Here is a 112,947-nt window from a genome sequence, read left to right as displayed (position 1 = left end):
TCGCTGCTGGGTGCCGGTGCTCACTTCACCGGTGACCGCACGGTCGCGACCGCGGCCAAGACCGGGGCGCTGGGCGCGATCACGCTGTCCGTGGTGGCGCTCGTCGCCGACCTCGGCCGCCCTATGCGCTTCGTCAACATGCTTCGCGTCTTCAAGCCCTCGTCCCCGATGAACATCGGTTCCTGGGTGCTCGCCGGGTACGGGCCGCTCGCCGGGGCGTCCGCGTTCTCGGCCATCACCGGAAAACTGCCGAAGATCGGCGCCGTCGCGACCGGTGGCGCGGCCCTGCTCGGCCCGGCCGTGGCCGCGTACACGGGGGCGCTCGTCAGCGACACGGCGGTGCCGGCGTGGCACGACGGCTACCGGGAGATGCCGTTCGTGTTCGTCGGTTCCGGTGCCACCGCGGCCGGCGGCCTGGGACTGCTCACCGCGCCGGACGACGAGAGCGCGCCGTCACGCAACCTCGCGCTGTTCGGCACGGCGCTGGAACTGGCCGCGTTCGGGCGGATGCACAAACGCCTGGGCATGGTCGCCGAGCCCTATCGGGCGGGCCGGGGCGGAAAGTACATGCGGGCGACCGAGATCCTGTCGCTGGCCGGGCTGGCGGGTGCCGTGCTGGGGCGCCGGAGCGGGATCCTGCGGCGGCTGGCCGGCGCGGCGCTGATCGCCGCTTCCGCGTGCACGCGCTGGGGCGTGTTCCACGCCGGCAAGCAGTCGGCCAAAGACCCGAAGTACACCGTGGTGCCGCAACGGCAGCGGCTCCGGGACCGGTGACGGTCCCGGAGCCGCTGCGGTCAGCGCGTCAGTTCGCTGGCGGCGTGGCTACGTCCGACGGGTCGGGTTCGTCGTCCGGCCACGCGAGCAGGTCGATGGTTTCGGGGACATCGAGCCAATGGTTGGCCATTGCGAACATCACGTGGAACGTCACCCGGATCGGGTAGGTGACGGCTCGGATCAGCATTGGCTTCTCCGTTGCGGGGAGGGCGGGGATGGTGCGGGGTTCGGAGCGCCGAGACGGCTTACGCCGCCGCGGACAGGGGGGCCAGCGCCGCGGCGCCGGCCTTGGTGAGGTGCACTGGCCGCTCCAGCGGGCCCAGGCGCCGCTCGGGCGTGACCAGGCCGAGGTTGGCCAGCCGCTCGAGCACGTCGGTCTCTGGCTGCGGCACCAGGCCGGCTTCGGTCCCGTCGGGCCCGCGCCAGCGGTATCCGGCCGGGCCGCCCCAGGTGCCGGGGTGGAACAGCACCTCGTCAGCCGCCACGTGTTGCAGGGCGTTCAGTTCGTGGTCGTTCATCTCGCATACCTGTGTCGTACCGGGGTTTAATCAAAGTCTTCACCAAGAGAAGGTAAAGAAACATCCGGTGAATTACCTAAAAAGGTACGGAAGCAGGTACCTAATCGCCCAAGAGCCAACGCCACGCGGTCAGCCGAGCACTCAGCGCCCCTGACGCGCCCACGGGGTGCGGCATCGAGCAAAGAATATCAGGAGAAACAAGTGCGAGCAGCAGTGCCCCACCGTCGGTGACCACCGGCACATCCTCGCTTCCACCCAATCCGAGACAGGTACCGCAATGCGCGAGGACACCGGCAACCGGGCGCCGTCCCCCGAACTGCTACGCGACTTCCCGCACCTGCACCAGGTCGCCTCCACCTTCCGCCAACTGTCCGATGAGGATACCCCGCCGACAATCAGCGGAAGGGCTGAGCCGCGCCGGTCAAGCGCTCAGACCCGCTGCCGCGCCCACGGGGTGCGGCAGCGGACGTCTCATGAGGTCGGTTCCGCGGTCGCCTCGGAAACCAGTTGCCGTGAGGCGGTGCCGAAGGGGTTGTCGATCGCGTATCGCCAACGGCCATCCGAGCCCCGTCGGGCAACATCGGTGGCGGTGCCCTCGACGCGCACCGGCTGCCCGTCGCGGCCGGTACCGTCGATGATCCAATCCACGATCAACAACGCCAGGTCTCCGTTGCGGTAGACGTGCCGCGGGCTGACCCTGATCGGAATGCCAAGATCCTGCAGCCGGCTGTTGGCGGCATGGAGGTCCGGCCCGGTCACCGGCATGCCCGGCCCCGCGACCAGGACCGCCGGGTCTTCGTAGACCTGCGCCAGTGCGGCGGCATCGCCACTGTTGAAACACCTCGGGCACTTCTTCGGGCCGGCGGGCCAGCTCTTGCATGATCGATGTCCTTACCGTTCTCCGATGATGGAAGCGATCCGCACTGTAGGAGGTGCTCTCGTGGCTCACCAAACGGTTGGCTACCCGCCTGGACTGCCCGACGATCCGCACGCCCATGTCGAGGTGCCGACGCCTGCCTGTCCAGTGGAGATCACGCTGGCGGTCCTGCAGGGTCGCTGGACTACCTTGGTGCTGCGCGAACTGTTGCGCGGCGGCCGCGCCTACAGCGAACTTCGCCAAGCTCTGCCCAAACTGTCGGACAAGGTGCTTTCCGATCGCCTTGCACGGCTTTGTGCACTGGGCATCGTTGAGCGTGACCGCCGGGCCGGCTGGCCGCCACAGGTGCACTACGCACTCACGACGCGTGGTCAGCGCCTCGGCCCGGTCCTGCAAGCCATGTGGGACTGGGGAGTCCAGGGCGCTGACCGATCGACCGAGTCGCGGAGCTGACCGTCCCGGCAAGGCCGCGGAGCTGGACCGCGAAGTCAGCGGGCGTCGTAGTCGACGGTGAGGGTCTCGGACACCGGCACCGACTGGCAGGTCAGCACGAACCCCGCGTCGACCTCCGCCTCCTCGAGGGCGAAGTTGCGGCGCAGGTCCACCTTGCCGCTCGTCACCTTCGCCCGGCAGGTGCCGCACACCCCGCCCTTGCACGCGAACGGGAGGTCGGGCCGGAACCGTTGCGCGGAGTCGAGCACCGGTGTGTCCCGTGGCAGGGCGAGCGTCGTGGACCGGCCGTCGAGCACGACCGTCACGTCGCTGGTGAGGCCATCGACGGGCGCTTCGGCGTGCTGGACCGGGGGCGGCGGTTCGTCCACATAGAACAGTTCACGATGGATCCGATCGCCGGGAACACCGTTGTCCCGCAACAGTTCTCGCGCGCCCTGGATCATCTCCCACGGCCCGCACAGCCACCAGTGGTCCACCGCCGAGACGTCCCGGAACAGCGCCAGCAGATCGCGCAGCTTCGCCGGGTCCAGCCGCCCGGTGAACAGTTCGACCTCGCGCGGCTCTCGGGAGAGCACGTGCACGAGTTCGAAGCGGTCGGGATAGGTGTCCTTGAGATCGGCCAACTCGTCGGCGAACATCACGGTGTCGGTGCGCCGGTTTCCGTAGAGCAGGGTCACCGTGGTGTTCTCCTCGCGCAGCACGGTCGCCGCGATGGACAGCACCGGCGTGATCCCCGACCCAGCGGCGATCAGCACGTGGTGGGCCGGGGCCGGGCTGTGACTGCTGGGCGCTCCGCTCCCGGACCCCGGCTGGGAAGACCCCAAGGCCTGCTCCGGGGTGAACGTGCCGGTGGGGGTGCCGACCTCGATCTCCTCCCCCGGCCGCACCTGGTGCACCAGCCACTGTGAGAACAGCCCGCCCGGCACCTCCCGCACACCGATCCGGGGCCGCGCGCCTTCCGGCGCGCAGATGGAGTAGGACCGCCGCTCGTCCCGGCCGTCCACCCGGCGGCGCAGGGTGAGCGTCTGACCGGCCCGGAACGCGTAGGACCCGGCCAGTTCGGGCGGCACGTCGAAGGTCACCGCGACGGCGTCGTCGCACAGGCGGCTCACCTCGGCCACCCGGAGGCGGTGGAAGTTCGCCCGAAGTCCGGTCACCTCAGATCTCCTTGACGTGCTCGAAAGGTTCGCCGCAGGCGCGGCAGCGGCGCAGTGATTTGCACGCGGTGGCGCCGAATTCCGACCGCAGCTCGGTGTCGTCCGCGCCGCATCGCGGGCACGGGACCCGCCGGCGCGGCGGGCCGAGGGTGAGCGGGATCCGCCCGGCCGGCCGATCCGGCGCGGCGCCGGGCGGGGCGATTCCCGCTTCGGCCAGCTTGCGGCGGCCGTCGGCGGTGATCCAGTCGCTCGACCACGCCGGCTGCAGCACCGTCCGCACCTCGACCTCGGGGTAGCCGGCGCGCGTCAGCGCGTGCACCAGATCGTCGCGCATGGTGTCCATAGCGGGACAGCCCGTGTAGGTGGGCGTGATCGACACGACCACCTTTCCGTCCACTTCGGACACTTCGCGGAGCACGCCGAGGTCGGCCAGGGTGAGCATGGGCAACTCGGGATCGGTGACCGTCCCGGCCACCGCGCGCGCCCGCGCCGCCACGCCGGTCACCATGTCGCCTCCGGGTGTGCCCTGGCCACGCTCTGCAGCACGGCGAGCAGGTAGCCCATGGCCTCGGTGTGCACGCCGTGCCGCCCGGTCCGGCCGCCGACCCCGGCGCGGGGGGTCTGGGGGCTTGCCCCCAGTCGGGGGTGTGGGGGCGGCGCCCCCGCAGGGCAGAGTGTCTGGGGGCTCGGCGCCGCCAGCCCCGCCGCCGCGAACACCTGCCCGAGCACGTCGTCGAACTCCTCACGCACGGCCGTGGGATCGACGCCGACGCCCGCACTGGCCATCCGCAGCTCGACCTCGTGCGGCACGAACAGTTCCGGCACATATGGCCATACCGCGGCCAGTCCGGCCCGCATTCGTTCACGCGAGTAGTCCGTGCCGTCGCCGAGCCGGACGGCCCATTGCGCGGCGTAGTCCCGGTGGTAGGTGACCTCCTTGACGCCCTTGTCCGCGATCCCCGCGAGCACCGGGTCACGCGAGGTTCGCAGCCGATCCAGCAAGGCGAGCCGCCAGGTGGAGAAGACCAGCAGCCGGGCGGTCAGCTCGCCGAAGTCGCCGCGCTCCAACTCGGCCAGGTGCACGTTGCGGAACTCGTGCTCCGGGCGGAAGAAGGCGAACTCGTCCTCACCGCGGTCGCTGCCGTCGGCCTTGCCGGCCCTGGTCAGCAGCAGCCGGGCCTGGCCGAGCAGGTCCAGCGCGATGTTGGCCAGCGCGACCTCGTCCTCCAGCTCGGGTGCGTACGTGCACCACTCCTGCAAGCGGTGGGACATGATGAGCGCATCGTCGCCCAGCATCAGGCAGTACGTGGCCAGCTCCGCGCCATCCACTTCGGACGGCACCGAAGTATCCACCCCGGACAGTGGGTCGCTGAACCCGGTGCCGAACGCCCAGCGGGTGTCGTCCGGGGTCTCACTCAGCGCCTCGTAAGCGTTGTCAAAAGACACAGCAGGACATCCCTTACATGTGTGGGACGTTGTCGGGAATGTCGTAGAACGTCGGGTGCCGGTACACCTTGTCGCCGCTCGGCGCGAAGAACGGGTCCTTCTCGTCCGGACTGGACGCGGTGATGTCGGCGGAACGCACGACCCAGATGCTCACGCCCTCGTTGCGACGGGTGTAAAGGTCGCGCGCGTTGCGCAAGGCCATCTGGCCGTCGGCCGCCCGCAACGAGCCGACGTGCACGTGGTTCAGGCCCCGCTTGCCACGCACGAAAACCTCGAACAAAGGCCACTCACTCACTGGTGTTCCTCCTCGCATGCGCGGCCGCCGCCTCGCGGACCCACGCGCCGTCCTCGTGCGCATGCCGCCGATGCGCCACGCGCTGCACATTGCACGGCCCGTCCCCGGAGACCACCCGCTTGAACTCGGCCCAGTCGATCTCGCCGAAGTCGTAGTGGCCACGCGCCGCGTTCCACTTCAGCTCGTCATCGGGCAGCGTCACCCCCAGCACCTCGGCCTGCGGCACGCTCATGTCGACGAACCGTTGCCGCAACTCGTCGTTCGTGTGCCGCTTGATCTTCCACGCCATCGACTGCGCGGTGTTGGGGGATTCGGCATCGGGCGGGCCGAACATCATCAGCGACGGCCACCACCACCGGTTCACCGCGTCCTGCACCATTTCGCGCTGTCCCGGGGTGCCCTTCATCATCGTCATCAGCAGTTCGAAGCCCTGCCGCTGGTGGAACGACTCCTCCTTGCAGATCCGGATCATCGCGCGGGCGTAGGGACCATAGGAGCTGCGGCACAACGGAACCTGGTTGCAGATCGCCGCGCCGTCCACCAGCCAGCCGATGACGCCGACGTCGGCGAAGGTCAGCGTCGGGTAGTTGAAGATCGACGAGTACTTCTGCCGCCCGGTGATCAAGCGGTCGGTCAGTTCGCCGCGGTCCGCGCCGAGGGTCTCCACCGCGGAGTACAGGTAGAGGCCGTGGCCGGCTTCGTCCTGCACCTTCGCCAGCAGAATCGCCTTGCGCCGCAACGTCGGGGCCCGCGTGATCCAGTTGCCCTCCGGCTGCATGCCGATGATCTCCGAATGCGCGTGCTGCGCGATCTGCCGGACCACCGTCCGCCGGTAACCCTCGGGCATCCAGTCCCGCGGCTCGATCCGCTGATCGTCTCCGATCGTGCGGTCGAAGTGCTGCTGGAGATCCTCTTCGGACGCTGTCAGCGTCGTTTGCGCTGTCATCGGTTCTCCTTGGCCACGAGGGTCAACACGTCGTACTTTGCAACGGACGCATTGTCCGAATTGGTCACGTCGGCGTCCCAGCGGACCTCGCCGTAGTCCGCGTTCTCCCGCGGCGTGATCTGCTTGGCGGTCAAGGTCACGGTCAGTTCGTCACCGGGCTTGACCGGGGTCAAAAACCGCAGGTTCTCCAGGCCGTAGTTGGCCAGCACCGGCCCCGGCTCGGGCGAAACGAACAACCCGGCCGCGAACGACACGACCAGGTAGCCGTGCGCCACGATCCCGCCGAACAGCGGGTTCGCCTTCGCCGCTTCCTCGTCGGTGTGCGCGTAGAACGTGTCACCGGTGAACTCGGCGAAATGATCGATGTCCGCTTGGGACACCGTCCGCGGCCCGGCCACCACCGTGTCACCGATCTTCAACTCCGCCAACGACTTCCGGAACGGGTGGACGCCGGTCTGCCGTGGTGCCCCGGCGACCCACTGCCCGGTCACCGCCGCGAGAACCCCGGGGCTGGCCTGCACCGCCGTGCGCTGCATGTGGTGCAGCACCGCGCGAATGCCACCCAGTTCCTCTCCCCCGCCGGCGCGGCCGGGCCCGCCGTGCACGAGAGCCGGGAGCGGCGAACCGTGACCGGTCGACTCCGCGGCGTCCTCCGCGTTGAGCACCAGCAGCCTGCCGTGCCACGGCGCGACCCCGAGCACGACCTCGCGCGCAAAGTCGGTGTCGCCGGTCACGACCGACCCGGCGAGGCTGCCCTGTCCGCGCGCGGCGAGGTCGATGACCTGCTCGGCGGAGGTGTAGGGCAGCAGGGTGGACACCGGGCCGAACGCCTCCACCTGGTGCGGTTCCGCGCGGTCCGGATCGTCGGCCCGAAGCAGTATCGGGGAGATGAAGGCGCCACGCTCGGCGTCGGCGTCGATCACCTCGACGTGGTCCGGGTCGCCGAACACGACCGTCGCCACGTCGAGCAGCGCCTTGAGCGAGCGGCGTACCTCTTCGCGCTGTTCCAGACTCGCCAGCGCGCCCATCCGCACGTCCGGGTTGGCGGGATTGCCCACCTTGACCCGGGCCAGCCGCTCCCGCACGGCGGCGGCCACGTCGTCCATCAGCGTGGCCGGGACGAAGGCGCGGCGGATCGCGGTGCACTTCTGCCCCGCCTTGACCGTCATCTCGGTGACCAACTGCTTGACGTAGAGATCGAACTCGGGCGTGCCGGGCGTGGCGTCCGGGCCGAGGATCGAGCAGTTGAGGGAGTCGGCCTCGGCATTGAACCGCACCGCCTGACGGACGATCGCCGGATGCGTCCGCAGTTTCGCGGCGGTCGACGCCGAACCGGTGAAGGACACGAGGTCCTGCTCGGTCAGGTGGTCGAGCAGGTCACCGGCGCCGCCGCAGACCAACTGCAGCGCGCCCTCGGGCAGCAACCCGGAGCCGATGATCAGCTCGACGAGCTTCTCGGTGACGTAGGCGGTCTGACTGGCCGGCTTCACCAGGCTCGGCACGCCGGCCACGAACGCCGGGGCGAACTTTTCCAGCGGCCCCCAGACCGGGAAGTTGAACGCGTTGATCTGCACCGCGACGCCCCGCAGCGGGGTTGCCACGTGCTGGCCGACAAAATGGCCGCCCTTGCTCAGCGGCTCGACAGCGCCATCGACGTACACGGTGTCATTGGGCAGCTCGCGCCTTCCTTTGCTGGAATAGGAAAAGAGCGTGCCGATGCCACCGTCCACATCGAACTTCGAGTCGCCGGGCGTGGCGCCGGTCCTGGCCGACAGCGCGTACAACTCGTCGCGGTGCTCGCGCAGGTACGAAGCCAACGCCTTGAGGAGCGCCGCCCGCTGGTGGAAGGTCAGCTCGCGCAGGGCCGGACCGCCCACGCGCCGCCCGTACTCCAGCGCGGCCGCCATATCGATGCCCGCGGAAGAGATCCGCGCGACCTCCTCGCCGGTCACCGCGTCGTGCAACGGCGCCCCTTCAGCGTCGGCGGTCTGCCATGCTCCGCCGACGTAACTGCGCAGCAGCGTCGTGTGCTCGCCCATGAGCCCGGCCTCCTCGGGTCCGCCTGAATTACCAACCGAACGTTCAGGAATTCATGGTAGCCTACCGACATGCCCGACGAAAGGTGCCGGAAGCCGCTCGGCACGGTGCGAGGTAGTGCCTGGACGATGTTCGACGACGACATCGCTTCCCAGTCGCTCGGCATCGAACTGCTCGAAGCCGCCCAGGGACGCGCCGTGGCCAGGATGCGGATCACCGAGCGGATGGTCAACGGGCACGCCATCGCCCACGGCGGCTACCTGTTCCTGCTCGCCGACACCGCTTTCGCCTGCGCCTGCAACAGCCATGGCCCGGTCACCGTGGCCGCGGGCGCGGAGATCTCGTTCGTCACCAGCGCACGCCTCGGCGACCTGCTCGTCGCGACCGCCCAGGAGCGCACCCGTTACGGCCGTAACGGGATCTACGACGTGACCGTGCACCGCGAGACCGGCGGCGGCGCGGATGTCATCGCCGAGTTCCGCGGGCGGAGCCGGGTGATCGAAAGGCAGGAAGGCTGAAGATGACCACCACGCACAACGAGGTGCCCCGGTCGAAGCGACGCGGCCCGGCCCCGGCCGGCGACGAGTTGACCGCGCCCGAGCGGATGAGCGTGGACGAGCTGCGCTCCGTCCAACTGGAACGTCTGCAATGGACACTGCGGCACGCCTACGAGAACGTGCCGGCCTATCGCCGCAAGTTCGACGAGGCCGGAGTGCACCCGCACGACTGCCGGGAACTGGCCGACCTGGCGAAGTTTCCCTTCACCACCAAGGCCGATCTGCGCGAGGGCTACCCGTTCGGCATGTTCGCGGTGCCGCAGGAGCGGCTGCGCCGCATCCACGCCTCCAGCGGGACCACGGGCAGACCCACCGTCGTCGGCTACACCGAAGGCGATCTCGACACCTGGGCGAGCGTGATGGCCCGGTCGATCTACGCCGCGGGCGGCAGGCCGGGCCAGAAGGTGCACGTCGCCTACGGGTACGGGTTGTTCACCGGGGGACTCGGCGCCCACTACGGTGCGGAAAAACTGGGCTGTACGGTGATTCCGGCCTCGGGCGGGATGACCGCGCGGCAGGTGCAGCTCATCACCGACTTCCGGCCCGAGATCATCATGGTCACTCCCACCTACCTGCTCACCATGCTCGACGAGTTCGAGCGGCAGGGCATCGACCCGCGCACCAGCTCACTGCGGGTGGGCATCTTCGGCGCCGAGCCGTGGACCGAGGGGATGCGCGCCGAAATCGAGGACCGGCTGGACATCGACGCGGTCGACATCTACGGACTGTCCGAAGTGATGGGTCCCGGGGTGGCGCAGGAGTGCGTGGAAACCAAGGACGGGCTGCACGTCTGGGAGGACCATTTCTACCCGGAGGTGATCGATCCGATCGACGAGGACGTCCTGCCCGAGGGCGAGACCGGCGAACTGGTGTTCACCTCGCTCACCAAGCAGGCCATGCCGATCATCCGCTACCGCACCCGCGACCTGACCGCGCTGCGGCCCGGCACCGCCCGGTCGGCGTTCCGGCGCATGGACAAGGTAACCGGCCGCAGCGACGACATGATCATCCTGCGCGGCGTGAACGTCTTCCCCACCCAGATCGAGGAGATCGTGCTCGCCACCGGCGGGCTCGCCCCGCACTTCCAGCTCCGGCTGACCCGAGCCAACCGCATGGACCAGCTCACCGTGCTGGTCGAAGCCCGTGCCGACACGCCGGCGGACCGCCGGGCCGGCGCCGCGGTCGAGATCGCCGCCCGCGTCAAGGACGGCGTCGGCGTCACCGTCGGGGTCGAGGTGCTCGACCCGGACACGCTGGAACGCTCGCTCGGCAAGCTGCGCCGGGTGATCGACGAGCGGCCCATGGAACCATGACCGGCGCACCGGGTACCCGGGCTGTCCGGCGGGGCAGACCCGGTTACGACCTGGAAACGTTGCTCGCGGTCGCCGTCGAGGAGTTCAACCGGCGCGGCTACGACGGGACGAGCATGGAGGACCTGTCCCGCAAGCTAGGCATCACCAAGTCCGCGATCTACCACCACGTGTCGGGTAAGCAGGAACTGCTGCGGCTGGCGGTCAATCGCGCGCTGGACGGGCTTTTCGCCGAAGTGGACAAGCTCGGCGCGGTCTCCGGCCGCGCCGTCGACCGGCTCGAACATCTGGTTCGGGGCAGCGTCGCGGTGCTCGCGGAGCAGTTGCCGTTCGTCACGTTGTTGTTGCGGGTACGGGGAAACACCCAAGTCGAGCGGGACGCGCTCGACCGCCGCCGCGAGTTCGACCACATCGTCGGCGACCTGGTGGCCCAGGCCGCAGCCGAAGGAGACCTGCGGGCCGACATCGACCCGCCGACCGCCGCGCGCCTGCTCTTCGGCATGATCAACTCGCTGGTCGAATGGTATCGGCCACGCGGGGGCACCGGCGCGGCCGAACTCGCCGACATCGTCGCCACCGTCGCCTTCGACGGCCTCCGGGTGCGCGGCCGGTCGAACTGAATTTCCGCGGTTCGTCCCGACGCGGCTGCCACACCGAAAGTGCGACCACGGCGCACTAACGGTAGTTGTCCGAACCACGTTGGTCCCCGTCGCGTTCGTAGCCATTGACACAACCAGCTAGTGGTGTTTCAAAGCGGCGGAGCCGCTTGCGGTGGGCCGTTCGGCAGGGCAACTGCGTCAACGGCGCGCACAAGTCGATCTTCGGCCAGTTCGCCTACTGCAACGCGATGGCCTTCTTCGGCCAGGCCAACCAGCGGGTGCAGGACGGCACGCTGAAGGTGCCGCCGCTGGGTGTGGCCAAGGACGGCAAGCCGTGCCCGACCACGCGGGACTTCTCCGTGGTGGACCAGGATCAGAGCGACAACGTGGTGACCCACTACATCGCCACCGGCGACGGGCAGATCGCGCAGAACAACAAGGCCGGCAGAGCCGCCTTGCAGAACCCGGACCGGCGCACGAGGACGATGGCACCGAAGTTCGCCGACCTGGCCAACGGCAGCGACAACCTCCTGTTGACCGCGTTCATCGACCCGGCGCTGGGCTGCGCCCCGTGGACGCTGCCGAACCAGTCCAGCGACGGGGAGCCCTCCGCCGCGCTGCCACTGGACGAGCTCTCCGCCATGGCCGGCCAGCGGGCACCGATCGCCCTGCTGCCGCTGAACAACCCGATGACCCTGAACGGAAACAGGCCCGATGCGGACAAGACGAACCTGTTCCGCACGGGCGTGAACCAAGGCACGATCGGCGGTGGTGGCGACGACGGGGACGGGGCGACGTACTGCCGGAACATGTTCGGCGACCCGGCCGGCATCCAGCGGGTGTTCGACGACCAGGCGATCTTCGTGGGCGCCCCGTCGGTGGACCCGAACATGGCCACCAACCTGTTCACCTTCCTGGCCATGCGCGCGAACGGGTCGTTCACCGAACTCCGCTGTGGCAACCTGCTCGGCGTCCGGAACCCGGTCAAGCTGACCATGGACGGCAACGGCACGGTCAGCGACGCCACGCTGACCCCGCTGGGCCAGACCCCCACGTCGCCGGGGAACAGCGCGCCGGCCACGACCATGACGGCGGGGAGTTGAGGCCGGCCGGTTGCTTGCGCTGATGTAACGGTTGATACATTCGTCCGCGTGACAACTCCGGCGCCACGGCATCAGTTCCTGCCGCTTTACGCGGCCGGGTTCGTCACCGCCTTCGGCGCGCACAGCATCGCCGCCGGGCTCGGCGGCTACCTTCACTCCGAGCACGCTTCACTGCTCACGCTGGGCCTGCTGCTGGCGGTGTACGACGGTGCCGAAGTGCTGCTCAAACCCGTCTTCGGCACCCTGGCCGACCGGGTCGGGCCACGTCCGGTGCTGCTGGGCGGACTGCTCGCGTTCGCCGCCGCGTCGGCGGGCTTCGTCGCGGCCGGCAATCCGGCACTCGTGGGCCTGGCCCGGCTGGGCCAGGGAGCCGCCGCGGCGGCGTTCTCGCCCGCGGCCGGTGCCCTGGTCGCCCGGCTGTCCCCCCGCACCGGCCAAGGCCGGGCGTTCGGCGGGTACGGGGCGTGGAAGGGGCTGGGGTACACGCTCGGCCCGCTACTCGGTGGCGTCCTGATCATCGCCGGCGGGTTTTCCCTGCTGTTCGGCACGCTCGCGGTGGCGGCGCTGGTCACCGCCGGCTGGGCCCTGGCAAAGGTGCCGGCCGTGCCCCCACTGCCCCGCACCCGCCAGACCGTGCTCGGGCTGGCGCGACGCCTCGGCCAGGGCACCTTCCTCAGGCCCACGGCGGCGCTGGCCGCGACCACCGCCGCGCTCGCCGTCGGCGTCGGGTTCCTTCCCGTGTCGGGCGCGGCGAGCGGGCTCAGCCCTCTGGTCACCGGTGCGGCGGTGTCGGTGCTGGCCGCTTGTGCCGCGCTGGTGCAGCCGTGGGCCGGTCGCGCCCGCGACGCCGGGCACCTGACCGACACCGCCGGAATGGTGACCGGACTGGGCCTCGCCGCGATGGGCATGGGCGCGGCGGCGCTGCTGCCCGGCTTGCCGGGAATGCTGGCCGCGGCGGTCGTCGTCGGCACCGGCACCGGCATCGTCACCCCGCTGGGTTTCGCGCTGCTCGCCGCCAACACCCCGCGAGAACGGCTGGGCCAGACGATGGGCGCGGCCGAGGTGGGCCGCGAACTCGGCGATGCGGGCGGCCCGCTGCTGGTCGGCGCGCTGGCCACCGGGCTTTCCCTGGGGGCGGGGTTGAGCGGGCTGGCCGTGCTGCTCGCCGCCGTCGCCGCTGCCATCGCCGTCGGTGGCCGTTCACTGGCAGCGACGACCGCCGAAGGAAACCGCGGTCACCTTCACGAAAAGTGACCAAGTGCCCTTCCCTCACCCCCCGGTTCTCGCGGATCGTCGGGGACACACAGGCCGGGGTGACAGGAAAGTGACATGGATCCGCGGAACGAACTGCACACGCTCGACTTCAAAGAGTGCTTCGAACTGCTGCGCACTCAGTCGGTCGGCCGGTTGGTGTTCACCGAGCAAGCCCTGCCGGCGATCCGCTTGGTCAACTACAGCCTGTTCAACGGCGAAATCGCGCTGCGCATCGGCCGTTCACCCCGGATACCGCGCCTGGACCGGGCCGTTGTCGCGTTCGAAGTCGACAACATCGACAGCACCGCGCGCTCCGGCTGGAGCGTGGTCGTGATCGGCAAGGCCCGTCAGGTGGTCGACATCGACGAACTGGTCATGCTGTGCGACCCGGCTCACCGCCCGTGGGCGTCCGGGGGAGGAGACCAGGTCCTGTGCGTCGACACGGAACAGGTGACCGGGCAGCGCTTCCCGCTCGCTCTGGGCTGATTTCCGCGTCACCGCAACGCGACGGTGAGGAGCACCGCGCTGTCCTCGAGCGCGTCGAGGCCATGTCGTTGCGGGGGAATCGGTACCAGTTCGCCGGCGTCGAGCGTCCATTCGTGGTCCGCCGTGTGCAGGCGGACGCGTCCGGTGATCACCTGCAGGGTCGCCGCGGGTGGTGCGTCGTGGTCGGCCATGACTGCGCCGGAGGCCAGCGCGATCACCGTCGCGCGGATCGAGGTGGTGGAGGCAAGCGTCCTCGCCGCGCGGCGGGAATGCTGCTCGCGGGCCTGGTCGAGCAGTTCACCGGCAACGGAGGCGATCGGCACCACTGCATGATGCTCCATGCGTTTCGCCCTCCTCTCCCTCGACCGCGAACATTGGTTCAGCTCTTTTCTCCTCGTCCGGTTCTCGCCTTTACCGGCCTGAAGCAGTCAGCTTGACGCTAGCAGCGCCGGCCGGAGGTCGCAGTCCCCGACCGTCCTCCCCTGCGGAAACGCTGGCTAGACTTGCGCCACCCGCTGGGCATTCGCCCGGCGAAATCACACTTTCGCCAACGGGGAGGGGACGACGGTGGCCGACCGAAGCTTGGAGATCGACGCGATCTCCAAGATATATGGCAAGGTAACGGCGTTGCGCGACATGAGCTTCGACGTTCGCGCCGGGGAGTTGTTCGGGTTCGTCGGCAGCAACGGCGCCGGCAAGACCACGGCGATGCGCATCGTGCTGGGGGTGCTCGCGAGCGATTCCGGCGAGGTCCGCTGGGACGGCAGCCCGATCACTGCGGAAACCAGGCGGACCATCGGATACATGCCCGAGGAGCGCGGCCTCTACCCGAAGATGAAGGTCGGCGAGCAGCTGACCTACTTGGCCCGCCTACACGGCTTGCCGGCCGCCGAGGCGCGACGTGCGGCGACCGTGTGGACCGAACGGCTTGGTATCGCCGCCCGCCTGGACGACGAGGTGCAGAAACTCAGCCTGGGCAACCAGCAACGGGTCCAGCTCGCCGCCGCGCTGGTGCACGACCCGAAGATCCTGGTCCTCGACGAACCGTTCTCCGGGCTGGACCCGGTCGCGGTCGATGTGATGAGCCAGGTGCTGCGGGCCAAGGCGGCCGAAGGCGTGCCGGTCGTGTTCTCCAGCCACCAGCTGGATCTGGTGGAGCGCCTGTGCGACCGGGTCGGCATCGTCCAAAAAGGACGCATGGTGACCTGCGGGACGGTGGGCGAGCTCCGCGGCGGCGGCCCGGAACGGCTGCTCGTGGACGCCCCGCAGGCGCCCGACGGCTGGGCCGACGACCTGCCCGGCGTGACCGTGCTCGGGCACGCCGGCGGCCGGACCGAACTGGCGCTCGGCGAAGGTGCCGACGACCAGACGGTGCTCAAGGCGGCGCTGGCGACCGGCCCCGTGCACGAGTTCGCGCGACGGCGGCCGTCCCTGACCGAACTCTTCCGCAACGTGGTCACCGCGGACCACGAAGACGCGGCGCAGCAGGCGAAAGGGGCCGCGGCGTGAATGTCCACATGGGATCGTGGTCGGCGATCAACCTGGTCGCCTCGCGCGAGGTCAGCGTCCGGCTAAAGTCGAAGGCGTACCGCATCAGCACGCTCGTGCTGCTCATCCTGATCGTCGGCTTCACCGTCGTGATGAAGCTCATCAGCGGCAGCACGTCCACCACCACGATCGGCTACGTGGGTCCGGCCAAGGCACTCGCCGTGTCGTGGCAGGCCGGGGCGAAGGCGATCGGCAAGGACCTGACCCTCACCGAGGTTCCCGACGACGCGGCCGGCCGTAAGCAGGTCGGCGACGGCGCACTCGACGCCCTGCTGACCGTCAAGGACGGCGCATCCAGCAGCGGCTCGCCCCAGGACTCGTTCCAGGTCGTCGTCAAGCAGGACGCCGACCCGACCCTGCGCAACACGCTCAACGAGGTCATCAAGCGATACGCCCTCGACCAGCAGATCCTCAGCCTCGGTGGCGATCCCGTGCGCATCGAGTCCGAAGTGGCCACGGCCGCCGTCGACGTGGTGCCGCTGGAAAAGCCCCACGAGTACGACCCGCAGCAGCTGGCGCTCGGCATCATCGCCGGTATCCTGATCTACCTTTCGCTGATGTTGAACGGCCAGGCCGTGGCGCAGGGCGTGGTCGAGGAAAAGACCAGCCGCGTGGTGGAGCTGCTGTTGTCCGCCATCCGGCCGTGGCAGCTGATGGCGGGCAAGGTGCTCGGCATCGGCGCGGTCGGCCTGCTGCAGATGGCCCTGGTCGGGGTGGTCGGCGTGGTGGCCGGCCGGCTCACCGGCGTGCTGACGATCTCCATCAGCGCGGCGGCGGGCACGGTGATCTGGCTGATCGTGTGGTACCTGCTGGGCTTTTTGATGTATTCCATCGTTTTCGCCGCACTGGGCGCGCTGGTCTCGCGGCAGGAGGACGTCGGTGGGGTCGTCACCCCGGCGCTGATGTTCGTCATCGTCGGTTACGTCATCGGGATCTCGGTCCTGCCGTCGGACCCGGGCAGCCCACTGGTCGAGGTGCTGTCGTTGATTCCGATGTTCGCGCCGACCCTGATGCCGATGCGCCTGGGCATCGGCGGCGTGCCGGTGTGGGAGGCGGTCCTTTCCGTCGTCCTCGTCATGGCGCTCATCCCCGCCCTGATCTGGCTTTCCGGCCGGATCTACCGCAACGCCGTGCTGCGCAGCGGCGCTAGGGTACGCCTCCGCGACGCCCTCCGCGACGCCTGACCCCGAGACCCGCAAGTCCCACGTTCGGAACGCGCGAGTCCCACGTTCCCGTCATGCGAGTTCTACATTCCGAACGACCGGAATGTGGGACTCGCGGTACGGGAGTGTGGGACTCGCGCTCCTAGAACCCGGTGCCGCACCAGGGGCGCGTAGGTGTGCGAAGGAGTTCGTCGGCGCGCTCCGGTGCGTCCGCTTGCAGCGCCTCGATCCGGCCGGCCGCCGCCAGTGTGGTGGCCTGCCACTCCCCCAGATACAGCATGGCGAGGACATCCACGTCGAGCCGCAGTTGCGGCAGCTCGTCGGTGCGGCCGGCGCCGTCCGGGCCGATCCGGTAGCAGCCGGAATTGGCGGGCAGGAACGGATCTCGCACCTCGATCACCACGGGGTCGCCGTCGCGGTAGGAGCGGGCAGCGAGTGCGGCCGGGACGTCGACCAGACGCACCCACAGCTCGTCGCTCACGTCGGTCACCCGCCAGGCCCGAGTATCCACCAGCATCGGTACGAGGGGCTCGTCCAGCGGACGTCCGAACGCGAGGATCTCCCCGACCAGGTCGATCTTCAGCAGGAATCGCCACAATCCAGCCACCGCCGCGGTATTCGCGCCATGCAGGTTGTGCACCGCCAGCGCGATTCTCATCTCCGGTGGCTTCATGACGCGATCCTGGGGCTGATACGCCACAAAGCCGTCGTCACCGTCCGGGCCGGTGTGCACGGCGACGACGAGGTCCTTCATCCGGTGGGTTTGGGAACTCCACCAGCGCTGCGGCCGTTCGATCATGCCCGGGCGCCCGAGCCCGATTCGCCGGTACAACTCGGGAAGCAGCTCGATTGCCTCGCTGGAGGAGATCAGCCGCACCTGCCCGCCGGCGGGCGCGCCGTCCCGGAGCCGGGCCTGGCGCGGGGAAATGCGCACCTCCTGGCTTCGCGTGCCGATGCCGTAACCGAACCGGCCGTAGATGGTGGTTTCACTGGCGTGCAGCGCCGCGAGCACCTCGCCCCGGGCCTGGAGATCGCCGAGTTGTTCCCGCATCATCGCGGTGAGCACACCCCGGCGGGTATGGTCGGCGCGGACACCGACCCCGTCGACCGCCGCGGCCGGCACGACGTTGCCGCCCGGCACCGTCATCGCCGTACCCACGGAGCTGGCCACGCCGATCGGCTGCTTGTCGGCGAAGGCGCCCACCTTGCGGTCCGCGGGCCAGCCCGCGCTCCGCTTCTCCCAGCGCTCGTCGTCCACCGGCGGCGCATGCAGCGAACGGCCCAGCACTTCGAACAGGCCTCGCTGCTCACCCTCAACGGCCGGGCGCACCACGAAATCAGTCATCTGTGACCTCACAAAGCTTCAGAAGAATGTCCCGCACCAGGCGGAAACGTCGGTACGGAACAATTCGTCGGCTGCGGCAACGGCCTTCGGCTCGACCGGCTGAACCAGTCCGGTGCCGGCGAGCGCGGAAGCCCGCCAGGTGCCCAGGTACAGCATGGCGAGCGCGTCCACCCCGAGGCGGAGCCCAGCGGGTTCACCGGTGGGGACAACGCCCTCCGGTGAGACGCGATAGCGGCCGGAATTGGCCTCCAGCACCGGATCGGAGACCTCGATCACCACCGGGTCCCCCTGGTACTCGCGGGCGGCGAGCGCCGCCTCAACGTCCACCAGGCGCAGCCACGTCGAATGGTCGTGACCGGCGGCCGGCCGGCATCTGGTGGGATCGGTGAACAGCAACTCGGTGGGCTCGTCGAGTGGCCGGTCCGCCGCCGAAATGGTGTCGACCAAGTCCACGCCGAGCAGGAACCGCCACAGGCCGGCGAACGCCTCGGAGCTCGCGCTGTGCAGGCTCAGGACGTCCAACGTGTCCGGATCTTCCGAGTGGGAGCGGACGACCGTGTAGACCACGAACCCATCCGGCCCGTCCGGTCCGTGGTGGACGGCGGTGCTGATCGGCGTCGTCGACCTGCGCGCGTGCCGTTCGAAACCCGGCCACCAGTATGGGGGACGGGTCATCATGCCCGGCGCGGTATGCGGCAGGGCCGCGTAGATCCCGGGCAGCCGCTCGAGGGCCGGCTCCAACGTAAGAAGTTCGATCTCTCCACCCGCCGGTACCTCGTCCCGCAGCACCGCACGCCGCCGGTCGACCCGGTAGCCGCGGGTACGTGTCGCGGGACCGTAACCGTAGCGGCCGTAGATGGCACCTTCGGTGGCGTAGAGCGCGGCCAGGGGAACACCCCGCGCCGCCAGATCCCGCAACTGAGTGCCCATCATCGCGGTCAGCACACCGCGGCGCGTCCGGTCCGCGCGCACGCCGACGCCGGTGACCGCGGCCACCGGCACGCGTTTCCCGCCGGGGACGGTCAGCTCGGCGTCGATCGACCGTGCCGTCCCGATCAGCCCCGTGTCGAAGACACCCAGCGTCCGGCCGGGCTGGTAGGCGTGCTGCGAGCGCTCCCACTCATCGTCGCTCGGGGCCGCGACGTGCAACGTGGCGCGGAAAAGGTCGCTCGCGGCGCGGTGCTCGTCGGGTCGCAGAAACCGTACAGAGTAGTCGCTCACGCTTGCTCCTCCGCGAGTTTGCGCGCGACCGCGATCGTGTCGACAGGGCGCTCCATCCGAGATCGAGTCACCTGCTCAACAAGGGCGCCCCGCCGCCCCGATAGCGGAGACAGGCGCGCGTGGTAGTCACCTTGACTGCCGCGACATGAGTCAGGACTGGTCACCTGACGATAGTCGCCGAGAAACCCGCTCCCGGCCACCGAATTTCCCGCCGCCGAGCCGTGTTTTGTCTCATAAGCAGCGAGGCCACCTGCGGTGGGCGGTCAGCTTGCTCCGCTACCCGCACCGCCACGCAAACCACTGGCTGTTAGTGCGGCTGGCCGACCTCGTAGTTGCCGTCGGTGTCTTTCACGGTGATCGTGACCGTCTTCTGGTCGCCGTCGACGGTCACCGAGCAGTCGAACTTGATGCCCGCCTCGACCGGTTGCTTCGCCGGGCAGGACACCGTGCTCACCGACTGGCCATACCCGTTGGGCGGCTGGCCCGTGAGAACGGTCCGGACCCCGTTCTGCACCGCGGTCTGATCGAGCACCGTGGTGACGAAGAAGCCGGGCTTCCAGAAGCCTGTCACGCCCACCGCGGCCGCCACCACGACGACCGCGCTGATCACGATCCAGACGGTCTTGCCGGCCTTCTTGCGCGCGCGGGGAACGGGCGGCGCGCCGTACTGACCCGGCTGCTGCCCGTACTGCTGCTGCGGATATTGCTGCCCGTACTGGGGTTGACCGTACGGAGGCTGCCCGTAATCCGGCTGTTGTCCGTACTGGGGTTGCGGCTGCTGCCCATACTGCGGCGGCTGCTGCTGCCCATACTGGGGATACTGCTGTCCGTAGCCGGCCTGGCCGGGGTATCCCTGGGCGGGGAGTCCGCCGGAGGCCGGACCGGGGGCGGACGCCTGCCCCCACTGCTGTGGGTCGTTGCCGCCGTAGGGCGTGCTCATCACAACTCCAATCCGCGCTCGGCCTCCTGCGCGATCCAACCACAGGATGCGTCACACCGGAAAGGTTCTCACCAGTCCGAGCGAAAGTACCCCTCCGCGCTACTCCGCGCCCGCGGCCACCACGCCACGGCGAAGTGCTTTCACCGCTCGCGCGGCCGCCTCGCCGACCGGTTCGGACCGGCCCAGCACCGTACGGATCTGGTCGAGGAGGTCGATCACCTGCCGGGACCACCGCACGAAGTCTCCCGCCGACAGTTCCTGTCCGTTGGCCTCGGCGGAGGTCAGCACCCGTTCCAGGGACTCCCCGCGCGCCCACCGGTAAACCGGCCAGGCGAACCCGGCATCAGGCTCGCGCGTGCGGTCGAGCCGGTGCCGGCGCTCGTCGTCGACCAGCTCCGTCCACAGCCGCGCGGTGTCCTGCCAGGCGCGGGGAACCGCGCCCGCCGGCAGCCGTGGCTCCCCGGCGGAGTCGCGGCGTGCCTCGAACACCAGCGTCGACACGACCGCGGCGAGCTCGGCGGGACTCAGTCCCTCCCACACTCCGTGCCGGATGCATTCGGCGGCAAGCAGATCCGACTCGCTGTACAGCCTCGCGAGCCGCTGCCCGTGCTCGGTCACGGTGTCGCCACCGTCGCCGAGATAACCACGCTCACGCAACAGCGCACAGATCCGGTCGAACGCCCGGGCGAGCGAGTGCGTGGTGGCCGCGACCTTCCGTTCCAGTTGCTCGGTTTCCGCGGTGAGACGCTGGTACCGCTCGACCCACCGCAGATTCGCTTCGCGCTCGGCCAGCCCGTGACACGGATGCGCCCGCAGGGCACGACGCAGGGCCGCCAGTTCGCCGTCCTCGTTCGCGCCGGAGCGGCGCTTCTGCCGCGAGGGCAAGGAAATCCCGGCGTTGCGCAGGCTCGCCGCGATGTCCCGGCGGGTTTTCGGCGAGCGCAGTTCGACGTGCCGGGGCAGGCGGATGCGTCCGAGCGGCTCCACCGGGCCGGGAAAGTCCGACAGCGACAGTGGCCCGGACCATCGATCCTCGGTGACCACCACCGGCCGCGGTTCGCGGATCGGGTCCAGGCCGGGGTCGACGACCACGGCGAGCCCGGCCCGGCGCCCGGCGGGCACCGCGATGACGTCCCCCTTGCGCAGCTTCTCCAGCGAGTCCGCGGTGCTGGCCCGGCGGGCGGCGCTGTTCTGCCGGGCGAGCGCCTTCTCCCGCTCGGAGATCTTCCTTCGGAGCTCGACGTATTCCAGCATCTTGTCGAAGTCGCCGGTGATCGCTTCGGCGTAGCCGTCCAACGCCTCCCGGTTCTTCTCGATCCGCCGCGCGAGGCCCACGACCGACCGGTCCGCCTGGAACTGGGCGAAGGAAAGCTCCAGGATCTCCCGCGCCTGCTCGTGGCCGAGCTGCCCGACCAGGTTGATCGCCATGTTGTAGCCGGGACGGAACGACGAGCGCAGCGGGTAGGTCCGCGTCGAGGCCAGACCGCCCACCTGCCGCGGGTCGATGCCGGGCTGCCAGGTCACCACGCCGTGGCCTTCGACGTCGATGCCGCGTCGCCCGGCGCGCCCGGTGAGCTGCGTGTACTCCCCCGGCGTCAGGTCCACGTGGGCCTCGCCGTTGTACTTCACCAGCCGTTCCAGCACGACGGTGCGGGCCGGCATGTTGATGCCCAGCGCCAAGGTTTCGGTCGCGAAGACCACCTTGACCAGGCCGCGGACGAACAGGTCCTCGACGGTCTCCTTGAACGCGGGCAGCAGGCCCGCATGATGCGCCGCCACCCCGGCTTCCAGCGCCTCCCGCCATTCCCAGTAGCCGAGTACCGCGAGGTCGCCCTCGGGCAGGTCGCCGGTGTGTTCGGCGATGATCCGCCGGACCTCGTCGCTCTCCTCCGGGGTGTTCAGGCGGAGCCCGGACCGGACGAGCTGCCCGACAGCCGCGTCGCAGCCCGCGCGGGAGAAGATGAACACGATCGCGGGCAGCAGGCCGGCGTGGTCGAGCCTGGTGACCACGTCCACCCGCGACGGAGGCCGGAACCGCGGCCCACGGAACTGCTGGCGACCCCGGTTGCGCGGTCCGCGCAGCGCCGACGGCATGTCCAGCCGGCCGACCTCCTCGACCCGCCTGAGCAGCGTCGGGTTGATCCGCTTCTGCCCGTCATCGGCGAACAGGTCCAGCAACCGGTTGCCGACCAGCATGTGCTGCCACAGCGGCACCGGGCGGTGTTCCTCGACCACCACCGTGGTGTCGCCGCGCACGGCCACCAGCCACTCGCCGAACTCCTCGGCATTGCTGACCGTGGCGGACAGGCCGACCACCCGGACATGCTCCGGCAGGTGCAGGATCACCTCTTCCCACACCGCGCCCCGGAACCGGTCCGCCAGGTAATGGATCTCGTCCATCACGACGTACGACAGGTCGTTCAGCGTCGAGGAGCCGGCGTAGAGCATGTTGCGCAGCACCTCGGTGGTCATCACCACGATCTGCGCATTGCCGTTGATCGCGGTGTCACCGGTGAGCAGGCCGACCGCGCTGGGCCCGTAGCGCTCGACAAGATCGTTGAACTTCTGGTTGGACAACGCCTTGATCGGCGTGGTGTAGAAGCATTTCCGGCCTTCGGCCAGCGCGAGGTGGACGGCGAACTCGCCGACCACGGTCTTGCCTGCGCCGGTCGGGGCGCAGACGAGCACACCGTGACCGTCCTCCAGCGCCTCGCAGCCGCGTACCTGGAAATCGTCGAACTCGAAGGACGCCTCCGCCGCGAAGGAGCTCAACTGAGGATATTTCCCCCGTCGCCGCGAAGCTTGATACGCATCGGCCGGGGATAGCGAAGGGCGACTGGCCACGTCACCAGGTTGTCATATGGCCGCGACGCCACGCATGCGGGCAGGCTACCGACCGGTTCAGGTGATGTCGTCCGTACTGGCCTTGGCCGGTGACGTGGGCGTTTCGTCCTCGGCCGTGCTCGGCTCGTATTGGAACGGTGCGGCCTCGTTGTCGGCCAACTTGTCCCAGCCCTCCGCGGTACGCTCCCGTTCCTTGCGACGGTCGTGAATGCGGGCGATCTGGATCGCGAGCTCGAACAGCAGGGTCAGCGCGCCCGCCAACCCCACCATCGAGAACGGGTCCTGGCCGGGGGTGACGAACGCGGCGAAGACGAACAGCAGGAAGATGATGCCGCGGCGCCACCTCTTCAGCTTCTCGTACTTCAGCACGCCGACGAAGTTGAGCATCACCACCAGCAGCGGCAGTTCGAAGCTGGCGCCGAAGATCACCAGCAGCGACAGCACGAAGCTGATGTACTTGTCGGCCGTCAGGCCGGTGACGAATATGTCGCTACCGAAGCTCATCAGCAGCTGCAACGCGTGCGGCAACAGCCAGTAGGCGAGCAGGGCGCCGATCGCGAACAGCACGCTGGCGAACCCGACGAAGGTCATCGCGTACTTGCGTTCCTTCGAGTACAGGCCCGGCGCGATGAACGCCCAGATCTGGTACAGCCAGAACGGCGAGGTCAACACCGCGCCCGCGGCCAGGCCGACCGTCAGCTGGGTCATGAACGCCTCGAACGGCACCGTCTGCAGCAGGCGGCAGGTCCCGTCGGACGGGAACCTGCGGTCCGCAGGGATGCCACAGTAGGGCGCCTTGACGATTTCACCGAGTGATTCGATCGGTCCGACCCTGGTGCCGAACCAGATGAAGCCGAGGATCCCGCCGGCGACCATTGCCAGCAGCGCCCAGCCCAGCCGGCGCCGGAACTCGTAGATGTGCTCGATGAGCGTCATGCTGCCGTCGGGATTATGCCGACGGCTGCGCCTGCGCCGCCGTGCCCGGCGACTCTCGGGGTCGGCCACGTCGAATATGTCCCGTCCGGATCAGCTGGCGTGCTTCTGCGGCTGGTCGGTGCCCGTGTTCTGCTGCTTCTTCAGCTCGTCGAGCTGGCGCTGCAGGTCGGCGACCTGCTGGTCGGAGGCCTTCGGCTGGGCGGTGGCCGACGGCAGCTGCTTGGTCTCGGCCGGCTCGGACTCGTCCGCGGAGTCCTGCATGGACTTCGTCTCGGCCTTGAAGATCTTCATCGACTTACCCACCGAGCGGGCGGCGTCCGGCAGCCGCTTGGCGCCGAACAGCAGGACCAGGACCACCAGCACAATGATCAAATGCCACGGCTGCAATCCGTTCAGCATGAGTGGCCTCCTATCTCGTTCACGCCTATGCTACTGGTTCGCCGGCTTGTGTCGCCGCTGGTCGATGGCGACACGCACCCCCGCCGCCCGGGCGCGCACGAGTCCCGCGCGATCTCCAGTTCGTGCCATCACCATGGTCACCGCCGATCGAAATCCGCGCAAGCCCACGTACAGCCGCACGGTGAGGGCCAGCAGGACTAACAAACCCACGGCGGCGAGCACGATGCTCGGCAGATACGACACGCGATCACCCTTGTCTGTCGTGAAAAGTGCGTGCGGCCGGCGGTCCGCTTCGCACGATCAACCCTACTGGCCCAAGGTTGACGGAAGGTGACCCGCTCGTACCAGGGCATCGGCGGCCCGGCGGCGCACCGCCTCCGCCAGCGCGGCGGGCTGCTCGACGACCGCGTCCCCGCCCAGCCCCAGCACCAGCCGGATCATCCACGACTCGTCTCCGTAGCGCATGCGCACCCGCAGCCGGCCCCTGGGCGCCTCGGCCACCTCTTCACACGGGTAGTACTCGGCGACCCACCGGGCGTCCGGGGCCAGCACCAGCTCCGCCACCGGCTGGTCCGGCCGTTCGGTGAACACGCCGTCCGACAGGTCGGTGGGCCGGGCCTGTGGCGGGGGCACCGCGGCCTCGTCGAGGACCCGCACGTCGTCGATCCGGTCCAGCCGGAACAGCCGGACCCCGTCCACATGGCGGCACCACGCCTCGAGATAGCTCATCGCCTGCACGATGAGCAGCCGCATCGGGTCCACGGTGCGCTCGGTGATCTCGTCCCGCGAAGCGGTGTAGTACCGAATGCGCAGCGCCCGCCGGTCCTGCAACGCCTTCCGCACGACGGCGCGGGTCCGCGCGGTCTGCTCGCCCTCCCGGACCCCGAGCCCGACCACCACGCCGGACGGCTGGGCCTGCCCGGCCGCCGCCTCGATCTTGGCGATCGCCCGGTGCACCGCGTCGGTGTCCAGCACACCGGGCGTCTCGGCCAGCGCGCGCAGGGCGACCAGCAGCGCCGTCGCCTCGCCACCGGTGAGGCGCAACGGCCGGTTCATCCCGGCGTCGAAGGTGACCGTGACGGTGTCGCCCTCGAAGGACAGGTCGATCAGGTCGCCGGGGCCGTAGCCGGGCAGCCCGCACATCCACAGCAGCTCGAGGTCCCGGCGCAGCTGCCGCGGCGAGACATCGAAGTCCCGGGCCGCGTCGTCGATCCTGATGCCGGGCCGCGCGAGCAGGTAGGGCACCAGCGCGAGCAGGCGCGGCATCCGGTCACCCGAGGAGCTCATGGTCACTCCTCCGCAAGTTCGCGAGCGCGTAGAGCCGTTCCCGGACCGCCTTCGCCAGCACGTCGGGCTCCAGGACCAGCACGTCCGGGCCGTGCCCGGCGATCCAGCTCGCCGCGTTCTCCGGGTGGTACAGCTCGATCTCCGCGAGGTCGCCCTCGACCCCGTCCACGGTCAGCCGGCCGGTGATCTTCGCATGCCGCCGGATCCGGGCCGCCCGGTCGCGGGCGATCCACAGTCGCGCGGTGGCCACCGGTGAAGACTCCCCGTGGTCACTGCCCGCGACGAACTCCAGCAGGTTCACGTTCTCCGGGCGTTGAACCTCCCCCGGTGCGCCCAGCGTGCGCACCTCGCCGAAGACGCGGGACAGCCGGAAGCATCGCGGAGCCCTGCGGTCCCGGTCGTGGCCGACGACGTACCAGCGAGCCCGCCACGACACCACGCCCCACGGCTCCAGCGTGCGGGTCATCCGCTCCGCCGAGCCCGGGCGGCGGTAGTCGAACCGCACCGCCTGCCGGTTCTGCACAGCGGCCAGCAGTGGCGAGAACGCCGGCTCGGTGCGCACCCTGGACTCCACCACGGGCGGCGCCGTGTGGTCCACCTCCACGCCCGCCGCACGCAGCTTCACCAGCGCGCCGTGCGCCTGCCCGGTGAGCTCGGGCGAGTCCCACAGCCGCACGGCCAGGCCGACCGCCGCGGCCTCGTCCGGCGCCAGCTCGATGTCGCCCAGTTCGTAGTCGCGCCGGGCGATGCGGTAGCCGTCGGTCGCGTCGAACGCCGAGTTCCGGCCGATCTCCAGCGGAATCCCCAGTTCCCGCAACTCGGTCTTGTCCCGCTCGAACATGCGCGAGAACGCGTCGTCACTGGCCGCCTCGGCGTATCCCGGCACGATCCCGCGAATCCGGTCAGCCGTCAGGTACTGCCGGGTGGAGAGCAGGGCGAGCACCAGATTGACCAGGCGCTCGGCACGGGCGGTGGACACCAGCCCACACTAGCTCCCCCCGGCCCGACGGTCGCGGAGGACCGGGCCGAAACACGCCGGGAATTTCGAACCCTTGACCGATCGCGTGCTCATTACCGGCGCCGCGCGCGGCGCTGAACCGCTCCGCGCCTCCCGGAACGCCAGGTCAACCGCCGCGGACCAGGCCGACGATCTCGTCACGCAGGTCAGCAGGCAGCGGCCGCTCGCCGAGCCCGACGGCCACGACCTCGAAGGTGCGTGCCATGGCCGCCAGCCTGACTTCGTCGTCCGCCTCGCGCAACGGCCCGTCCAGGTACAGCATGGCCAGCCCGTGCACCGCGGCCCAGATGGTCATCTCGGCCATCGGCCGCTGTTCCGGGGAAAGGTAACCGGCGTCGGCCAGATCATCGACGACCGCGATGGCCTTGCGGAACGGCCCGGCGTCCCACGCGGACACGGCGGGCATCCCCCCGGCGAAACAGGTGCGGAACAAGCCGGGCTCGGCGGTCGCGAAGTTCAGGTAGCCCAGGCCGATCGCGGCCAGGTTCCGCAGCGCCCGGCGCACCCGGTCACCGCCAGGAGGCAGCCGGGCCAACTCGGTGTTCATGGCGGCGGTCATCCGCTCCAGCGCCTGCTCCTTGGCCGCGTCCAGCAACTCCTCGTGCCCCGCGAAATGCCGGTAGGCCGCGGTTGGCGTCACTCCCACGACGCGGGCGGCGGCCCGGATCGTCACCGACCGGGGCCCACCCTCCCGAGCCAGGTCGGCGGCCGCGTGGATGAGCGCGTTGCGCAGGTCCCCGTGGTGGTAGGCGGATCGAACAGGCACGGACGAGCTCACCGGTCGATGTTGACAGCCGCACACATGACATGACAAGTTAACACCCGCCAAGTTTACGGCCGTCAACTTTAGGGGGAACTCGTCGTGTTCGTCCGCATCGGGCGGTTCGCCGCCGACCACGCGCGAGCCGTGCTCACCGTCGCCGTCCTGCTGATGATCGGCGCCGGCGCGCTCGGCATGACCGCCTTCGACAAGCTCCAGTCACAGGGGTTCACCGATCCCGATGCCGAGTCGAGCCAGGCACAGGAGTACATCCAGCGGCACTTCGGCGGCACACCCGGCCTCATCCTGCTGGTACAGCCGAAGACCGGCACCGTCGACGATCCAGCCGTCCGCGTGGCCGCCACCGAGCTCGTCGATCGGCTCGCGGCCGAACCTGGGCTGTCGCAGCAGGCTTCGTACTGGCAGACCGGCGCGCCCGCGATGAAATCGGACGACGACCGCGCGGCCTTGATCGTGGCGCACCCGGCCGACGCCGAGACGGCCAAGACGATCGCCGACCGCTACCGCGGCGACCAGGGGCCGATCACCGTCACCGCGGGCGGGGCCACCGAAGTCAACAGCGACATCAACGACCAGGTCACCGCCGACCTCCTGCTCGCCGAATCGATCGCCGTCCCGCTCATCGCGATCCTGCTGTTCGTCGTGTTCGGCAGTCTCGTCGCCGCGCTGCTGCCGCTCGTCGTCGGCGGGATCGCGGTGCTCGGCACGTTCGCCGAGTTGTCGGTCCTCGGCTCGATCACCGACGTGTCGGTGTTCGCGATCAACCTGACGACCGCACTCGGGCTCGGCATCGGCATCGACTACGCGCTGCTCACCGTCAACCGGTTTCGCGAGGAGCTCGCGACCGGCGTGGACACCCGCGCCGCGGTGATCCACACCGTGGCGACCGCGGGCCGGACGATCGCGTTCAGCGCGGCGACCGTCGCGGTGGCGCTGGCCGCGTTGCTGCTGTTCCCCCTGTACTTCCTCCGATCGTTCGCCTACGCGGGGATCGGCGTGATCGTCATCGCGATGATCAGCGCGGTCGTGGTGCTGCCGGCGCTGCTGCGGGTGCTCGGCCACCGGGTCAACGCCGGACGGCCGCCATGGGGGCGCACCCCGACCACCGTCTCACCGTTCTGGGCGCGGACCGCCGGCAGCGTGCTGCGGCGGCCGGTGGTCACCGCGCTGCCCGTGCTGGCGCTGCTGATCGTGGCGGCCGTCCCACTGTTCAACGTCCGGTTCGGCATCCCGGACGAGCGCGTGCTGCCCACTTCGGCACCGAGCCGCGTCGTCGGCGATGAGCTGCGCGCGCACTTCTCGCAGGACGACAGCCGCGCGATCCAGATCGTCGCGCAAGGCCGGCCCGATGCGTCCGCGATCGCGGACTACGCCACGCGCCTGTCCGAACTTCCCGGCGTGACCAGGGTTTCCTCCAGCGCAGGCGAGTTCGTCGGAGGCCGGCAGGCCGGCGTCTCCCCAGCCGACGCCACTTTCGCCGCGCCGGACGCCCAGCGCTGGACGGTGGTCGCGGCCGGCGACTCGCGGGCGGACGACGCGCAGCAACTCGTCACCCGGATCCGGGCGATGCCCGCTCCCGCGGAGACCAAGATCGGCGGCGACGCAGCCACGCTCGTCGACAGCAAGCACACCATCGGCAGCCGGCTGCCGTTCGCGGGCGGGCTGATCGCGGTGACCACGTTCATCCTGCTGTTCCTGTTCACCGGGAGCGTGCTGCAGCCACTGCGGGCGCTGCTGTTCAACCTGCTCAGCCTGTCCGCGACGCTCGGCGTGATGACGCTGATCTTCCAGGACGGCCTCGCGTCGTCACTGCTCGGGTTCACACCGCTGCCGCTCGACACGAGCATGCTGATGCTGCTGTTCTGCATCGCGTTCGGGCTGTCGATGGACTACGAGGTGTTCGTGATCAGCCGGGTCAAAGAGGCTCACGACCGCGGTGCGGGTCCTCGCGATGCCGTCGTCGACGGACTGTCCCACTCGGGCCGCATCGTCTCCGCGGCGGCGCTCCTGCTGTCGATCAGCCTGTTCGCGTTCGGCACCAGCGGGGTGAGCTTCATCCAGTTGTTCGGCCTCGGCACGGGTCTCGCCGTGCTGCTCGACGCCACGCTCGTGCGCGGCATCCTGCTCCCGGCCGGGATGCGTGCGCTGGGCCGCCTCGCCTGGTGGGCGCCCCGCCCCCTGCGCCGGCTCCACTCCCGGTTCGGCCTCTCCGAGGCGGACGCGCCACGCGACAAGGTCTTGACCTAGCTATCGCGTGGAGTGCGTCCTCGATGGGGTGCTGGGTGGGCCTAGCGGCTCCGATAAACGTCGGCTCGCCGGTTAATGGCGACAACTTCAACCACCACCTGGTGATCATCGATGGTGTAGATGACCCGCCACTCGCCTCGGCGAGCCGAATAGTGCCCCTCCCATGACGATGTCAGCGGTTTGCCGACTCGATAAGGGTTGTTCGCCAATGGCCCGTCCATAAACGACACGCAGGCATGAACGATCTTCTCCGGCATCTTTCCCAGAGCGCGCTGCGCGCCGGTCGACAGCAGGATCGTGTAGCGAGGGCTCACCGCAACCCGAGCTCCGCCTTCACATCGTCCAACGACACCGTTCGTCCGGCGGCGATGTCGGCATCGCCCTCCTCGATCGCCGCGACCAGTTCCGGATCCGAGGCGACTTCTATCGTCTCGTACAAAGACTCCAGATAGTCGGGCGAAACAACCGACGCCACGGTTTGGCCGTCACGCTCGATATCGATCCGGCCGTGTGTGCGTTCGACCTCCGCCACCACCTCGGTGAGCGGCCGCTGGTCGTCAGGGATCACCGTCATACGCCGATTCTCCCACAGACGCCGAGACACAGATCACAGCGACCCGATCAGCCGGTCGACCCGCTCGTCGACCGCGCGGAACGGGTCCTTGCACAGCACCGTCCGCTGAGCCTGGTCGTTCAGCTTCAGATGGACCCAGTCCACGGTGAAGTCCCGGCCTGCGGCCTGCGCCGCCGCGATGAAGTCTCCACGCAGCTTGGCCCGCGTGGTCTGCGGCGGGGTGTCCTTGGCCAGCTCGATCTCGCCGTCGTCGGTGATCCGGCGCACCAGGCCCTTGCGCTGCAGCAGGTCGAAGATGCCGCGGCCACGCCGGATGTCGTGGTAGGCGAGGTCGAGCTGCGCCACGCGCGGGCTGGACAGGTCGAGGTTGTGCTTGCTGCGGTAACGCTCGACCAGCCGGTGCTTGATCGCCCAGTCGATCTCGGTGTCGATCTTGGTGAAGTCCTGCTGCTCCACCGCGTCCAGCGCCCGGCCCCACAGTTCGATCACCCGGCGCGCGGTCGGCCCGGAATCGTTCGCCTTGACGTGCTGGACCGCCCGGCCGTAGTACTCGCGCTGGATGTCCAGCGCCGACGCCTCGCGGCCACCGGCCAGCCGCACCGGGCGCCGCCCGCTCAGGTCGTGGCTGATCTCGCGGATCGCGCGGATCGGGTTGTCCAGCGTGAAGTCCCGGAACTGCACGCCCTGCTCGATCATCTCCAGCACCAGGTTCGCGGTGCCGACCTTGAGCAGGGTGGTCGACTCGGCCATGTTCGAGTCGCCGACGATGACGTGCAGCCGGCGATACCGCTCGGCGTCGGCATGCGGCTCGTCGCGCGTGTTGATGATCGGCCGGGACCGCGTCGTCGCGCTCGACACTCCTTCCCAGATGTGCTCCGCGCGCTGGGACAGGCAGTACACCGCGCCCCGCGGCGTCTGCAGCACCTTGCCGGCACCGCAGATCAGCTGGCGGGTGACCAGGAACGGCAGCAGCACATCGGCGATCCGCGAGAACTCACCGGCCCGCGTCACCAGGTAGTTCTCGTGGCAACCGTAGGAGTTGCCCGCGGAGTCGGTGTTGTTCTTGAACAGGAAGATGTCGCCGCCGATACCTTCGTCGGCCAGCCGGCGCTCCGCGTCGACGAGCAGGTCCTCCAGGATCCGCTCGCCGGCCTTGTCGTGCGTCACCAGCTGGATCAGGTCATCGCATTCGGCCGTCGCGTACTCGGGGTGCGAGCCCACATCGAGGTAAAGCCGCGAGCCGTTGGACAGGAAAACGTTCGACGACCGTCCCCACGACACCACCCGCCGGAACAGGTACCTCGCCACCTCGTCCGGTGAGAGCCGACGCTGCCCGTGGAAGGTGCAGGTGACGCCGAACTCGGTCTCGATGCCAAAAATCCGCCGCTGCATTACTCAATGCTAGGCGCTTTCGGCCCAAGTGCGGTGGGCCGATCGGGCGGCGAGGAGGCGACGGCGCGTGCCCGGCCGGCTCCGTCGCGCCATCGGGCAGCGCAAGACCCGGGGAAGGTGGCCGAGTTTGCGCAGGTCACGCCCATAATGACGGCCCGGACGGCGATCACCGCCGTCCGGGCCGGGTGGTTTTCGCGACGGATCAGTCTTCCGATTCGGACGGTTCACCCTCCGCCTCGGGCTGGTCCCCGTCACCGTCCGGCCCGGTCGCCGGCAGCAGGGCGTCCAGTGCGGCTCCGGTGATCCGCCGGAATGCCCGCTGCGGGCGCTCCCGGTCCAGCACGGCGACCTCCAGCTTCGCCGGCTCGCTGTCGCCGTTGCCGGACGAGGACGCGCGCAGGGCCTCCACCGCGACCGTCAGCGCCCGCTGCAGGTCGAAGCCCTCCTCGAAGCTCTCCTTGAGCTTGTTGGCGACCGGCTCGGTCTGCCCGCCCATCACCACGAACTGGGGCTCGTCGAAGATCGACCCGTCGTAGGTCAGGCGGAACAGCTGGTCCTCGGCCGGGGTCGCGCCCACCTCGGCGACGCAGATCTCCACCTCGTACGGCTTGAGCTGCTCGGTGAAGATACTGCCCAGCGTGGCCGCGTAGGCGTTGGCCAGCGCCCGCGCGCTGACGTCCCGCCGGTCGTACTGGTAGCCCTTCAGGTCGGCGTGCCGGATACCGGCCACCCGCAAATTCTCGTACTCGCTGTACCGGCCGACCCCGGCGAAGCCGATCCGGTCGTAGATCTCGGAGAACTTGCGCAGCGTGGTCGACGGGTTCTCGGCCACGAACAACACACCGTTGCGATACTTCAGCCCGACCACACTGCGGCCGCGTGCGATGCCCTTGCGGGCGAGTTCCGAGCGCTCGCGCATCAACTGCTCAGGAGAGGCGTACAGCGGCATGGTCACGGTGTGTGCTCCAAAAATGCTCGGTGAGACAAGGGACTGATCAGCTGCGGCCCTGGGCGGCCCGCTCGGCACGGCCGGCGACCACCGCTTCGGCCACCGTCGCGGTCTGCTCCTCGGCCAGCAGCTCGGAGCCGCGCTCGGCCGTGATCGTCACGACGGTCGGGAAGATGCGCCGGAGCACGTCCGGGCCACCGGTCGCGGTGTCGTCGTCCGCGGCGTCGTAGAGCGCCTCCACCGCGGTCCGGACGGCGGCCTCCTCGTCGGCGTCCGGGTCGTAGAGCTTCTTCAACGACGACTTCGCGAACAGCGAACCCGAGCCGATCGCGTGGTAGCCCGCGCTTTCCTCGTACCGGCCACCGGCCACGTCGAAGGAGACGATCCGGCCGGCCCGCTTCGGGTCGTCGGCCTCGATGTCGTAGCCCACGAACAGCGGCAGCACCGCCAACCCGCCCATCGCCATCTCCAGGTTGCCCTTGACCATGGCGGCGAGCTTGTTCGTCTTGCCGTCCAGCGACAGCGACACGCCCTCGAGCTTCTCGTAGTGGGCCAGCTCGACGGTGTAGAGGCGCACCAGCTCCAACGCGATGCCGGCGGTGCCGGCGATACCGACCGCGGAATACTCGTCGGTGACGTGGACCTTGTGCATGTCCCGAGTGGCGATCAGGTTCCCCGAGGTCGCCCTGCGGTCACCGGCGATCAGCACGCCACCGGCGAAGGTGACCGCGACGATCGTGGTGCCGTGGGGCGCATCCAACCCGCTCGCGGACGCCCCCGGCGCCATCGGGGCCGTCGGCAGCAAGTCCGGCGCCTGCATGCGGAGGAACTCGGAAAAGGACGACGTCGTGGTCGAGAAGAAGGCTGCGGGCAGCGAAGAACCCGAAGTTCCCGGCGTGTTTTCCATACGTGCTCGTAGTTCCCATCGACGAAGGGCTGTGCTTGTCGGCGGCCGTTGCGCGAACGCGTGGCCACGTCACCAGGACGTGCGTAAGGTTAGCGTTTGGCGGCCAGGCCACGGCTCCCCCCGCCGGCCTCCCCGGCGGGAGCACCCCTCGGCCGGGTCAGGTGCCGCGAAAGCCGTGACCACGGCCTCGTAGCGGCCACTACTCGCCACCCTTTTGCACGTAGGCGCGCACGAAGTCCTCGGCGTTCTCCTCGAGCACGTCGTCGATCTCGTCCAGGATGGTGTCCACGTCCTCGCCGAGCTTCTCCCGGCGTTCCTGACCTGCGGGCGCGGCGCCTTCCAGTTCGTCGTCGGAGTCGCCACCACCGTGCTTCTCGATCTTTTCCTGTGCCATCTCGCCTCCCGGTGAGCTGTTGCTCTTTAGCCTACCCAGTAGTCACGACAATCCGCGCCGTCCATTTCTCCGCGGGTTTGCGCGCGACCGCGATCGTGTCGACGGGGCGGTCCATCCGGGGATCGAGTCACCTCTTCGACACGGGCGCCCCGCCGTCCCGCTAGCGGGCCTTCGGGGCGCGCGTGGTGGTCACCGTGATTGCCGCACCTTGCTACAAGGCCGGCCGCGGAGCCATGCCGTCTCCGTAACGACGCCGGACGCCGCGCGGGTCAGTCGGCACCGGTCAGTGCCTCCACCAGTTCCTCGGCCGTGTCGGAGGAGTCCAGCAGCTTGCCGACGTGTGCCTTGGTCCCGCGCAGCGGCTCCAGCGTCGGGATCCGCACCAGCGACTCCTTGCCCACGTCGAAGATCACCGAGTCCCAGGACGCCGCGGCGATCGAGGTGGCGTACTTCTCCAGCGCCCGGCCACGGAAGTAGGCGCGGGTGTCCAGCGGCGGTTGCGTAATCGCCGCCTGCACCTCTTCCTCGGTGACCAGCCGTTTCATCGAACCGCGCGTCACCAGGCGGTTGTACAGGCCCTTGCCCAGCCGCACGTCCGAGTACTGCAGGTCTACTAGGTGCAGGCGCGGCGCGGCCCACCCCAGGTTGTCGCGCGCCCGGTAGCCCTCCAGCAGGCGCAGCTTGGCCGGCCAGTCCAGCCGGTCCGCGCACTCGGCCGGATCGCGGGCCAGCGCGTCGAGGATCTCGCCCCAGACCCGCAGCACCTCCTTCGACTGTGCGTCACCACCGGTCCGCTCCAGGTGCGCGGCGGCCAGTTCGTGGTAGGAGAACTGGATGTCCAGGCCGGTGTACTTGCGGCCGTTGGCCAGCGGCACCTTCGTCTTCAACGTCGGGTCGTGGCTGATCTGGTGCACCGCGCGCACCGGCTCGTCCAGCTTGAGGTCGTCGAACCGCTCGCCGGCCTCGATCATGTCCAGCACCAGCGCCGTGGTGCCCAGCTTCAGGAACGTGGAGTACTCGGCCAGGTTGGCATCACCGATGATGACGTGCAGGCGGCGGTACTTGTCGGCGTCGGCATGCGGTTCGTCACGGGTGTTGATGATGCCGCGCTTGAGCGTGGTCTCCAGGCCGACCTCGACCTCGATGTAGTCCGAGCGCTGGGACAGCTGGAAGCCGGCCTCCTCGCCCTGCGGGCCGATGCCGACCCGGCCGGACCCGGTCATCACCTGGCGCGACACGAAGAAAGGGGTCAGTCCGGCGATCACCGAGGTGAACGGCGTGGACCGCGACATCAGGTAGTTCTCGTGCGTGCCGTAGCTGGCGCCCTTGCCGTCCACATTGTTCTTGTACAGCTGCAGCGGGGGCTGACCCGGCACGGTGGCCGCCTTGAGCGCGGCCTGCTCCATCACCCGCTCCCCCGCCTTGTCCCAGATCACCGCGTCCCGTGCGTTGGTGACCTCGGGCGCCGAGTACTCGGGGTGGGCGTGGTCGACGTAGAGCCGCGCGCCGTTGGTGAGGATGACGTTGGCCGCGCCGAGATCCTCGACATCGGGGTCGTGCCCGGGGGTACCGGGCCCGGCCAGGTCGAAGCCCCGCGCGTCGCGCAACGGGGACTCCACCTCGTAATCCCAGCGCGCCCGGCGCGCCCGTGGGATGTCCGCCGCCGCCGCGTACGCCAGTACCACCTGTGTCGAGGTCAGCACCGGGTTTGCGGTCGCGTCACCCGGCACCGCGATGCCGTACTCGACCTCGGTTCCCATGATCCGCCGCATGACTCAAGCCTACGGGTACCTACCGGCAACGGTGAGTGGCCCGTGCGTTGCGACCGGGTAAACCCCCCGATGTGGCGTCGACCGGACCGGCCGGGTGTCCCCGGTAGCCTGGCTGTCATGTCCGCTGGTGAGCTGGTCGCGGTGTATGACGCCGACGGCACCGTGGTCGGCAGCGCGACCCGCGGCGAGGTCCGGGCGAACGGGCTCTGGCACGCCGCCGCGTCCGTGCTGGTTCGTTCGCTCGACGGCGAAAGCGTCTACGTCCACCTGCGCTCGCCGGACAAGGACGTCTTCCCGAGCATGTACGACTGCTGGGCGGGCGGCGTCGTCGCGGCGGGCGAGACCCCGGCCGAATGCGCCCGCCGGGAGTTGGCCGAGGAACTCGGGATCGGTGGCGTGCGGCTGGAACCGCTGTTCACGCACGTGTTCTGCGAGCCCCCGATCCGCTGCCACAACTACACGTTCGAAACCCGCTGGGACGGGCCGATCACGCACCAGCCCGAGGAGATCGTGTCCGGTCGCTGGATGCCGCTGTCCGAACTCGAGCGGTGGGCGGCCGAGGAGGCCGCTCCGCTGATCCCCGACGGCCGCGTCGGCATCCTGGAGTGGTTCCGGCGCCACCGCTCCCGAGTTTTCCCGCGCCCCTAGTCCTTGGGAAGCCGGCCGGCGGCGATCTGGACGAGGCTGCGGACCGCGTCGGAGGCGCGGGCGGGCGTGCTCGCGGTGACCTGCAGGCCGGACAGCACGTGCCCGCGGGCGAGCAACACCGTGCACGTGGTGGCCTCGCACCAGCCACGCACCATCTCCGCGCCCGCGGGCAAGGCCACGCCCATGTTGAGCTGATTGCCTCCGCACCGCACCTGAGCCAGTACGTCCGTCGCCTGCTTGTCGAGATACCCCGTTACCTGCTGCGTCAGCGTCGAACCGCTGTTGTAGACCCAACTCGCACTGCGCGGGTCACCGGACGGGACGGCGTCGAAGCACGCGCCGTTCGCTGGGCGCGTCGTCGCCGCGTGCGCGCCCTGGTGCACGAGGTCCTGCGCGGTCAGCACCGCGGCGGACACCTGCTGCGCGATCTCGGCGGCAGCGCTGGTGGTCGAGCCCGTCTCGGGTTGCGCCGCCTCCGAAGGCGAGGCCTGGACCGGTTCCGCGGTCGTCGACGGAGAGCTGCCCGGCTGGTCGTAGTAGGTCTCGAGATTGTTGGGGCGGTTCCCGCAACCGGTCACGCCAGCCAACACGACCGCCGCCATGATCAAAACCCGCCCGGCTCGCAACTGATCGGTCCTCCGCTGACTCGTTTGGGCGCAGAGACTAGTCGAAGCGATCATTGCCAGTGCAGCGAGGATCTCCGAGTCCAGTATTGGCCCGGTTGCTCGGCGAGCGCGGCGAGCGCACGCAGTTCCGCCGGGGTCAGCTCGAGCGTGGTGGCGGCGAGATTGCCGGCCAGCTGCGCCGGGCTGGCCGGGCCGATCAGCACCACGTCCGCCCACGACCGCGCGAGCACGGCCGCCACCGCGACCGCGTCGGGCCCGACGCCGTGCCGCCTGGCGATCCGAGTCACCTCGTCCGGAGCGCGGGCCACCAGCCGGCCGTTGGCCAGGGTTTCCTTCACCAGCACCAGGTTCCCGGCCGCGTGGGCATCGGCGAGTGCGCGCCCGGCCGACGGCTCCAGCACGTTCCACGTCGACTGCACAGCCGTGAAGACCGGGCGGCCGGCGACCTCGAGGTCGAACGCCCGCCGGATGACGCTCGCCTGATGCGGGCCGGACGTGGAAAACCCGACACGCACGCCGTCGTCGGTGAGGGCGGCCAGTGCGCGCAGCAGCGGCTCGTCGGTGAACAGTGGGCTGTCCTCGGTGAGCGAGTGCACCTGGTAGAGGTTGATGGCCGAACCCAGCAGGTCGCGGCTTTCGGTCCACTGGCGGGAAAATCCGCTCGCGGAGTGTTCCTTGACCTCGTGCATGGTCGCGTCCAGCCGCCAGCCGCCGACGTAGGTGTAGCCCCACTTGCTGGACACCGTCACGTCGGTGTGCCCGCGCTCGGCCAACCAGCCCGCCAGGAAATCTTCGGCCCGGCCGTAGGAGCGGGCGACGTCCACCCACCGCACGCCCGCCCGGTACGCGGCGTCGAGCACGGCCCAGGTGGCCTGCCGCATCGCGGCCACGCTCCGGTCGCCGGGAAGCACGTTCGTCCTTCCCAGGTTGATGTAGGCGGGTCTGCCCAGCGCGGCCAGACCGAGTCCGATGACGGTCATTCAAGGTCCGTGTTCGTGCTCCGGCGAGTGGAAGACACGCCGCCGAAGGCCTCGCGAACGCGGCTGCAGGCCACCGGCCTCCTCGGCCGGATGCGCATTGCCAGGTCACGGTCCGTGGACGCGTTCGTCGATCGCGCGTCTTGAACAACACAGCTGGTCAGCGGATCTTCCCTTTCTCTTCCAGGCCCCGCCGTATAGGACGTTATACGGAAGCCCGTTCGCGCAGGATTTCCAACCACTGCTGCGAGTTGAGCGCCTGACGATGCAGCTTCTCCAGCCGCGCGGCCGGGGCACGCACGTAGCCCTTGCCGAACACGGGCGCGATCTGGCGCAGGCTCGCCCCCTCCTCGCGGGCCGCCAGCAGCGCCCAGTCGGACGCGTCGGCACACGCCGCCGAGGCCCGCCTGAGCTCCCCCAGCACCGCGATCAGGTCGTCCGCACTCACCGCGCCGGCACGCACCGCCTCCGCGGTCTCCTCCAGCCAGGCCAGCACGTTCGCGGCCGTGATGGGCGCTCGCGGGCGGAGGGGTTCGGGTTCAGTCACACCGAAAGTATAGCCCGTTATACACCTAAGAGCAAAAGACACGCCGGTGCCGGCTGGGCGCTACGCCCGAACCGGCACCGGCGCGGGGGTCCAGGGGGCTTGCCCCCTGGCCGGGGTCTGGGGGCTGGGCCCCCGGTGTCACAGCGGAGAGATCATGGCGCCCTCCGCGAGCACACCCCACCTAATCTCGAAGCGAGCACACCTCACCGAATCTCGAGCCCTTACCTACAGGTACTGACCGGTGTTCGTGGCCGTGTCGATGACCCGGCCGGAGTCCTGGTTCTTGCCGGTGACGAGCGTGCGGATGTAGACGATCCGCTCACCCTTCTTGCCGGAGATCCGGGCCCAGTCGTCCGGGTTCGTCGTGTTGGGCAGGTCCTCGTTCTCGGCGAACTCGTCGACGATCGCGTCCAGCAGGTGCTGCACACGCAGGCCGGGCTGCTTGGTCTCCAGCACCGACTTGATCGCCGACTTCTTCGCCCGGTCCACGATGTTCTGGATCATCGCGCCCGAGTTGAAGTCACGGAAGTAGAGGACTTCCTTGTCGCCGTTGGCGTAGGTGACCTCGAGGAACCGGTTCTCGTCGGTCTCCTCGTACATCCGCTCGACGGTGTGCTGGATCATCGCGTCGATCGTGGCCTTGGTGTCCCCGCCGAACTCGGTGAGGTCGTCGGCATGGATCGGCAGGCCCGGCGTCAGGTACTTGGAGAAGATGTCCTTCGCACCTTCGGCGTCCGGACGCTCGATCTTGATCTTCACGTCCAGCCGACCTGGCCGCAGGATCGCCGGGTCGATCATGTCCTCGCGGTTGGAGGCGCCGATGACGATGACGTTCTCCAACCCCTCGACGCCGTCGATCTCCGACAGCAACTGCGGCACGATCGTGGTCTCCACGTCGGAAGACACCCCGCTACCCCGGGTACGGAAGATCGATTCCATCTCGTCGAAGAACACGATCACCGGGGTGCCGTCGGAGGCCTTCTCCCGGGCTCGCTGGAAGATCAGGCGGATGTGCCGCTCGGTCTCCCCGACGAACTTGTTGAGCAGCTCCGGGCCCTTGATGTTCAGGAAGAACGACTTGGCCTCCAAGGAGCCAGTGGCGTCATCCTTGTTGCCCCTGGCCTCGGCGACCTTCTTCGCCAGCGAGTTGGCCACCGCCTTGGCGATCAGCGTCTTGCCGCAGCCGGGCGGGCCGTAGAGCAGGACGCCCTTGGGCGGGCGCAGCTCGTACTCGCGGTAAAGGTCGGCGTGCAGGAACGGCAGCTCGACCGCGTCACGGATCTGCTCGATCTGCCGGCCGAGGCCACCGATGTCCTCGTATCGCACATCCGGCACCTCTTCCAGCACCAGGTCCTCGACCTCGGCCTTGGGCACCCGCTCATAGGCGTACCCGGCCTTGGCATCGACCAGCAGCGAGTCGCCCGGCTTGAGCGGCTGCTCGGCGAGCGGGTCGGCCAGCCAGACCACGCGCTCCTCGTCGGCATGCCCCACGACCAGGGCACGGGCGCAGTCGCCGTCCGTCGTCGCGAGAACCTCACGCAGCGCACACACCTCGCCGGTGCGTTCGAAGTCGCCGCCCTCCACAACGGTGAGCGCTTCGTTGAGGCGCAGCGCCTGGCCACGCTGCAGGGACTCGACGTCCACGGCCGGCGACACGGACACGCGCATCTTGCGCCCGGCCGTGAACACATCGACCGTGTTGTCGTCGTAGGCACCCACGAACACGCCATAGCCGCTCGGCGGTTGGGCCAGCCGGTCGACCTCCTCACGGAGCGCAAGCAACTGCCCACGCGCCTCCCGTAAGGTTTCGACCAGCTTGCTGTTTCGCTCGGTGAGCTGGGCAATGCGCTCGGAGGCTTCCGCGAGGCGCTGTTCCAGCACTCGGCTCTGGCGGGGTGAGTCGGTCAATTTCCTCCGCAGCAGCGCCACTTCCTCTTCCAGGAAACGCAGCTGCCGCGCCTGTTCGTCCGGCGTCGTTCCAGCTCCAGTCGTCTCTGTCGGGTCGGCTTCTTCATGCCGACCTCCGGGAAGGTCGTGTTGCATGTCGGCACCTCCTCGGAGTGCTTTTCATCCACGGTACCGGCGATCACCGACAAAAAAAGACCTAACCGCATCACAGGATCGGCGCGTCGCACCAAAAGCCGGAACGAATCGGTAACGCAAGCGCCCCTCACGGTGCACGACGCATCGGTGACCGAACTACGCAAAGTAGAGAGCCGGTGACCGCGCGCCGGAAACTGGGCCGTTCGGGAGACACCCACGTCACCACCGCCGAACCAAGGCTCCACACCGACGTTCATCACAGCTACTTCCCTTACACCACGCTTTCAAACCAGGGTGAGTGCACGGTGGACCGCGGCAGCCCGCCACGCGGCGCTACCATCCACGACCGGTCCACGAGGTTTGCCGGTTTCCGGCCCGCATCGTGGCCAGACCGAGCGCCGCCGACACACGTCCGAGCGGAGCACCCTGATCCGACCAATGGGGGTAACACACATGACCTATCCGCCGACCGGACCCTACGGGCAGTCATCGCCCTCCGGTTCGCCGAACAACCCCGGCTCCTGGGGGCAGCCGCCTTCGGGCCCCTACGGCGGGCAGCCGACGCCGGCCGGCGGCTTCGGTCAGGGTGGCACCCAGCAGTTCGGTCAAGCCGATCCCTGGGGGCAGCAGCAGGGCGGCCCCCAGCAGTTCGGTCAGCCGGACCCCTGGGGCCAGCAGGGCGGCTACCCGGGTGGTGAGCCGCCCAAGAAGAAGACCGGCCTGATCATCGGCGCCGTGGTGGCCGTGGTGCTGCTGGTCGGCGGCGGCATCACCGCCGCCCTGCTCCTGACCGGCAAGGACGACAACAACAACGCCGCCCCACCGGCGAACAGCACCCCCACACCCAGCAGCCAGCCCGTCGGCTCCAGCTCGGCCTCGAGCAGCAAGAAGAGCACGTCGTCCTCGACGTCCTCGTCGTCCTCGAGCGGTACCGGGGCGTCCAGCCCGGATGCCGTCGCGCAGGGGATCGTCGACTCGATCAACTCGAGGAACATCACCCAGTACTCGAACCTGATGTGCACCAAGATGTCGGCCGCCGACATGGACGAGTTGCAGGCCGCATGGGACGCCGACCCGACCCTCCACGCGAGCCTGAACGGGACACCGACGGTCACTGGTTCCGAGGCCAGCGTCCGCGTGAGCGTGACCTTCCAGGGAGAAACCAACACGCCCAAGCTGCCCATGGTGCAGAAGGGATCGACCTGGTGCGCCGACATCAACGAGTGACCAACCCGCGAAGGGGTGAACACCCATGACCTACCCCCCGCCGCAACCCGGCCGGCCCGGCCCGTACGGACCGCAGGATCCCTACGGCAACCAAGGCCAGTGGGGGCAGCAACAGCCGGGTGGCGGATACCCGCCCGGCGGGTTCCAGCCACCGCCGGGCCGGCCCGGTCCCCGGGGCCAGCAGAGTCCCTACCCCGGCTACCCGGGTGGTGAGCCGCCCAAGAAGAAGACCGGCCTGATCATCGGCGCCGTGGTGGCCGTGGTGCTGCTCGTCGGCGGCGGCATCACCGCCCTGCTCCTGACCGGCAAGGACGACAACAACGCCGCCCCACCGGCGAACAGCACCTCCACACCCGCACCCAGCAGCCGGCCCGCCGGCTCCAGCTCGGCCTCGAGCAGCGCCGGGACGTCGAGCCCGGAAGCGCTGCAAGCGGCGGTCATCGACGCCTACAACAGCAGGGACGTCCAGCGGTTCCAGCCGCTGATGTGCGGGACGATGTCCTCGTCGACCATGCAAAGCCTGCAGGACATGATGGACCAGGTCCCGGACCAGGTTGTCTATTCCGCCGCCGAGCCTCCGGAGATCAACGGCAGCACCGGCACCCTCCACCTGAGGGCCGAAGGGGCCGGCCGTCACGCGGACTTCCCGCTGCCCGTCACCAAATCGGGCGGCAACTGGTGCGTGACCAACTAGGCGAGCCGGAGCCGCCCGTTCCGGACCGACACCGGAACGGGCGGCTCAGCCGCGGCTCGGCCGGCGCTGGGGCCGTGGCGGCGTGACACCCTCGGCGAGCCGGCGGGTGGTGAGCAGGAACGCGGTGTGCGCGACCATCCGGTGCTCCGGCCGCACCGCCAGACCCACCACGTGCCACGGCCGCATCAGGGTCTCCCACGACTCCGGTTCGGTCCAGCACCGCTGCTCGCGGATCGCCTCGGTGACCGTGGACAGCTGCGTCACGGTCGCGACGTAGACCACCAGGACCCCACCGGGCACGAGGTTCTCGTAGACGGTGGGCAGCACCTCCCAGGGCGCCAGCATGTCCAGCACCACGCGGTCCACTTCGCCACGGTGCGTGGCCAGGTCGGCCACCCGCAGGGTCCAGTTCTCCGGCCTGCCCTGGAAGAACCGTTCGACGTTGCGCTCGGCGTGCTCGGCGTGGTCCGCACGGACCTCGTAGGACAGCACGCTGCCCGCCGGACCCACGGCGCGCAGGAGCGAGCAGGTCAGCGCGCCCGAACCGGCACCCGCCTCCAGCACCCGCGCGCCCGGGAAGATGTCGCCCCACATCACGATCTGTGCGGCGTCCTTCGGGTAGATCACCTGCGCGCCGCGGGGCATGGACAGCACGTAGTCGGCAAGCCTCGGCCGGAGCGCCAGGTAGTGGGTGCCGCCCGCGGAGGTGATCACGCTGCCCTCGGACAGGCCGATGATGTCGTCGTGCCGCAACGCGCCGCGGTGGGTATGGAACTCCTCCCCCTCGGCCAGGACCACGGTGTGGTTCCGGCCCTTCGGATCGGTCAGCCGTACCCGGTCTCCGGCGCGAAACGGACCGCTGCCTGACAACCTGCCACCCTCCGTGATCGCCGGCCTCCTCGCGAAGCCGTACCCGGGGCACGCGATCGCCCAGGTGGCGGATCGTGGCCCGGCGGCAAGGTTACTGAGGTCTCGCGCGGCGGCTGACGCGGACCTCAGCGAGGCCGGCGGGCCAGCGCTGCGCGCAGGTCTTCCCGTCGCAGCACGCCGGCGGGCCGTCCCTCGTCGTCGACGACCAGAAACTGCCACGCCGGGGTTTCCCGTACCCGCTCCGCGATCTCCTCACCGGACTCGGAGGTCAGCAGCACCGTCTCCGCGCGAATCCGTTCGGCCGCGAACTCGGCCGGCGCGTGCGGCGAACTCGCCGCCAGTCGTTGCGCCTCCGCCTCGTCCAGCAGCCCGGCCGCCACTCCGTCGGCCCGCACCAGCACCACCCCACGGCCGGCGGAGGCGGCCAGCGCGTCGGACACCGGGCTTTCCGCGGGCAACTGGAGCACCGGCCGCACCAGGTCGGTGATCACCAGGCCCGCCGGCCAGCTGCGGTTGCCCTCCGCGGACAGCTCGTCGCCCGCGCCGGAGGCGACGAACCACGCGGTGACCGCGCACACACCGAGGCGCAGCCAGCGGTCGGGGCTGCCGGAAGCCAGGCCCAGAACGGCCCACACCACCAGTCCGGCCGCGACCGCGCCGCCGCCGAACACCGCCGCCCTGGTCCCCCTGGCCCGGGCCCCGGTGAGCGCCCACACCCCGGCCCGCAGCATCCGCCCGCCGTCCAGCGGCAGGCCGGGCAGCAGGTTGAAGACACCGACGGCGAGGTTCGCGACCGCGCACTCGACCACGAGGAGCCACGCGACACCACCGGCGGGGACCGCGAGCAGCAGCAGCCCGCAGAAGGCGGCGAGGAAGATCGACACGGCCGGCCCGGCGACGGCGACCAGCCCTTCGTGCCGGGGCTCGCGCGGGCTCCGGGCCACCTCGGACACCCCGCCCAGCAGGAACAGCCGGAGCCGGCGCACCGGAATACCCAGGCGCAGCGCGGCGACACAGTGTCCGAGCTCGTGCGCGAGCACTGACACCCCGAGCAGCAGGGCCGAGGCGATCGACAGGATCCACGACGTGGCCACGCTCGCGTCCGGCAACATCTGGCTCACCATCGGCTCGTACAGCACGATCACGATCAGTGATCCGATGGCCCAGGAGGGCGCCAGGAGCACGGGCACGTCCTGGACCCGGAACAGCAGCAGACCACCGTCCGCGGTGGTGAACACCCGCCTCGGCTGCCGCTGACTGGTGGTGGCCATGTAGCACAGCGTAGAGGGACGGCTGTGGGAATCCCGTGACGCGCCACCTGTGCGCACCACGACAAGGGGACAACCCGCAGGCGGCGCCCGGGTCGCACTCGGAGACGATACAGGCCATGCCCCGAGGAGTCCGGCGCATGTCTGGACAGGAAGTGTCGGTGCACTGCCATAGAGTGCGGGCATGACGCAGACGGCAACGGCAGATCCCCGGCTCGGTGCGCGCCGCCCCGCGCTGTCCCCGTCGCGTGCCAGCGATTTCAAGCAATGTCCGTTGCTCTACCGGTTCCGCGCGGTGGACCGGTTGCCCGAACTGCCGACCAAGGCCCAGCTTCGCGGCACACTGGTGCATTCCGTGCTGGAGCGGCTGTTCGCGCTGCCGCAGCCGGACCGGCTGCCGCACCGCGCCAAGTCGTTGCTGGAACCGGTCTGGACCGAGCTGTCCGCGCAGAACCCGGACTGGGCCGGGCTGTTCGGCGACGAGGAGCCGGCCGACGTGGCGGAATGGCTTGGTGGCGCCGAAAAGCTGCTGGACTCCTACTTCGCGCTGGAGGATCCGCGCCGGTTCGACCCCGAGGCATGCGAGCTGCACGTGGAGATCGAGCTGACTTCCGGCGTGCGGCTGCGCGGTTACGTGGACCGGCTGGACGTCGCCCCCACCGGCGAGTTGCGCGTGGTCGACTACAAGACCGGCGCCGCGCCACGGGAAATCGGCGAGGCGAAGGCGATGTTCCAGATGAAGTTCTACGCCGTGGTGCTCTGGCGGCTGCGCGGAATCGTGCCACGCCAGCTCAAGCTGATGTACCTCACGGACGGGCAGTCGCTGGCCTACACACCGGACGAGCCGGAGCTGCGCCGGTTCGAACGGACCCTGGAGGCCATCTGGGAGGCCATCCTGCGGGCCGGGAAGACCGGCGACTTCCGCCCCAACAAGAGCCGGTTGTGCGACTGGTGCGCGCACCAGTCCCGGTGCCCGTCCTTCGGCGGCACGCCGCCGGACTATCCCGGTTGGCCGGAGCCCGATCCCGGGGAGGAGACTCCGTTGGACCGCGCGGACTGAAACGATGTCGTCCGGAGTCGCGACCCCAGGCCACGGCCTCCGGTGGGGCTCAGCCCCCACACCCCGGCCGGGGGCAAACCCCCAAACCACTGCGTCCGGTGGGGCCCAGCCCCCAGACCCCCTTGAAAGGCGAATCGCTGGCGATGGTTGAAAGCGCTTTCTACCTGCCCCGGGGCGAGGGCCGGTTCCTCGCCACCGCACACACCGAGGGACCGTGGGACCCGCGTGCCCAGCATTTCGGGCCCCCTTCGGCGTTGCTGGTGCGCGCGCTGGAAAACCTGGCCACGGACCGGAAGAGCGCGCTGGCCAGGGTGACCGTGGAAATCCTCGGCCCGGCGCCGTTGACCGAACTCACCGTGCATGCCGGGGTAGTGCGGCCCGGGCGGTCCGTTGAGCTGCTGACCGCGGAACTGACCGCCGGTCACCGGCCGGTCGCGCGCGCCTCCGCCTGGCGGTTCGTCACGTCCGACACCGAATCGGCCGCCACGCCCAGCCCCGGCGCCCTGCCCGCGCCGGAGGACTGCCCGCCCGCGGACTGGCCGCAAGACTGGGAAATGGGCGGGTACCTGCATGCGATGGAATGGCGGGGCGTCTCGGGCAGCCCGGCCGGTCACGGCGCGGCGGCCGTGTGGGCGCGGCAGCTCGTGCAGCTGGTCGAGGGCGAGGAGCCGAGCCCGCTGCAGCGGCTGTTCACGGTCGCCGACTCCGGCAACGGAGTGTCGAGTCGTCTCGATCCGCGGGACTGGACGTTCCTCAACAGCGAGCTGACCGTGCACCTCCAGCGCCCGCCCGCCGGGGAATGGATCGGTATCGATGGGGACACTGTCATCGGGCCGCACGGGGTCGGTACCGCGCACAGCACCCTGCATGACCTGGGCGGACCGGTCGCCTTCGGTGCGCAGGCGCTGCTGGTCCGGCGCCGGTGAGGAGAGCGAACCGCATTTACCGCGAGGAAAAAAGGCGGACACCAGGGTGTCCCAGCCGAACCTGATCCACTAACCTTGCCCGCAACAACGAACCTGGGAGCGCTGGAGTGCAGATCACCTCGGTGGTCAACCAGAAGGGCGGCGTAGGCAAGACCGCGCTGAGCGTCGGCACCGCCGCCGCGCTCGCCGAGCGCGGATGCCGGGTGCTGCTCATCGACCTGGACCCGCAGGGACACGCCACGACCGAGATGCTCGGGCTCGCCGAGGCACCCGCGCAGGCGCCGAGCCTGGCCAAGGCCCTCACCAAGGCGTGGAAGGGCCCGATCGAGGAACTGGTCGTTCCGCACCCGCGCAGCAACGTCGGCTCCGGCGGCGCCTTCGACATCATCCCGACCTCGCCCGGCATGTTCGACCTGATCCGCCGCCTCGGCGCGTTCCGGGTGCCGGGCTGGCAGCTGGCCAGGGTCATCCAGTTCGCCAACTACGATCACGTGGTCATCGACTGCCCGCCGGCGCTGGACGTGCTGACCAACAACGCACTGGCCACCACGCACGGCATCCTCGTCCCGGTCCAGCCCGACCGGACCAGCATCCGCGCCCTGCGGCTGCTCAACGATCAGCTGGCGTACGTGGAGCAGGCGGTCAAGCGCACCCCGATCCCGTACTTCGGTGTGGTGCCCGGGCTTTACCGTCGACCGATGTCCACCTACGCCACCGAGGCGCTCGACGAGCTGGCCAGATTCGGCTATCCGCTGCTGCCACACGTTCCGCTCGGGGTGGTGATGAACGAGGCGGCCGCGCACGGCACGCCGGTGACCACGTTCGCGCCGGAAACCACGCAAGCGGCGGCATTCCGGCAGATCGCGGAGATCGTCGACGGCCATCGCGCGCAACAGCCCGCGCCGGTGCCGGTGCCGATCGCGGACGAGTTCGTGTTCGAGGACTTCATCTCCGACGTCGCCCGCACCCGCAACGCCAACGACAACGGCGCCCGCAAAGGTCTCTACGACCTGCTACCCAAACGCCCCCACCACTAGTTTCCAGAGTGGCTTGGGCTTGCCTGGCGGTACGGGTGGCGAAACCTGCACACACGCCATGCACGGCCCCGCGGTTAGTCGCCAGGCGTCTGCCAGTAATGTTGCGGTACGAACCGCGTGCCGCCGCTCAGGAGGTGAGATCCATCAACGCCAGTCAGGCCGGGTGCTCTCACCGCCGTCCCGCACGCTGAGGGGCGAGAGCGCCCATCGACCTTTCGAAAGGCGCTCTCATGTCTGTCTTGCCCTCCGCTGATTCGCGATCCGTCATCGTGACGCGGCTTCGCTCCGCCGGCTGCGTGTTCGCCGAGGACGAAGCCCGTCTGCTGATCTCCACCGCCCGTACCCCGGCCGAACTCGACGCCATGGTGGAACGGCGGATCAGTGGCCTGCCGCTGGAGCACGTCCTGGGCTGGGCCGAGTTTTCCGGTCTGCGGATCGCGCTCGACCCCGGGGTGTTCATCCCGCGCCGCCGCACCGAGTTCCTCGTCGAGGTGGCCATGAACCACGCTCGACCCGCCAAGCGGACCGAACCCGGGCCGGTTGTCCTCGACCTGTGCTGCGGGTCGGGCGCGCTCGGCGTCGCCGTGGCCACGAAACTGGCCGGGAGGTCGGGCCAGGTCGAACTGCATGCCGCCGACATCGACCCGGTCGCGGTGCGCTGCGCCCGGCGCAACCTCGCCGCCGTCGGCGGCCGGGCCCACCTCGGTGACCTCTACCAGCCGCTGCCGCCGGACCTGCGGGGCCGGGTGGACATCCTGCTGGCGAACGTCCCGTACGTGCCCACCGACGCGGTGGCGTTGCTGCCCGCCGAGGCGCGCGAGCACGAACCGCGAATCGCGCTCGACGGCGGCCCGGACGGGCTCGCGGTGACACGCCGGGTCGCCGCCGGGGCACCGGCCTGGCTGGCGCCCGGTGGCCGGCTGCTGACCGAGGCGAGCGAGCGGCAAGCAGCCCGGATCGCCGAAGTGTTCGCCGCGGCCGGGCTCGTCCCGAGCGTGGCCCACTCCGCCGACCTGGATGCGACCGTCGTGGTGGGAACCGCGTCCGGCGGGTAGCCGGGCCGGCGAGTCACATGCGGCAGGACCGGATGTCGGAGGCGAGCACCGCCTTCGCGCCGGTCTCGGCCAGCTCGTCCATGACCCGGTTGACTTCCTTGCGCGGCACCATGGCGCGAACGGCGACCCAGTCCGGGTCGGCCAGCGGCGCGACGGTGGGCGACTCGATGCCGGGTGTGATCGCCACCGCCCTGGGCAGCAGCGCGCGCGGGCAGTCGTAATCGAGCATCATGTACTGCTGCGCGAAGACGACGCCCTGCAGGCGGGCGACCAACTGCGACTTCACCTTCGACGGCGCGGCGCCCGAGCGCTGCACGAGTACCGCCTCGGACACGCAGATCGGGTCCCCGAAGGCGATGAGGTTGTGCTGCCGCAGCGATCGGCCGGTCTCCACCACATCGGCGATGGCGTCGGCGACGCCGAGCTGGACGGAGATCTCCACCGCCCCGTCCAGGCGGATGACCTCGGCGTCCACGCCCTGCTCGGCGAGATGGTCGCGCACCAGGTTCGGAAACGACGTGGCCACGCGCCTGCCGTGCAGGTCGGTGGGCTTCCAGTCCTGGCCATCGGGCGCGGCGAAGCGGAACGTGGACGCGCCGAAGCCCAGCGCGAGGACCTCCTCGACCGGGGCGCGCGAATCGATGGCCAGGTCACGGCCGGTGAGGCCGAGATCGAGCTCACCGGAGCCGACGTAGATCGGGATGTCCTTCGGGCGCAGGAAGAAGAACTCGACATCGTTGGCATGGTCGAGCACCGTCAGGTCACGGTCGTGACGGCCGCGGTAGCCCGCTTCACCGAGCATCACCGCCGCCGGCTCCGCCAGCGCTCCCTTGTTCGGCACTGCAACCCGCAGCATCAGCCTTCGCTCCCGTCCTGCATCACTTGTCGGTGTTATTAGAACGTGTTCGGGCAGCCAGACCGTGACACCCGTTGTCGGCTGCCCGTCGATCGCGCAGGCGGCCTGCCTCCCCGCCCACGTGCAGCGTCCTAGTTCGTCGCCACAAGTGCCATCTCGCGTTCTGAATATGTCATCTACAGATATCGGTAGACGTCCTCGGTGGTCAGCCCGCGGCCGACCATGAGCACCTGCACGCGGTAGAGCAGCTGCGAGATCTCCTCGGCCAGCCGCTGGTCCGACTCGTGCTCCGCCGCGATCCACACCTCGCCCGCCTCTTCGAGCACCTTCTTGCCCTGCGCATGCACCCCGGCGTCGAGGGCCGCGACGGTGCCCGAGCCGGCCGGCCGGGTCCGTGCACGCTCGGTCAGCTCGGAGAACAGCTCATCGAAGGTCTTCACGGTCTGCAGATCCTTCCATCCGCCCGGCCGGCCCGGCGATCCGGCCCGGCACGCCTGCCCGGCGGCGGGGTCCGGGGGCCGCGCCCGTGGCGGACCCGTCACATCCTCGCCTCCCTACCCGGTGAGCGGTTGACATTCGACATCGATTGCCGTTGCCTGGAATTGCTCTACTCGCAGCTTTTGCGAATGGGCCAGAAAGGAGGGTTATTCAAACGCAAGATGAGCACGCTGGTGACATAGCATTACGCTGCACGTGGGCGGGGAGGCAGGCCGCTAGCGCGGTCAACGGTAGCCGACGAGAAGAAGTCACGGCCTGGCTACCCGAACACGTTCTGTACAAGAAGGAAGTGATAATGGCCAGCCGAGAGTCACCTGCCGGAAAAGCTCGCCGATCGTCGACCCGCGCGGCCACCCTCCAGATCAGACTCCCCCGGCCATCGGACCGACTCGATCAGGACGCCGAGCACTGTTCCGTTCTGCTGCACGGAGAATGGCGACGCATCCGGTTTCACGACTACGACGAGATTTACCGCATTCCCGGGCTGTACGAGCAACTCTTCCACGACATCCTGGACTGCCAGTCGCCGGACGTGATCGCCAAGCTGCTCAAGGAGGAGTTGCAGCGAGGCGGGTACGAGCCGGACAGCCTGCGCGTGCTGGATCTGGGCGCCGGCAACGGCCTTGTCGGCGAACAGTTGCGTAACATCGGCGTGAGCGGTCTGGTGGGTGTGGACATCATCCCCGAGGCCCGCGAGGCGGCGCTGCGTGACCGGCCCGATGTGTACGATGCCTACCACGTCACCGACGTCACACGTCTTTCCCCTGCCCTGCACCGCGACCTGGCCTCAACCGGCTTCAACACGCTGTCCTGTGTGGCCGCGCTCGGTTACGCCGACATACCGCCGGAGGCGTTCCGCGCCGCGTTCAACCTCGTCGGCGACGGCGGCTGGATTGCGTTCAACATCAAGGACCGCTTTCTGTCCGATGAGGACACTTCCGGCTTCGCCGCGTTCATCCGCCGGCTCCGTGACGAAGGCGTGCTGGAGTTGATGACCATGCAGCGTTATCAACACCGGCGTAATGTGCACGGCGAGCCGTTACACTATGTCGCGATCATCGGCACGAAGCACCGGAATATTCCGGTGGAATTCGTGCCGTGACGTTGTGCCCGGCCACAACTCGCGTTGCGAATTCATCACAGGAATCTACTGGTCGAGAATTTCCGCGAACGCCGCGGCGTCCACACCCAGCAGCGACTCGCGGAAAACCCGGCGCGGCCCGGGGGCGACCGGCACGTCGTTGGGGACGACCAGCACCGTGCAGCCGGCGGCCACCGCCGACTCGGTGCCCGGCGACGAGTCCTCCACGGCCACGCAGCGTGCCGGATCCACTCCCAGCAGGCGTGCCGCCCGCAGGTAGGGCTCCGGGTGCGGCTTGTTCAGCCCATCCACCTCGTCACCGCACACGATCGTCTCGAAGAACTCCCGGCCGAGCGTGTCGAGCGCGAGTTCGGTGAGTACGCGCTCGGTCGATGTGACCAACGCCATGGGCAGCCCGGCCACCCGCAGCGCGACCAGCGCCTCGCGGGCGCCGGGCCGCCACGGCAGCGCGGTGGCGAACTCCTCGGCCGCGCGGTCGCGGATCCAGTCCCCGGTGCGGACGATCGCCTCATCGGTCGGGGCGTGGCCGGTCACCGCCAGCAGGTACCGCGCGGTGGCGGTCATGTTGGAGCCGACCAGCGTCAGCCGCTGCTCGTCGGTGAGCGTGCCGCCCAGCCACTCCGCCGCCGCGTAGATCGCGACATCCCACAGCTTCTCCGAGTCGACCAGCGTGCCGTCCATGTCCCAGAGCACGGCGGCCAAGCCGTCCGTCGCGGACGGTTCAGTCAAGGTATCTCCTTAAGTGGTTGTTTCAAAGCGGCGGAGCCGCTTGCGGTGGGCCGTCAACTCGCGCCGCTGCGGGTTCTGAGGTGGTTCCTGGCGAGGACAGCTCCGACGTGGTGAATTGGGCATTCATGAGGAGGAGATCCCGGAGCCAGGGACCGCCTGGAGGTTCCGCCACCCGCACCGCCACGCAAACCGCCTCAAAACAGTCTTTAGGTGTTGAAGTATTTGGCTTCGGGGTGATGGCAGACGATCGCGTCGGTGGACTGCTCGGGATGCAGCTGGAACTCCTCGGAGAGCTTGACCCCGATGCGTTCCGGCTCCAGCAGGTCCACGATCTTGGCCCGGTCCTCCAGGTTCGGGCATGCGCCGTAGCCGAGCGAGAAGCGGGCGCCGCGGTAGCCGAGCTTGAAGAACTCCTCGACGGCCTCGGGGTCCTCGTCGGACACCGCCGCGCCGCTGCTGAAGTGCAGTTCCTGCCGTACCCGCCGGTGCCAGTACTCGGCCAGGGCCTCGGTGAGCTGGACGCCGAGGCCGTGGACCTCCAGGTAGTCCCGGTAGGCGTTGGCGGTGAACAGTTCCTGGGCGTGGGCGGCGATCGGCTCACCCATGGTGACCAGGGTCAAGGGCAGCACGTCGACCTCGCCCGCCCGCAGTGCGGCCTCCCGGGGGCGGTAGAAGTCGGCCAGGCACAGGTGCCGGTCGCGCTTCTGGCGGGGGAAGGTGAACCGGCACCGCTCGGGCGCGTCGGGACGCGCTTCGGTGAGCACGACGAGGTCGTCGCCTTCGGCGAGGGCCGGGAAATAGCCGTAGACGACCGCCGCGTGGGCGAGGACACCGTCGGTCGCCAGCCGATCGAGCCAGTATCGCAGCCGTGGCCGGCCCTCGGTCTCGACCAGCTCCTCGTAGCCGGGTCCCTCGCCGCCCCTGCTGCCGCGCAGGCCCCATTGGCCGAGGAAGGTGGCGCGCTCGTCCAGGTAGGCGGCGTAGTCGGCGACCGGAATGCCCTTGACCACACGGGTCCCCCAGAACGGCGGGGTCGGCAGCGGCACGTCGGTGGCCACGTCGGAGCGGGCGGGCAGCGGACCCTCGGGCTCCTGCGCGGCCTTGCGCGCTTCGGCGATGCGTAGCGACCGCGCCCGGCGGGCCTTGCGTTCGGCCCGTTTGGCCTCCTCGGCCGGGTCGACGGCCGGCGCTTCACCGCGTTTGACGGCCATGATGGTGTCCATCAGCCGCAGCCCCTCGAACGCGTCCCGGGCATACCGCACCTGGCCGTGGTAGAGATCGGTGAGGTCGTTCTCCACGTAGGAGCGGGTCAGCGCGGCGCCGCCGAGCAGGACCGGCCAGCGGTCGGAGACCCCGCGGGAGTTCATCTCCTCCAGGTTCTCCTTCATGATCACCGTCGACTTGACCAGCAGCCCGGACATGCCGATCGCGTCGGCCCCGCGCTCGCTCGCGGCGTCCAGGATGGTGCTGATCGGCTGCTTGATGCCGAGGTTCACCACCTCGTAGCCGTTGTTGGACAGGATGATGTCCACCAGGTTCTTGCCGATGTCGTGCACATCGCCCTTCACCGTGGCGAGCACGATCCGGCCCTTGCCGCCCGCGGACTCCTTGGGCATGTGCGGTTCGAGGTAGGCCACCGCGGTCTTCATCACCTCGGCCGACTGCAACACGAACGGCAACTGCATCTGCCCCGATCCGAACAGCTCGCCCACCGTCTTCATCCCCGACAGCAACGTGTCGTTGATGATCTCCAGCGCCGGCTTCTCCCGCATGGCGTCGTCGAGGTCGGCCTCCAGGCCGTTGCGCTCGCCGTCCACGATCCGCCGCTCCAGGCGCTCGAACAGCGGCAGCGCGGCCAGTTCCTCGGCCCGCGAGGCGCGGCTGGAGGCCGCGGAGACGCCCTCGAACAGCCGCATCAGCTCCTGCAACGGGTCGTAGCCGGCACGCCGGCGGTCGTAGACCAGGTCCAGCGCGACCTTCCGCTGCTCCTCCGGGATGCGCGCCATCGGCAGGATCTTCGACGCATGCACGATCGCGGTGTCGAGCCCAGCCTGCACGCACTCGTGCAGGAACACCGAGTTGAGCACCTGCCGCGCGGCGGCGTTGAGCCCGAACGACACGTTCGAGACCCCCAGCGTCGTCTGCACCTCCGGATACCGGCGCTTGAGCTCGGCGATCGCGTTGATCGTCTCCAGTCCGTCCCGGCGGGTCTCCTCCTGCCCGGTGGTGATCGGGAAGGTCAGGCAGTCGACGATGATGTCGCACACCCGCATGCCCCAGTTCGTCACCAGGTCCTCGATGGTGCGGGTGGCCACCTCGACCTTCCACTCGGCGGTGCGGGCCTGGCCGCGCTCGTCGATGCACATCACCACGACCGCCGCGCCGTGCTCGGCCACCAGCCGCATGGTCTTCTGGAACCGCGAGTCCGGCCCGTCGCCGTCCTCGTAGTTCACCGAGTTGACCACGCAGCGGCCGCCGAGCCGCTCCAGCCCGGACTGCAGCACCGCGGCCTCGGTCGAGTCGAGCATGATCGGCAGCGTGGAGGCGGTGGCCAGCCGCCCGGCCAGCTCCGCCATGTCGACCGTGCCGTCCCGGCCCACGTAGTCCACACACAGATCCAGCAGGTGCGCGCCGTCCCGGGTCTGCTCACGGGCGATCTCCACGCAGTCCTCGTACCGGCCCTCGAGCATGGCCTCACGGAACTTCTTCGACCCGTTGGCGTTGGTGCGCTCGCCCACCATCAACACGCTGGCGTCCTGCTGGAACGGGACGGCCTGGTACAGCGACGACACCCCCGGCTCCGGCCGCGGCCGCCGCGACGCCCGCGGTGCCCCGCCGACGGCCGCCACCAACTGCCGGATGTGCTCCCCGGTCGTGCCGCAGCAGCCGCCGACCAGGCCCACCCCGAACTCGCGCACGAACCCCGACAGCGCCTCGGCCAGCGCCTCCGGGCCCAGCGGGTACACCGCGCCGTTCGGGCCGAGCTCGGGCAGGCCCGCGTTGGGCATCACCGACAACGGCACCCGCGCCGACTTCGACAGCGTCCGCAGATGCTCGCTCATCTCCGCCGGGCCGGTGGCGCAGTTCAGCCCGATCACGTCGATCCCCAGCGGCTCCAGCGCCATCAGCGCGGCGCCGACCTCGGTACCCAGCAGCATCGTGCCCGTGGTCTCCACCGTGATCGACGCGATCACCGGCACCCGGCGGCCCTCGGCCGCCATCGCCCGGCGCGCGGCCACGATCGCGGCCTTGGTCTGCAACAGGTCCTGGCTGGTCTCCACGATCACCGCGTCCACGCCACCCGCGAGCAGGCCGCGCACTTCCTCGGCGTACGCGTCACGCAAAACGTGATAGGGAGCATGCCCGAGCGTCGGCAGCTTCGTGCCCGGGCCCACCGAGCCCAGGACGAACCGCGGCGAGCCGGGCGAGGCGAACTCGTCGGCCGTTTCCCTGGCCAGCCGCGCGCCGGCCTCGGACAACTCGAAGATCTTCTCCGCGATGCCGTACTCGCCCAGGTTCGCCAGGTTGGCGCCGAACGTGTTCGTCTCCACGGCGTCCGCCCCGGCCTCGAGGTAGCCGCGGTGGATCCCGCGGACCACGTCCGGCCGCGTAACGTTGAGAATCTCGTTACAGCCCTCGAGGCCGCTGAAATCGTCCAGAGACAGGTCATGAGCCTGTAACGCGGTGCCCATCGCCCCGTCTGCGACGACGACACGGGAGGACAACGCGTCCAACAGCGGGGATGGGAGATCTTCCGGCATGTCACCCAGGCTACGGTCTCCGGGCCCTGGATAGGGTCGTAGGCTGGGCGAGTGAGCGACCCAGCCAACCCGACTACCCTGCCCGACGACTCCCGCCCGGTCATGGTGGTGGCCTTCGAAGGATGGAACGACGCAGGTGACGCGGCCAGTACCGCGGTGGAACACCTTCAGTTGAGCTGGGATGCCAAGCCTCTCGCCGAACTGGCTCCCGACGACTATTACGACTTTCAGGTGAGCCGCCCGACCGTCCGCATGGTGGACGGGGTGACCCGGCGGGTGGAATGGCCCACCACGAGGCTGTCGGTGTGCCGGCCGCCGGGGTACGACCGGGACGTCGTCCTGGTGCAGGGGCCCGAGCCGAACATGCGGTGGCGGGCGTTCTGCCAGGAGCTGATCGAGCACATGGAACAGTTCGACGTCTCCACCGTCGTCACACTCGGCGCGCTGCTGGCCGACACCCCGCACACCCGGCCGGTGCCGGTGACCGGGACCGCCTACGACGCGGAGGCGGCGGCGCGGTTCGGCCTGGAGCGCAGCCGCTACCAGGGGCCGACCGGGATCGTCGGGATCCTCCAGGACTTCTGCGTGCAGGCCGGCATCCCCGCGATCTCCATCTGGGCGGCGGTGCCGCACTATGTGTCGCACCCACCGTCACCGAAGGCCACGCTGGCGCTGCTGCACAAGCTCGAAGACGTGCTCGACGTCGAGGTCCCGCTGGGCGCCCTGCCCGAGCAGGCCGAGGAGTGGCAGCGCACGGTCACCGAGATGGCCGAGGAGGACGAGGAGATCAGCGACTACGTGCGCTCGCTGGAGGAACACGGCGACGCCGAGGTCCAGATCTCGCTGGAGGAATCCAGCGGGGACAAGATCGCCGCGGAGTTCGAGCGCTACCTTCGGCGCCGACGGCCCGGAAGAGAGGGACCAGGGCCTGCGCCGAAGTGAGTCCCGCACGGTGATCTCGCGCACGGCCCTCTACGTCGGCGGCCTGCTCGGCCCCTTCGGGGCGGGTGTCACCTCCGCGATGCTCCCGGAGCTGGCCCGGACCTTCGACGTCTCGGAAAACACCGCGGCTTCGTCCCTGACCGCCTATCTGCTGCCGTTCGCGCTGGTGATGGTGGTCTCCGGCACGCTGGGCGAACGGTGGGGACGCAACCGCACCATCCGGGGCGCCTACGTGCTGTACCTGGTGGCGGCGCTGTTGTCGGTCTTCGCGCCCTGGTTCTGGCTGTTCCAGGTCGGCCGCGGGTTCCAGGGCGTCGCGAACGCCTTCATCACGCCGCTGCTGCTGACCAAGCTCGCCGACGTGACCCCGAAACCACGGCTGGGGCGCACCCTGGGCACCTACGGAGCGGTGCAGAGCATCGGGCAGACGTCCTCCCCGCTGGTCGGCGGGCTGGCGGCCGAGGGGGTCTGGGGCCTTGCCCCCGGGTTGGGCCTGGGATTCGCGCCCCCGGGCGACACCGCCTCCTGGCGCTGGGCCTTCATCGGGATCGCGGTCGTGGCCTGCGTGCTGGCGTCCAGCCCGCTGCCGGCCGACGGCGCGAAGGCCGCGGCCCCGGCCCGGCTGCGTGACGCCTGGCAGCCGACGGTGGTCTGGACCGGTGCCGTGATCTTCCTCGCCTGGGCGTGCCTGGCCGGCCTGCCGTTCCTGGTCGCGTTCCGGGTCGACGACCTGTTCGCGCTCGGCCCGGGCGTGCGCGGGCTCGTGCTCACGGCGTTCGGGGTCGCCGGGTTCCTCTCCGCCCGTCCGGTCGGCGCCGCCGCCGACCGGTTCGGACCGCGGGCCGCGATCTGCGGCGGGCTGCTGCTGGGCGCGATCGCGATCGGCGCGATCGGCGTGTTCGCCTCGCTGCCGGTGGTGGTCGCCGCGTGGGCCCTTGGCGGCGTGTGCGGCCAGCTGATCCTCGTGGGGATCAACGCTTCGGTACTGGCCGGGGCCGAAAACGGCCGCAGTGGCGCCATTTCCGTGGTCACCGCGCTGCGGTTTCTCGGCATGGCCGCGTCTCCCGGGGCCTTCACCGGCCTGTACCACCGCGAGCCGGCGCTCGGCTTCCTCCTCCCGGCCGGGCTGCTCGCGCTGACCATCCCGCTGGCCGCGCTCTCCCGCGCCCGCACGCGGGAGGTCGTCGCACCCGGCCCGTGCGAGGCGAACCGGTGAGGAAGGCGGATTTGCCACGGAACGGGGGCCTAACCTCCGGGACGGCCCCCAGCCCCCTCAGTTGGAGAGGATCTTGCGCACCGGCACGGCGCCGCGGGCGCGCTTGCTCCACTCGCGGGGGTAGCCGAGCGAGACCTCCTCGAAGCGGACACCATCGGCCTCGGTCGTGCGCGGAATGTGCAGGTGCCCGAACACCGCGACCTCGGCGCGGTACCGGACATGCCAGTCGGCGGTCTGCGTGGTGCCGCACCACAAGGCGAACTCCGGCCAGTACAGCGGGTTCGTCGGGTGGCGGTGCAGCGGCCAGTGTGACATCAGCACGGTTCCGTGGTCCTCCGGGACCGCGGCCAGCCGTTCCTCGGTCAGCTTGAGCCGCCGCGCGCACCAGTCCTGGCGGCTCGGATACGGGTCCGGGTGCAGGAAATACTCGTCGGTGCACACCACACCGGCCTCGCGCGCCTGGTCCAGGGCTTCCTCCAGCGAGACGGACTCGGCCTGCGGCGTGCGCCAGCTGTAGTCGTACAGCAGGAACATCGGAACGACGGTGAGCGGGCGCTCGCCGTGCTCCCACACCGGGTAGGAGTCCTCGGGGGTGAGCACGTCGAGCTCCCGGCACCGGTCGACCAGGTACCGGTAACGCTCCTCGCCGCGCAGCTGGACCTTGTCCCCCCTGGTGGTCCACAGCTCGTGGTTGCCGGGCACCCACACCACCCTGGCGAACCGCTCCCGCAGCATGGCCAGGGTGTCGACGACGGCCTGCGCGCGCTCGGCGACGTCCCCGGCGACGAGCAGCCAGTCGTCCGGCGACTCGGGGCGGATCGTGTCGACGATCGGCGCGTTGCCTTGGTGCGTCACGTGGAGGTCACTGGTGGCGAAGAGACTGGGCACGCTTCAACGTTAGTCACTGATCGCGTACGAAGCCCCAGCAATACGACGAATGCCGCGACGACACTGAACACCGCCTGGGCGTTGAGCAGCACCGCCGGGCTCGCCCAGCCGACCGCCGCGCCCGCGCCCAGCGTGCCCGCCACCTGGCACACCGCCGCGCCCGCGAACATGCTGGACAGCGCCCGCCCCGCCCGCTCCGGCGGCGCGGCGAGCTGGACCACCGACACCAGCCCGGCGTTCAACATCACGGCCGGCACGCCGACCACGATGAACAAGACGACGTACACGGGGAACGAAGTCGAGACGTAGACGGCGTTCCAGATGACCGCGGCACACACGCCGAACGCGACAATGCCCCAGCCCAGCAGTTTCGCCGGCCGGGCCCGTCGTGCCAGGGACGCCAGGCACAGCCCGGCCGCCAACCCGCCGATGGCTTGCACCCCGCGCAGCAGCCCGACTTCGGCCTCCCCGCCGCCAAGCGTCCGCGTCACGAACACGACGAACAGCACCGCGAACATGCCTTGTCCCACCGACAGCGGAACGAGGGCCCACCAGACCGTACGCAGCCGCCGGTCCCGCCTGATGTCGGCCAGCCCGTCCAGCCAGGCCCGCCAGAGCGGACCGGGTTCGCCGCCCGGTTTTCCCTGCTGCTGCGCGAACTTCGGCACGAGCATCAAACCGGCGACGACGAGCAGTGACAGATAGACCCCGACGACCCAGCCGAGCCCGGCGAAGCCCAGCACAGCGCCGCCGAGCGAGGCGCCGGCCAGCCGCGCCACGCTGCTGTTCATGCCCATCAACCCGTTCGCCGCGGTCAATCGGTCTTCGCCGACCAGCGCGGGCACCAAGGCGCTGCGGGTGGGCTCGTACACCGACGCGACCATGGACTGCGCGACCATCACCAGGTAGACGACCGTCAGCCGCCCCTCGCCGACCGCGAGCAGGGGCAGCGAAACCGCCGCTTGCGTGAAACACACCGCGGCCAGCAGCACTCGCCGGTTCCACCGGTCGGCCAGCACCCCGGCGACCGGACTGACCAGCACCATCGGCACCAGGCCGGCGACCATCGTCACGGCGGTCGAGGAGGCCGATCCGGTCGCGGTGAAGATGAACACCGGCAGCGCCACCTGGAGCATCCACTCGGCGGTCTCGGCGAACAGGCTGGCGACCCACAGCCGGGCGAAAGCCCGCTCGCGCAACGGGTTCATGAGCTCAGCTCCCCGTTCGCCTCGACCCTGGGGAAGGCCCGCCAGCCTGCGTGCACCGTGCGCGCACCCTCGGGGACGTCCTGGCGAAGGGCGGTCACGTACGGCCGTACCAGCTCGTCGACCGCGCGGTTGAGCTCAGTGAGTTCGTCCGGGGTGACCCGCAACGCGTAGTAGTTGAGCGTGGACGCGTTCTGCCACTCCGGCTCGAAGTCGTCGACGCTGTCCAGAAACCGCTGCGTGAGCACGTCGCTCTCACGAAGCCAGGTGGCGCCCGCGGCGAGCTGGGCGGCACGGGTGGCCGGGTCCGGCGCGGGGGTGCCGAAGTCGAGGCCGACCGGCACGGCGCGCCACGGCCGCTCCCGCGCGTCGGTGGCCTCCACCCGCTCGACCAGTCCCCACTGGGCGAGCTGGCGCAGGTGCCAGCTGCAGTTCGACGCCGAGGAGTCCACGGCCTGGCCGCACTCGCTCGCGGTCCGCGGGCCGACCGACAACAGGTAGTTCAACAGCGCGGCGCGCAGCGGATGGGTCAGCGCGCGGAGTAGTTCGACATCTCGGATCCGCCTGCGTGGCGGCAATTCAGCCATCACAACCCCCTGATCTGAAAGTGCCCTTTCGAAAGGATACTTTCAGATCAGGGGGCACCGGTCAACGGCTTCGAGGCACAGTGGCGCACGGGCAAGATCAGCCCGTGCGCCACAACCGGCGTCAGAAGCCGGGACTTCTGCGCCGTAAGCACTTCAACGCCGTATAGATCGTTATACGGCCCCCCATACGGATTTACCGGCCTTCAGCGCGGCACCCCGACGGTCGACGCTAAATATTGAACTCCATGATCGCCGCACAGTCCGCAGCTGCCGTTCGCACGAAGAAGTTCACCAATGTCTCGTAGTTGCTCTTCACGTACTCGAGCTCCCCATCCGAGTCGTGATCCCACATGCGCGGATACACTCCCTCACTCATCATCTTCGCCGGATCGTAGTGACGCGCCAACATCGCGAACGGCACCTTCCGCAGCTCCTCCGCCACCTGCTTCACAGTCTCCGCAGACCACCCAGTGAGCAGGTTCTCCTCATCGATCGGCGTACCATCCGTCAGAAGATCGAGCCCGAGCCCCTCAGCGTCCAACAGGAACTGGATACCACCCCACGCCTTCTCGATGAAGCCGTCCGGCTGCCCCGGCCTGTCGCACACCTCATCGACGAACTCCCACGCCCATTCCGGATCCGCGAAGGCACGCTCCAGCTCCGCCGGTGTGACCATTTCCCAACCCAGCACCATGCCCATCGATCCGCTCCTCCATGTCGCCGCCCAGAACGGACCGAAGTGTGCCACGCTGGTCCGACCATGGCTTCAGAAGCACCGGGGCTTCAATATGGTCCACACCAGACAGATGTCCATCCACCTTCCTCCGCTACAGAGCCACCCCGAGCAGAGCGTCCACGGCGGCGCGGACCAACTCGGGCGCGTTCGCGTCGGCACCTTCACCCCGCAGGGCTTCGGCCGCCCACGCGTCGAGTGCCGCGAGCGCGCCGGGCGTGTCGAGGTCGTCGGTCAGGTGGTCACGCAGGCGCGCGAGGGTGGATTCCGCCCCCGGTCCGGCCGGTAGCGCCACCGCCTCCCGCCACCGGGAAAGCCGCGCCTGCGCCGCGGTCAGCGCCTCTGCCGTCCAGGCCCGGTCGCTGCGGTAGTGACCGGCGAACAGGGCCAGCCGGATCGCGCCCGGGTCCACGCCGTCGGCCCGCAGCCGCGACACGAACACCAGGTTGCCGCGGGACTTCGACATCTTCTCACCGTCGAGGCCGATCATCCCGGCGTGCACGTAGTGCCGGGCGAACGGGTGCAAGCCGGTGACGGCTTCGGCATGCGCCGCGCTGAACTCGTGGTGCGGGAAGATCAGATCCGACCCGCCACCCTGCACGTCGAACTCCATGCCGAGCCGGTTGGCCGCGATCGCGCTGCACTCGATGTGCCAGCCGGGCCGCCCCGGGCCGAACTCCGAGTCCCAGGACGGCTCGCCCGGGCGCGCACATCGCCACAGCAACGCGTCGAGAGGGTCTCGCTTGCCGGGCCGCTCGGGGTCACCGCCACGCTCGGCGAAGAACTTCAGCATCGTCTCGTGGTCGTAGTTCGACTCGTAGCCGAACCGTCCGGTCACCGTGTGATCGAAGTAGATGTCCGGGTACTCGGGGTCATCGGCGCGGTAGGCGGCGCCGTCGGCGAGCAGCTTCGCGATCGCCTCGACGATTTCGGGAATGCTCTCCACCGCGCCGACGAACTGCCGCGGCGGCAGCACCCGCAGCGCCTCCATGTCCTCCCGGAACAGCGCGGTCTCCCGCAGGCCGAGCACGATCCAGTCGTCCTGGTCACGTTCGGCGCGCTCCAGTAGCGGATCGTCGATGTCGGTCACGTTCTGCACGTAGTGCACGTCGTGACCGGCGTCTCGCCACACGCGGTGCACCAGGTCGAACGCCAGGTAGGTCGCGGCATGACCGAGATGCGTGGCGTCGTAGGGCGTGATGCCGCAGACGTACATCCGAGCGGTGTCGCCGGGTGCGGTCGGGCGGATCCGGCCGGTCGCGGTGTCGTACAACCGCAACGGGCGGGGCGTGCCGGGCACGCGGGGCAGGCTGACCGATGACCAAGTGCGCATACCTCCACCCTAAGGGCCGCCACCGCAAACCATCCCGGCCCGTGGGAAGAGTGGGCGTATAAAAGGAAGATCCGCCCGAGGGAGGCCAGCGATGACCGTCGATGCGCGCTACCGCAAGCTGCCACCCGGCCCTCGCGCGCCGTTACCGGTCCAGACCTTGCTCTACGGCAACTTCCGCCACGTGCTGATGCCGATCCTGCGCCGCCGCTACGGCGACATCATCCACCTGCGGCTCTATCCGGAGCGCGACGTCATCCAGCTGGCGAACATCGAAGACATCAAGCAGGTCTTCGGCGGGCCGGCGAAGGTGTTCCACGCGGGCGAAGGCAACCAGGTGCTCAAGCCGGTGATGGGCGAGCGGTCGGTCCTGCTCACCGACGAGGACGTCCACCACCGCGCGCGACGGCTGCTGGTGCCCGCCTTCTCCGGCAGCGCCCTGCGCGGCTACCGGGACATGATCACGAAACTGACCGAGCGCGAGGTGCGGCGCTGGCCGGCCGGGCGGGTGTTCCCCGCGGCCGAGCGGATGCGGGTACTCACCCTGGAGATCATCCTGCGCGTGGTGTTCGGGGTCACCGAGGGGCCGCGCTTGGACGAGCTACGCCGCCGGTTGGTCCGGATGGTCGACATCGGCGTCCTCGATATTTTCGGCTGGCACAACGAAAGGCTGCGCCGGCACGGCCGCTGGCGGCGGGCCCACGAGAACCAGCTCGCGGTGGACGAGCTGATCCGCGCCGAGATCGCCGGCCGCCGACGGGCCGTCGACCTGGCTGACCGCTCCGACGTGCTGTCCCGCCTGCTGAGCGTCACCGTGGAGCACGACCCGCTCACCGACGACGAGCTGCGCGACCAGTTGGTCACCCTACTGCTCGCCGGGCACGAGACCACCGCGACCGCGCTGGCGTGGTCCTTCCACGAACTGTCGCGGGATCCGGTCACGTTGGGTGCGGCGACGCGCGCCGCCGACGAAGGCGACGAGAAGTACCTCGAAGCCGTCGTGAAGGAAGCACTGCGCCTGCGCCCGGTCGTGCCGGAGGTGGCGCGCAAGCTGACGGAGGAAACCGAGATCGGCGGCTTCCGCCTCCCGGCCGGATTCGTTGTGATGCCCTCGATCGTCATGGTGCACGCGGATTCCCGGCACTATCCCGACCCGTCGCGGTTCCGGCCGGAGCGGTTTCTCGACGGCGGGCCGGAGCCGGGTGCGTGGTTCCCGTTCGGCGGCGGGGTGCGGCGCTGCCTCGGCGCCGGATTTTCCTTGCTGGAGGCCACGACCGTGCTGCGCGAGGTACTGTCCCGCTACCGCCTCTCCCCCGAGCGGGCACGCCCGGAACGGCCGCGCCCGCGCAACATCACCGTCGTGCCCGGCCGCGGCGCCCGCATCTCGGTCACCCCCCGCCGATAAGCCGCGCCCGGTCCCCCACCCCAGAACACACCCGCCCGAACCGAGAACTCACCCACCCCACCCCAGAACACACACACCCGAACCAGGAACTCACCCGCCCCAACCCAGAACACACGCACCCGAACCGGGGACACACCAGATCCCGGCGTGTCCCGGGTTCAGGAGGGCGAGTTCTGGGTTCAGGAGGGCGAGTTCTGGGTTCAGGAGGGCGAGTTCTGGGTTCAGCGCCGGCGGGTGCGGAGGTAGTCGCTTACCACGGCGGCGCCGAGGCCGTCGAGGTCCGGAGCCACCACGCGGCCGCCGGAGCGGCGCGCGATGAGGTCGACGAATGCCTCCAGACGCGGGTCGTCGCCGAGCCGGAACACCGTCACCGACGCACCCAGCTTCGCCAGCCTGTCCACTTCGGACACCGTCTTGGCCAGGGTCCGCGGCTGCGGCGGATAGTCGAACACGGCTTCGCCGTCGGGCTCCAGGTGCGCCGTCGGCTCGCCGTCGGTGACCATCAGCACCACCGGCTGCGCGTCCGGGTGGCGCCGGAGATGACGTCCGGCCAGGAGCAGCGCGTGGTGGGCGTTGGTCCCCTGCTCCCAGGCGCCCTCCAGCCCGACCAGCTCGTCCAGCTCCACCGCGGTGGCGTAGCGGCCGAACGTGATGACCTGCAGCGCGTCGTTGCGGAACCGGGTGGAGATCAGCTGGTGGAGCGCCAAAGCGGTGCGCTTCATCGGCAGCCACCGGCCCTCCGACACCATCGACCACGACGTGTCCACGCACAGCGCGACCGCGGCGCGGGTCCGATGCTCGGTCTCGATCACCTCGACGTCCGACACGTCGAGCCGTACCCGGCCGCCACCGGAGGAAGCCGTGCGCAGCACGGAATTGCGGACCGTACGGGACACCTCCCACGGCTCGGTGTCGCCGAACTGCCAGGGCCGGCTCGCCCCGGTCGGTTCGCCCGCGGCGCCCGCCGACTCCTGCTGGCGCTCTCCGGTCTTACCGCGCAACGAGTTCACCACGTCGGCCAGCGCGGTCTCGCCCAGCCGCCGCAACGCCTTGGGAGACAACCGGAGAGAGCCGTCCGGCGCACGCTCGAACAGTCCCTGCCGCCGCAGCTCACGCTCCAGTTCGGACAGTCGGCGAGCGTCCACTCCGGCGTCTTCGCCGAGTTGGCGTTGCAGGGCTTCGAGGTCGATGTCCTCCAGCCGCGCACCCGGGTAGGACTGCGAGAGCTGCTCGGCGAGCGCGTCGAGTTCCGCGAGATCGGCCATGGCCTGCGCGCCCTCGCCGAGGCCGAGCGGGTCCTGACCGCGGAACCGCGCCGAGGAGGTCCAGTCCTCCCCGGGCCGCAGCGCCCGCAGCTGGCTGTCCAGAGTGGACAACTGCTGGGCGAGCCGGGGGTCCCCGAACGCCTGCTGCGCCAGCTCCATCAGCTCGGCGCGCTGCTGCTCGCTCATCGAGTTCAGCATCCGCTGTGCGGCCGCGGCGCGAGAGGCCAACGCGTCGATCAGTTCCTCGACGTTGCGCGGGTTCTCCGGGAAGAACTGCCCATGCCGCCGCATGAACTCGGCGAACCGGTCCTCGATGTCGTCGGCGCCACGCGCATAGGCGTTGAGCAACGAGTTGAGGTCGGAGAGCATCTCGTTGACGCGCTCGACGTCCTCGGATGTCGTGCTCTGCAACGCGTCCTTCATGCCCTCGAAGCGAGCGTCGAGCATTTCCCGCCCGAGCAGGTCGCGGATCTGCTCGTAGTTCTCGCGTCCGGTTTCCGACCGCCACTGGTAGTCGGCCAGCTCACGCACGGCCGCGGCCGTTCCCGGGGGCAGGGCGTCCAGCTCCGCCTCCCGGAAGCGCGCCTCGTCGGACGGGTCGGGAAGCAGCTCCCGCCGTTCGGCTGCCAGCCCCTCGTCGAGCAGGCGCCGGATCTCCTGCAGGGTGCCGTCGAGCCGGTGGCGCCGCTGGATTTCGGAGCGTCGCTGCCAAACCCGGCGGGTCAGCTCGTCCAGTCCCGCGGTGGTCCGGGTACCGCGCCGCAGCAACTCTTCCAGCGCCGAGCGGGGCGAGGACCCGCCCATCACGTCCCGGCCGATCTCGTCAAGCGCGTCGCGGAGGTCGATCGGCGGGGCGAGCGGGTCCGGCCCCTCGTGCCACGGCCCGTACGAGTAGCCCTCGGGTATCGCTGTCATGGCTGCTTCTCCGCGAGTTCGCGCGCGACCGCGTTCGTGTCGACAGGGCGCTCCAGTGTCATGGCCCGTACACCGTTGTCGCGTCGTCGGAATCCTTGGCCAGCTGCCGGGCCAGGTAGAGCGACTCCAGTGCGAGCTCGACGGCGGACGCGATCCGGCCCGGCGAGTCGCCCGCCGACACCCCGGCCCGGGTCGCGACCTCGTGCAGGACCGGCAGTTCCGGCAGCGCGGCCAGCACGTCGGCGCCGGGCACCCGCTCGCCGGTGGTGACGAGATGACCGTCGGTGACCGCCTCCACCAGCGGGCGCAGGTTCAGCCCGCCGAAGAAGTCCCGGGCGGTCTCGGCGACGGCTCGCCGGAGCAGGTGCACCAGGTGTTCGTGCTCGCGGCCCTCCTCGCCGGGCTCGAACTCGAGCTTGCCGCGCAGCACGGCCGGCACCGCGTCTAGGTCCACCGGGCGGGCCACGGCGGGCTGCTCACCGGTCAGCGCCGAGCGCCGCAGCGCCGCCGCGGCCACGGTCTCGGCCGCGGCGACCGCGAACCGGGCGGACACGCCGGAGCGCTGGTCGATGACCGGGGATTCGCGGAGATTGCGCACGAACCGGGCGAGGACCTCCAGCAGCGGTTCACCCACCTCCGCGACCAGGTTCGACTCCTGCCGCACGACCTCCACTTCGGCGGCCACGTCCAGCGGATAGTGCGTGCGGATTTCGGCGCCGAACCGGTCCTTGAGCGGGGTGATGATGCGGCCGCGATTGGTGTAGTCCTCCGGGTTGGCGGTGGCGACCATCAGCACGTCCAGCGGGAGCCGCAGGCTGTAGCCGCGAACCTGGATGTCGCGCTCCTCCATCACGTTCAGCAGCGCCACCTGGATCCGCTCGGCGAGGTCGGGCAGCTCGTTGATGGCCACGATGCCGCGGTGCGCCCGCGGCACGAGTCCGAAGTGGATGGTCTCCGGGTCGCCAAGGCTGCGGCCTTCGGCCACCTTCACCGGGTCGATGTCGCCGATCAGGTCGCCGACCGAGGTGTCCGGCGTGGCCAGCTTCTCGGTGTAGCGCTGGCTGCGGTGCAACCACGTGACCGGAAGCTCGTCGCCCAGTTCGGCGGCGCGGCGCCGCGACACCGGGGTGATCGGCTCCAGCGGATGCTCGGCCAGTTCGGATCCCTCGATCACCGGGGTCCACTCGTCGAGCAGGCCGGCGAGCGTGCGCAGCAGGCGGGTCTTGCCCTGGCCACGCTCCCCGAGCAACACGATGTCGTGACCGGCCAGCAGCGCCCGCTCGAACTGCGGGAGCACCGTCCGGGAAAAGCCGACGATGCCCGGCCACGGGTTCTCCCCGGCCCGCAGCGCGGCCAGCAGGTTGTCGTGGATTTCGGTCTTGACACTGCGCGGCCGGTGGCCGGCGGCGCGCAGCTCCCCCAGGGTGCGGGGAAGGGTTTCGGGATTCACCCCCTCGACGCTACTTTCCTTTGCGCCGATCGTCGACGTGGAGCAACTCCAGCTGTGCTACTCAAAACGCGCGATCGACGAACGCGTCTACGGACCGTGACTTGGCAACGCACACCGGCCATGCAGTCCCGGCGGCCCGCAGCCGCGTTCGCGAGGCCTTCGGCGGCGCGTCTTCCACTCGCCGAAGCACGAGCACGGACTTTTGCCTGCCCCTCCGGCCTCACCAGCCTTTTGGCGACCCGAAGGCCGGTGACGATCACCCCGAGACACGGCCGACACGCCGTCACTTCCTCCTAACGGTTGACGGGCGCGCCACGCCTTCCCTGCCGTACCCTGAATTCTCGTGTGCTGTCCCAGTGCGACCCTGACCGTGTGGACCTCAGCGTGGCTGTCCGGCGCCGCGGCCTCGGACGACGTGCTCGACGCCCTGCTGGCCTGGGGCGAGGCCCACGAGGTCGTCGCCGCCGACGCCGAGGCCGCGGTGACCCTGAACCTTCCGCTCACGGGCGACTTCCCGGTCACCCCGGTGCAGTTGCTCGCCGCGCTGCGGGCCCGCGGGGCGGCCAGCGCACGGCTTGTCCTGCCGGTGCCCGGCGACGTCCGGGGGCTGGGTCCGGCGGGCCGGCTCGCCGAGGCCGCGCTGCGGGCCGGTGAGGCGACGCTGCTGCCGGGCATCGGGTTCGGCATTGTGCCGCAACCGATCGCGGAGGGCCTCATGCGCTGGTCTGTGTACAAAGTGGACATTCCAGCGGCGGCGGACCAGGTCGGTCTCGGCGAGGCCGAGCACGGCCTGACCGACGCGATCCGCGACTCCGCGGGCGCGCTGAAGGCGCTCGACGTGGCGCGGGACCGGCCCGGAGTGCGGGCGGAGCTGACCGCGTGGCTCAAGGCGCGGCCCAAGCTGAGCTGGCCGGCCGGCACGCCCGGCCGGGCGCTGCGGGTGTTGCAGCGCGCGGAGGAGATCGGCGGGATTCTGGCGCTGGCGCAGGCGGACGATCCGGGTGGCGCGCTGTCCGCCTCGGCCGCCGTGCGCCGCGCCGACGCGCTGCGGCCGCTGGGCGATGCCGTGCGCGTGGCGCGTCACGCGGCGATCAACGAGGCTGTCCGGTTGTTCACCGAGCAGGCCGAGCGGCCTTCGTAACAACCGGTTTAACCGCCAGGTCCCTGGTCAAGGTGAGTCCTCGCCCGCCGTCCGAAGGAGGTTATGGAGGACAAACAGTAAGCGCTTTCACCCCCGCCGTTTGACGGGTTCGCAGCAGCCCGGCGCGCACGGCGCACCGTTGACCGTGCACCCGGCCGCCGGGAAGTCCGAGAGCTTCGCGACCGGGGCCCCCATCAGGTGTTCGCGGACGAGTTCGACGACGAGTTCCGCGAAGCGCGGGTCCCCGCCCGCCGTGGGCACTCGGGCGAAACCCAGACCGAGTTCGGCGGCCCGCGCGGCGGCCTCGGTGTCCAGGTCCCAGACGACTTCCAGGTGTTCGGAAACGAACCCCACCGGGCACACCACGACCGCGGTTTCGCCCTGGGCGTGGAGGGCGTCGAGGTGGTCGAGGATGTCCGGTTCCAGCCACGGTATCTGCGGCGGGCCCGAACGTGACTGCCACACCACGTCGTACGCGCCGACCCCGGCCTCGGCGGCGACCAGCCGGGCCGCCTCGGCGATCTGCCGGGAATAGCGCCGCCCGCCTTCCTCCGGCGGCCCGGAGGCCCGGTCGGCGCTCTCCGGCACGGAATGCGCGGTGAACACCGTGCGAGCTCCGGCGAGTTGCGCGTGCGCGTTGCGCAGGCCCTCGGCAAGCGTGCCGACGAACAGCGGGTGGTCGAAGAACTGGCGCAGCTTCACCAGTTCCGGCGCGCCCTCGCCGACGGCCGCGCGCGCCCGTTCGATGTCCTCGTCGTACTGCCGGCAGGCCGAGTATCCGCCGTACGCGCTGGTGGGGAACACCAGCGCCCGCCGCACGCCGTCGGCCGCCATGCGGGCGAGGGTGTCTTCGACCATCGGATGCCAGTTGCGGTTACCGAAGTACACCGGCAGTTCGATGCCCTGCGCGGCAAGCTCCTTCTCGACCGCGGTGATGGCCTCGCGGTTGAGCCGGTTGATCGGCGAAACACCCCCGAAGTGCTGGTAGTGCTCGGCGACCTCGGCCAGCCGTTCCGGGGGCACGCCCCGCCCCCGCGTCACGTTCTCCAGGAAGGGCAGCACGTCGTCCGGCCCTTCCGGGCCTCCGAACGACAGCCACAACAGCGCGTCGTAACTCACCCGGTCCATCTTGCCGCCCTGGCCCAGTCGCGGCGCTCCGGCCCCGTTTTGAATCGGTCAGTCCAAAACGTGTTACGGTGTCGTCATGGCACGCCCCCGGAAGTTCGACGAGCACACCGCGATCGAGCGGGCGATGCAGGCGTTCTGGTCCGGCGGCTACGAGGGCACTTCGACCGAAACGCTGTGCGAGGCGACCGGCCTGGGGCGCAGCAGCATCTACAACACCTTCACCAGCAAGCACGAGCTGTTCCGCAAGTCACTGCGGCACTACGCCGAGGTGACGGCCGAGACGCGAGCCGACCTGCTGGACACGCCGGAGCCGGTTCGTGACCGAGTTCGCCGGTTACTCCGGTCGATCATCGACGACGAGCTCTCACACGACCGTCGCGGCTGCCTGGCCGTCAACACGGTGATGGAGTTCGGGCGGACGGACCCGGAAATCGCCGCCGTCATCAGGCGGGACAGCGCCCGGTTCGTCGATGATCTCCGTGCCCTGTTCGAACAAGCCCAGCGAGACGGCGAGATCGAGCGCAACCGCGATCCGGTCGCGCTCGCCCGGTTCCTGCACAGCACGATCGGCGGTCTTCGTGTCCAGGCACGGCAGGGACTGAGCCGGGCGGCGCTGGAGAGCATCGCCGACGTCGCACTGACCGCGCTGTAGTTCCTTTTTTACGCGAATTTTGAACTGACCATTCCAAAACGGGAGATCCTATGCCCCTGACGGTGTACGTGCTGGGACTGAGCATCTTCGCGCTCGGCACGTCCGAGTTCATGCTTTCCGGCCTGCTCCCGCCGATCGCGGCCGACCTCGGCGTCAGCATCCCCGACGCGGGCCTGCTGATTTCGGCCTACGCCTTCGGCATGCTGTTCGGCGCCCCATTGTTGGCGATCGCGACACACCGCTTGCCGCGCAAGACGACACTGCTGGGCACGCTCGCGGTCTTCGCCGCCAGCCACGCCGTGTCCGCGCTGGCCCCGAGCTACGGGCTGCTCTTCGGCTCCCGGGTGATCGCGGCCGTGGCCAACGCCGGTTTCTGGGCGGCGGCGGCCGCCACCACGCTCGCCGTCGTGCCCGCCGGCCGGCGAGGCCGGGCCATGGCGATCGTCACCGGCGGGCTGACCGTGGCCACCGTGCTCGGCGTGCCCGCGGGCACCTTCCTCGGCCAGCACGCCGGGTGGCGCGCGGCCTTCTGGGCCGTCGGTGCCCTCTCCGCGCTCGCCTTCGTCGCGGTGGTAACGCTGGTCCCGGCCGTCCCCGGCTCGAGCGAACGCGCCGGCCTGCGCACCGAGTTGAGCGCCTACCGTTCACCGCGGCTGTGGCTGGCACTGGCCATCATCGCCATCATCACCGCCGCGAGCACCGTAGTCTTCGCGTACCTGTCGCCCCTGCTGACCAGGAGCATCGGGCTGCCCGAGGAGTGGGTACCCGCCGTGCTCGCCCTCTACGGCGTGGGAGCCCTGATCGGCATCACGACCGGCGGGCGTTTCGCCGACCGGCACGCGATCGGCACGATCGCCTCGGGTGCGCTGCTCGCCCTGGCCGCGCTGGCGGTGCTCGCCACCGCACCGTCAATCCCGGTCGCGGTGGTGGCGGCGATCCTGCTCGGCTTCGGCGGTTTCGCCGTCAATCCCGCGCTCAACACCCGGGTGTTCGCCCTCGCCGAAGCCGCCCCGTCACTCGCCGGGGCCAGCACCACGTCGGCCTTCAACGTCGGCATCGTCACGGCGCCGTGGGCGGGCGGCCTGGCGATCGACGCGGGCCTGGGCTACCTCAGCGTCACCTGGCTCGGCATCGGCTTCGCGGTGCTGGCGCTCGGCGCGACCGCGTGGGCCGCTCTGCTCGAACGCCGCCCGGTACCGGCGCTCGCCACAGTTTGAACATGCCGGAACACCATTCAAAACGCGAGACCGGAACCTGTGGTGACACACAACGACGCTGCACGTGGGCGGGGAGGCAGGCCGCCACTGTGACCCACCGGCAGCCGAAAACGGATGTCACGGGTCCGGCTACCCGCACACGTTCTGAACAAGAAGGAGGAAGAAATGTCAGCAACGACAAGGGAAACCGTCGACGCACTTTTCTCCCGGATCGCCGCGGACGATTTCGCGGGCGCGGGCGAACTCTTCGCCGACGAAGTGGACTGGGACATCCCCGGCGCCACCGAGATCGTGCCCTGGATCGGCCGCCGCCGGACCGGCGTCGAAGCCGGCGAGTTCTATGCCGGCCTCGACGACTACCTCGAACGCGACGTTTTCGAAGTGGAACGGATCTTCGTCGACGGTGACGAAGCCGTGGCCGTCGGCCACCTGCGCTCGATCGTGCGCGCCACCGGCGGGGTGATCGAAACCCCGTTCGCCATCCGGATGACCGTCAACGCCGGACGTATCACGCGGTACCTCATCCTCGAAGACAGCTACCAGGTGGCCGCCGCGGCCGGAAGATAAGGGACAGCCCAGGGAGCTTCGGCCGGCGGTCAGCAGCGGTGCGCTACTGGCCGCCGGCGTTGTCTCCCTGCTCGCTCAGGATCCTGTTCAGCAGGCCGACGATCTGCTGCTGCCCGGCCGCGGCCGCGTCAAACTTGCCGCGTATTTCGGTGAACCCGTCTGCTGTACTCCGCCTGAGATCGGCCAAGTCCTCGCGCATCGCGTTGAAACTGGACGTCGTGGCCTGCCGGAAATCCCGGATCTCGCCGCGAATCTCCGTGACGTCACGATCGGCTCCACCGGCCAGAACCCGCGCGGCCGCGGCGTCCTGTTCGTTGTGACGCACCCGGTCACTCAGGTCACGGAACTGCGACTCCAGCGCGGATACGCGCGCCTCGAACTCTTCCGGTGAAGCCATGGAGGCAGGTTAGCCGACAACTCGAAAACCGGTCGAATTCGAGCCGCTCCCGAGCGCGGTGCACCGCTACAGGCCCAGGGCGTGGACGCCGCCGTCGACCCAGATCATCGAGCCGGTGGTGGCGGGCAACCAGTCGGAGAGCACAGCACAGATCGTCTTGGCGACCGGCGTCGCGTCCTCGGCCTTCCAGCCGAGCGGGGCGCGGGAATCCCAGCCGCCTTCGAGTTCGCCGAAGCCGGGGATCGACTTGGCCGCCATGGTCTTCACCGGGCCGGCCGCGACCAGGTTGACCCGGATGTCGTGCGGCCCGAGCTCACGCGCCAGGTACCGGTTGACCGACTCCAGCGCGGCCTTCGCCACCCCCATCCAGTTGTAGGCCGGCCACGCCACCCGGGCGTCGAAATCCAGGCCCACGATGGAAGAACCGGGGGTGAGCAACGGCAACGCGGCGACGGCGAGCGACTTGAACGAGTAGGCCGACACCTCGAGCGCGACCGTCACGTCGTCCTTCGGCGCGTCCAGGAACGGCGCGCCCAGGCAGGTTTGCGGTGCGAACGCGATCGCGTGCAGCACCCCGTCCAGCCCGTCCACGTGCTCGCGGACCCGGTCGGCGAGGGTGTCCAGGTGCTCGGGGTTCTGCACGTCCAACTCGACCACCGGCGCCGGCTCGGGCAGGCGCTTGGCGATGCGCTCCACCAGCGACAGCCGACCGAAGCCGGTCAACACCACCTTCGCCCCTTGTTCCTGCGCCACCTTCGCCGCGTGGAACGCGATCGAGGCGTCGGTGATCACGCCAGTGATGAGCAGGCGCTTGCCTTCGAGCAGTCCGGGCACGCTAGTCCTTTCGATAGTCGAACAACTGTAGGTAGGCGGAAAACGCGGCGACGAGGCGCGCCTGGTCAGTGCCCCATGCCGAGGCCGCCGTCGACCGGCAGCACCGCCCCGTTGATGTAGCCCGCTTCGTCCGAGGCGAGGAACCGCACCGCGGACGCGATGTCCGCGGTCTCGCCGTAGCGGCCGGCGGGGATCTGGGCGAGCGCCGAGGCACGCTGGTCCTCGGTCAGCGCGTTGGTCATGTCCGTGACGATGAACCCGGGCGCGATCACGTTCGCGGTGATGTTGCGTGAGCCCAGCTCGCGGGTCAGCGACCGGGCGAGCCCGACCAGACCGGCCTTGCTCGCCGCGTAGTTGACCTGTCCCGCGCCGCCGGAGAGCCCGACGACCGAGGAGAGGAAGATGAACCGGCCCCACTTCGCCCGCAGCATCCCGCGCGAGGCCCGCTTGGCGACGCGGTAGGCACCGGTCAGGTTCGCGTCGATGACCCGCGTGAACTGTTCCTCGCTCATCCGCATGAGCAGCGTGTCGTCGGTGATGCCGGCGTTGGACACGAGCACCTCGACCGGCCCCTGATGCTCTTCGACCTGCTTGAATGCGGCCTCGATCTGTTCCGAGTCCGTGACATCCGCCTCGACCCCGAACAGCCCTTCGGGCGCCCCCGAGCCGCGGTGCGTCACGGCCACCTTGTGCCCGTGCCCGGCAAGCCCCTGGGCGATCGCCAGTCCGATACCGCGATTGCCGCCGGTGACCAGAACCGACCGTCCCACCTCGTTCTCCTCACGCTCGATTCCTGTGGCATATGAGGGTGCCCCGACCGGAGCGAATCCCCTCCATGTTGCCCGCTGAGGTTAACCGCTGGCCGGGGGCCCAGCATCACCCACGCCGCTACCGGGGAGTAATCGTCCTAAGGGAGTGTTAGGGCTGCCCCGGCAGGCTTGCCCGCGCGCGGGGCGATCACCGAACGTGATTGCGTTCCGGAGACAAAGGAGTCCGCAATGACGTCGCCAACCGCCGTCCCACCGAAACGGCGTGTGATCAGCAACATCCTCCGTGGCTCGGTCGGCAACCTGATCGAGTGGTACGACTGGTACGCCTACACCGCGTTCAGCGTCTACTTCGCCGCCACGTTCTTCCCCAAGGGTGACTCGACCGCCCAGCTGCTCAACACCGCGGGCGTGTTCGCGGTCGGCTTCCTGATGCGGCCGATCGGTGGCTGGCTTCTCGGCTGGTACGCCGACCGTTACGGCCGGCGTTCCGCGCTGACGCTTTCGGTCACGGTGATGGCCGCCGGGTCCCTGTTGATCGCACTCACCCCGGGATACCGCTCGATCGGCATCGCCGCGCCGATCCTGCTGGTAGTCGCGCGCCTGTTGCAGGGCATCTCCGTCGGCGGGGAGTATTCGACGTCGGCGACCTACATGTCCGAAGTGGCCACCCACACGCGTCGCGGCTACTACTCGAGCTATCAGTACGTCACGCTGATCGCCGGCCAGCTGGTCGCACTCGCCGTGCAGATCGTGCTGCAGCAGGTGCTCACCGCCGCCCAGCTCGAAAGCTGGGGCTGGCGGATCGCCTTCGGCATCGGCGCGCTCGGCGCCCTGATCGTGCTGTACCTGCGGCGGGGCATGGACGAATCGGCGAGTTTCGAGAACATGAAGAGGGACCGCACCGAGCGTGCCTCCGCCGGCACCCTGCGCGAGCTGATGCGCCATCCCCGTGAAGTGGCCCTCGTGATCGGCCTGACCATGGGCGGCACGCTGTTCTTCTACACCTACACCACGTACCTGCAGAAGTTCATGGTCAACACCAGCGGGATCAGCAAACCGACCGCGGCGTGGATCAACTTCTTCGCGCTGTTGCTGTTCGTGGTCTTCCAGCCACTTCTCGGCGCGCTGTCCGACCGGATCGGCCGCCGGCCTCTGCTGATCGGCTTCGGGGTGCTCGGCACGCTGGTCACGGTGCCCTCGCTGACTCTGCTGGCGAACACCAAGGACCCGGTCTTCGCCTTCGTCCTGATGACCGTCCCACTGGCGATCAGCGCGGGCTACACCTCGATCAGCGCGGTGGTGAAGGCGGAACTGTTCCCGACCAACATCCGCGCGCTCGGCGTCGGCCTGCCCTACTCGCTGGCCGTGGCCATCTTCGGCGGCACCGCCGAGTACATCGCGCTGTGGTTCAAGCAGGCCGGGCACGAGTCCTGGTTCTTCTACTACGTGACCATCGTCGTGTTCATTTCACTGATCGTCTATATCCGGATGCGGGACACCGCGAAGGATTCCCGGATGACGGAGGTCGCTCCGGCACCCGCGACCACAAGCTAAATTCATGGCCGTGCGCGTGCTGCTTGTCGAAGACGACGACGGGGTCGCCGAGGCCCTGCTCGACTCGCTGGGCGCGCACGGCCATCGCCTGGTCCGTGTTCGGCGCGGCACCGACGCGCTCATCGCCCATCGGGAGGCCGACCTGGCGCTGCTCGATCTCGGGCTGCCCGATCTCGACGGTCTCGAGGTTCTCCGGAAGCTCCGGGCGGTCTCCGCGCTGCCGGTCATCGTGCTGACCGCCCGCGGTGACGAACGCTCCGTGGTTCGCGGCCTGCGGCTGGGTGCCGACGACTATCTGGTGAAACCCGTGCGCCTGCGGGAGCTGTTGGCCCGGATCGACGCGGTGACCCGCCGGGCCGCGGCCGGGCCGCCGGATCCGCGCACGGTGATGGTCGGGGACATCCAGATCGAGCTCGACGGGCGGCGAGTCCTGGTGGGCGGCGACGAGGTGAGCCTGACCGCCAAGGAGTTCGCCGTGCTCGCCGCGCTCGCCAAGCGGGCGGGCACGGCGGTCAGCCGCCAGCAACTGATGGACGAGGTGTGGGGTGACGCCTACCTCGCGGTGTCCCGGTCGCTGGACGTGCACCTCACGCAGTTGCGCGCCAAGCTGCACCGCCCGGAACTGCTGACCACGATCCGCGGCTTCGGCTACCGCCTGGGCAATTAGATGGTGTTTCAAAGCGGCGGAGCCGCTTGCGGTGGGCCGTCACGCAAACCACGTCGAAAGAGTCTCTAGTGCGCGCCCGGGTACTGGCGGTCCTGTTCGCCTTCGTGGTCCTGGCAACGGCCGGGTTCGCGGTCCCGCTGCTGACGGTCACCGCCAACGAACGCACCCAGCAGCTCATGCTGGCGCGGGGCGGCGACCTGGACCGGTTCGCCGCGCTCACCGACCAAGCCGTCACGACGGGCGATCCGGACACCCTGATCGCCGAGGCCACCCGGTACACCGAGTTGTACGGCGAGCCGATCGTCGTGGTGACCGCCCGGCGTGCGCCGATGGTGGCCACCGGGGGAATGACCGCGACCGACCCGGCTGTGTCCGCGCTGATCGACACCGCATTGCGAAACCAGCAGACTCGCCCGGCGGGGACGGTGCGGCCGTGGTCGTCCGCTCCGGTCCTGCTCGCACGTCCCGCCGGCGCGGGCACCCGGGTCTCGGGCGCGGTCGTGCTGCGGGCATCGGTCGTGGTGGCGGCGGCCGACGTCGCCAGCCGGTGGACGGCCGTGCTCGCGGGGACCGCCCTGTTCACGTTGGCCTGCATCGCGCTCGCCCTGACCGCCACTCGGTGGCTGCTCGGCCCGCTGCGCCGCCTGGACCACGCCGTCGGCCGGCTGACCGCGGGCCTGCCACCCGGACGTCCACGCCTGGCCGGGCCGCCCGAACTGCGCAAGCTCACCGCCGGTTTCAACCGGATGTCGGACGCCGTGACCTCGGCCTTGGAGCAGCAACGCCGCCTGGTCGCCGACACCTCACACCAGATGCGCAATCCGATGACCGCCCTACGACTGCGTATCGACGCGTTGGAACCGCATCTGCCGGCCTCGGCGGGACGCACCTACACCGGTGCGGTGGGTGAGCTGGAGCGCATGGAGAAACTCCTCGACGACCTGCTCACCCTGGCCAGCGTGGAACATCACGCGGGCGAACTCGCCGCGGCGGGCACCGGCGGCGCTGCCTGCGACGTCACCGCGGTCGGGGCCGCCCAGGTGCAGCTGTGGCAGCCGGTCGCCGAGCGGGCCGGGATCGAACTCGTCCACAGTGGACAACCAGGAACCGTTTCGGCAACCGAGGCCGAAGTCTCCCAGGTGCTGGACGTGTTGCTGGACAACGCCATCAAGTATGCGGGCTCGGGCGCCCGCGTCGAAGTGATCACGCGTCCCGGGCTCGTCGAAGTGCGGGACAACGGTCCCGGGCTCACCGAAGCCGAACTCGGCCAGGCACAGACCCGGTTCTGGCGTGCGACGCACCATCGAGACCTGCCCGGCACCGGGCTCGGCCTGGCCATCGCGGAACGCCTGGCCGGCGGGCGCGGCGGGCGGATCGAACTGGCGGCCGTCACCCCGCACGGGCTGTCGGTCCGGGTGGAGCTGCCGTGATCCGGCGACGAACCCTGCTGCTCGCCGGGCTGACCGCCAGCGCGGGCCTGGTGGGCAGCGCGCCGCTTAGCGACGCGGGTCCCGTCGGCCAGGTGCGCATCGCGACCGGTGAGCAAACCGCCTTCTACCTGGCATTCGGCCAGTTACTCGCCACGGAACTCCAGGCCGCGTATCCGCGTCTGCGGTGCATCGCGCTGCCGACGGAAGCGAGCGTGGCCAACCTGACCATGCTCGACAAGGGGGAAGCCGAGCTTGCCCTGACGCTGGCCGACATCGCCGAAGACGCGCTCACCGGGAATACTCCCTTCTCCCGGCCCGTCGCGCTGCGCGCGCTTGGCCGGGTGTACGAGAACTACCTCCAACTGGCCGTGCGCGCCGATTCGACGATCACCTCCGTGCCGCAACTGGCCGGCCGGACGATCTCGCTGAGCGCGCCGGGATCCGGTGCCGCGGCGATGGGCTCGCGGCTGATGAGCGCGGCCGGGCTGACCGACGTGCGCATATTGCACCTGTCGATGGCGGAGGCGCACGACGCCCTTTCAGCGCGGACAATCGACGCGATGCTCGTCTCCGGGGGCGTACCACTGCCGATTTTGTCCACATTAGACGACGAGATCGGGATCCGGATCCTGCCGCTTTCGCCGTTCCTCCCAGCGATGCGGCGCGCCGGCCAGACCGCGTACGAGTCGGTTCTCCTTCCCCCGGGCGCGTACCGCGGCGGATCCGAAGTGGACACGATCGGCAGCGCGAACCTGCTGGTGTGCCGCCCGGACCTGGCCGAGGACGTGGCCGCCGCGGTGACCAGGGTGCTGGCCCAGCGGGCCGGCGACCTGGTGCCCGCGCAGGCGGTCGGGACGCAGTTCCTCGACGTGCGCTCGCTCATCAGCACCGGTGCCGTCCCCCTCCACCCCGGTGCCGTCACCGCTTACCGTAGCCTCCACGGCTAGTGACCGCGTTGAAGTGGCTTGCGTGGCGGTGCGGGTAGCGGAGCCGGCTGGCGGCGCAGGGCAAGCGGCTGACGCCGCTTAGGAAACACGACTGGAGTGGACCCGATGTTCCGCATTCTGTTCTACCAGCCGGAAATTCCGCCGAACACGGGAAACGCGATCCGGCTGGCCGCCAACACCGGCTCGCAACTGCATCTGGTCGAGCCGCTCGGGTTCGCCTTCGAGGACAAGCACCTGCGCCGTGCCGGCCTCGACTACCACGACCTGGCCTACGTCCGGGTGCACCCCGATCTCGACGCGGCCTGGAAGTCCCTGCTGCCGGCGAACGTCTACGCGTTCAGCGCAAGCGCCACCCGCTGCTACACGGACGTGGCCTACCAGCCCGGCGACGTGCTCTTCTTCGGGCCGGAGTCGGTCGGGCTGCCGCCCGAGATCCAGTTGCTGCCCCAGGTGACCGACCGCCTGCGGGTGCCGATGATGCCCGGCTCCCGGTCCATCAACCTGGCCAACACCGCCGCCATCGCGGTCTACGAGGCGTGGCGCCAGCACGGCTTCTCCGCGCCTCCCGATACCCACTGAAACCACAGGTTGCGTTTGAAAGCGGCGAAGCCGCTTGCTGTGGGCTGGCAACTCGCACCGCCGCCCGCACCGCCACGCAAACCACCACAAAGGAAATTACGGCAGGCGCTGGCCCAGGAAGAGGGAGGTGCCGGCCGCCGCGATGAGCGACAGCGTGCCCAGCATCACCCACGGCCGGCTGGCGTCGGACTGCTTCGTCTCGTAGCCGATCTGCTCGCCGAGATCGGCGTAGACCTGCTTGAGCTGCTCGGCCGTGCCCGCCCGGTAGAACTCTCCGCCGGAGAGCCGGGCGACCTCCTGCAGCGATCCGTCGTCCACGTCCACCGGAACCTGCCTGCCGTCGATGATGACGGTTCCGTGGTCGGTGCCGAAGGAGATCGTGGAGATCGGCACGCTCTCCTTCTTGGCCTCCTGGGCTGCGGTGAACGCGCCTCGCGAGGCGTACAGGTCGTCCGGGACGGTCTGCTTCCCGTCGCTCATCAGCACGATCCGGGCCGGCGGCGGCCCTTCCACTCCCCCGACCACCGCCGAGAACCCCTGGACCGCGTTCAGCGCGGCGAAGATCCCCTCGCCGGTCGCGGTGGACTGGGCGAGCTTGAGGTTTCCGATCGCGTTGATCACGGGCTGCCGCTCGGTGGTCGGCTGTTGCATCACGGTGGCGGTGCCGGCGAAGGACACCAGGCCGAGGTTGATGCCCGGGGTGAGGCCCTTGGCGAAGGCCGTCGCCGCGTCCTGGGCCGCCTTGATGCGGCTCGGCTGCACGTCGGTGGCCTCCATGGACAGCGACACGTCGATCACCAGCATCACGGTCGCCCGATTGCGCGGCACCTTCGCCTCGGCTGTCGGCCCGGCGAGGCCGACGGTCAGCAGCAACAGCGCGACGATGATCAACGCCGCCGGCACGTGCCGCGGCCAGCCCTGTGACCGCGGCGCGATCCGGTCCAGCAGTTCGAGATTGGTGAACCGCAGGGTGCGCCGGCGCCGCGCCCGCTGAGCCAGCACGTAGCCCGCCACCACCGCGGCGACCACTAGCAACAGCAGGAACCACAGGGGCGCGGTGAACCCGCTTAGGCTCATGTTGTTTCCCCCGCAGGTAATGCGTTGTGGTGACGGTGATCGCCGCGGCTCAACAGAGCGCTACTCATGCCGGATCTCCCGCGAGTTCGCTCGCAACCGCGATCGCGCCGCGGCGGGGTCCATGGGGTTCGCCGGGCGGTCATGCGGCACCCCCGGACCAGCGTCGCTTGCGGGCCACCACGAACCGCACGGTGTCGGCGATCCAGTCCGAGTCCGTGCGCAGCGTCAAATGCGCGGCGCCCGACGACCGCAGTGCCCGGGCCACCTCGTCGCGGTGTGCCCGCGCCGCCGCCGCGAACTCCCGCCGCAGCAGCGCGGAGGTGCGCACCTCGCGCTGCTTGCCGCTTTCCGGATCGGCCAGCACGATGGTGCCCACCTCCGGCAGGTCGACGTCCCGCGGATCGAGCACCTCGACGCCGATCAGCTCGTGCCGGGCCGACAGCGCGCGCAGCGACCGCTCCCAGTCCGTCGCGCCGAGGAAGTCCGACACCACGACCACCAGGCCACGGCGCCGCGGCGGCCGGCGCAACTGCTCGATCACCGCGCCGAGATCACCCCGGGTGCCCTCGCCCGCCCTGGGCAGCTCGGCGATCTTGCGCAGCAGGCTCCGCGCGTGTGCCTGGCCGCCCCGCGCCGGAATGCGCAGGGTTTCGGCACCGTTGGACACCACCGCACCCAGCCGGTTGCCGCCGCCTCTGGTGAGGTAGGCGATCGCCGCGACCGCGCTCACCACCAGATCGCGCTTCTCGCACAGCGCGGTGCCGAAGTCCAGGCTCGCCGACAGGTCCACGGCCAACCAGGTCTCGAGTTCGCGGTCGGCCACGGTTTCCCGGATGTGCGCGACCGTCGTGCGTGCCGTGACCGCCCAGTCCATCCGCCGGACGTCGTCGCCCGGCTGGTACGGCCGAGCCTCGCCGGGTTCCGAGCCAGGGCCGGGCACCAGCCCGAGATGATTGCCCTGCAGCAGCCCGTCCAGCCGGCGGCGCACCTGGAGCTCCAGCGTGCGCAGCCCGGCTTCGAGCCGTTCCCCACGCAACACCGGCGGCGCCCACGGCGGTCGTTCTTCGCTGCCTGTCACTGCCATTGGTCCACCACCGGTCGCTCGCTCACCTGCCCGACGCCCGGATCGGCACCGGCTGGCCGGCGCCGCCCTGGGGCCGGGCGGAAACCTGCGGCAGCGGCACGGTCTGCAGGACCCGGTTGACGATGTGGTCCAGCGGCACGGCGTCGGCCAACGCGTCGTAGGAGAGCACGAGCCGGTGACGCAGCACGTCCGGCACCACATCCACGACATCTTGCGGCAGCACGTAGTCACGGCCACGTACCAGAGCCAGGGCCCGGGCGGCGGCGATGATGCCGAGGCTCGCCCGGGGCGACGCGCCGTAGGAGACCCAGTTCGCCACGTCGGCCAGCCCGTGCTCGGCCGGGGTGCGGGTCGTCAGCACCAGCCGCACCACGTAGTCGACGAGCGCGTGGTGCACGAACACCTTCGACGCGACCCCTTGCAGCCGGACGAGTTCGGCCGGGCTGAGCACCTCGTGCGGCTCGGGCGGGGTGACCCCCATCCGGTAGATGATCTCGCGCTCTTCCTCGGCGCTCGGGTAGTCGACGATGATCTTGAACAGGAACCGGTCGCGCTGCGCCTCCGGCAACGGGTAGACGCCCTCGTTCTCGATCGGGTTCTGGGTGGCCAGCACCAGGAACGGGTCGGGCATCGGGTAGGTCTTGCCGCCGATCGACACGTGCCGCTCGGCCATCACCTCGAGCATCGCCGACTGCACCTTGGCCGGAGCGCGGTTGATCTCGTCGGCCAGCACGAAGTTCGCCACCACCGGCCCGAGCTCGACGTCGAACCGCTCGCTGCCCTGCCGGTAGATGCGGGTGCCGAGGATGTCGGCGGGCACCAGGTCGGGGGTGAACTGCACGCGGGAGAACGACCCGCCGACCACGCGCGCGAAGGTCTCCACGGCCAGCGTCTTAGCCACACCGGGCACGCCCTCCAGCAACAGGTGCCCTCTGGCCAGCAACCCGACCAGCAATCGCTCGACCAAGCGGTCCTGGCCGACGATGACGCGCTTGACCTCGAGCACGGTCCGCTCCAGCACCTGCGCGTCCCGTGCCGGGGTAGCGGCCTGCTGGCCATTGGGGCCGTCGGGGTAGCCCGACTCGGTCACGGTTCCTCCCTCACTCGCCATGCCTGTGCGACTGCCTCCTGCGACCGTACCGATAGTCAACCGTCCGGCCGGTGTGAGGGCTGTGAGCTGCGTTCGCGCCCGGACGCGGTCTGTCCACATCGGCACGTTCGCCGCACAGCCGGGCGCGGATTCAGAGTCGAAACCGCCGGAGGTAATCTCCTTCAAGCCGTCGAACGAAGGTCCGGCCTGTCTCCCGCGCTAGTGGTCAACCGCCGGAACGTGTAGCGTCCAGACGAGCAGGTTCGCGCCGCGCTTCCGACCACGGGCCACAAGGAGCCTTGACGACGCTGTCCGTCCTGCGATCAAGCCTGGGACCGAAGCAGCGAGCCGATACGCTGGGCGCTGCCGGTCGGCCCCCCGCATGTTTCTCCGCCGGCGGCGGTTGTTCCGCTGGTCGATCACCGAGGAGTTCCTCTGTTCCGCACGGATACACCTTCCCGCAACACCCCGGCACCGGTCTCTCCGATGCTGTTCAGCCATCCCTCGACCCCACCGGCCGGCGACGACATGTCCGATGCCGACCTGCGCCACGCCCGCGACATTCGTTTTTCGGCCCCGGCTACGGCCACGTCGCCAGTGCGGCGCCGATAAGCGACAGCACACCCACCGCCGGCACCTACAGCCGTCCAGCGTGACGCTCGAGGTCCGCGGGTGTGTCCACATCAGCGCTCTCGCCGGGTGCCTCGCCGACCGTGACGGTCGACAGCCCGCCCAGTAGTTTCCGCATCGACACGCCGCCAGGTGAGGACGGCAGGGCCGCGCGCAGGCGTGCGGTGCGCCAGGCCCCGATGAGCCACTGTCGTTTTCCGTCCGCATCCACGAGTACCGCGCCGTCCGCGGCACCGAGCGCGGCCACCAGCTTGTCCACAGTGGACGGGCGCAGCCCGGGCAGGTCGGCCGCCAGCACCACGACCAGGTCCTTGCCCGGCGGCACCAGTGCGAGTCCCGCGGCGAGCCCGGCCACCGGCCCGCCACCCGGCGGCTCCTCCCGCGTCCAGGTCACCGGGGGCAGCCCGGCCCGCCGCGGGCCGACCACGATCACCGGTGAGACGCCGCGGAGCGCGCTGATCGCCCGGCGCAGCAACGGCATGCCGCCGACCTCCAGCATCGGCTTGTCCACCCCGGACATCCGCCGCGCCGCTCCACCCGCGAGCACGATTCCCGCCATCTGGTTGCGCACGTCCCGAGTCTCGCACGCCGCCGGGAGGAGATCAGGACGTCGCGCTGGAACCGGCTCCGGGGCGTGGTGGTCATGGCTTCCGCCCCAGCCGGGCCCGGCGGTTACCGTAGACCGCGTCTTGCACGTGCTCGTCCGCCAGGAAGGCGCCGGGAAAGCCGAGATCGACGGCGCTCACCTGATCCAGCGTCCGGAGTTGGCCTGCCGACAGCTCCAGGTCGAGAGCGCCGAGGTTCTCCCGCATCTGCTGCCCTCTGCTGGCACCGACGATCGGGATCACCGCACCGGGCCGCGACCGCAACCAAGCGAGTGCGACCTGGCTCGACGTAGCCCCGATCTCGCCGGCAATGGTGCCGACAGCGCTGGCGATGGGATCGTCGCCACGGGCAAGCCGGCCGCCGCCCAGCGGGGACCATGCCGTTATCGCCAGGCCGAACCGCGCCGCCATCGGGACCAGTTCCCGCTCCACGGTCCGCTCGGCCAGCGAGTACGGCACCTGGATGCCGGCGAAGGCGGTCCACCCGCGAAGCGTGGCCACGGTGTTGGCCTGAGCGATCTCCCAGGCATGCCAGTCGGAGACGCCGAGATACAAGACCTTCCCGGCCCGAACCTGGTCGTCCAAGGCCCGCATGGTCTCCTCGACCGGTGTGAGCACGTCGCGGGCGTGTACCCAGTAGATGTCGACGTAGTCGGTACCGAGGCGTCGCAGGGACGACTCCAGAGCACCGACGAGGTTCTTGCGGTGACTACCGGCGGAGTTCACATCGTCGGCACGTCGCTGCAGCGTGTACTTCGTGCCGATGACGAATCGCTCCCGATCGGCACCCACCAGCTCACGCGTCAGCACCTCGGCCTCGCCATACGCATCCGCGGTGTCGATGAAGTTGCCGCCCGCTTCGGCGAACGCCTCGAAGATCGCCCGGCTCTCGGAGGTTGGCCCGGTCTCGTCGCGGGGCATCCGCATGGTGCCAAGAGCGAACTCGGACACCCGCAAACCACTGCTACCGAAGGTCGAATAACGCACAAGCGCAGACCCTAGATGCTCCGGTGCGCCTCATTTCGAGGCCGAGCAGCACAGGGACCGTGTGCCCGGTAGAACGTCGGCGCTCAGCCGAGCAGGCGGGTGGCGTTGGGCATGATGTCGCCGTAGCGCACGCGTGTCACGCGCACGGACAGGCCGGATTCGGGCGCCTCGACCATCATCCCGTCGCCCAGGTAGAGCGCGACGTGGTAGATGTCGCCCTGCTGCCCCCAGAACAGCATGTCCCCGCGGCTCATCTGCGCCAGCGGCACATGCCGTCCGGCCGTGTACTGGTAACCGCTGTAGTGGGGCAGGGATGCCACACCGGCGAACGCGTACATCATCAGGCCAGAACAGTCGAAGCCGACCTTGCGGTAGTCGCCGAAGGTGTCGGCGACTCCCCCGTCGCGAATGCCGAGCGTCGGCCCGCCGGCGTTTCCCCCGCCCCACGCGTAGGGCACGCCGACCTGTGACATCGCCCGTGCGATGACCCGCTCGATCGCCGAGGACGCCGGCCGGCTGCCGCCCGAGGTGAGCGCGACGTGATCGGCGGCCGTGTCGTCCTCGAGCTGTTTCTGCGCCAGCCAGTCCTCGTAGCGTTGACGCTGGCCGCTCAGCCCGGCGACCTGTTGCTGGGCCGTGAACAGCTGCTGCTCGGCCCGGTCCTTGTCCGCGGTCAGCACCGCGGTCCGCGCCGCCTGGTCCGTTCGCGCCTGTTCGGCCGCGGCGCGCGCGGCGTCGGCGTCACGCTGGGCCCGCGCGGCCGCGCTCCGTTTCTGCTGCGCCGTCTGCAGCGCCGCCCTGGCCGCGGCATCGGCGTTCGCCTTGTCCACCTGTGCTTGTTGCATTCGGTGCAGCGCAGTGAGCTGGCCCGAAGTGATCGAGGTCAGCAACTGCTGGCGGGCCAGCAGGTCCCGCGGGCTCGGCGAGCCGAGGTAGGCCGAGACCGAGCCGACCTGGCTGCCCTGCTGGTAGCTGGCGGCGATGAACCGGTCGAGGTCGTGCCGTGCCAGCTCCACCCGGCCGGTGGCCGCGTCGGCCTCCCGTCTCGCCGCCGCGGCGGCGTCTTCGGCTTGCGCGGCGGCGTCCTGCGCGGCCTGGAGATCGACCATCGCCTTGTTGGCCTGCTCCTGCTTCAGCTCGACCTCGCTGTCCAGATCCGACAGCCGGGCCTCGGCCTCGGCGAGCCGATTGGCCAGCCGGCCGACCTCGCCGGCCTTCGTGTCGGCCGCTGCCCGGCCGGCGTTGAGCTGGGCGTCGCTGGGATTGGATGGCGGGGGCGGCACCGCCGCGCTCGTCCCACAGGTTCCGACCATCATCACCGCGGACAGTCCCCCCGCGATCAACCCCCGGACAGCAGCGCCTTGACGCACCGTGACTACCCCTCCTGCTCCGTGTCTTCCCCTCCAGCGCAAGGTTCACTTCTGTCACACATCTAGCAGACAGCCCGCGAGTAACCGGTCGCCCAAACGGGATATTCGCCGCATCAGGCGTCACTCGTCCGGACCAAGGGCGCGGTTCGAGCAACATCACACCCGGATGCAGTTGAAGGCAAAAAAGGACAAGCGTACTGTTTGATGAGAAGGGAGCCTGCGCCGTCCCCCGCGTCCGCGGACGCCGTGAGCGTGCGCCAGACTCGCTCCTATACCCGAACATCCGAACTGACCGGGGACCTGGAGTTAGACGTGACCGCACCAGCCAGCAAGGACAGCTTCGGCGCCCGAGACACTCTCAAGGTGGGCGACGCCTCCTACGAGGTGTTCCGCCTCAACGCCGTCGACGGCGCCCAGCGCCTGCCCTACAGCCTGAAGATCCTCCTGGAGAACCTGTTGCGCACGGAGGACGGCGCGAACATCACCGCCGACCACATCCGCGCGCTGGCGGGCTGGGACCCCTCGGCCGACCCGTCGATCGAGATCCAGTTCACCCCCGCCCGGGTCGTGATGCAGGACTTCACCGGCGTGCCCTGCGTGGTCGACCTGGCCACCATGCGCGAGGCGGTCGCCGAGCTCGGCGGCGACCCGGACAAGGTGAACCCGCTCGCCCCGGCGGAGCTGGTGATCGACCACTCGGTGATCATCGACGTGTTCGGGCGGGCCGACGCCTTCGAGCGCAACGTCGAGATCGAGTACGAGCGCAACCGCGAGCGCTACCAGTTCCTGCGCTGGGGCCAGAACGCGTTCGAGGAGTTCAAGGTGGTGCCGCCGGGCACCGGCATCGTGCACCAGGTCAACATCGAGTACCTGGCCCGCACCATCATGGCCCGCGGTGGGCAGGCCTACCCGGACACGGTGGTCGGCACCGACTCGCACACCACCATGGTCAACGGGCTCGGCGTGCTCGGCTGGGGCGTCGGCGGCATCGAGGCCGAGGCCGCCATGCTCGGTCAGCCCGTGTCGATGCTCATCCCGCGCGTCGTCGGCTTCAAGCTCACCGGTGAGATCCCGGCCGGGGTGACCGCCACCGACGTCGTCCTCACCATCACCGAGATGCTGCGGAAGCACGGCGTGGTCGGCAAGTTCGTCGAGTTCTACGGGGAAAGCGTGGCCGCGGTGCCGCTTGCCAACCGCGCGACCATCGGCAACATGAGCCCGGAGTTCGGCTCCACCGCGGCGATCTTCCCGATCGACGAGGAAACCCTGCGCTACCTCAAGCTCACCGGCCGCTCCGCCGAACAGCTCGCGCTGGTCGAGAACTATGCCAAGGAGCAGGGCCTCTGGCACGACCCGGCACGCGAGCCGGTCTACTCCGAGTACCTCGAGCTGGATCTGTCCACTGTGGTCCCCTCGATCGCCGGGCCGAAGCGCCCGCAGGACCGGATCGAGCTGAGCGACGCGAAGAACTCGTTCCGCAAGTCCATCCACGACTACGTCGAGGAGCAGTTCCCGACCCCGCACACCAAGGTGGACGAGAAGGTCGAGGAGACCTTCCCCGCCAGCGACTCGCCGGCGCTGTCCTTCGCCGAGGAGGACGCGGTCGAGGTGAGCTCGGCGGCGAACGGCGCCTCGGGCCGCCCGTCGAAGCCGGTGCCGGTGCGCTCGGCGGACCGCGGCGAGTTCGTGCTCGACCACGGCGCCGTGGTGATCGCGTCCATCACCTCCTGCACGAACACCTCGAACCCGTCGGTGATGCTCGGCGCGGCGCTGCTCGCGCGCAACGCGGTGGAAAAGGGCCTCACGGTCAAGCCGTGGGTGAAGACCTCGATGGCGCCCGGCTCCCAGGTGGTCACCAACTACTACGACAAGGCCGGCCTGTGGCCGTACCTGGAGAAGCTCGGCTACCACCTGGTCGGCTACGGCTGCACCACCTGCATCGGCAACTCCGGGCCGCTGCCCGAGGAGATCTCGGCCGCGGTGCAGGAGAACGACCTGAGCGTGGTGTCGGTGCTGTCCGGCAACCGGAACTTCGAGGGCCGGATCAACCCGGACGTCAAGATGAACTACCTCGCCTCGCCGCCGCTGGTGATCGCCTACGCGCTCGCCGGCACCATGGACTTCGACTTCGAGGCCCAGCCGCTCGGCCAGGACCCCGCCGGCAACGACGTGTTCCTGCGCGACATCTGGCCCTCCGCGCGGGAGATCCAGGACACCATCGACTCCGCGATCACCCAGGAGATGTTCAGCAAGGACTACGCCGACGTCTTCGACGGTGGCGAGCGGTGGAAGTCGCTGCCCACCCCGGAGGGCAAGACCTTCGTGTGGGACCCGGAGTCCACCTACGTGCGCAAGCCCCCGTACTTCGAGGGCATGCAGGCCGAGCCGTCGACCGTGGAGGACATCGTCGACGCACGCGTGCTGGCCAAGCTGGGCGACTCGGTCACCACCGACCACATCTCCCCGGCCGGCGCGATCAAGGCCGACTCGCCGGCCGGCCGGTACCTGACCGAGCACGGGGTCGAGCGCAAGGACTTCAACTCCTACGGTTCCCGGCGCGGGAACCACGAGGTGATGATCCGCGGCACCTTCGCCAACATCCGGCTGCGCAACCAGCTGCTCGATGATGTCCAAGGCGGCTACACCCGCGACTTCACGCAAGAGGGCGGGCCGCAGGCGTTCATCTACGACGCGGCGCAGAACTACGCGGCGGCCGGGACCCCGCTGATCGTGCTCGGTGGCAAGGAATACGGGTCGGGTTCGTCGCGTGACTGGGCGGCCAAGGGCACCCGGCTGCTCGGCGTGCGCGCGGTGATCGCCGAGTCGTTCGAGCGCATCCACCGGTCGAACCTGATCGGCATGGGCGTGATCCCGCTGCAGTTCCCGGCGGGCGAGTCGGCCTCGTCGCTCGGCCTCGACGGCACCGAGACGTTCGACATCACCGGCATCACCGCCCTGAACAACGGCGAAACCCCGCGCACGGTCGCGGTGAGGGCGACGAAGACAGCGGATGACGGCACTGTGTCTTCCAGGGTCACCTTCGACGCGGTCGTCCGGATCGACACCCCGGGTGAGGCGGACTACTACCGCAACGGCGGCATCCTGCAGTACGTCCTGCGCAAGATGACCCGCTCCTGACCCACGAGTCGAACACCCAGCGGCGCCGCGAGTTCTCCGGAAGGGAACCCGCGGCGCCGCTGTCTACGGTGCATGAGTGGCTCTACCGAATTTCGACAGTAACGGGTCACTCATCGACGTTACGTGTTGCAGTTTCGGGGGTGAGGAGGAAGATCGGCAGCTCTCGCCCGGCGGCCACCCGTTCCATCTCGTAGCCGGGCCAGAACTTCACCACCCGCCGCCACAGCTCGTCGTAGCCCTCGCCCTCGACGAGAGTGGCCCGCACCGGGATCTCCTTGCCCCGCACCTCGATCGTCGCCTCCGGGTTGGCGCGGAGGTTGATCGTCCATGCCGGGTTCTGTGGCCGTCCCCAGTTCGACCCCACCAGCACGAAGCCGTCCCGGTACGGGAAGTAGAGCAGGTTGTGGCTGCGTGGCAGCCCGCTCTTGCGACCGGTCGCGGTCAGCCGCAACGACGGCAACCCCGCGATCCCGACCAGACTCACCCGCCCGCGGAAGACCCGGTGCAGCCGGTGGTCCACCCAGACGACGACCTTCGCCAGTTTCATCACCCACGGTTGTGTGCCGAGCGCGCGGGCCAGTGCCGGAAGCGGATTCACCGCCCTATTTTCGACCATGGGCCGCGGAATGGATCATCGGCTACCGGGTACGGGCCAGGCTGACGCCGAACCGCTGCCGGGCGTCGGTCCACCAGTGTTCGACGGCGAACCCGCACTCGGCGAGTTCCGCGGCCACCCCCTCCTGCCGGAACTTCGCGGAGATCTCCGTGCGGATGTGCTCCCCTTCGGCGAACGACACGGCCAGCCCCGCACCGGGAATCCGGACGGTCATGGCCTCGCGGGCCCGCAGCCGCATCTCGATCCACTCGTGCTCGGCGTCCCAGTACGCCTCGTGGCCGAACCGGGCCGGGTCGAAGTCCGCGCCGAGCCGCTCGTTGATCACCACGAGCACGTTGCGGTTGAACTCCGCGGTCACGCCGGCCGCGTCGTCGTAGGCGGCGACCAGGGTGGCCACATCCTTGACCAGATCCGTGCCGAGCAGCAGCCACTCCCCCTCGGCGAGCACGTGCCGCACCGAACGCAGGAACTTGAGCCGCTCCACGGGCAGGAGGTTGCCGATCGTGCCGCCCAGGAACGCGACCAGCCGCGGCGGCTGCCCGGGCAACAGGCCCAGATGCTCCGTGAAGTCGCCGACCACGCCGTGCACGTCCAGGCCCGGGTAGTCGGCGCGGATCGCCGTCACCGCCGCCGACAGCGCCGATTCGGACACATCCAGCGGCACGAACGCGCGCAGCGTCCCGGCCGCGCGCAGGCCGTCGAGCAGCAGGCGGGTCTTCTCACTCGACCCCGAACCCAGCTCCACCAGCGTGCTCGCACCGGTGACGCGGGCGATCTCCCCCGCTTCCCGGGCGAGCACCTCCCGCTCGGCCCGGGTCGGGTAGTACTCGGGCAGGGCGGTGATGTCCTCGAACAAACGGCTTCCGCGCGCATCGTAGAACCACTTCGGGGGCAGCCATTTCTGCGCGGCCGACAGCCCCGAGCGCACGTCCACCTTCAACGCTTCGGTGAGGTCGTCGGACCCCTGATGCACGTCCAGTCCCGTCATGGTGTTTCCCTTCGCGAGTTTGTTCGGGGCGCGCGTGGCGGTCACCTTGGTTGCCGCGACTTGGCACAACGACCGTCATGGCTCCGCGTCGATAGGTATGAGCTTCACCGACCCGCGCCGCGCGATGACGGCGTGCCGGTCGGGGACCGGCTGCCAGGCCGGCTCGCTGTCCGTGGGTTCCGAGGCGACCAGCACGGCGTCATCGCCGCGCAACACCGACAGCGAATGTGTCCAGGCCGTGGCGATCAGGACCGTGCCGTCGGTGAGGAGCAGGTTGAGCCGCGAGTCCGGGGCGGCCCGGGCCACCGCGACGACCAGCTCCACGACCGCCCGCACCGGGTCCTCACCGGCCCGCAGGCGTTCGGCGAGCAGCGCCCACAGCACGGCCGAGTCCGTCGGTACCGGGAGCGTCAGCAGGTCGGTGACCGGCAGCTTCCCGGCAAGCGCGGCCAGCGAGTCCGGCCAACCCCGGACGAGCCCGTTGTGGCTGAACGACCAACGCCCCTCGACGAACGGGGCACAGGCCGCCTCGGTGACCGGCATGCCGGTAGTGCCGTTACGTACCGCGGCCAGGAACGCCTCCGCCCGCACGGACCTCGCCAGCTCCGGCAGGTCCTGGTCCGTCCACAACGGACACTGTCGCCGGTATCGCACCGGCGGGCGGTCCCCGGGGTACCAGGCCAGGCCGAACCCGTCCGCGTTCACCGTGCCTCCGCCGCGCATGTCACGCGGGGCGTAGGACTGGCGCAACAGCGAATGCGGCGCGTCGAACAGCACGTCCGCGGGCGAGCGTGGGGGCCCGAGATAGGCAAGGTGCCTACACATCGCGGCCTGCCGTCCGCCTCGTCTTCATCGTGTTTCGGCGGCGTCGGGGGCACCGTCGCGGGCGCAGCGGAACCCGGCGAAGATCTGGCGCCGGATCGGGTAGTCCCAGTTCCGGAAGGTGCCCCGGATCGCCGCCGCGTCCGTGCCGAACGAGCCACCGCGAAGCACCTTGTACTCCGGGCCGAAGAACACCTCGGAGTACTCGCGGTATGGGAACGCGACGAATCCCGGGTACCCGCCGAAGTCGCTACTCGTCCACTCCCACACGTCGCCGATCAGCTGGTGCACCCCCAGTGGGGACGCGCCCGCCGGGTAGGCGCCGGCCGCCGCCGGGCTGAGGTGCCGCTGCCCGAGATTGGCGTGCTCGGGCGTCGGGTCCTCGTTTCCCCACGGGTACCGGCGGGACTGCCCGCCGGCGGGATCGAACCGGGCCGCCTTCTCCCACTCGGCCTCGGTGGGCAGCCGCTTTCCGGCCCACGCCGCGTACGCCTCGGCCTCGTAGAAGGAGACGTGCACGACCGGCTGGTCGGCCGGGACCGGCTCGTCGACGCCGAACCGCGTGCGCCACCAGCCGCCGGGCTCGCGCCGCCAGAACCGGGGCGCGGTGATCTGGTGAGCCGTGCGGTAGGTCCAACCCGCGTCGCTCCACCAGCGGCGCTGCTCGTAACCGCCGGATTCCAGGAACTCCAGGTAGGCGCCGTTGGTCACCGGCGTGGTGTCGATGTGGAAGGCGGCGACGTGCACCTCGTGGGCCGGCCGCTCGTTGTCGAGCGCCCACGGCTCGACGCTCGTGCCCATCACGAACGGCCCGGCCGGCACCAGCACCTCGGCCGGCAGCTTCCCGGTGCGGCGGCCCGGCGCGGCCGGCGCGTGCAGCACCGGTTCGCCCCTGCGGAGCTGGTGGGTGGCCAGCATCGTCTCGTCGTGTTGCTGCTCGTGCTGGGTGATCATGCCGAAGGCGAAGGCCGTCTCGGTGAGCCGGCGTCCTTCCAGCGGAACGCGTTCCAGCACGTCGAACGCCTTCGCACGGACCTGGCCGACGTAGGCGCGTGCCTCGGCCGGGCCGAGCAGCGGCAGCGACGGCCGGTCGGCGCGCTTGTGCTGGAACGCGTCGTAGAGGTCGTCGAGCTCCGGCCGCATCGGTTCGAGCCCGCCGACGTCACGGACCAGCCAAAGCTCCTCCTGGCTGCCGATGTGCGCCAGGTCCCAGACCAGCGGCGACATCAGCTTCGAGTGCTGACGGACGAGATCGTCGTCGTCCACCACGTCGGTGAGCGTTGTGCTGCGCGACCGCGCCCTGGTCAGCGCCTGCGCGGCGTGGTCGCGAACCGCGTCCTGGCTCAACCTGTGCAAGGGGTCGGCGGCTTCGGTGAGTCCGGTCATCCTTTGCTCCCCTCCTGGAGCGGGATCACGCTCCTGGTCGCCTCGAATGCCTTGGCGGCCCGCGGCGGGCGCCCTCGCACCAGGGCCTGCACGCCCTCGGTGATCTCGTCGACCGTCTTTCCGGGTAGCCCGGAGCGGGTCAGCTCGGCGCAGCCGAGGTCGACGACCTTCGCCGCGACCGCGGCCAGCTCCGGGTCCGCCAGCCCGGCCACGGCCGCGCGCTCCCACCGGCCGGCGACCGGTTCGCACAACTCCCGCACCTTGTCCACGGTGGACGGACGGGCGAGCAGCGCGGTGAGCAGCGCGGCCGGATGGAGCCAGCGACGACCGGGTTGCGCGTCCAGGTACCGCACCTCCAGATAGCCACGCGGCCGCACGGCCGGGAACATCGTGGTGAGGTGGTAGTCGAGATCGGCGAAGGTCGGCGGGCCGAGCCGGCCCGCCACGCCCCGCCCGGCCACCCAGTCGGCGAAGGTCAGCCCGTCCGGCGCGTCCCACGGCGCGCCCCGCCGCCGCACCACCATCAGCGGTGTGTCGAGCACGCGGCTCGCCCACGACACCGGCGGATCCATCGACGGCGGGGTGGCGAACGTGCGGCTGGGCTCGGTGTCCAGCACCGCGAGCCAGCGGGCGGACGCGAATCCGGTGTCCTGCCCGGCGTGGTGCCGTGAGTTGGCGAACGTGGCGATCAGCGGCGGGCCGAGCGCGTGCACGGCCGCCCAGCGCGCCGCCAGTTCGTCACGCTCGCCGCTGTCCACGCAGATCTGCAGCCCCGCGGTGCTGCACATCATCGTGATGCCCCCGCTGCCGAACGGCGCGAAGCGGCGCTCCATGCTGGCGTAACGTTCGGTTTCGAGCAGCCGCCCCGGCCGGCGGAACCGGTCGATTCCGGTTTCGCCCAGGGTGAACCCGGCACGGGCGAGAAGATCGGTCAAGTAGTTCAGATCGGCGGAGACGATCTCGTCCAGTTGCCGCAGTGACGCCTGTGGCAACGCCGAGATCTCCACCTGACAGCCGGGTTCGAAGGTGAGCGGCGAGCCGCCCGGCAACGGCTGCGCGGGACTTTCCGGAAGGAGGGTCCGCGGAGTGTGCGGGCCCAGGGCTTCGACGAGGTCTACGGGGTCGAGGGGTCTTCGGGGGTCGTCGGCGTAGTGCACGGTGTACTCCAGCTCCACACCGAGCAGCCGCGGTGGACCGTGCTTGAAACAAACCGAGGCGACATAGGCTTCGCCGGCCGCGCGGTCGGAGATCACTTTCGCCGACAACGCGGCCGCTTCGCTGCCGCCCGGAGAGCGAACCGCTGTCATTTCGTACCCATCCAATCGAGCTGAAGAGCACTCGACTTCGGACGCTACACGCGGACCACGACAATTTCAGGGCACCGAGCCACCATAAAGGACGGACGTACGGATTGCGTAAGAACTCGCCGAGGTGACAGGATCACAGAATGCCGCGAGTCAGCCAGGATCACCTCGAAGCGAGAAGACGCCAGATCCTCGACGGCTCACGCGTTTGCTTCGCGCGCTACGGCTATGAGGGTGCCACAGTCCGGCGACTCGAGGAAGCGACCGGGCTGTCCCGCGGCGCGATCTTCCACCATTTCCGTGACAAGGAGTCCCTGTTCCTCGCGCTGGCCGAGGAGGACGCGGCCCGGATGGCCGATGTGGTCGCCGCGCAGGGCTTGGTCCAGGTGATGCGGGACCTGCTCGCGGGGGCCAACGAGCACCCCGCGGACTGGCTGGGCACCCGGCTCGAGGTGTCCCGGCGGCTGCGCACCGACCCCGAGTTCCGCGCCCGCTGGGCGGAACGCTCCGAGCAGCTCACCGTCGCCACCCGGCAACGTCTGCTGCGCCAGCGAGACGCGGGCAATCTCCGGGATGACGTCGATGTCGACGTGCTCACGTCGTATTTGGAACTCGTCTTGGAAGGGCTGGTGTCCCACCTGGCCATGGGGCTGCCCGCCGACGACCTCGGTCCGGTGCTCGACCTCGTCGAGGAGAGCGTGCGCCGTCACCGCGTCCGTGCCGCGCAGGGGGCGTAAGCATCAGCCTCGCTCGTCACGCCGGGCGTGGGCGGAACTACGCCCACTTCCGGCCCGTTCAACCGGTATCATCAAAGCCATCCCAACCGTCTTCTCGCAAGGAGTGAGACTTTTCCGTGCGCGATGCGCAGTCGCCTGGCGACAGTACTAAGCCGGGTGACGAACCCGGCTTACCCGATCACCATCCTGACCCCAGCGCGCCCCTGACCACGGGATTCACCGAATTACCGGCGGCAGGCATCCCCGCCGCCGGTAATAGTGTGCGACCGTTCGCCGATCCGCCGAACACGCCGGGTGGCAGCCGATGAGCGTGCTGCTGTCCGTACTCGGGGTCCTGTTCTTCCTGCTGCTGACCGTCGCGACGGGCTTGGCCGTCGCCGCGGAGTTCTCGTTGACCACGCTGGAACGCAGCACGGTCGACGCGAACGTCCGGCAGGTCGGCGACCGGCGCTCCCGCATTCTCCGCAAGGCGCACGGCTCGCTGTCCTTCCAGCTCTCCGGCGCGCAGGTCGCGATCACGCTGACCACCCTGGTCACCGGTTACGTGGCCGGACCGTTGATCGGCAACCTGCTGCGCCCGGCGCTGACCGCGCTGGGCCTGTCGGCCAGCGCGGCCGATAGCACGTCCGTGGTGCTCGCGCTGCTGCTGGCCACGATCTTGTCGATGGTGCTCGGCGAAATGGTGCCGAAGAACCTCGCGGTCGCGCGCCCGCTGCAGACGGCTCGGGCCGTGGTCGGCTACCACTCCCGGTTTTCCGCCCTGTTCGGCTGGTTGATCACACTGCTGAACAACAGCGCCAACTGGGTGGTCCGCAAGTTCGGTGTGGAGCCCCAGGAGGAGCTGCGGTCGGCGCGTTCACCGCAGGAACTCGGCTCCATCGTGCGCACCAGCGCCGAAAGCGGCACGCTCGACACCTCCACCGCCGAGCTGCTGGACAAGTCGCTGCGGTTCGGCGGGCGCACCGCGGAGGAGCTGATGACCCCGCGCGTGCAGATCGAGTCGCTCACCGTGGCCGACTCGATCAGCGACCTGATCGAGACCTCCCGCCGCACCGGTTTCTCCCGGTTCCCGGTCTACACCCAGGACCTGGACGACGTGGAGGGTGCGGTGCACGTCAAGCAGGTGTTCACGGTGGACGCGCGGGACCGTGACAAGGTGCGGGTCGGCTCGATCATGCGGCCGGTGCCTACCGTTCCGGAGTCCCTCAGTGGTGACGCACTGCTTGCCCGGCTGCGCGACTCGCGCTTCCAGCTCGCCATGGTCGTCGACGAGTACGGCGGTACGGCCGGGCTGGTGACCCTGGAAGATGTGGTCGAGGAGATCATCGGCGACGTCCGCGACGAGCACGACGAAGGCGAAGCGCCCGCGTCGCAGCAGCTAGACCTCGACACGTGGATGGTTTCCGGACAGCTACGCGCCGACGAGGTCACCGATCTGACCGGGTTCCGGATGCCCGAAGGCGACTACGAGACCATCGCGGGCCTGGTGCTGGAGCAACTCGGGCGGATTCCGGTCACCGGCGACTCGGTGGACGTCGACGGCTGGCGGCTCACCGTGATGACCATGGACCGCCACCGCGTCGCCGAGCTGAGCGTGCACCGGCTGGAGGAACCGCACCCATGAGCGACTGGCTCGCCATCTTCCTCGTCGTGATCCTGCTGCTGGCCAACGCATTCTTCGTCGGTGCGGAGTTCACGCTGATCTCCTCCCGCCGCGACCGCCTGGAAGCCCTGCTCGAGCAGGGCAAGACGCGCGCGAAGATCGTGATCAATGCCAGCCGCCAGGTGTCGCTGATGCTGGCCGGCGCCCAGCTGGGCATCACCATCTGCTCGCTGGTGCTCGGCCGCCTCGGCGAGCCCGCGGTCGCGCACCTGCTCGGCGGGGTGTTCGCGCTGCTGCACGTCCCGGAGGTGCTGCTGCACCCGATCTCGTTCGCGATCGCGCTGGCGGTCATCACGATCCTGCACGTGCTGGCGGGCGAGATGGTGCCGAAGAACCTCGCCATCGCCGAACCGGAGCGACTGGCGCTGTGGCTGGTGCCGGTGCACGTGGCCTGGGTGAAGCTGGTCAACCCGTTCATCTGGCTGCTGAACTTCGCCGCGAACTCCTTGCTGCGGCTGGTGAAGGTGCAGCCCAAGGACGAGCTGGAGACCGCCTACACCTCCGCCGAGCTGGCCGAGCTGCTCAGCGAGTCACGGCGCGAGGGGCTGCTGGAGCAGTCCGAGCACGAGCGGCTGAGCCAGACCCTGTCCTCCGCGCGGAAGACCGTCGGCGACGTGCTGGTGCCGACGGAGCGCCTCATCACGCTGCCCGCCACGCCCACCATGGGCGAGGTCGAGCGCGCGGTGTCCATGACGGGTTTTTCGCGCTACCCGCTTCGCTCCGATGCCGGGGAGCTGATCGGCTACCTGCACGTGAAGGACGTGCTGGACCAGATCGGCGACGACGAGTCGACCACGGTCCCGGCGGCCAAGACCCGTGCCCTCACCGAGGTGCCGGCGACCGCGCGGCTCGACGAAGCGCTCTCAGCCATGCGCAACGAAGGCACCCACCTGGCCAAGGCCCTCAGCGCCGACGGCACCTCGGTGGGCGTGGTGGCCCTGGAAGACCTGGTCGAGGAGTACGTGGGCACCGTCCGCGACGGCACCCACGTCACGGCATGATGTCGGCGGAGCCGGCCGCGAACGCGTATGCATGATGGAAGGACGCCACGGCCTGGCTGCGCCGACACGTGCTTCGAACAAGACTGGAAGTCGATGCTGGACGAGGAATCCTGGCGGGCGAGGGAGCGCGCGCATGCCGAGCGGATGCGCCGGTGGACCCTGCCCTACCAGCAGCGGCGCTCGCGCGGCGAGAAGCATCCCGTGCTCGACTTTCTCTTCCAGTACTACTCGTTCCGGCCGTCGCACCTCCAACGGTGGGGCCCGGGGCCGGGGGTTGTACTGGGCGGGCCCGGCGCCCGGAAGTTCCTGGACCGTCCCGGCTACCGCGAGGCCGATGGCGGGGTCGTGGTTGATGAAAGCGCTTTCACCGACAAGCGGGCGCGCACGGTCTCCTCGATCCTGTCGCTGCTGGAGGCCACCGCGTCGCGCCGGCCACGGCTGAGCTGTTTCGGTCTGCACGAGTGGGCCATGGTCTACCGACGGCCCGTGGCGGCGATCCGGCACGCCCAGCTTCCCCTGCGGCTCGGTCCCACCGGAACCGACGCGGTGGTCGAGTCGCTCGACATCCGTTGCGGGCACTACGACGCGTTCCGGTTCTTCACCGACGCCGCCCGTCCCCGCAACCGGCTCCAGCCCACCCGGGCCACCCAGCCCGAACTCGAACAGCCCGGCTGCCTCCACGCCAACATGGATCTCTACCGTGCGGCCTACAAGCTCGACCCGTTCGTGCCGGCGGAGCTGGTCGGCGACTGCTTCGAACTCGCGGCCGACATTCGCGAACTGGACATGCGGGCCAGCCCGTATGACCTGGCGGCGCTGGGCTACCCGCCGGTGGCGATCGAGACCGCGCACGGCCGGGCCGAGTACGCGCGGGCGCAGGCTGAGTTCACCCGCCGAGCGGCGCCTTTGCGTGCTCGGCTAATTTCTCACTGCAGGCTTTTGCTCACCCTGCGAAAGTGAGAACGCGCTGGGCGATCACATTTCTCTAACGCAGTACCCCTGTTAGGGTGACATCGTTTAGCTTCCGAACACGGAGAGTTGAAAGGACAACCAATGGGTCGTCACAGCATGGTCGAGGAACCCGCTCCCCGACCGTCTGACGGCCGGACCTCCACCGGACACCACCAAACGGTCGAGTCCACCGGACGACAGCGCGCCATCGAGTCCACCGGACGACAGCGAGCCATCGAGTCAACGGACCGACAGCGCGCCATCGAGTCAACAGGCCGACAGCGCGCGGTCGAGTCCACCGGACGACAGCGCGCGATCGAGTCCACCGGACGACAGCGTGCCATCGAGTCAACGGGCCGACAGCGCGCGGTCGAGTCGACCGGATATCACCGGGCGGTCGGCAAGTCCGCCTCCCGGCGCCGGATCGCGAAGTGGCCCCTTGTGGCCGCGACGATGATCGTGCTCGTCACCGTCGGGGTGTTCGCCTGGAACTGGGCTAACGACGTGGTCGACAACCGTGCCGAGGCACAGGCCAAGAGTTGCGCCGAAGGCGACTCCACGATGCGGGTGCTGGTGGCCCCGGGCGCCGCGCGGTCGGTGTCGGCCGCGGCGGCCAAGTGGAACAACGCCAGGACGGTCGTGCACTCCCACTGCGTACGCATCGACGTGCAAACCGTCCCGTCGGACCGTGCCTTCGACGCGTTGACCGGGCGCACCGGCCTGGACACCATCGGCGGCCTGCCGGCCGCGTGGGTCCCGGAAGCCGCCGACGACTGGGGCGGCCGGCTCGCCACCGCCCGGCCCGACCTCGTCGCCACCCCCGCCGAACCCCTCACCGCCGGTTACGCCTACGTCTGCCTCGGCGGCCCGGACCTCGACGAGGTCGCGGTCCGGGCGGCCCAGGTGTTCCGCGACTTCCTGCTCGACCCGGCACAGCAGGCCGGCGTCACCGACGCGGGCTGAATCCGGGCCACCCTCCGATGAGGACGGTGGTGGAAGACGGGCGGGCGCGGCTCACGCGTTTTCCTTGATGCGCCGAAGGTAATCCCCCGTGGCCTCATCCGCCGGGTAGAACGATTCGATCGCCAGCTCGGCGAGCGTCACGTCGAGGGGCGCGCCGAAGGTCGCGATCGTGGAGAAGAACGACAGTTCCTGCTCACCGTGCCACAGGCGCAACGGCACGAAGATGTTGCCGTGCGAAGGGATTTCGACCTCGGGAACCGGTTGGTCGCACGGGTAGCCGCGGACCTCGTCGAGCAGTTCGACAAGCTCCGGATCGGCGGTTGCCTCCACCTGGCGGCGCAGCCGGCCGAGCAGGTCCGCGCGCAACTCGCCGAGGTTGATCACGCGCGGCGCCATGCCCCGCGGGTGCAGTGCGATCTTGAGCACGTTGGGCACCGGCGCCAGCAGTTCGGGCGCCGAACCCTCGGTGAGCAAGGACACGCTGGAGTTGGCCTCGACGAGGTTCCACAACCGGTCGACCACGACGGCGGGATATGGCTCGTGTCCGGCCAGCACCTGCCGCACCGCGTCGCGGGCCGTGCCCAACTCCGGATCATCCAGCGCGCTTTCCCGGTACACCGGGGCATAACCGGCCGCGAGGAGCAAGTGGTTGCGCTCGCGTAGCGGAACGTCGAGATGCTCCCCGAGACGAAGCACCATTTCGCGGCTGGGCTTGGCCCGTCCCGTCTCCACGAAGCTGAGATGCCGGGTGGAGACCTCCGCGGTGATCGCCAGATCGAGCTGGCTGATCCGGCGGCGTTCTCGCCACAGCCGAAGCAAATCTCCCACCGCGGCGCCATGGGTCGTGAGCTCCGCGCGGGGTCCCTGAAATGTCTTCACCCCTTGACGCTACAAGCGTCGTCCATTACCTGGCGCGTAATCGACACACATCACTTCACCGAGCATCGTTGTGGCATCAACATTCACTTGCACAGCAAGGAGAACACCGTGACGGACTTCACTGCTCTCGCGCACCGCTACATCGACGCGTTCAACGAGACCGATCCCGTGAAGCGGCGCGAGGTGATCGAGCAGTTGTTCACCGAGGACGTGATCTACACCGACCCGCTCGGCTCGGTACGCGGCTGGGATGGTGTAGACCAATTCATCGCCGGCGCCCAGGGGCAGTTCGCCGGCCTGATCTTCAGCCTGCCCGGCGAGGTGGACGGGCACCACGACATCGCGCGTTTCAGCTGGCATCTCGGCCCGGCCGGGGCCGACGAGCCGCTCGCGATCGGGTTCGATGTGGTCGCGATCGACGGCGACCGGATCAGCCGGGTGCTGGGATTTCTCGACAAGCTCCCGGGCTGATCCGAACGTGGGACCCGGACGCTCGCGTCCGGGTCCTCCCCACTCTGTCCGTGCCCGCTCCTGGGCGCCTGAGAGGTTCGCCCAGTGTTTGGCGGGCTTGCACCTTCGGCGGGGTCACCCGGGTGGTGATCCGGTGACCCGCTTTCCAGAGGCGTCTCGTCCGCGCGGTCCAGGTGCCTGAGAGGTTCCGGGGAGGACTTGCTCCTTCGGCGCCGAACCCAGGTAAGGGTTCGAACTCTCCCGCGCGGCTTCGGCGACTGCGCCTTCACCCTATCGGGCCCGGTTACTCGCCGGTTGGGCGGAGTCCCTCAACCGGTTCGGCGGGCGTTGCGGCGCTGGCTCAACTCGTCCGGAACCTCCGGCTCGATGTGGCCACCGTCGGCCCGCTCGGCGGGAAACTCGTGCAGGGTGCCGCTGATCTCCTGCATGTGCACCTTCACCGCGATGCCGAACACGCCCTGACCACCCTGCAGCAGATCGACGATCTCCTCCGGCGACGTGCACTCGTACACGGTGGTGCCATCGGAGACGAGCGTGACGTTCGCCAGGTCCCGCACGCCGCGTTTGCGGAGATGCTCGACGGCGACCCGGATGTTCTGCAGCGATACACCGGTGTCGAGCAACCGCTTCACGATCTTGAGGGCGAGGATGTCCGTGAACGAGTACAGCCGCTGCGAACCCGACCCCTGCGCCGTCCGCACGCTCGGGGCGACGAGCTTGGTGCGCGCCCAGTAGTCCAGCTGGCGGTAGGTGATGCCGGCGATCTGGCACGCCGCGGGCCCCCGGTAACCGACCAGTTCGTCGGGCAGGGAGGAGTCCGGGAATAGCTCACCCTGCTCCCCGTCGACCGCCTTGACCGGCCTTTCGTCGACCACGCATGCCTCCCCTCGCCCGGCCGGGCGGCCGGTCGAAACAAGCACCCGAATCCCGGGAGCGGGATCCCTGGCTGCGACGAGCGCTCAGGTTGCTTCCAAGTCGCCGGAATCACACCGGAGCAATTCGCCGACTTCGACGGTAAGCGTGCGAGGTCCCGCGGTCAACGCGACGCGCGGGACACCGAGACGGCCATCGTGAGACTTCACCCACTAGGCATCCTTACTCGTTCATGTTAATTTTTACTCATGCAGATAACAGCTGACATGCAGCCGGACCTCGGGCTCAGTGTGACCGAAGCGGCCCGCCGCGCGCAGATCCTCACCGCGACCATCGGCACCATCGCCGAACACGGCTACGCCGGGACCTCCTTCGAACGCATCCGGGAACGGGCCGGGTTGAGCAGCACCCGGATCATCACCTACCACTTCGGCACCAAGCAGAATCTGATGACCGCGCTGCTCGGCACCATCATCCACGTCAAGGACCGGTACCTGACCGAGCGTGCGGGCTCGGGCGAGGATCGCGTGGCGGCGCTACGTGCCCATATCGAGTCGGAACTGGCGTTCCTGCGCGCTCACCCCAGTGCGGTGCGGGCGCTCGCCGAGATCGCGCGGAACGCCACAGGAGAGCCGGTGACCGATGCGCTGCTGGCGGATCTGCGAATGGGCCGGCTGGCCCGGCAACTCGGGCAGGGGCAACGTGAGGGAGTGTTCGGGGAGTTCGACGCGGGGATCATGGCGAGGACCATCGCGCAAGCCGTCGACGGGGCAGCGGCCGCGCTGGCCGACAACCCGCAACTCGATCTCGACGCCTACGGGCAAGAACTCGCCGCCCTCTTCGAGAAAGCCACCGCACCGTAACAAACGAACGAACGAACGAACCATAACCGGTGCTGGTCAAGAACAAACGAGACTGCGCTGGGTCAGGAGGAGCTCGCACCGTGGGGGGTTTGGGGGGCTCGGCCCCCCAAAATCATCATCGCCCGATCACGGCGAAGTCGCGGAGCGACGAGCATGATCGAGCCAATCGGGCGGCGGAGCGACGAGCACAATCCGGCCAATCGGGCGGACTACGTGTCGGCGCCGCGGAAGTCTTCCGGCGAGACCGAGTCGAGGAACTCGCGGAACTTCTCGACCTCGTCCTCCTGCTCGTCGGGGATGACCAGGCCGGCCTCCTCCAGCACCGAGTCCACCGCGTGGATCGGCACCCCGACTCGCAGCGCCAGCGCGACCGAGTCGCTCGGCCGTGCGGACACCCGCACATTCCCGTCGAACACCAACTCGGCGAAGAACGTGCCCTCACGCAGGTCGGTGATCACGACCTGCTCCAGTTCCCGGCCCAGCGCTCCGATGACCTCCTTGAGAAGGTCATGGGTCAGCGGCCGCGCCGGGCGCACCCCCTGCTGCTCCAGGGCGATCGCGGTGGCCTCGACCGACCCGATCCAGATCGGGAGGTAGCGTTCGCCGTTCGTCTCCCGCAGCAACAAGATCGGCTGATTCGCGGGCAGTTCCACCCGCACGCCGACGACGCGCATCTCGCTCATCGGGCTTCGCCTCCCTCTCCTGTGCGCGGGCCACAGCATTGCGCCGAGGATCCTCCGTCGGTATCCCCGACGCTACCCGTCATCCGGGCGCTGTGCTCGCTTGTCCTGCAGTCCTGACCGGGATCGCGGGACTCGCTGGTCCAGCAACCCATCACCCACCGTACGGCATCTTCGCCGATAGGAAGAGATATGAAATGGTGTCGTTGGCGACGACTTTGGCTGTCGGCAGCGTCAGCCGCCTCCGGCGACCTCGCGAATACCCGCCTTGACCAGCAGTGAATGCAAGGTCACCGACAACGCGGCCAGCTCCCGTGCCAGCTCTTCCGCGCGCGCCTTGGCATCGGCGTCCCGCTGGCGGGATACCGGGGTCACGATCTGTTGCAGCAGACCGACTTCCCGGTCCGCGGAAGCCCGGAAGGCACGCAGATGCCGCGGTTCGATGCCGTAGTCGGTCATCGACCGGACCGTCTTGGCGATCAGCACCGCGTCCGGGTCGTAGAAGCCGGCCGGCCCCGGGCGGATGAGCCCGTACTGCTGGAGCTCGGCGAGCGTGGCGGGGTCGATGTCCGCCCGCGCCAGCAACTCCTCCTGGGTCAGCCGGAGTTCGTGGCCGGGCGCGAAGTCCGCCGCGGCGGACGGCCCGTCCGGCCCGCTGCCCGCCACCGGCTCGGACAGCGGAACGAGCTTGCGGGACAGGCGCCGGGCGACCAGCTCAGCGGGTACGCTCCCGCGGTCGGCGGCGTCCAGTTGTTCCTTGATCACCTTCAGCGGCAGGTAATGGTCCCGCTGGGCGGACAGCACGAAACGCAGCCGTTCCACGTCCGCCGGGGTGAACTGGCGGTAGCCCGAAGGCGTCCGGGCGGGCCGCACCAGGCCCTCAGACTCGAGGAACCTGATCTTGGAGATGGTGACATCGGGGAAGTCTGCGCGCAACTGCGCCAGCACGGCCCCGATGCTCAACCCATCACGCTGTGGCCGCCCGGCAGCCGTCACCGTGTCCCCTGACCCCCGTGCCCCGGGCCGGTCAGGAAGACCAGGCGGAACTTGCCGATCTGCACCTCGTCACCGCCGGCGAGCACGGCCTGGTCCACCGGCTCACGGTTGACGTAGGTCCCGTTGAGGCTGCCGACGTCGATCACGACGAATTCGCCGCCCTCGCGCCGGAATTCCGCGTGCCGCCGGGAAACCGTGACGTCGTCGAGGAAGATGTCGCTGTCCGGATGCCGGCCCGCGCTCGTGGTATCGCGGTCGAGCAAGAACCGGGAACCCGCGTTGGGGCCCCGCTTGACGACCAGCAGTGCCGACCCGGCCGGCAGCGCATCGACGCCGGCGACCGAAGGCTCGGGTGCCGGCGGCTCCTGTCCCTCGGACTCCGCCAGGAAGTCGGCCCGGAAGACCGAGGTCTTCTCCGGAGACTGCTCCGGGGGAACGCCGGGCCCGTCGTTCGTGCTCACCTGAGCTCTCCTCACCGCTGAAGTAATCCGTCTACCTCTGAATGTGTGCTGTCAACGTACCGTGCCTGATCGATTCAACCGGAAGGGCTCCCCATGTCGGACTTTCCGGCACCCGCCGTGATACCGACCACGCCGAGCGCTTTCACTGGCCGATCAGGCGCTGGTAGGCCTCCGCATCGAGCAGGCCCTCCAGGCCGGCCGGGTCGTCGACCCTGACCTCGATCAGCCAGCCCTCGCCGTAGGGGTCGCTGTTGATCAGTTCCGGCGAGTCGGCGACGGCCCCGTTGACCGCGGTCACCTCACCGTCCACCGGTGCGTACAGCTCGGACACGCTCTTGGTCGACTCGACCTCGCCGAACGTCTCACCCGCGGTCAGCCGCTTGCCTGCCTCGGGCAACTCGACGAACACCACGTCGCCGAGCTGGTCTTGCGCGTACTCGGTGATGCCGACCCGGACCGTGTCACCGGAGCCGGTCGCGACCCACTCGTGTTCCTCGGTGTACCGCAGCTCTTCTGGAGTGGACACCGCGTTCCCCTTTCCGCTCTCCGACTGCCAACGCGAAGTCTTACAGATGCGTCCCGGGCCGCACTGCGGGGCCGCCGGAACGGACACCCTGGACGGCACGGACGGCCTGGATCACATACAGCGCACCCGACCACAGGTAGAGCAGCCAGCCCCAGGTGGTGAACGCGTAGGCGATCGGCCGCGCGATCGTCGCCACGAGGCCACCGTCCTGGGTGAGCAGCAGGAACGGGAAGGCATACATCAGCACGAAGGTCGCCGCCTTGCCGATGTAGGTCACCTCGGGCGGGGCGAACCCGTTGCGCCGCAACACGAGGATGCACACCCCGACGATCAGCTCGCGCAGCACCAGCGGGACGACCAGCCACCACGGCATGATCCCGCGGACCAGGAACGCGGCCAGGGTCGCCAGGATGTAGAGCCGGTCGGCGGCCGGGTCGAGGAGCTGGCCGAGCCGGCTCTCCTGCCCCAGCCAGCGGGCGAGCTTTCCGTCCAGCCAGTCGGTCAGCGCGCTGAAGACCAGTAGCGCCAGCGCCCAGCCGTCTTCGCGGGGACCGAGCAGCAGCCACAGGAACACCGGCACGCCGGCCAGGCGAAGCAGCGACAGGATGTTCGGCACGGTCAGCGCCTGCTTCAGCAGCGACGGCTGCGCCTGCTCGATGCGGGGCTCGCTCACGCGTGCTCCCCCGCGAGTTCGCGCGCGGTCGTGTCGACGGGGCGCGCGTGGTGGTCACCTTGGTTGCCGCGGCTCGGCGCAGGGCTACTCACCCCGTAACCCTAACCGGCAGGGCGCAGGCTCCAGCCTCGACGCTGCAGGTCGGCATGGGTAAGGGAAATGGGGCGTCCGCGGTCGTCGGCGCCGATCCAGCGGGACTCGCCGGTGGCGGTGTCGAGCACGTATGGGTGACCCTGGCTCCACACCACGGTGAACGGTGTGGTCGGCGGCAGGGTGCCGGTATCAGCGGAGGTGTCGTCGGCAGTACTCATCGCTTTGGTTTTCGGCCGTCAACCTCGAAATGTTAACGATTTCGCAAGATTTCACCTGCTCGGTGTGAGCAGCCCACCATCGTGACTGTCCAGAATGGACCCGCCTCGGTCCGTGACCACGACGGGCCGCCACGCCCGACGTCGAGGGAGATTCCAGAGATGGGCTTGCGGAAGAGCGCCTTGCCAGTGGCCGCCATGGGCGCGGTCGCCGTCGCCACCGTGGTGAGCGGTTGCTCCGTGGCGGTTCCCGGGGCCGGCACCGGCACCGGCACCGGCACCGGCCCAGCGTCGGCCCCGGTCGCCGCGCCGCCGCCGGTCACCCACCAGCCGGAAATCGGCGGCGCACAGTCACCCGATCCGCCGATTCAGGGCGCTCCGAACACACCAGCGGAGGGAAGCTGCGGTACTTTCCACGCGCAGAACGGCCTGAACCTGCAGGTGGTGGACCTCTCCGCCAGCGGCGTCGACTGCGCCGAAGCGGAACGGCTGATCCGCGAGCTCCCGGCGTGGGTCGTCGGCCGGCTCTCCGGCGGCATGGTGAGCATGTCGGTCCAGAGCCTGGTGTGCGCGCCGGACCCGCGGGGCGGCGCACACACCACGTGCAACAACCAGCAAAAGACGATTCACGCCCGCGTTGTCCCCTGATGACTCCAGTCCCGACGAGGAAAACTTCATGAAGCGCCAACGCTTGCTCGGCCCCGTGGCCGCCTGCGCGCTCGTGCTCGGCGCGTGCGGAACCCAGACCGCACCGGGAGCACCGATCCCCTCCCAGGCGGCGGAGGTGGCCAGCCCGTCGGCCGCCCCCGTCCCGTGCGGCACGGTCACCGGACCGCGCGGCCCGGCCCGGGTTTCCGTCCAGGGCCGCACGGTCGCCTGTGACGAGGCCAAGACGCTCCTGACGCAGTACTTCGCGCGGCTCACCCCGGCCGATCTCGTCAACCCCGACGGCGCCGGTCCGCTCGCGCTCGGCCCGTGGACCTGCGGCAGCGACCCCGGCGCGCCACTGGCGGCCAACTGCTCCACGGAGGACGACCGCGAGATCATCAGCAACCCCGGCTGACGCCCCGCGGTTCAGCGCTTCAGGCCGGGAAAGTCCTCCTCGCGGTACTCGCCCTCCGAACGGGTCGTCGCGGCCTGCTCCTTCGCACGCAGCTCGACACGGCGGATCTTGCCCGAGATCGTCTTCGGCAGGTCGGTGAACTCCAGGCGCCGGATTCGCTTGTAGGCAGCCAGGTTCTCGCGGGAGAAGGAGAGAATGCTCTCCGCGACCTCCGGTCCGGGCCGGTAGCCGGCGGCGAGCACGACGTACGCCTTCGGCACGGCGAGCCGGATCTCGTCGGGCGCGGGCACCACCGCCGCCTCCGCGACGGCCTCGTGCTCGAGCAGCACGCTCTCCAGCTCGAACGGCGAGATGCGGTAGTCCGATGCCTTGAAGACGTCGTCGGTGCGGCCGACGTAGGTGATGTAACCGTCGTCGTCGATCGTGCCCACGTCGCCGGTGTGGTAATAGCCGTCGGCGAACGCCCGGTCGGTCCGCTCGGCGTCACCGGCGTAGCCGGCCATCAGCCCCACCGGCCGTCGCGACAGGTCGAGGCAGATCTCGCCCTCCCGCGCGGGCTCGCCGGTGACCGGATCGAGCAGGGTCACGGTGAAACCGGGCAGGGGACGCCCCATGGAGCCCGGCTTGACCGGCTGGCCCGGGGTGTTCGCGATCTGCACACTGGTCTCGGTCTGGCCGAACCCGTCCCGGATGGTGACGCCCCAGGCCTTGCGCACCTGGTCGATCACCTCGGGATTGAGCGGCTCTCCCGCTCCGACGACCTTTCGCGGCGGCTTCTTCAGCGTGGACAGATCCGCCTGGATCAGCATCCGCCACACCGTCGGCGGCGCACAGAAACTGGTGATGCCGCACCGGTCCAACTGCGACATCAGCGCGTTCGCGTCGAATCGCGTGTAGTTGTACAGGAATACCGTCGCCTCGGCGTTCCACGGGGCGAAAACGTTGCTCCAGGCGTGTTTCGCCCAGCCCGGCGACGAGATGTTGAGGTGCACGTCGCCCGGCTCCAACCCGATCCAGTACATTGTGGACAGATGCCCGACCGGGTAGGAGATGTGCGTGTGCTGCACCAGTTTCGGCTGTGCCGTGGTGCCGGAGGTGAAGTACAGCAGCAGTGGGTCGCTCGCCGCGGTCGGGCCGTCCGGGGAGAATTCTTCGGATTCGGTGTAGGCGTCGGCGAAATCGTGCCACCCGCCGGCCTTCTCGCCCACCGCGATTCGCGTGTATTCGCCGGGCACGTTGGCGAACTTGGCCACGTCGGCCGACCGGATCACGACGTGCCGTGCCGCGCCGCGGTCCACCCGGTCGCGGAGATCGGCCGGACCGAGCAAAGTGGACGCCGGGATGAGCACCGCGCCGAGCTTGATCGCGGCCAGGATGGTCTCCCACAGTTCGACCTGGTTGCCCAGCATCAGGATCAGCCGGTCGCCGCGGCGCACACCCAGGCCGCGCAGCCAGTTCGCGACCCGGTTCGAGCGGGCCGAGAGCTCGGGGTAGGTCCACCGGCCTTCCGAACCGTCCTCCTCGACGATCCACAATGCGTCCCGCCGGGCGTTGGCGGGATCGCGGGCGATCACGTCGAACCAGTCGAGGGCCCAGTTGAACTCCGTGAGCTCGGGCCAGCCGAAGTCGCGGTATGCCCTCTGGTAGTCCTCGCGGTGCGCGAGCAGGTAGTCACGTGCCTGACGGAAAGCGTCGTTGCTCACCTGAAATCCTTTCCTCACCGAGATCTTCGGCGATCCTGCCCGAGGCGCACCCGGTTCGGCTACTCCCCCCGGAACTCCGGCTTCCGGCGTTCGACGAAGGCCTGCATGGCTTCGGCGAGATCCTTGCTGGGCAGGAACGCGGCGTTCCACGCGGCGACGTACCGCAGCCCCTCGGCGATGCGCTGCTCGGTCGCGACCGCGAGCACCTCCTTGACGCCCTGCACGGTCAGCGGCGGGTTCGCCGCGATCTCCGCCGCCATCGCCCGGGCGGCCGCCAGCACGGACTCCTGGTCCGGGAGGACGTCGTTGACCAGCCCGATCTTCTCCGCCCGTGCCGCGTCGATGTCCTTGCCGGTCAGCGCCAGCTCGCGCAGGTGACCGTCACCGATGATGCCCGCCAGCCGCTGCAGGCTGCCGAGGTCGGCGACGATCGCGACCCTGGTCTCCCGCACGCTGAAGCGGGCATCCGCACTGGCCAGCCGGACGTCCGCGGCGCTGATCAGGTCCACTCCCCCGCCGATGCACCAGCCGGAAACGGCCGCGATCACCGGTTTCCGCGTGGCCGCGACCGCGCTCACCCCGTCCTGGAGCTTGCGCAGCTCCTGGAGGAACGCGGTGCGCGGTGCGGCCAGCGCGTCCCCGCCCAGCAGCGGCGCCCAGGCCGGCATCATCGCGGGCAGGTCTAGGCCGTAGGAGAAATGCTGTCCGCCACCCGTCAGCACGATCGCCCTGACCTCGGGGTCGGCGTCGAGCGCGCCGAACACGACCGGCAGCTCGCGCCAGAAGTCCGGGCCCATGGCGTTGCCCTTGCCCGGCCCCAGCAGCGTCACCTCCGCCACCTGCTCGGTCTGCTCCACCTTGAACGCGACGAAACCCGCAGGGTTGTTCAGAACGTGTTCGGGTAGCCCGGCCGTGACTTCTTCTCCTCGGCTGCCGGTTGACGACGTCGGCGGCCTGCCTCCCCGCCCACGCAGGGGGTCTGGGGGCTTGCCCCCAGTCGGGGGTGTGGGGGCGGAGCCCTCACCAGGCCCAGAGTTGTCCTCTGTCACCACGCGTGCTCACCTCCCGTTTCGAATGACCCTCCAGCAGTCTGGCCGCCATCCTCGCGCATCGGCGCGAGCGCGGCGACCGGCCCGATCACCACGACCGCGGGTGGGCGCACCCCGGCGGCCTCCGCCTCGGCCGCCACGGAGTCCAATGTGGACCTCGTTACCCGCTGGGCCGGCGTGGTCGCCCGCTCGACGATCGCCACCGGGGTGTCGGCGGGGCGGCCGGCCGCCAGTAGCGCACCGGCGAACAGCGCGAGCCGCTCCACTCCCATCAGCAGCACGATCGTGCCGCGCAGGCGGCCGAGCGCGTCCCAGTCGACCAGTGACGTCGGCTCCCCCGGCGCGACGTGGCCGGAGACCACCACCACCTCGTGCGCGACGCCACGGTGCGTGGCCGGCACGTCGGCCATGGCCGCCGCCGCGAAGGCGCTCGTGATGCCCGGCACCATGGTCACCGGCACTCCCGCCTCGACGCAGGCCAGCAACTCCTCGAAACCGCGGCCGAAAACGTAGGGGTCGCCGCCCTTGAGCCGCACGACGAACTTGCCGGCCTTGGCGTTCTCGATCAGTGCGCTGTTGATCACTTCCTGGCTGGCGGCGCGACCGTAGGGGATCTTGGCCGCGTCGATCACCTCCACCCCGGCGGGCAGCTCGTCGAGCAGCTCGCGCGGCGCCAGCCGGTCGGCCACGACCACGTCCGCGCGGGCCAGCAGCCGCCGCCCCTTCACCGTGATCAGCTCCGGGTCGCCGGGCCCGCCACCGACCAGCGCCACGCCGGGCAGCTCGCCGAGCTCGCCGGGCCCCGGGCGGTCGGCGATGCGGCCGGCATGCAGGGCCTCGACGATGGCGTCCCGGACGGCGGCCGAACGCAACGGCTCGCCGCCGGAGAGCACCCCGACCATCAGCGTGTCGTGGCGGCCGACCGCGGCGGTCACGGCGGAGCCGCGCACGCCGGCGTCCGCCCGGACGCAGAACACCCGCCGGCGTTCCGCCTCGGCCGACACCGCGGCGTTCACCTCAGGGTCGTCGGTGCAGGCCAACGCGTACCAGGCTCCTTCCAGGTCCCCCTCGGCGTACCCGCGCCGGTGCCACACCAGCTCGCCCGCGCCGGCCATCGCGCTCACCGCGGGCGTGGTCTCCGGTGAGATCAGCTCGACCGCGGCACCCGCGGCCAGCAGGCGAGGCAGCCTGCGCTGGGCGACGGTGCCGCCGCCGACCAGCACCACGCGGCGGCCGGTGAGATCGAGTCCGACGAGATAGTGGTTCTCCGGCGCAGGCATGGGGTCAAGCATGCCCGGCGGCCCGCCGTCGCGTCAGCCCGGGCGGGCGGGTGTTCACCCGGCGAAGGGCCTCGGCTGGTCGTCGAGCATCGAACGCCGCAGCAGCGGGATGCCGGCCGCCACCAGCACCGCCGGCATGAGCGCGAAACCGATCGCGATCGCGGTCACCGCGCTGCCCGGCTGCGCGGCCGAAGCGTCCACAGAGGACACGTAGCCACCGAGGGACAACACCAGCCCGAACAGGCCGGGACCGAGCGCCAGCCCGAGGGTCTCCGACGCCGTCCACACGCCGGCCGCGACCCCGGCACGGGTGGCCCCGGTGCGCTCCTCCTCCGCGCTGATCAGGTCGGGCAGGATGGCCAGCGGGAACACCTGGATGCCCGCGTAGCCGACGCCGGCCAGCGCCACGAAGACGAACGCCACCGCCAGCGGGACCACCTGCGTGGCCAGCAGGCCGAGGGCGCCCACGGCGAACGAGATGCACGCGAAGCGGAAGCCCCACAGCTTCCCCCATTTCGCGCCGATCCGCGGCCACACCGGCATCATCACCAGTGCCGGCCCGACGAACCCGACGAACAGGGCGGACTGCAGGCCCGCATCGCCGAACACGTACCGTGCCGCGTAGCTGACCCCGGCCAGCAGGGTGCCCAGGCCGAGCGACTGCACGAAGTAGACGCCGAGCAGCCAGCGGAACGAGCGCCACTGCCGCATGGTGGCCAGCAAGTCGCGCCAGCCCGCCGTGGTGGGCCGCCTCGACCCGACCGGCGCACCGCGCGTGCCGAGGTACACCCCGATGGTCCCGACCAGGATGACCAGCCCCATCGCGATGCCCATCAGGCGGTACCCGGCGATTCCGCCGACCCCGTTCGTGATCCCGGGCGCGACCCCGCCCGAGATCAGGATCGCCACCGCCAGCAGGCCGATCCGCCAGCTCGTCAGCTTCGTGCGCTCGTCATAGGAATCGGTGATCTCGGCGGGCAACGCGTTGTAGGGCACCTGGAAGAACGCGAACGCCGTGGCGCACAAGAGAAACGCGAGCACCACGTATGCCGCGTCGAGTGGCACCCGGCCGAATCCCGGGTGCGCGAAGATCGCGGCGAACAGCACGGCCACGCCCAGCCCACCAGCCAGCAGGAACCGGCGGCGGCTGCCCCGCTTGGCGAGGCTCGCGTCGGACAGCCGGCCGGCGAACGGGTTGAACACGACGTCCCACGCCTTGGGCACCAGCACGATCACGCCGGCCACCGCGCCCGGCACGGCCATCGTGTCGGTCAGGTAGGGCAACAGCAGCAACCCGGGCACGGTGCCGAAGGCACCCGTCGCGAAGGAGCCGAGTGAATAGCCGAACCTCGTCGAAGCCGGGAGCGCGGCCACTGGTCCTCCTCGGTGCGATATGCCGGGGGAATGCGGGTGAATCCTGTCACTCGACTCCACGGCA

General features: G+C 69.7%; 111 protein-coding genes, 1 pseudogene and 1 riboswitch (1 of these 113 cut by a window edge). Of the genes and pseudogenes, 41 read left to right on the top strand and 71 right to left on the bottom strand.

The window, feature by feature from the left end; genetic code table 11:
- Positions 1–774: the 3' portion of an NrfD/PsrC family molybdoenzyme membrane anchor subunit gene (gene nrfD, locus A3CU_RS0107695; RefSeq protein WP_052371530.1), read on the top strand. The gene continues 246 nt to the left of window position 1, outside the view; 774 of the gene's 1,020 nt are visible here — the last part of the coding sequence; its start codon lies off the left edge, out of view; the stop codon is at positions 772–774.
- Positions 775–802: 28 nt separating this feature from the next.
- Here nrfD and A3CU_RS52240 read toward each other — a convergent pair whose 3' ends face one another.
- The 3 genes and pseudogenes from A3CU_RS52240 to A3CU_RS43800 all read right to left on the bottom strand — a co-directional run.
- Positions 803–961, bottom strand: a complete 159-nt coding sequence (locus A3CU_RS52240; RefSeq protein ID WP_156960275.1) for a hypothetical protein — start codon at positions 959–961, stop codon at positions 803–805.
- Between the two features lie 58 nt (positions 962–1,019).
- The gene (locus A3CU_RS0107685) at positions 1,020–1,292 is read right to left on the bottom strand and encodes a hypothetical protein (RefSeq protein ID WP_027941805.1); all 273 of its coding nucleotides are present in this window, start codon (positions 1,290–1,292) and stop codon (positions 1,020–1,022) included.
- Positions 1,293–1,763: 471 nt separating this feature from the next.
- Positions 1,764–2,123: pseudogene (locus tag A3CU_RS43800) on the bottom strand (YybH family protein); the annotation flags it as partial.
- A gap of 109 nt (positions 2,124–2,232) precedes the next feature.
- Here A3CU_RS43800 and A3CU_RS43795 point away from each other — a divergent pair.
- Positions 2,233–2,622, top strand: a complete 390-nt coding sequence (locus A3CU_RS43795) for a winged helix-turn-helix transcriptional regulator (RefSeq protein ID WP_245616918.1) — start codon at positions 2,233–2,235, stop codon at positions 2,620–2,622.
- Between the two features lie 35 nt (positions 2,623–2,657).
- Here A3CU_RS43795 and paaE read toward each other — a convergent pair whose 3' ends face one another.
- The 6 genes from paaE to paaZ are packed head-to-tail and all read right to left on the bottom strand — an operon-like array spanning position 2,658 to position 8,505.
- Complete coding sequence (gene paaE, locus A3CU_RS0107670; protein WP_027941804.1) at positions 2,658–3,779, bottom strand: 1,2-phenylacetyl-CoA epoxidase subunit PaaE; 1,122 nt, start codon at positions 3,777–3,779, stop codon at positions 2,658–2,660.
- A gap of 1 nt (position 3,780) precedes the next feature.
- Positions 3,781–4,287 (bottom strand): 1,2-phenylacetyl-CoA epoxidase subunit PaaD, encoded by a 507-nt coding sequence (gene paaD, locus A3CU_RS0107665; RefSeq protein WP_027941803.1) that lies wholly within the window; start codon positions 4,285–4,287, stop codon positions 3,781–3,783.
- Positions 4,281–5,225: a 1,2-phenylacetyl-CoA epoxidase subunit PaaC gene (gene paaC / locus A3CU_RS0107660; RefSeq protein WP_027941802.1), complete on the bottom strand. Its 945-nt coding sequence runs from the start codon at positions 5,223–5,225 to the stop codon at positions 4,281–4,283. The genes paaD and paaC overlap by 7 nt, the downstream gene beginning before the upstream one ends.
- Positions 5,226–5,238: 13 nt before the next feature.
- Positions 5,239–5,538 (bottom strand): 1,2-phenylacetyl-CoA epoxidase subunit PaaB, encoded by a 300-nt coding sequence (gene paaB, locus A3CU_RS0107655; RefSeq protein ID WP_043840775.1) that lies wholly within the window; start codon positions 5,536–5,538, stop codon positions 5,239–5,241.
- Complete coding sequence (paaA, locus tag A3CU_RS0107650) at positions 5,513–6,466, bottom strand: 1,2-phenylacetyl-CoA epoxidase subunit PaaA (protein ID WP_043840749.1); 954 nt, start codon at positions 6,464–6,466, stop codon at positions 5,513–5,515. Before paaA ends, paaB begins: the two co-directional genes overlap by 26 nt.
- Complete coding sequence (gene paaZ / locus A3CU_RS0107645) at positions 6,463–8,505, bottom strand: phenylacetic acid degradation bifunctional protein PaaZ (RefSeq protein ID WP_027941799.1); 2,043 nt, start codon at positions 8,503–8,505, stop codon at positions 6,463–6,465. Before paaZ ends, paaA begins: the two co-directional genes overlap by 4 nt.
- Before the next feature lie 126 nt (positions 8,506–8,631).
- Between paaZ and paaI the strand changes: the two genes are divergently transcribed.
- The 6 genes from paaI (at position 8,632) to A3CU_RS0107615 (ending at position 13,812) form a co-directional block, all read left to right on the top strand.
- On the top strand, positions 8,632–9,021 hold the full coding sequence (gene paaI, locus A3CU_RS0107640) for a hydroxyphenylacetyl-CoA thioesterase PaaI (protein ID WP_027941798.1): 390 nt from the start codon (positions 8,632–8,634) through the stop codon (positions 9,019–9,021).
- A 2-nt stretch (positions 9,022–9,023) separates the two neighbouring features.
- A complete protein-coding gene (gene paaK / locus A3CU_RS0107635; RefSeq protein ID WP_027941797.1) occupies positions 9,024–10,373 on the top strand; it encodes a phenylacetate--CoA ligase PaaK in 1,350 nt (449 codons plus the stop codon).
- Positions 10,370–10,990: a TetR/AcrR family transcriptional regulator gene (locus A3CU_RS0107630; RefSeq protein ID WP_027941796.1), complete on the top strand. Its 621-nt coding sequence runs from the start codon at positions 10,370–10,372 to the stop codon at positions 10,988–10,990. The genes paaK and A3CU_RS0107630 overlap by 4 nt, the downstream gene beginning before the upstream one ends.
- Before the next feature lie 146 nt (positions 10,991–11,136).
- Positions 11,137–12,072, top strand: coding sequence for a hypothetical protein (locus A3CU_RS43790; protein WP_052371528.1), 936 nt, complete (start codon positions 11,137–11,139; stop codon positions 12,070–12,072).
- Between the two features lie 48 nt (positions 12,073–12,120).
- Positions 12,121–13,326 carry an MFS transporter gene (locus tag A3CU_RS43785; protein ID WP_052371527.1) on the top strand — a complete coding sequence of 402 codons (1,206 nt, stop codon included), beginning with the start codon at positions 12,121–12,123 and terminating at the stop codon, positions 13,324–13,326.
- 75 nt (positions 13,327–13,401) lie between these two features.
- The gene (locus A3CU_RS0107615; RefSeq protein WP_027941795.1) at positions 13,402–13,812 is read left to right on the top strand and encodes a pyridoxamine 5'-phosphate oxidase family protein; all 411 of its coding nucleotides are present in this window, start codon (positions 13,402–13,404) and stop codon (positions 13,810–13,812) included.
- Between the two features lie 8 nt (positions 13,813–13,820).
- Here A3CU_RS0107615 and A3CU_RS0107610 read toward each other — a convergent pair whose 3' ends face one another.
- Entirely contained in the window at positions 13,821–14,153 is a 333-nt protein-coding gene (locus A3CU_RS0107610) for a cupin domain-containing protein (protein ID WP_027941794.1), read from the bottom strand.
- A 226-nt stretch (positions 14,154–14,379) separates the two neighbouring features.
- Between A3CU_RS0107610 and A3CU_RS0107605 the strand changes: the two genes are divergently transcribed.
- Both A3CU_RS0107605 and A3CU_RS0107600 read left to right on the top strand, forming a co-directional pair.
- Positions 14,380–15,321, top strand: coding sequence for an ABC transporter ATP-binding protein (locus tag A3CU_RS0107605; RefSeq protein WP_027941793.1), 942 nt, complete (start codon positions 14,380–14,382; stop codon positions 15,319–15,321).
- An 8-nt stretch (positions 15,322–15,329) separates the two neighbouring features.
- Positions 15,330–16,544: an ABC transporter permease gene (locus tag A3CU_RS0107600; protein ID WP_027941792.1), complete on the top strand. Its 1,215-nt coding sequence runs from the start codon at positions 15,330–15,332 to the stop codon at positions 16,542–16,544.
- Between the two features lie 121 nt (positions 16,545–16,665).
- Here A3CU_RS0107600 and A3CU_RS0107595 read toward each other — a convergent pair whose 3' ends face one another.
- The 10 genes from A3CU_RS0107595 to A3CU_RS43780 all read right to left on the bottom strand — a co-directional run bounded on the left by A3CU_RS0107595 (position 16,666) and on the right by A3CU_RS43780 (position 27,291).
- On the bottom strand, positions 16,666–17,868 hold the full coding sequence (locus tag A3CU_RS0107595) for a GNAT family N-acetyltransferase (RefSeq protein ID WP_027941791.1): 1,203 nt from the start codon (positions 17,866–17,868) through the stop codon (positions 16,666–16,668).
- An 18-nt stretch (positions 17,869–17,886) separates the two neighbouring features.
- Positions 17,887–19,089, bottom strand: coding sequence for a GNAT family N-acetyltransferase (locus A3CU_RS0107590; protein ID WP_027941790.1), 1,203 nt, complete (start codon positions 19,087–19,089; stop codon positions 17,887–17,889).
- A gap of 307 nt (positions 19,090–19,396) precedes the next feature.
- On the bottom strand, positions 19,397–20,029 hold the full coding sequence (locus tag A3CU_RS0107585; protein ID WP_027941789.1) for a DUF4333 domain-containing protein: 633 nt from the start codon (positions 20,027–20,029) through the stop codon (positions 19,397–19,399).
- Positions 20,030–20,128: 99 nt separating this feature from the next.
- The gene (locus A3CU_RS0107580) at positions 20,129–22,873 is read right to left on the bottom strand and encodes a DEAD/DEAH box helicase (protein WP_027941788.1); all 2,745 of its coding nucleotides are present in this window, start codon (positions 22,871–22,873) and stop codon (positions 20,129–20,131) included.
- A gap of 57 nt (positions 22,874–22,930) precedes the next feature.
- Positions 22,931–23,887 carry a twin-arginine translocase subunit TatC gene (gene tatC, locus A3CU_RS0107575; protein ID WP_027941787.1) on the bottom strand — a complete coding sequence of 319 codons (957 nt, stop codon included), beginning with the start codon at positions 23,885–23,887 and terminating at the stop codon, positions 22,931–22,933.
- 12 nt (positions 23,888–23,899) lie between these two features.
- Complete coding sequence (tatA, locus tag A3CU_RS0107570; RefSeq protein WP_027941786.1) at positions 23,900–24,208, bottom strand: Sec-independent protein translocase subunit TatA; 309 nt, start codon at positions 24,206–24,208, stop codon at positions 23,900–23,902.
- A 30-nt stretch (positions 24,209–24,238) separates the two neighbouring features.
- Positions 24,239–24,451, bottom strand: a complete 213-nt coding sequence (locus A3CU_RS0107565) for a bacteriophage holin (protein WP_027941785.1) — start codon at positions 24,449–24,451, stop codon at positions 24,239–24,241.
- Positions 24,452–24,514: 63 nt separating this feature from the next.
- Positions 24,515–25,495 (bottom strand): helix-turn-helix transcriptional regulator, encoded by a 981-nt coding sequence (locus A3CU_RS0107560; RefSeq protein ID WP_027941784.1) that lies wholly within the window; start codon positions 25,493–25,495, stop codon positions 24,515–24,517.
- Positions 25,479–26,474: a helix-turn-helix transcriptional regulator gene (locus A3CU_RS0107555; protein WP_027941783.1), complete on the bottom strand. Its 996-nt coding sequence runs from the start codon at positions 26,472–26,474 to the stop codon at positions 25,479–25,481. The genes A3CU_RS0107560 and A3CU_RS0107555 overlap by 17 nt, the downstream gene beginning before the upstream one ends.
- 145 nt (positions 26,475–26,619) lie before the next feature.
- Positions 26,620–27,291, bottom strand: a complete 672-nt coding sequence (locus tag A3CU_RS43780) for a TetR/AcrR family transcriptional regulator (RefSeq protein ID WP_043840748.1) — start codon at positions 27,289–27,291, stop codon at positions 26,620–26,622.
- 84 nt (positions 27,292–27,375) lie between these two features.
- Between A3CU_RS43780 and A3CU_RS0107545 the strand changes: the two genes are divergently transcribed.
- Positions 27,376–29,541: an MMPL family transporter gene (locus A3CU_RS0107545; protein ID WP_052371526.1), complete on the top strand. Its 2,166-nt coding sequence runs from the start codon at positions 27,376–27,378 to the stop codon at positions 29,539–29,541.
- Positions 29,542–29,582: 41 nt separating this feature from the next.
- On the opposite strand, the gene A3CU_RS0107540 is transcribed toward A3CU_RS0107545, so the two are convergent.
- The 7 genes from A3CU_RS0107540 to dop all read right to left on the bottom strand — a co-directional run bounded on the left by A3CU_RS0107540 (position 29,583) and on the right by dop (position 35,529).
- A complete protein-coding gene (locus A3CU_RS0107540; RefSeq protein WP_043840747.1) occupies positions 29,583–29,855 on the bottom strand; it encodes a type II toxin-antitoxin system RelE family toxin in 273 nt (90 codons plus the stop codon).
- Positions 29,852–30,115, bottom strand: coding sequence for a type II toxin-antitoxin system Phd/YefM family antitoxin (locus tag A3CU_RS0107535; protein ID WP_027941780.1), 264 nt, complete (start codon positions 30,113–30,115; stop codon positions 29,852–29,854). The genes A3CU_RS0107540 and A3CU_RS0107535 overlap by 4 nt, the downstream gene beginning before the upstream one ends.
- A gap of 33 nt (positions 30,116–30,148) precedes the next feature.
- Positions 30,149–31,507, bottom strand: a complete 1,359-nt coding sequence (gene pafA, locus A3CU_RS0107530) for a Pup--protein ligase (protein ID WP_027941779.1) — start codon at positions 31,505–31,507, stop codon at positions 30,149–30,151.
- 202 nt (positions 31,508–31,709) lie between these two features.
- The gene (gene prcA, locus A3CU_RS0107525; protein ID WP_027941778.1) at positions 31,710–32,462 is read right to left on the bottom strand and encodes a proteasome subunit alpha; all 753 of its coding nucleotides are present in this window, start codon (positions 32,460–32,462) and stop codon (positions 31,710–31,712) included.
- A 40-nt stretch (positions 32,463–32,502) separates the two neighbouring features.
- The gene (gene prcB, locus A3CU_RS0107520; protein ID WP_027941777.1) at positions 32,503–33,363 is read right to left on the bottom strand and encodes a proteasome subunit beta; all 861 of its coding nucleotides are present in this window, start codon (positions 33,361–33,363) and stop codon (positions 32,503–32,505) included.
- 199 nt (positions 33,364–33,562) lie between these two features.
- Positions 33,563–33,757 (bottom strand): ubiquitin-like protein Pup, encoded by a 195-nt coding sequence (locus tag A3CU_RS0107515; RefSeq protein WP_027941776.1) that lies wholly within the window; start codon positions 33,755–33,757, stop codon positions 33,563–33,565.
- A gap of 269 nt (positions 33,758–34,026) precedes the next feature.
- Positions 34,027–35,529: a depupylase/deamidase Dop gene (dop, locus tag A3CU_RS0107510; RefSeq protein ID WP_027941775.1), complete on the bottom strand. Its 1,503-nt coding sequence runs from the start codon at positions 35,527–35,529 to the stop codon at positions 34,027–34,029.
- A gap of 117 nt (positions 35,530–35,646) precedes the next feature.
- Between dop and A3CU_RS0107505 the strand changes: the two genes are divergently transcribed.
- Positions 35,647–36,177 carry an NUDIX hydrolase gene (locus A3CU_RS0107505; protein ID WP_043840746.1) on the top strand — a complete coding sequence of 177 codons (531 nt, stop codon included), beginning with the start codon at positions 35,647–35,649 and terminating at the stop codon, positions 36,175–36,177.
- On the opposite strand, the gene A3CU_RS0107500 is transcribed toward A3CU_RS0107505, so the two are convergent.
- From A3CU_RS0107500 to arc, 4 genes are all read right to left on the bottom strand, one after another.
- Positions 36,174–36,779 carry a hypothetical protein gene (locus A3CU_RS0107500; protein WP_043840745.1) on the bottom strand — a complete coding sequence of 202 codons (606 nt, stop codon included), beginning with the start codon at positions 36,777–36,779 and terminating at the stop codon, positions 36,174–36,176. The genes A3CU_RS0107505 and A3CU_RS0107500 overlap by 4 nt on opposite strands.
- Positions 36,780–36,853: 74 nt before the next feature.
- Complete coding sequence (locus tag A3CU_RS0107495; protein WP_027941772.1) at positions 36,854–37,783, bottom strand: aldo/keto reductase; 930 nt, start codon at positions 37,781–37,783, stop codon at positions 36,854–36,856.
- Between the two features lie 202 nt (positions 37,784–37,985).
- Positions 37,986–38,327: a hypothetical protein gene (locus A3CU_RS0107490; RefSeq protein WP_027941771.1), complete on the bottom strand. Its 342-nt coding sequence runs from the start codon at positions 38,325–38,327 to the stop codon at positions 37,986–37,988.
- 225 nt (positions 38,328–38,552) lie between these two features.
- Positions 38,553–40,370, bottom strand: a complete 1,818-nt coding sequence (arc, locus tag A3CU_RS0107485) for a proteasome ATPase (protein ID WP_027941770.1) — start codon at positions 40,368–40,370, stop codon at positions 38,553–38,555.
- Positions 40,371–40,823: 453 nt separating this feature from the next.
- On the opposite strand from arc, the gene A3CU_RS43775 reads away from it, so the two are divergent.
- Positions 40,824–41,597 carry a hypothetical protein gene (locus A3CU_RS43775; protein WP_052371525.1) on the top strand — a complete coding sequence of 258 codons (774 nt, stop codon included), beginning with the start codon at positions 40,824–40,826 and terminating at the stop codon, positions 41,595–41,597.
- 25 nt (positions 41,598–41,622) lie between these two features.
- Positions 41,623–42,291 carry a hypothetical protein gene (locus A3CU_RS49675; RefSeq protein ID WP_052371524.1) on the top strand — a complete coding sequence of 223 codons (669 nt, stop codon included), beginning with the start codon at positions 41,623–41,625 and terminating at the stop codon, positions 42,289–42,291.
- Positions 42,292–42,336: 45 nt separating this feature from the next.
- Here A3CU_RS49675 and A3CU_RS0107470 read toward each other — a convergent pair whose 3' ends face one another.
- Together A3CU_RS0107470 and A3CU_RS0107465 are read right to left on the bottom strand one after the other, a co-directional pair.
- Positions 42,337–43,161 (bottom strand): tRNA (adenine-N1)-methyltransferase, encoded by an 825-nt coding sequence (locus tag A3CU_RS0107470; protein WP_027941769.1) that lies wholly within the window; start codon positions 43,159–43,161, stop codon positions 42,337–42,339.
- Between the two features lie 125 nt (positions 43,162–43,286).
- Entirely contained in the window at positions 43,287–44,432 is a 1,146-nt protein-coding gene (locus A3CU_RS0107465) for a site-2 protease family protein (RefSeq protein ID WP_052371523.1), read from the bottom strand.
- A 181-nt stretch (positions 44,433–44,613) separates the two neighbouring features.
- On the opposite strand from A3CU_RS0107465, the gene A3CU_RS0107460 reads away from it, so the two are divergent.
- The 4 genes from A3CU_RS0107460 to A3CU_RS0107445 all read left to right on the top strand — a co-directional run bounded on the left by A3CU_RS0107460 (position 44,614) and on the right by A3CU_RS0107445 (position 48,507).
- Entirely contained in the window at positions 44,614–45,489 is an 876-nt protein-coding gene (locus A3CU_RS0107460) for a RecB family exonuclease (RefSeq protein WP_027941767.1), read from the top strand.
- Between the two features lie 143 nt (positions 45,490–45,632).
- Positions 45,633–46,415, top strand: a complete 783-nt coding sequence (locus A3CU_RS0107455; RefSeq protein ID WP_027941766.1) for a thioesterase family protein — start codon at positions 45,633–45,635, stop codon at positions 46,413–46,415.
- 107 nt (positions 46,416–46,522) lie between these two features.
- Positions 46,523–47,452, top strand: coding sequence for a ParA family protein (locus tag A3CU_RS0107450; protein ID WP_027941765.1), 930 nt, complete (start codon positions 46,523–46,525; stop codon positions 47,450–47,452).
- 230 nt (positions 47,453–47,682) lie between these two features.
- Entirely contained in the window at positions 47,683–48,507 is an 825-nt protein-coding gene (locus A3CU_RS0107445) for a putative protein N(5)-glutamine methyltransferase (RefSeq protein ID WP_027941764.1), read from the top strand.
- Between the two features lie 13 nt (positions 48,508–48,520).
- Here the strand turns inward: A3CU_RS0107445 and hisG are convergent, their stop codons facing one another.
- On the bottom strand, positions 48,521–49,363 hold the full coding sequence (hisG, locus tag A3CU_RS0107440; RefSeq protein WP_027941763.1) for an ATP phosphoribosyltransferase: 843 nt from the start codon (positions 49,361–49,363) through the stop codon (positions 48,521–48,523).
- Between the two features lie 176 nt (positions 49,364–49,539).
- Positions 49,540–49,803 (bottom strand): phosphoribosyl-ATP diphosphatase, encoded by a 264-nt coding sequence (locus A3CU_RS0107435; protein ID WP_027941762.1) that lies wholly within the window; start codon positions 49,801–49,803, stop codon positions 49,540–49,542.
- A gap of 353 nt (positions 49,804–50,156) precedes the next feature.
- On the opposite strand from A3CU_RS0107435, the gene A3CU_RS0107430 reads away from it, so the two are divergent.
- Positions 50,157–50,963, top strand: a complete 807-nt coding sequence (locus A3CU_RS0107430) for a class I SAM-dependent DNA methyltransferase (protein ID WP_027941761.1) — start codon at positions 50,157–50,159, stop codon at positions 50,961–50,963.
- A 45-nt stretch (positions 50,964–51,008) separates the two neighbouring features.
- On the opposite strand, the gene A3CU_RS0107425 is transcribed toward A3CU_RS0107430, so the two are convergent.
- Both A3CU_RS0107425 and metH read right to left on the bottom strand, forming a co-directional pair.
- On the bottom strand, positions 51,009–51,692 hold the full coding sequence (locus tag A3CU_RS0107425; protein WP_027941760.1) for an HAD family hydrolase: 684 nt from the start codon (positions 51,690–51,692) through the stop codon (positions 51,009–51,011).
- Between the two features lie 206 nt (positions 51,693–51,898).
- Complete coding sequence (gene metH / locus A3CU_RS0107420) at positions 51,899–55,453, bottom strand: methionine synthase (RefSeq protein ID WP_027941759.1); 3,555 nt, start codon at positions 55,451–55,453, stop codon at positions 51,899–51,901.
- A 102-nt stretch (positions 55,454–55,555) separates the two neighbouring features.
- Here metH and A3CU_RS0107415 point away from each other — a divergent pair, with 102 nt between their 5' ends.
- Both A3CU_RS0107415 and A3CU_RS43765 read left to right on the top strand, forming a co-directional pair.
- Positions 55,556–56,395: a PAC2 family protein gene (locus A3CU_RS0107415; RefSeq protein WP_156960283.1), complete on the top strand. Its 840-nt coding sequence runs from the start codon at positions 55,556–55,558 to the stop codon at positions 56,393–56,395.
- A 10-nt stretch (positions 56,396–56,405) separates the two neighbouring features.
- A complete protein-coding gene (locus tag A3CU_RS43765; protein ID WP_052371522.1) occupies positions 56,406–57,611 on the top strand; it encodes an MFS transporter in 1,206 nt (401 codons plus the stop codon).
- Between the two features lie 57 nt (positions 57,612–57,668).
- On the opposite strand, the gene A3CU_RS0107405 is transcribed toward A3CU_RS43765, so the two are convergent.
- The 5 genes from A3CU_RS0107405 to mshC form a co-directional block, all read right to left on the bottom strand.
- On the bottom strand, positions 57,669–58,499 hold the full coding sequence (locus A3CU_RS0107405; protein WP_027941757.1) for a metallophosphoesterase family protein: 831 nt from the start codon (positions 58,497–58,499) through the stop codon (positions 57,669–57,671).
- Entirely contained in the window at positions 58,463–59,707 is a 1,245-nt protein-coding gene (locus A3CU_RS43760) for an MFS transporter (protein WP_043840744.1), read from the bottom strand. The genes A3CU_RS0107405 and A3CU_RS43760 overlap by 37 nt, the downstream gene beginning before the upstream one ends.
- Positions 59,704–60,291, bottom strand: a complete 588-nt coding sequence (locus A3CU_RS0107395) for an ArsR/SmtB family transcription factor (protein WP_027941756.1) — start codon at positions 60,289–60,291, stop codon at positions 59,704–59,706. Before A3CU_RS0107395 ends, A3CU_RS43760 begins: the two co-directional genes overlap by 4 nt.
- 229 nt (positions 60,292–60,520) lie before the next feature.
- Positions 60,521–60,991: a YfbM family protein gene (locus A3CU_RS0107390; protein ID WP_027941755.1), complete on the bottom strand. Its 471-nt coding sequence runs from the start codon at positions 60,989–60,991 to the stop codon at positions 60,521–60,523.
- Between the two features lie 127 nt (positions 60,992–61,118).
- The gene (gene mshC / locus A3CU_RS0107385; protein WP_027941754.1) at positions 61,119–62,357 is read right to left on the bottom strand and encodes a cysteine--1-D-myo-inosityl 2-amino-2-deoxy-alpha-D-glucopyranoside ligase; all 1,239 of its coding nucleotides are present in this window, start codon (positions 62,355–62,357) and stop codon (positions 61,119–61,121) included.
- Positions 62,358–62,448: 91 nt separating this feature from the next.
- Here mshC and A3CU_RS0107380 point away from each other — a divergent pair, with 91 nt between their 5' ends.
- Positions 62,449–63,759: a cytochrome P450 gene (locus tag A3CU_RS0107380; protein ID WP_027941753.1), complete on the top strand. Its 1,311-nt coding sequence runs from the start codon at positions 62,449–62,451 to the stop codon at positions 63,757–63,759.
- Between the two features lie 221 nt (positions 63,760–63,980).
- Here the strand turns inward: A3CU_RS0107380 and A3CU_RS0107370 are convergent, their stop codons facing one another.
- Complete coding sequence (locus A3CU_RS0107370) at positions 63,981–65,939, bottom strand: vWA domain-containing protein (protein ID WP_027941752.1); 1,959 nt, start codon at positions 65,937–65,939, stop codon at positions 63,981–63,983.
- 58 nt (positions 65,940–65,997) lie between these two features.
- On the bottom strand, positions 65,998–67,389 hold the full coding sequence (locus tag A3CU_RS0107365; protein ID WP_027941751.1) for a sigma 54-interacting transcriptional regulator: 1,392 nt from the start codon (positions 67,387–67,389) through the stop codon (positions 65,998–66,000).
- A gap of 343 nt (positions 67,390–67,732) precedes the next feature.
- Between A3CU_RS0107365 and A3CU_RS0107360 the strand changes: the two genes are divergently transcribed.
- Positions 67,733–68,530, top strand: a complete 798-nt coding sequence (locus A3CU_RS0107360) for a hypothetical protein (protein ID WP_027941750.1) — start codon at positions 67,733–67,735, stop codon at positions 68,528–68,530.
- 87 nt (positions 68,531–68,617) lie between these two features.
- Here the strand turns inward: A3CU_RS0107360 and A3CU_RS0107355 are convergent, their stop codons facing one another.
- The gene (locus A3CU_RS0107355) at positions 68,618–69,649 is read right to left on the bottom strand and encodes a ferrochelatase (RefSeq protein ID WP_027941749.1); all 1,032 of its coding nucleotides are present in this window, start codon (positions 69,647–69,649) and stop codon (positions 68,618–68,620) included.
- 85 nt (positions 69,650–69,734) lie between these two features.
- Here A3CU_RS0107355 and A3CU_RS0107350 point away from each other — a divergent pair, with 85 nt between their 5' ends.
- From A3CU_RS0107350 to A3CU_RS0107340, 3 genes are all read left to right on the top strand, one after another.
- Positions 69,735–70,310, top strand: coding sequence for a TetR/AcrR family transcriptional regulator (locus A3CU_RS0107350; protein ID WP_027941748.1), 576 nt, complete (start codon positions 69,735–69,737; stop codon positions 70,308–70,310).
- 50 nt (positions 70,311–70,360) lie between these two features.
- The gene (locus A3CU_RS0107345) at positions 70,361–71,527 is read left to right on the top strand and encodes a Cmx/CmrA family chloramphenicol efflux MFS transporter (RefSeq protein ID WP_027941747.1); all 1,167 of its coding nucleotides are present in this window, start codon (positions 70,361–70,363) and stop codon (positions 71,525–71,527) included.
- Between the two features lie 165 nt (positions 71,528–71,692).
- A complete protein-coding gene (locus A3CU_RS0107340) occupies positions 71,693–72,094 on the top strand; it encodes a nuclear transport factor 2 family protein (protein ID WP_027941746.1) in 402 nt (133 codons plus the stop codon).
- A 43-nt stretch (positions 72,095–72,137) separates the two neighbouring features.
- Here the strand turns inward: A3CU_RS0107340 and A3CU_RS0107335 are convergent, their stop codons facing one another.
- The 3 genes from A3CU_RS0107335 to fabG form a co-directional block, all read right to left on the bottom strand.
- Positions 72,138–72,491 carry a hypothetical protein gene (locus tag A3CU_RS0107335; RefSeq protein ID WP_027941745.1) on the bottom strand — a complete coding sequence of 118 codons (354 nt, stop codon included), beginning with the start codon at positions 72,489–72,491 and terminating at the stop codon, positions 72,138–72,140.
- Positions 72,492–72,557: 66 nt separating this feature from the next.
- Positions 72,558–73,325, bottom strand: coding sequence for an enoyl-ACP reductase FabI (fabI, locus tag A3CU_RS0107330; protein WP_027941744.1), 768 nt, complete (start codon positions 73,323–73,325; stop codon positions 72,558–72,560).
- A gap of 65 nt (positions 73,326–73,390) precedes the next feature.
- Complete coding sequence (fabG, locus tag A3CU_RS0107325; protein ID WP_027941743.1) at positions 73,391–74,095, bottom strand: beta-ketoacyl-ACP reductase; 705 nt, start codon at positions 74,093–74,095, stop codon at positions 73,391–73,393.
- Between the two features lie 228 nt (positions 74,096–74,323).
- Between fabG and A3CU_RS0107320 the strand changes: the two genes are divergently transcribed.
- From A3CU_RS0107320 to A3CU_RS0107300, 5 genes are all read left to right on the top strand, one after another.
- The gene (locus A3CU_RS0107320) at positions 74,324–75,649 is read left to right on the top strand and encodes an MFS transporter (RefSeq protein WP_027941742.1); all 1,326 of its coding nucleotides are present in this window, start codon (positions 74,324–74,326) and stop codon (positions 75,647–75,649) included.
- Between the two features lie 4 nt (positions 75,650–75,653).
- The gene (locus tag A3CU_RS0107315) at positions 75,654–76,316 is read left to right on the top strand and encodes a response regulator transcription factor (RefSeq protein WP_043840743.1); all 663 of its coding nucleotides are present in this window, start codon (positions 75,654–75,656) and stop codon (positions 76,314–76,316) included.
- 68 nt (positions 76,317–76,384) lie between these two features.
- The gene (locus A3CU_RS0107310) at positions 76,385–77,746 is read left to right on the top strand and encodes a sensor histidine kinase (protein WP_027941740.1); all 1,362 of its coding nucleotides are present in this window, start codon (positions 76,385–76,387) and stop codon (positions 77,744–77,746) included.
- Positions 77,743–78,693, top strand: coding sequence for a TAXI family TRAP transporter solute-binding subunit (locus A3CU_RS0107305; RefSeq protein WP_043840741.1), 951 nt, complete (start codon positions 77,743–77,745; stop codon positions 78,691–78,693). The genes A3CU_RS0107310 and A3CU_RS0107305 overlap by 4 nt, the downstream gene beginning before the upstream one ends.
- 105 nt (positions 78,694–78,798) lie before the next feature.
- The gene (locus A3CU_RS0107300; RefSeq protein WP_027941738.1) at positions 78,799–79,272 is read left to right on the top strand and encodes a tRNA (cytidine(34)-2'-O)-methyltransferase; all 474 of its coding nucleotides are present in this window, start codon (positions 78,799–78,801) and stop codon (positions 79,270–79,272) included.
- 96 nt (positions 79,273–79,368) lie between these two features.
- On the opposite strand, the gene A3CU_RS0107295 is transcribed toward A3CU_RS0107300, so the two are convergent.
- The 6 genes from A3CU_RS0107295 to A3CU_RS0107270 form a co-directional block, all read right to left on the bottom strand.
- Positions 79,369–80,349: a VWA domain-containing protein gene (locus A3CU_RS0107295; RefSeq protein ID WP_027941737.1), complete on the bottom strand. Its 981-nt coding sequence runs from the start codon at positions 80,347–80,349 to the stop codon at positions 79,369–79,371.
- A 139-nt stretch (positions 80,350–80,488) separates the two neighbouring features.
- Entirely contained in the window at positions 80,489–81,433 is a 945-nt protein-coding gene (locus tag A3CU_RS0107290; protein ID WP_027941736.1) for a DUF58 domain-containing protein, read from the bottom strand.
- 22 nt (positions 81,434–81,455) lie between these two features.
- Positions 81,456–82,523 carry an AAA family ATPase gene (locus A3CU_RS0107285; protein ID WP_027941735.1) on the bottom strand — a complete coding sequence of 356 codons (1,068 nt, stop codon included), beginning with the start codon at positions 82,521–82,523 and terminating at the stop codon, positions 81,456–81,458.
- Between the two features lie 637 nt (positions 82,524–83,160).
- Positions 83,161–83,712 carry a molybdenum cofactor guanylyltransferase gene (gene mobA / locus A3CU_RS0107280; protein WP_043840740.1) on the bottom strand — a complete coding sequence of 184 codons (552 nt, stop codon included), beginning with the start codon at positions 83,710–83,712 and terminating at the stop codon, positions 83,161–83,163.
- 82 nt (positions 83,713–83,794) lie between these two features.
- A complete protein-coding gene (locus A3CU_RS0107275; protein ID WP_245616916.1) occupies positions 83,795–84,709 on the bottom strand; it encodes an aldo/keto reductase in 915 nt (304 codons plus the stop codon).
- A gap of 119 nt (positions 84,710–84,828) precedes the next feature.
- Positions 84,829–86,061: an NlpC/P60 family protein gene (locus A3CU_RS0107270; RefSeq protein ID WP_084143146.1), complete on the bottom strand. Its 1,233-nt coding sequence runs from the start codon at positions 86,059–86,061 to the stop codon at positions 84,829–84,831.
- Between the two features lie 366 nt (positions 86,062–86,427).
- Between A3CU_RS0107270 and acnA the strand changes: the two genes are divergently transcribed.
- Positions 86,428–89,253, top strand: a complete 2,826-nt coding sequence (acnA, locus tag A3CU_RS0107265; protein ID WP_027941731.1) for an aconitate hydratase AcnA — start codon at positions 86,428–86,430, stop codon at positions 89,251–89,253.
- Between the two features lie 106 nt (positions 89,254–89,359).
- Here the strand turns inward: acnA and A3CU_RS0107260 are convergent, their stop codons facing one another.
- The 5 genes from A3CU_RS0107260 to A3CU_RS43755 form a co-directional block, all read right to left on the bottom strand.
- A complete protein-coding gene (locus A3CU_RS0107260) occupies positions 89,360–89,800 on the bottom strand; it encodes a nitroreductase family deazaflavin-dependent oxidoreductase (RefSeq protein WP_043840768.1) in 441 nt (146 codons plus the stop codon).
- Between the two features lie 91 nt (positions 89,801–89,891).
- Positions 89,892–90,857, bottom strand: a complete 966-nt coding sequence (gene egtD / locus A3CU_RS0107255) for an L-histidine N(alpha)-methyltransferase (protein ID WP_027941729.1) — start codon at positions 90,855–90,857, stop codon at positions 89,892–89,894.
- A gap of 75 nt (positions 90,858–90,932) precedes the next feature.
- Positions 90,933–91,682, bottom strand: coding sequence for an ergothioneine biosynthesis protein EgtC (gene egtC, locus A3CU_RS0107250; protein ID WP_027941728.1), 750 nt, complete (start codon positions 91,680–91,682; stop codon positions 90,933–90,935).
- A gap of 24 nt (positions 91,683–91,706) precedes the next feature.
- Positions 91,707–93,065, bottom strand: a complete 1,359-nt coding sequence (egtB, locus tag A3CU_RS0107245; protein ID WP_027941727.1) for an ergothioneine biosynthesis protein EgtB — start codon at positions 93,063–93,065, stop codon at positions 91,707–91,709.
- The gene (locus A3CU_RS43755; protein ID WP_052371520.1) at positions 93,062–94,372 is read right to left on the bottom strand and encodes a glutamate-cysteine ligase family protein; all 1,311 of its coding nucleotides are present in this window, start codon (positions 94,370–94,372) and stop codon (positions 93,062–93,064) included. The genes egtB and A3CU_RS43755 overlap by 4 nt, the downstream gene beginning before the upstream one ends.
- A gap of 140 nt (positions 94,373–94,512) precedes the next feature.
- Between A3CU_RS43755 and A3CU_RS0107235 the strand changes: the two genes are divergently transcribed.
- The 5 genes from A3CU_RS0107235 to A3CU_RS0107215 all read left to right on the top strand — a co-directional run bounded on the left by A3CU_RS0107235 (position 94,513) and on the right by A3CU_RS0107215 (position 99,684).
- Positions 94,513–95,106 (top strand): TetR/AcrR family transcriptional regulator, encoded by a 594-nt coding sequence (locus A3CU_RS0107235; RefSeq protein WP_027941726.1) that lies wholly within the window; start codon positions 94,513–94,515, stop codon positions 95,104–95,106.
- 304 nt (positions 95,107–95,410) lie between these two features.
- The gene (locus tag A3CU_RS0107230) at positions 95,411–96,730 is read left to right on the top strand and encodes a hemolysin family protein (RefSeq protein WP_027941725.1); all 1,320 of its coding nucleotides are present in this window, start codon (positions 95,411–95,413) and stop codon (positions 96,728–96,730) included.
- Positions 96,727–97,770: a hemolysin family protein gene (locus A3CU_RS0107225; RefSeq protein WP_027941724.1), complete on the top strand. Its 1,044-nt coding sequence runs from the start codon at positions 96,727–96,729 to the stop codon at positions 97,768–97,770. Before A3CU_RS0107230 ends, A3CU_RS0107225 begins: the two co-directional genes overlap by 4 nt.
- Positions 97,771–97,863: 93 nt before the next feature.
- Entirely contained in the window at positions 97,864–98,730 is an 867-nt protein-coding gene (locus tag A3CU_RS0107220; protein ID WP_027941723.1) for a hypothetical protein, read from the top strand.
- A 93-nt stretch (positions 98,731–98,823) separates the two neighbouring features.
- Positions 98,824–99,684, top strand: coding sequence for a hypothetical protein (locus A3CU_RS0107215; RefSeq protein ID WP_245616915.1), 861 nt, complete (start codon positions 98,824–98,826; stop codon positions 99,682–99,684).
- A 51-nt stretch (positions 99,685–99,735) separates the two neighbouring features.
- Here the strand turns inward: A3CU_RS0107215 and A3CU_RS0107210 are convergent, their stop codons facing one another.
- Positions 99,736–100,563: an MmyB family transcriptional regulator gene (locus tag A3CU_RS0107210; protein ID WP_245616914.1), complete on the bottom strand. Its 828-nt coding sequence runs from the start codon at positions 100,561–100,563 to the stop codon at positions 99,736–99,738.
- 108 nt (positions 100,564–100,671) lie between these two features.
- On the opposite strand from A3CU_RS0107210, the gene A3CU_RS0107205 reads away from it, so the two are divergent.
- Entirely contained in the window at positions 100,672–101,034 is a 363-nt protein-coding gene (locus tag A3CU_RS0107205) for a nuclear transport factor 2 family protein (protein WP_027941720.1), read from the top strand.
- A 155-nt stretch (positions 101,035–101,189) separates the two neighbouring features.
- A riboswitch (glycine riboswitch) is annotated at positions 101,190–101,287 on the bottom strand.
- Between the two features lie 55 nt (positions 101,288–101,342).
- Here A3CU_RS0107205 and A3CU_RS0107200 read toward each other — a convergent pair.
- Positions 101,343–101,909, bottom strand: a complete 567-nt coding sequence (locus A3CU_RS0107200) for a MerR family transcriptional regulator (RefSeq protein ID WP_027941719.1) — start codon at positions 101,907–101,909, stop codon at positions 101,343–101,345.
- A 246-nt stretch (positions 101,910–102,155) separates the two neighbouring features.
- Between A3CU_RS0107200 and A3CU_RS0107195 the strand changes: the two genes are divergently transcribed.
- Entirely contained in the window at positions 102,156–102,770 is a 615-nt protein-coding gene (locus A3CU_RS0107195) for a TetR/AcrR family transcriptional regulator (protein ID WP_027941718.1), read from the top strand.
- 209 nt (positions 102,771–102,979) lie between these two features.
- Here A3CU_RS0107195 and A3CU_RS0107190 read toward each other — a convergent pair whose 3' ends face one another.
- From A3CU_RS0107190 to A3CU_RS0107165, 6 genes are all read right to left on the bottom strand, one after another.
- The gene (locus A3CU_RS0107190; RefSeq protein ID WP_027941717.1) at positions 102,980–103,453 is read right to left on the bottom strand and encodes a bifunctional nuclease family protein; all 474 of its coding nucleotides are present in this window, start codon (positions 103,451–103,453) and stop codon (positions 102,980–102,982) included.
- 231 nt (positions 103,454–103,684) lie between these two features.
- Entirely contained in the window at positions 103,685–104,446 is a 762-nt protein-coding gene (gene ftsR / locus A3CU_RS0107185; protein WP_043840739.1) for a transcriptional regulator FtsR, read from the bottom strand.
- Positions 104,443–104,907, bottom strand: a complete 465-nt coding sequence (gene garA, locus A3CU_RS0107180) for a glycogen accumulation regulator GarA (protein ID WP_027941715.1) — start codon at positions 104,905–104,907, stop codon at positions 104,443–104,445. The genes ftsR and garA overlap by 4 nt, the downstream gene beginning before the upstream one ends.
- A 142-nt stretch (positions 104,908–105,049) precedes the next feature.
- Positions 105,050–105,433, bottom strand: coding sequence for a glycine cleavage system protein GcvH (gcvH, locus tag A3CU_RS0107175; protein WP_027941714.1), 384 nt, complete (start codon positions 105,431–105,433; stop codon positions 105,050–105,052).
- A 40-nt stretch (positions 105,434–105,473) separates the two neighbouring features.
- Positions 105,474–106,106, bottom strand: coding sequence for a cardiolipin synthase ClsA (clsA, locus tag A3CU_RS0107170; RefSeq protein ID WP_027941713.1), 633 nt, complete (start codon positions 106,104–106,106; stop codon positions 105,474–105,476).
- A 101-nt stretch (positions 106,107–106,207) separates the two neighbouring features.
- Entirely contained in the window at positions 106,208–106,417 is a 210-nt protein-coding gene (locus A3CU_RS0107165; protein WP_027941712.1) for a hypothetical protein, read from the bottom strand.
- Between the two features lie 159 nt (positions 106,418–106,576).
- Between A3CU_RS0107165 and A3CU_RS0107160 the strand changes: the two genes are divergently transcribed.
- On the top strand, positions 106,577–107,062 hold the full coding sequence (locus A3CU_RS0107160) for a hypothetical protein (protein WP_027941711.1): 486 nt from the start codon (positions 106,577–106,579) through the stop codon (positions 107,060–107,062).
- A gap of 28 nt (positions 107,063–107,090) precedes the next feature.
- Positions 107,091–107,477, top strand: coding sequence for a hypothetical protein (locus A3CU_RS0107155; protein WP_027941710.1), 387 nt, complete (start codon positions 107,091–107,093; stop codon positions 107,475–107,477).
- Positions 107,478–107,488: 11 nt separating this feature from the next.
- Here the strand turns inward: A3CU_RS0107155 and A3CU_RS0107150 are convergent, their stop codons facing one another.
- From A3CU_RS0107150 to A3CU_RS0107135, 4 genes are all read right to left on the bottom strand, one after another.
- The gene (locus tag A3CU_RS0107150; RefSeq protein WP_027941709.1) at positions 107,489–109,180 is read right to left on the bottom strand and encodes an AMP-binding protein; all 1,692 of its coding nucleotides are present in this window, start codon (positions 109,178–109,180) and stop codon (positions 107,489–107,491) included.
- 59 nt (positions 109,181–109,239) lie between these two features.
- Positions 109,240–110,070, bottom strand: coding sequence for a crotonase/enoyl-CoA hydratase family protein (locus A3CU_RS0107145; protein ID WP_027941708.1), 831 nt, complete (start codon positions 110,068–110,070; stop codon positions 109,240–109,242).
- Positions 110,071–110,225: 155 nt separating this feature from the next.
- Positions 110,226–111,509, bottom strand: a complete 1,284-nt coding sequence (gene cobA, locus A3CU_RS43750; RefSeq protein ID WP_052371519.1) for a uroporphyrinogen-III C-methyltransferase — start codon at positions 111,507–111,509, stop codon at positions 110,226–110,228.
- 54 nt (positions 111,510–111,563) lie between these two features.
- Entirely contained in the window at positions 111,564–112,883 is a 1,320-nt protein-coding gene (locus A3CU_RS0107135; protein WP_027941707.1) for an MFS transporter, read from the bottom strand.
- Positions 112,884–112,947: the final 64 nt, after the last annotated feature.

The organism is Amycolatopsis taiwanensis DSM 45107, from assembly GCF_000519205.1.
Taxonomy (GTDB): domain Bacteria; phylum Actinomycetota; class Actinomycetes; order Mycobacteriales; family Pseudonocardiaceae; genus Amycolatopsis_E; species Amycolatopsis_E taiwanensis.
The sequence above is the reverse complement of the archived record's forward strand: the minus strand, read 5'-3'. Positions and strand labels throughout refer to the sequence as shown.

What these genes read in the sequence shown, in the direction of transcription:
- A3CU_RS52240 (WP_156960275.1), bottom strand. Translation starts at nt 961, where the DNA reads ATGCTGATCCGAGCCGTCACCTACCCGATCCGGGTGACGTTCCACGTG.
- A3CU_RS0107685 (WP_027941805.1), bottom strand. Translation starts at nt 1,292, where the DNA reads ATGAACGACCACGAACTGAACGCCCTGCAACACGTGGCGGCTGACGAG.
- paaD (WP_027941803.1), bottom strand. Translation starts at nt 4,287, where the DNA reads ATGGTGACCGGCGTGGCGGCGCGGGCGCGCGCGGTGGCCGGGACGGTC.
- paaB (WP_043840775.1), bottom strand. Translation starts at nt 5,538, where the DNA reads ATGCGAGGAGGAACACCAGTGAGTGAGTGGCCTTTGTTCGAGGTTTTC.
- paaA (WP_043840749.1), bottom strand. Translation starts at nt 6,466, where the DNA reads ATGACAGCGCAAACGACGCTGACAGCGTCCGAAGAGGATCTCCAGCAG.
- paaZ (WP_027941799.1), bottom strand. Translation starts at nt 8,505, where the DNA reads ATGGGCGAGCACACGACGCTGCTGCGCAGTTACGTCGGCGGAGCATGG.
- paaI (WP_027941798.1), top strand. Translation starts at nt 8,632, where the DNA reads ATGTTCGACGACGACATCGCTTCCCAGTCGCTCGGCATCGAACTGCTC.
- paaK (WP_027941797.1), top strand. Translation starts at nt 9,024, where the DNA reads ATGACCACCACGCACAACGAGGTGCCCCGGTCGAAGCGACGCGGCCCG.
- A3CU_RS0107630 (WP_027941796.1), top strand. Translation starts at nt 10,370, where the DNA reads ATGACCGGCGCACCGGGTACCCGGGCTGTCCGGCGGGGCAGACCCGGT.
- A3CU_RS0107615 (WP_027941795.1), top strand. Translation starts at nt 13,402, where the DNA reads ATGGATCCGCGGAACGAACTGCACACGCTCGACTTCAAAGAGTGCTTC.
- A3CU_RS0107610 (WP_027941794.1), bottom strand. Translation starts at nt 14,153, where the DNA reads ATGGAGCATCATGCAGTGGTGCCGATCGCCTCCGTTGCCGGTGAACTG.
- A3CU_RS0107600 (WP_027941792.1), top strand. Translation starts at nt 15,330, where the DNA reads ATGGGATCGTGGTCGGCGATCAACCTGGTCGCCTCGCGCGAGGTCAGC.
- A3CU_RS0107595 (WP_027941791.1), bottom strand. Translation starts at nt 17,868, where the DNA reads ATGACTGATTTCGTGGTGCGCCCGGCCGTTGAGGGTGAGCAGCGAGGC.
- A3CU_RS0107585 (WP_027941789.1), bottom strand. Translation starts at nt 20,029, where the DNA reads ATGAGCACGCCCTACGGCGGCAACGACCCACAGCAGTGGGGGCAGGCG.
- tatA (WP_027941786.1), bottom strand. Translation starts at nt 24,208, where the DNA reads ATGCTGAACGGATTGCAGCCGTGGCATTTGATCATTGTGCTGGTGGTC.
- A3CU_RS0107560 (WP_027941784.1), bottom strand. Translation starts at nt 25,495, where the DNA reads ATGAGCTCCTCGGGTGACCGGATGCCGCGCCTGCTCGCGCTGGTGCCC.
- A3CU_RS0107535 (WP_027941780.1), bottom strand. Translation starts at nt 30,115, where the DNA reads ATGACGGTGATCCCTGACGACCAGCGGCCGCTCACCGAGGTGGTGGCG.
- pafA (WP_027941779.1), bottom strand. Translation starts at nt 31,507, where the DNA reads ATGCAGCGGCGGATTTTTGGCATCGAGACCGAGTTCGGCGTCACCTGC.
- prcB (WP_027941777.1), bottom strand. Translation starts at nt 33,363, where the DNA reads ATGGAAAACACGCCGGGAACTTCGGGTTCTTCGCTGCCCGCAGCCTTC.
- A3CU_RS0107515 (WP_027941776.1), bottom strand. Translation starts at nt 33,757, where the DNA reads ATGGCACAGGAAAAGATCGAGAAGCACGGTGGTGGCGACTCCGACGAC.
- dop (WP_027941775.1), bottom strand. Translation starts at nt 35,529, where the DNA reads ATGCGGCGGATCATGGGAACCGAGGTCGAGTACGGCATCGCGGTGCCG.
- A3CU_RS0107505 (WP_043840746.1), top strand. Translation starts at nt 35,647, where the DNA reads ATGTCCGCTGGTGAGCTGGTCGCGGTGTATGACGCCGACGGCACCGTG.
- A3CU_RS0107500 (WP_043840745.1), bottom strand. Translation starts at nt 36,779, where the DNA reads ATGGCGGCGGTCGTGTTGGCTGGCGTGACCGGTTGCGGGAACCGCCCC.
- A3CU_RS0107495 (WP_027941772.1), bottom strand. Translation starts at nt 37,783, where the DNA reads ATGACCGTCATCGGACTCGGTCTGGCCGCGCTGGGCAGACCCGCCTAC.
- arc (WP_027941770.1), bottom strand. Translation starts at nt 40,370, where the DNA reads ATGCAACACGACCTTCCCGGAGGTCGGCATGAAGAAGCCGACCCGACA.
- A3CU_RS43775 (WP_052371525.1), top strand. Translation starts at nt 40,824, where the DNA reads ATGACCTATCCGCCGACCGGACCCTACGGGCAGTCATCGCCCTCCGGT.
- A3CU_RS49675 (WP_052371524.1), top strand. Translation starts at nt 41,623, where the DNA reads ATGACCTACCCCCCGCCGCAACCCGGCCGGCCCGGCCCGTACGGACCG.
- A3CU_RS0107465 (WP_052371523.1), bottom strand. Translation starts at nt 44,432, where the DNA reads ATGGCCACCACCAGTCAGCGGCAGCCGAGGCGGGTGTTCACCACCGCG.
- A3CU_RS0107460 (WP_027941767.1), top strand. Translation starts at nt 44,614, where the DNA reads ATGACGCAGACGGCAACGGCAGATCCCCGGCTCGGTGCGCGCCGCCCC.
- A3CU_RS0107455 (WP_027941766.1), top strand. Translation starts at nt 45,633, where the DNA reads ATGGTTGAAAGCGCTTTCTACCTGCCCCGGGGCGAGGGCCGGTTCCTC.
- A3CU_RS0107445 (WP_027941764.1), top strand. Translation starts at nt 47,683, where the DNA reads ATGTCTGTCTTGCCCTCCGCTGATTCGCGATCCGTCATCGTGACGCGG.
- hisG (WP_027941763.1), bottom strand. Translation starts at nt 49,363, where the DNA reads ATGCTGCGGGTTGCAGTGCCGAACAAGGGAGCGCTGGCGGAGCCGGCG.
- A3CU_RS0107430 (WP_027941761.1), top strand. Translation starts at nt 50,157, where the DNA reads ATGGCCAGCCGAGAGTCACCTGCCGGAAAAGCTCGCCGATCGTCGACC.
- metH (WP_027941759.1), bottom strand. Translation starts at nt 55,453, where the DNA reads ATGCCGGAAGATCTCCCATCCCCGCTGTTGGACGCGTTGTCCTCCCGT.
- A3CU_RS0107415 (WP_156960283.1), top strand. Translation starts at nt 55,556, where the DNA reads ATGGTGGTGGCCTTCGAAGGATGGAACGACGCAGGTGACGCGGCCAGT.
- A3CU_RS43760 (WP_043840744.1), bottom strand. Translation starts at nt 59,707, where the DNA reads ATGAACCCGTTGCGCGAGCGGGCTTTCGCCCGGCTGTGGGTCGCCAGC.
- A3CU_RS0107395 (WP_027941756.1), bottom strand. Translation starts at nt 60,291, where the DNA reads ATGGCTGAATTGCCGCCACGCAGGCGGATCCGAGATGTCGAACTACTC.
- A3CU_RS0107390 (WP_027941755.1), bottom strand. Translation starts at nt 60,991, where the DNA reads ATGGGCATGGTGCTGGGTTGGGAAATGGTCACACCGGCGGAGCTGGAG.
- mshC (WP_027941754.1), bottom strand. Translation starts at nt 62,357, where the DNA reads ATGCGCACTTGGTCATCGGTCAGCCTGCCCCGCGTGCCCGGCACGCCC.
- A3CU_RS0107380 (WP_027941753.1), top strand. Translation starts at nt 62,449, where the DNA reads ATGACCGTCGATGCGCGCTACCGCAAGCTGCCACCCGGCCCTCGCGCG.
- A3CU_RS0107370 (WP_027941752.1), bottom strand. Translation starts at nt 65,939, where the DNA reads ATGACAGCGATACCCGAGGGCTACTCGTACGGGCCGTGGCACGAGGGG.
- A3CU_RS0107350 (WP_027941748.1), top strand. Translation starts at nt 69,735, where the DNA reads ATGGCACGCCCCCGGAAGTTCGACGAGCACACCGCGATCGAGCGGGCG.
- A3CU_RS0107345 (WP_027941747.1), top strand. Translation starts at nt 70,361, where the DNA reads ATGCCCCTGACGGTGTACGTGCTGGGACTGAGCATCTTCGCGCTCGGC.
- A3CU_RS0107340 (WP_027941746.1), top strand. Translation starts at nt 71,693, where the DNA reads ATGTCAGCAACGACAAGGGAAACCGTCGACGCACTTTTCTCCCGGATC.
- A3CU_RS0107335 (WP_027941745.1), bottom strand. Translation starts at nt 72,491, where the DNA reads ATGGCTTCACCGGAAGAGTTCGAGGCGCGCGTATCCGCGCTGGAGTCG.
- A3CU_RS0107320 (WP_027941742.1), top strand. Translation starts at nt 74,324, where the DNA reads ATGACGTCGCCAACCGCCGTCCCACCGAAACGGCGTGTGATCAGCAAC.
- A3CU_RS0107315 (WP_043840743.1), top strand. Translation starts at nt 75,654, where the DNA reads ATGGCCGTGCGCGTGCTGCTTGTCGAAGACGACGACGGGGTCGCCGAG.
- A3CU_RS0107300 (WP_027941738.1), top strand. Translation starts at nt 78,799, where the DNA reads ATGTTCCGCATTCTGTTCTACCAGCCGGAAATTCCGCCGAACACGGGA.
- A3CU_RS0107295 (WP_027941737.1), bottom strand. Translation starts at nt 80,349, where the DNA reads ATGAGCCTAAGCGGGTTCACCGCGCCCCTGTGGTTCCTGCTGTTGCTA.
- A3CU_RS0107290 (WP_027941736.1), bottom strand. Translation starts at nt 81,433, where the DNA reads ATGGCAGTGACAGGCAGCGAAGAACGACCGCCGTGGGCGCCGCCGGTG.
- mobA (WP_043840740.1), bottom strand. Translation starts at nt 83,712, where the DNA reads ATGGCGGGAATCGTGCTCGCGGGTGGAGCGGCGCGGCGGATGTCCGGG.
- A3CU_RS0107270 (WP_084143146.1), bottom strand. Translation starts at nt 86,061, where the DNA reads ATGATGGTCGGAACCTGTGGGACGAGCGCGGCGGTGCCGCCCCCGCCA.
- A3CU_RS0107260 (WP_043840768.1), bottom strand. Translation starts at nt 89,800, where the DNA reads ATGAAACTGGCGAAGGTCGTCGTCTGGGTGGACCACCGGCTGCACCGG.
- egtD (WP_027941729.1), bottom strand. Translation starts at nt 90,857, where the DNA reads ATGACGGGACTGGACGTGCATCAGGGGTCCGACGACCTCACCGAAGCG.
- egtC (WP_027941728.1), bottom strand. Translation starts at nt 91,682, where the DNA reads ATGTGTAGGCACCTTGCCTATCTCGGGCCCCCACGCTCGCCCGCGGAC.
- egtB (WP_027941727.1), bottom strand. Translation starts at nt 93,065, where the DNA reads ATGACCGGACTCACCGAAGCCGCCGACCCCTTGCACAGGTTGAGCCAG.
- A3CU_RS43755 (WP_052371520.1), bottom strand. Translation starts at nt 94,372, where the DNA reads ATGACAGCGGTTCGCTCTCCGGGCGGCAGCGAAGCGGCCGCGTTGTCG.
- A3CU_RS0107235 (WP_027941726.1), top strand. Translation starts at nt 94,513, where the DNA reads ATGCCGCGAGTCAGCCAGGATCACCTCGAAGCGAGAAGACGCCAGATC.
- A3CU_RS0107230 (WP_027941725.1), top strand. Translation starts at nt 95,411, where the DNA reads ATGAGCGTGCTGCTGTCCGTACTCGGGGTCCTGTTCTTCCTGCTGCTG.
- A3CU_RS0107225 (WP_027941724.1), top strand. Translation starts at nt 96,727, where the DNA reads ATGAGCGACTGGCTCGCCATCTTCCTCGTCGTGATCCTGCTGCTGGCC.
- A3CU_RS0107220 (WP_027941723.1), top strand. Translation starts at nt 97,864, where the DNA reads ATGCTGGACGAGGAATCCTGGCGGGCGAGGGAGCGCGCGCATGCCGAG.
- A3CU_RS0107215 (WP_245616915.1), top strand. Translation starts at nt 98,824, where the DNA reads ATGGGTCGTCACAGCATGGTCGAGGAACCCGCTCCCCGACCGTCTGAC.
- A3CU_RS0107195 (WP_027941718.1), top strand. Translation starts at nt 102,156, where the DNA reads ATGCAGATAACAGCTGACATGCAGCCGGACCTCGGGCTCAGTGTGACC.
- A3CU_RS0107190 (WP_027941717.1), bottom strand. Translation starts at nt 103,453, where the DNA reads ATGAGCGAGATGCGCGTCGTCGGCGTGCGGGTGGAACTGCCCGCGAAT.
- A3CU_RS0107165 (WP_027941712.1), bottom strand. Translation starts at nt 106,417, where the DNA reads ATGAGTACTGCCGACGACACCTCCGCTGATACCGGCACCCTGCCGCCG.
- A3CU_RS0107160 (WP_027941711.1), top strand. Translation starts at nt 106,577, where the DNA reads ATGGGCTTGCGGAAGAGCGCCTTGCCAGTGGCCGCCATGGGCGCGGTC.
- A3CU_RS0107155 (WP_027941710.1), top strand. Translation starts at nt 107,091, where the DNA reads ATGAAGCGCCAACGCTTGCTCGGCCCCGTGGCCGCCTGCGCGCTCGTG.
- cobA (WP_052371519.1), bottom strand. Translation starts at nt 111,509, where the DNA reads ATGCCTGCGCCGGAGAACCACTATCTCGTCGGACTCGATCTCACCGGC.